The sequence below is a fragment of the Proteus sp. Marseille-Q3619 genome (assembly GCF_965283115.1).
The window spans coordinates 2,133,845-2,249,187 of record NZ_CBDIMP010000001.1 but is presented as its reverse complement, the minus strand read 5'-3'; the positions used below and the strand labels follow the sequence as shown (position 1 = coordinate 2,249,187).

Sequence of the window (115,343 nt, the reverse complement as noted above, 5' to 3'; positions counted from 1 at the left end):
GCATAGGGTTATAATCATATCATCTTTTACATTATTGAGACCCTATTATGATCCGTAGCATGACCGCTTTTGCTCGCCGAGACATCAAAAAAGACTGGGGCACTGCCGCTTGGGAACTGCGTTCCGTAAACCAGCGCTACCTTGAAACTTATATTCGTTTACCTGAGCAATTACGTAGTTTAGAGCCTGTTATTCGTGAACGTCTACGTAATCGCTTAACGCGCGGTAAAATTGAATGTAACTTACGTTTTGATCTTAATGCTCGCTTTCAAGGTGAATTAAATCTTGATGAGAATCTCGCAAAACAACTGATTGTTTCTGCCAATTGGGTAAAAAGCCATAGCCATGAAGGCACTATCAGCCCTTTTGATATTTTACGTTGGCCGGGTGTGATTTCAGCACAAGAGCAAGACTTAGATGCGATTGGTACTGAACTTTTATCCGAATTAGATCTAGCAATCGATGCTTTTATTGCTAGTCGTGAAGCCGAAGGACAATCACTCAAAGAACTTATCGAGCAACGTTTAGATGCGGTTAGCGCAGAAGTCGTTAAAGTAAGAGCTCAAATGCCAGAAATTTTACAATGGCAACGCGAACGCTTAACCAGCAAATTAGAAGAAGCACAGGTTCAAATTGATAATAATCGTTTAGAACAAGAGTTAGTGATGTTAGCGCAACGCTTAGATGTCGCAGAAGAGTTGGATAGATTAGAAGCTCACGTTAAAGAAACGCGCAAAATTCTTGTTAAAAAAGAAGCGGTAGGTCGTCGTCTTGACTTTATGATGCAAGAATTTAACCGTGAATCCAACACATTAGCCTCAAAATCAATTAATACTGAAGTCACCAATTCAGCCATTGAATTAAAAGTTTTAATTGAACAAATGCGCGAGCAGATCCAAAATATTGAATAAGATTTCTTAGCGGTTTACAGCCCATCATTAAGCCAGCCAATACCTTGTATTAGCTGGCTTTTTTGTCTCTATTTGATATAAGCGCCAATAACTCTTACTTATTGTTTAATGGGTTATAAGAAAAACCAACACATAAATATTATAAGCGCCATAATATGCATTAATATAATTAATGTTTTTTTTGCGTGTTATGATAAAAAGGAAAAATAAAGATAATATCTATATATCGAAAAAAATTGACTAATAAATATAGCGAGGTTATCTATGAATACATGGAGTGATATAAAAACAATATATAAATTAAATATTTACATATCTAACGGTGAGAAATCCACATCTATTTATGCCAATAAAGCTCATCAAGTCCCTATTAATATAATTATAGAGGCTAGAGATGCAAAAAATAATTCAATTATTTTATCTAATGAAGAAATATACAAACACATAAAATTAGTTGACTATAAAAATGAGGCCATTCCAAATAGTATTTTGGAAGTATCCGATAAAGAAGGAGCATATGCATATCCAATTCCCAAACCAATAACATACTCCAGCGCGGCTAGTAGTTGCCTTTGTTATCTCTCCGTACCTAAGGTTTCAGAGTCCCCACTCAAAGTATCCGTGAGTGTTATGGTTGGTGATACTGAATATACAACCTCAACTATTAATAACAATAATAATGCCACCCCTGATTTTATCTCTTTAAACATCCAACCTCAGAGAATATTTAATAATGATGATTTGGATATTGTGACAAAAAATGAGAGTGATTTTGGTGGTTATAACTGTGTTTTAAAAAAATATTATGTTCGATTTAAAACAGCACAAAATACAATAACGCATGATGCGCTATGTGACAAAGGCTACTGGTTTCACTATAAACAAACAGGAAATTATAAAGGTTGCTGCACCTCAACTGACTCATCGATAAAACGTGATGTATCTGCCACTTATACAAAAAAATTTACCTTTTCCTCTTCATGGTCCATTACCGTAACATCGAAAAATCATGAAGAAACGGGGATCTGCTTCTGGTCTTATCGGGTATGGCATGGTGCTCTATGGTCCTACAGCGAATGGAAAAAATCTTTACATTTCTTCTTACATGACCAATACGGAAACAGAGCTGATATCAATGTTACATCAAACGGTGATAATCAAATATCTTTTAACGTTATTGTTTGATTCATTACCTATTTAAATAAATCCCATCTTTGAAAAAATTAGCCTCTCACTTATGCACAGAGGCTAACTTCACCTGCAACCCAATAATATTAATGGAGTTTTATACAATGACACAAAAATCAGAATATTTTACACAAAGTCATAATTTTTTCAGCGCTTCACTTGGGGGAGTAGATCCTCGTACTGGATTATATTCATTCTCTTTTCCCATCATAAACATCGTGGCAAATGGGAATTTAGGTCCAGAAATTAATCTTTCATTAAATTACAATCAACTTAACACTGATAATATCGGTTTTGGCAAAGGTATTTCTTTCTCACTAACCTATTATGATGCACTAAATAAAATACTGTATTTATCCAATGGTGAAACCTATCGCATCAAAGAAAATCCACAAGGTATAGAGGTTGAACAACGAAAATTAAAAACATTTAAAATAGAACGAACTAATGAGAATTATATTATTACTTACAAATCAGGCGTAGTTGAGATTTTAGAGGGTACTAATTCTGGTAGAGAAATAAAAAATGTGATCTCAATACATTCCCCTCTAGGCCATCAAGTTAATTTCAATTGGATATTTAAAGGAATAAATAGGCTATCAAGTATAGAAGATCAAAATGGGGAGCTAATTAACATCAATTATGACGATCTAAATATTCCTGCATTAACACTATTCTCAGAAACTTCAGAAGAACGTCTTTTACACTGCCAATTATTTAATGGCTTTCTGAAAAAAATAGTTTATATAAATAACGATTACAAATGGGATATTTCATATAATATAAATGGTTTTGTTGAGAGTATTATTTATCCTTCAGGATTAACGGAAACCATAACTTATCAAAATAATATCATGCGTTTTCCTGAAGATGCCATTCCCGCTCTTCCTGCTGTAATAAAATATATTCTTGACCCTGGTAACGAACAGAAAGCACAAGTTACTACATATGAATATACCAGCACTAACTATTTAGGGTTTGCAAGTGGCGTTAATTTCTCTCCTAACCGTGACAACGCCTATGCTATTTTGACTGATTATCAATATGGTTCAACTGAAACTCAAATAGGAGAGAGTGAAAATATTACTATTACTCGTCACTATAACAATTTCCATTTGATCACAGAAGAGAAGATCCAGAGAGGAACCTGTATACACAGCGTAAAAACGGAATATTACGCAATGATAGGTATGCCTTTTGATCAACAACCAGAGCAATTTCAGTTACCAAAACAAACAACAACTCAATATACCGACCTCAGCAAACCTGCTGAAGAACAGAGTCGTGAGGAGATAACAAAAACCGAATTTGATATCTGGGGCAACCCGATTAAAGAACAATATCCAGATGGCTCAGAAATCCAAACACTTTGGTATGCAGCTGAAGGGGAAGAAAATTGTCCACCAACCCCCAATGGTTTTGTAAAATATATAAAACAACAAACACTCATACCACCGAAAACACCTTATCTCACACCAATACGTGTCATTCAGTTTAGTTACCAAAAACTCGGCAATACTGAATATATCGTACAAGAGAAAAAATGTTTTTATAGTGATAACAAACTATTATCACGGCAATTTTACACCTTAAACTCAACACTAGACGATATTAGCTTTGGTCGAGTAACGATCATTAAAGAAGAAGTATATGACTTAGAAAATGAAGATAACGTCTATATTAATACCCAATATTTTAGTACGCGAATAAACAATAACTTAATCACACAAACAGCTAAACTTATTGGTTATGACGGCTTAAGTAGTGAACTCACTCGTGTTCAATCACTATTTAGTGGTTTACTTTACACAAAAACAGATGCTCAAGGTATTAACACTAATTATCAATATGATTGTATGGGGCGAATTATTAGTAAAACTTTATCCCAAGGAACAGAATATGAAAATACCAGTACTTGGCATTATCTCATTGACCAAAATAAGAATATAACGTGCATAGAAACCTATGGACAAGGAAATAAGTCAAAAATTTTTTTTGACGGTTTAGGTCGAATCATTCGTAAATTACGAGCAAATAGCAATACCCCTACTATCTGGTATGAAGTTCAATCTTATAATTATAATTTATTGAATGAAATAAGTTCAGAAACCAGTAGTGACTGGCAGTTAGAAGAAAATCAAAGCAATAAACAGTACACAATAAGTAATGCTTACTGTTACGATAATTGGGGTCAAATAACCAAGGCATCCTCCACTGATGGTAGAACACGTTGGCAAAATATTGATGTCATCTATCTCACAAAAATATTAAAACAAAGTGGCACTCAAGATGGACAAGAAATATATAGCGGTAGTACTCAAACAACTTATGATATTAACTCTCGACCTCTACATATTACACTCAAAGACCAACAAGAGAATATTAAAGGGACACGTAAGTATGATTATGACGGATGGGGACGCTTATGCAGGGAAGAAGACGAGCTGGGTCACGTCACACTACGTACCTATGACGCTTATGATCGCGTTGTTACCCAAACAGCAGCAGATGGTAGCATAGTCACTCGCACTTATGCCCCTTTTTTAAAGGGTGAACAAATCACATCCATAAAAGTAACGGGAAATAATTCAAAAAGAGAGAATGAAACTTGGACGCTAGGTACTCAAATATTTGATAGTTTAGGACGCGTAGTAAAAAGTATAAGTGGAGGGAGGGTAACAGATTATACCTATCAAAAAGCCTCCCCTGTACCAGATAATGTGACAACACCGGCACAAGAAAAAATCCTTATGACATACGTGCCTGAATTGGATAATGCCATACTTTCCCTTAGCTCAAATGACGTTAAACAAAAGTTCTCTTATAATGCACGTAATGGCCGGCTGTTAGATGCAGACGAGTCCAATAGCGTTAATACACTATTGGCTTGGCATCCTTCAGGAACATTAAAAACAGAAACCGTCACAAGTAATTTAACTGGTGCTAAAAAAAGCGATTACCAATGGACATTACTCGGCAGCAATACCGCATTTAACGATATCACAAGTGCTCAAACGCGCTACAACAGAAATGCATTTGGTCAACTTATTGAAGTTGCTGATAATGCATTAAAAACTCAAATCAACTACAACGCATTAGGGGATCTCAGCACCCTAACTGTTTCTGATCCTACAACAGCAGCTAACCTAAAAACACAGCTCTTTTATGATGATTTTGGCAGAGAGATCTCACGTACTATAACCGATAATTCCGGTATGAAAATAGTAATATCTCAAACATGGTTGGAAAACGATCAACTTGCCAATCGTGTAACCCAAAAAAATGGCACCACTGTCTGTACAGAACATTATGACTACGATCTACGCAATCGCTTACTCAGTTACGAAGCAATAGGGAGTGAGCTTCCAACCACGCCGTATGGTAATTTACTCTCAAAACAAATCTATTCTTATGATGCTCTTAATAACCTTGTTCAGGTAGACACAACCCACAAAGATAACACTATAGACAGTGCTCACTATCATTATCAAAATGATAAAGATCCCACTCAACTCTCATCGATAACGCATACACACGCCAATTATCCAGCTAATATTTCACTCAGTTATGATGCTAATGGACGTATGATTAAAGATGAAATAGATAATACATTACATTATGACGCAATTGGCCGACTTAAAATCATCAGTAACCCGAACGGAAAAAATAGTACATATAGTTATGATGCATTAAATCGTCTAGCCATACAAAATATTGATGACACAGATAGTAGAGCACTCTATTACCGGGGAGATGAGCTTGTAAACGAATTAATGACATCTAAGTCTATTAATAACCGATTAATCAAACTAGGCCATCATTGTTTGGGTGCTGCAACAGAAAACAATCTCATACTCACTGCCACAGATAGCCATGCCAGCCTACTTTGGTCACGAGACACATCTCAAGATAATGGAACGCTGAGCCAATGGAGCCCTTACGGTTATAGTCGTAGTGATTTATGGCTACCCGGCTTTAATGGTGAGCGTCGTGATCCACTTAGTGGCAATTATCATCTGGGGAATGGGTATCGAACGTACAATCCTCAACTAATGAGGTTTATTAGCCCTGATAGTCTCAGCCCCTTTGATGCGGGCGGTATTAACCCTTATGCCTATTGTGCTGGCGATCCAATCAACCGATTAGATCCCAGTGGTCATTTAAGTGGCAACGCTATTACAGGAATTGTATTGGGTGCGTTAGGATTAATTTTCTCTATCTTCACAGCAGGCGCTTCAATTATTGCAGCTGGCAGTGTGGCGGCAGCGCTTAGCTCAACCTCTGCAATTACTTTAGCTGTAGGGGCTCTGGGTGTTGTTTCCGATATTACAAGTATTGTCAGCGGTGCTATTTCTGATAGTAATCTTGAAGCATCGTCTGTTCTTGGCTGGGTTTCTTTAGGCACAGGTATTGCAGGTATCAGTGAGGCGGTGGGTCGTGGTGCCCTAATGGGGCTAAACAGAGCAACTTCAGGCTTCAGAGCTCGTATTGGAAATATTCTAGACACAGGATTATCGGGTCGCGGTGCGACTGCGGCTGCGAAAAAGTGGGCCGTAGTAGAAGATGCAATGGCATTTTATCGAGGTGAAAATCGGGCACCCAATAAAATAAGTGAAGCAGGAGGGTTCAAACCTTGGAGCCAAGTTACACCCGCAGAAATATTACAGCGCTTCAAATCTGAATTTAGTAAAAATGCTACAGAACACTCACAAGCCCATGTCCGTAGCCCTAACCGAGATTATATCTCTTTCGGTACAGATATGGCGGCTGGGGGTTATGCTGATTCTCGTGATTATTTATATGAAATTAAAATTCCTAAAATGCATGAGCAAAATATCACAGCTCAGGTACTTGGAACTGAAACGCTAAAATTTCGAAAAAATGTAGCTTCTCCACGTTTACTACTTGATGGGGAAACAGTTGATACTTCAAATTTTGTCGCTATGCTACCCGCAAGAACCGTAGAAGCGACCTTTGTAACACCAATACCCAAAGAATATATTACTCGATTTCGCCATAAGGGGAAATGGTTCGATTTTCCACTCTGACTCATTGTTTATATTCACTTATCAGGTATGCCGTAAAACCCTGTCTTTCTGAAGTACCCCCATAAAGTTGGACTGTTCATTAAGCAGCTTTCAAGGACTGAGTTCTGTGCTCTACAGGGCTGAGTCCTTTCAATTTAACCTTGATTCTTTCACGGTCTGCTCTAATTCATCAACCGATTTAAATCCTTTTCCATGAAAACACTCAGAGTTAAGTATCCCGAAAAAGCTTTCCATTGACGCATTATCTAAACGATTCCCTTTTCGTGACATGCTTTGTTTTAAGCCCCTTTCCTGTAGCTGTTGTTGATAATGAGCCATTTGATACTACCCCCTTGATCTATCGCTGATATCAAGTTGTCTGCAAACTTCATGTAGAGATGTCCCATTGAGGATCATTTGAACTGCATGAAATTTGAACTCGGGAGAATAAACTTGTTTTGACGTTTTAACTTTTAAGTCACCTAACCCGTGTAATCGATAATTTTCAATCCATAGGCGGATTATGGCATGATTAATTTTAAACCTTTTACTGAGTATTTTAGGTGGCCCTTCATCATTTAGGTAAGCCTGAATAATTTCAAATTTAAACTCTAGAGTATGTTTTAACATAAAAAAGCACCCTTCAAATTAGACTAAAAGAGTCCAACTTTTGGGATGCAGTTCATAGGGCGAGGAGGATGTCAATAATAGTACTTTATAGAGAACATTAAATTGTAGCATTACACTATTCCAACGCCTTTCTAATAAACCCTTTATTTTGATTAAGCATCTGTGCAGCTTGCTGTGCATCTACGTTTGCTAAGATCATCAAAATTGCCGTTTTACAGTGACGCTGACATTGTGATAACGCTTGTTCAGCAATAGCTCTTTCACACTCTGTTGCTTGCATCACAATACGAACTTGGCGCTCAACAAGCTTGGCATTGGTCGCTTCAACATCCACCATCAAATTACCAAACACTTTGCCGATTTTTATCATCGCAGCCGTTGTTATCATATTTAAGATAAGCTTTTGTGCTGTGCCCGCTTTCATTCGTGATGATCCTGTGACCACCTCTGCTCCCACAATCGGTGTAATAGCGATATCTGCAATTTGTGCAATAGGGCTTTCAGGATTACAGCTAATGGCACCTGTTGTCGCCCCTAATGATTTTGCATAATTTAAAGCACCAATGACATAAGGGGTTCTGCCGCTCGCAGCAATACCCACTAATACATCTTTTTCATTAAAATTAAGTTGGCGTAAATCTTGTTCACCTAATTGAATATTATCTTCTGCATTCTCGACAGCTTGTAAAATAGCCTTGTGTCCACCAGCAATTAAACCAATCACCATATCATGAGGTGTACCATAAGTTGGAGGGCATTCACTGGCATCTAAAATCCCTAATCGTCCCGATGTACCTGCTCCGCAATAAATAAGGCGACCACCTTGAGAAAAAGCAATTGCAACTTTATCAACTAATTGAGCAATTTCAGGTAACGCTTTCTCGACTGCTAATGGCACTTTTTTATCTTCATTATTGATGACTTTTAGCATATCGAATGTTGAAAGTGTGTCTATATTTTCACTGTTATGATTTCTACTTTCAGTGACAAGATTGCTAAGGTCAATCGCCATTATCGCTCTCCCAATATTGTTATTTGTTTGATTAAGTCGAAGAAATAAACTGCTTTTATACCATTATTATTGGTAAGATTTTCAAAATCATTACAAACGGTACTCTACATGACATTTATTAAATCTATTTCGACCTTTATCAGTTTAATGACCCTTTTCTTCTCTTTTTCTTTGCATGCTAATTTTGAAGAACAAGAAAAAAGAGTGTTTGAACAAACCCGCACAGAAGCACTAAACCATAATGCACAAGCTCAATATCAATTGGCTGAAATGTATTTAATGGGAACGGGTGTAGAAAAAAATCTCTTTAATGCACAACTGTGGGCTAATGAAGCCATAAAAAATAATTATGCCGATGCCTACGCACTACTTGCTGATCTCTATTTATTTAATACTGACCCTTATTTTAAAAATCATTATGTTGATGCAAGAAAGTTAGCAACAACCGCAGCGAATAAAGGAAGCATAAGAGGAAAAATCAGTCTGGCAACAGCCCTGATAGCACCTTTATCTGGTGAAACCGATTATAAAAAAGCAATTGCATTATTAGAAGAAGCCGCAGCAACGCATCAACCTGAACTTGTTTATGCGCCGATTTGGTTAGGTGTTCTTTATAGCGGAGTAGGTAATGTCCCTGTAGATACTGAAAAAGCGAATATGTGGTTTGCAAAAGCCAACGAAATAACTTTTGAAGGATTTGCTCAAGCAATGGCCTCTTTTATGTTCTCTGGTCAATATCATATTATCGAACCAAATAAGCAAAAAGCTGACGAACTAATGAAACAGGCTTGTGAAGAAGCAAAAAAAGTTGGCAATGAATTCTATTGCCAACAAGCGTTTAACTAACTGAAATTTAATCTAATAAATAACCCTAACTCAGAAAAGAGATGGTAAATATTGCCATCTCTTTTATACCCTATCGGCTCTATCTAACGTTCTTTTACAGCGCCATACGGTATTCAATCACACCTGGTTTTTCTGCCACCCAGTTATATAAACGTTGACCGCGTAAGTTGGTTTCCTGTGTATGCCAATATAAACGAGCACAATCACGCTGTTTTGCTTGTTGATTAACAAACTCAATAAGTTGCTTACCTACGTGGCGGCCGCGTATATCTGGTGAAACAAATAAATCTTCTAAATAACAAAAATCACTTTCAGCCCATGTTGAACGATGAAAAAGGTAATGAACAAAACCCAATACCTTTTCACCTTCCATCGCTACGGCACAATAAACAGGCTCTTTTTCATCAAAAAAACGTGCCCATGTTTTTAATGTAATTTCTTCTGATAACTCAACTTTATAAAATGCTTGATAACTTAACCAATGTGGCAACCATTGAGCATAATGCGCTTGTTCAACAAACTGAATTGAAACAGTTATTGGTGTTGTGCTCATCTCTTTGCTTCCTTCTACTTTTATAAACGGTATAAACAAAAGGAGGTATCACCCTGCCTTTAATCGTTGCCATGGTACGTTTAATTTTGGTTCTCAATAAGGTACACTTTTTGTGTTTTTATAGGATCCACTTTATGAAACAGAAAAAAACAGCTTATTTTCCTAACCTTGTTTTAGAGGAAGGACCTATTGGTTCTCAGATTTATCACGCGATTAGAAAAGCTATTTTAGATGGGCGTTTATCTTCTGGTAGTCGCTTACCATCAAGCCGTACCTTAGCTGAAATGATGTCGATTTCCCGTAATTCTGTTATTGCAGGATTTGAACGTTTAATTGATGAAGGTTATTTATTTACTCGACGCGGTGCAGGTACTTTTGTTGCAAGTACAATCCCTGATGCCATTATTTCTGATAAGTGGGCTAAAACAACCAATCCAGCCTCTTCTTTGTTAATAGAAAATCCGTTAGAAACGCTAAATCCGAATATGCAAAAAGCACAGGATTTTTGGCAACAATCGCAACCCAATATAAACAGTAACCCTATTTTTCACGTCGGAGTCGGATGTGTTGATCTTTTTCCACATGAACTTTGGGGAAGATTATTAGGGCGTATTTGGCGGCAATCAAAAAAAGCACTCGCAACATTTAATTCGCCAACAGGCTATACCCCATTAAAAGAGATGATATGCCAATATATGCAATCAACTCGTGGTCTTTATTGCCAACCTGAACAAATCATTATTGTAAATGGAACACAGCAAGCGATTAACCTCACCACCAGAGTATTATTAAAAGAAGGCGATGCCGTTTGGTTAGATGATCCTGGTTATGACAGCGCACGAGGGATCTTCACATCTTATGGTATAAAATCACACCCAATAAATTCAGATATTGATGGAATGGATATTTTTCAAGGAATAGAGCAGTGTCCTGAAGCAAAACTTGTTTTTACAACACCTTCACATCAATTCCCTTTAGGTAATACCCTCTCACTTTCACGCCGTATTGCGTTATTAGAGTGGGCATCATCCCATAATGTGTGGATCTTTGAAGATGACTACAATAGCGAATTTCGCTATCACTCCAAACCCATTCAATCTCTACAAGGTTTAGATAAATACCAGCGCGTTATTTATGCCGGTACATTTTCAAAAATGATGTATCCCGGGTTTCGTTTAGGCTTTTTAGTCGTGCCTCAAACTTTAGTTGACGCTTTTAAAGTCGCTAAATACTACACCGACTCTCACTCAGGCTTTTTAGAGCAAGCAACATTAGCGCTGTTTATTTCTCAAGGTCATTATGCACGCCATGTTCGACGAATACGAAAAGCCTGCTATGAACGTTATCAAGTATTGACTAATGCCATAAAAACACATTTATCTCATGTTTTCTGTGTTGAACCGACAGACTCTGGGATCCATATTGTCTGCTGGCTACTGGCTGGCTACACAGAAGAATATATTGTTAAAAAAGGGCAAGAAATTGGCTTAGCTATACAGCCTTTATCACGTTACTGCATGCAAGCTTATCCTAAACAGGGCGTATTATTAGGATATGCAGCTCATAATTCTACCGAAATTGAAAACAGTATTACGCGACTTGCTCAAGTTTTATCTGAATAAATAATATTGATTATTTACAATATAAAAATCGGATAAGCTTTATATTCACCCTATTTTATTTTTGGTGTGCAATAATAAACCCAAGCAGGAGGAACATTTCGTATTACACGTCTTTTTTCCAAATGAAAATAACGAGATAATGTCTTTTCATATCGAGTTGTATATTGGAAAAGAACAAAGCAACCCTGTGTTTTTAATAACTCACTATGAACCCGTTTTAAGATTTTTAATCCTAATTTTCGATTAATAGATAGAAAAGGAAGCCCTGAAATAATCATATTATAATGACTATCTAATTTCTCTGCTGATGTGGTATAAATCCTTAAGCGTTTATCATCAATTTTACGCAGTTCAGTGGCGAAACTCGGTTCTATTTCAAAGACATCCAACGATGAATGTGCAGACATTCTTTTTAGAATTTGATGCGTAATAACGCCAGTACCCGCGCCTAATTCTGCAATTTGAACATCTTGATGCCAGTTGAGTTTATCCAGCATTTCATAACATAACCAACGAGATGAAGGTGCGATAGTACCCATTGTGGTTGGTGAAATCACAAACCGCTTTAAATATGAGTAATACGTAGATAATGGAATGAATGTAGATATATCCATTTGCGCCTCCTAAAACCTTTTTATCAAGGTAAAATAAAAATCAGATAAAATGAAGAATATTCATCGTTATTTTTTATTTATGAATTTATGTCATCTCTTGGATAACGTTTTTCAGTATAAAGCTTGGAGCCATATCTAAGTAAATACGTTTTTCTTATATATTACACTATTTTACATTTTTCTATTTTTACTCTATTTTCTTAAACAAGAATATATTTTTATTTATTAAAAAAATGAAATAAGAAATAACAGAATATTCTTACATTTTAATGACTCATCCATTTTGCTTTTAACAAATTATTGATATTTGTTCGTTCTGTGGTTTCCTTTTGTTAACTCTATGCAGACTATAAGAAACGCTTCTAATTCTTTGGCAAATAATCAATAAATTCACTTGCACCTATCTCTATATTTTGTCAGGTTAGTGTGAGGTCTCTCACTATTCCTACAGACAAAGACAGGGTAATTACAATGAAAAATGTTGGTTTTGTGGGCTGGCGTGGTATGGTCGGCTCCGTTTTAATGCAAAGAATGGTTGAAGAACGTGATTTTGATGGGATAAACCCTGTTTTCTTCACCACATCTCAATTAGGTGAAGCAGCACCTGCTTATGGTAATCACCGTAGTACTCTGCAAGATGCTTATGACATTGATACCTTAGCATCACTCGATATTATTATTAGTTGCCAAGGTGGTGACTACACCAATGAAATCTATCCCAAACTACGCCAAGCCGGTTGGCAAGGTTACTGGATTGATGCAGCATCAGCACTGCGTATGAATGATGATGCAGTGATTATTCTCGATCCTGTTAATGGGCAGCATATTCAAGATAGCTTAAATAAAGGCATTAAAGCCTTTGTCGGTGGTAATTGCACCGTCAGTTTAATGCTAATGTCATTAGGTGGTCTGTTTGCTAACAATCTAGTGGAATGGGCAAGCGTATCTACTTATCAAGCGGCGTCTGGGGCTGGTGCTCGTCATATGAGAGAGCTACTGTCACAGATGGGTTCTTTACATAATCAAGTGGTTAAAGAGCTAGAAAACCCAGCATCTGCAATATTAGATATTGAACGTAAAGTCACTAACTTTACGCGCAGCGGTACAATGCCTACCGAACAATTTGGTGTTCCTCTTGCAGGTAGTTTGATCCCTTGGATTGATAAACAACTAGAAAACGGTCAAAGCCGTGAAGAGTGGAAAGGGCAAGCTGAAACCAACAAGATCCTAAATACAGGTTCTAATATCATTCCTGTGGATGGTCTTTGTGTTCGTATTGGTGCATTACGTTGCCATAGCCAAGCATTCACCTTAAAACTGAAAAAAGACTTACCTGTTGCAGAGATTGAACAGTTACTCGCAAGCCATAATGATTGGGTAAAAGTCATTCCTAATGATCGTGAATTAACTATGCGTGAATTAACACCAGCAGCAGTCACAGGTACATTGAGCACACCAGTAGGCCGTATTCGTAAACTAAATATGGGCCCTGAATTTATTTCAGCCTTTACAGTGGGTGACCAGCTGTTATGGGGTGCCGCAGAGCCTTTACGTCGTATGTTGAATATTCTGCGTTAAAATTCATTCTTTAGAATATCGGCCATTTTAAGAAAATAGAAATGGTTGATATTCTTATTCTCAATAGTTATTAGCTTCATTTCTTATTTTCCTCACACCTTTTTCTCATAAAACTATTTTTTAATTTTTCTTATTTTATTTATTTTTAATTTTATAGATCTTTATAAAACAAGTTTTCTACAATAATTTCAAAAATAACTCTAAAGAATTCAGGCTGATTATTCAGCACAATCCACCTATTTTTATTCAAAACAGAGTGTAAAAATAAATAAAGCATTTTTTAACAACTGAAAAATAATGATGCCAAAAATCTAAATATAATAATTTCTAATATATTATTCCTTTTCTCTTTCTTTCATATGAACCTCGGTAACTACTTATTATTTAAAAATAAATTTACTTTTTATTGTCATTTATTTAAGGTGATTTTTATTACTTTTATAAAAAGATGCATTATAAATATGACAACACAAACACAACCCAATAAAAAAGGCTTTTTAAACCGAGTCGAGCGCATTGGTAATATCATGCCTGATGTTACGATGTTGTTCGTTTACGCCTTAATAATCTGCTGGATATTTTCATTCTTTCTCTCTTTTGTGCATTTTGATTATTTCCACCCTGTTACTAAAGAGAAAATCGCCGTTATTAATATGTTTCAATATGAAGAAATCATATTATTTGTGACAAGTGCAGTGAAAAATTTCATTAGCTTTCCTCCACTTGGGATCACGATTGTTGCAACATTAGGAATTGGTATTGCAGAAAGCAGCGGCTTTATTAAAACTGCTCTAAAAAAAATGCTTTCGTTTATTTCTCCTAAAATGCTGACACCGACGGTTGTTTTTGTTGGTATTGTTGCTCACTTAGCTTCCGACTCCGCTTACGTTATTCTTATGCCAGTCTCTGCGATGATGTTCTATGCCAGTGGTCGTCATCCTTTAGCAGGTATCGCTGCCTCATTTGCAGGTTTAGCGGGTGGGTTTACAGCTAGTTATACACCGTCAATTATTGATCCAATAATGCAAAGCTTTACTCAAGAAGCAGCGCAAATTATGGCTCCAGGATATAGCGTTAACGTTTTATGTAACTACTTTTTTAGCGTAGGTGGAACATTTGGCGTTATTTTAACTTGTTGGTATATCACTGAAAAAATTGTAGAGCCTTGGTTAAATAAAAACTGCCCTATCTCTTCTGGTATTGATACCAAAGATGCAGAGTTAGGTGAAATCACACCAATAGAAAAACGAGCATTCCGTTTTGCAGGTTGGGCAGTTGTGCTGATGGGAATTGGTTTATTTGCACTGTTATTACCAGAAACGTCACCATTACGTTCACCAGAAGGCAGTTTAACCAGCCCTAAAGCCCCAATTATGCAAATTGTGGTGCCTTTACTGTTTATCTTCTTTTCTGTACCCGGTTTAATTTATGGCTATATGACAAAGTCTTTTGCGTCTACAAAAGATATTGTCAAAGCAATGGAAAATATCACCAAATCACTGATCCCATTTATCGTTTTCGCCTTTTTTGCGGCTCAATTTCTTTACTCTTTTCAGCACTCAAATTTAGGTACACTATTAGCATTATCAGGTGCGGAATTACTGCGTACACTTAATATGCCTTCAGGTATGACGGTATTAGGGGTAATTTTGCTGACTGCGATTTTAAATATCATGATCACCTCAGCAACATCAAAATGGGCTGTTATTGCACCAGTATTAGTCCCCATGTTAATGGCTGTCGGAATTTCACCTGAATTAACGCAAGCCGCGTTCCGAGTTAGTGATTCTGCAATGAATGTGAGCACACCAATGTTCCCATTCTATCCACTGATTTTGATGTATTGCCAAAAATACTATAAAGGTGCAGGTATCGGTACACTATGCTCAATGATGATCCCCTTTACTATTGGCTTGCTTATTGTATTAACCACCACACTGTTTATCTTTTGGGGATTAGATATCCCTCTTGGTTTTGACAGTGGATATACATGGCAACCTGCATAAATCATTCTTATAAAATAACAGTATTAGGAACAACATTATAATGAACACCCTAGGTAAAAAGTTAGAACAGCGTTTCTTCCGTTATCTGGCAGTTGAAAGCCAAAGTGATGCATCTGCTTCTGTGGTACCCAGCACACAAGGGCAACTTGAGCTAGCAAAGTTACTGGCTAAAGAACTAGAAACTTACGGATTAAAAGATATTTATATCGACTCTCATGCCATTTTATATGCGATGAGACCAGGTAATAACCCCAATGCGCCTAAAGTGGGTTTTGTTGCTCACCTTGATACGGTTGATGTGGGAATATCACCCAATATTCACCCTCAAACACTACGTTATGAAGGTAAAGATCTCTGCTTAAATAAAGAGAAAGATATCTGGTTTAAAGCTCAAGAACACCCTGAAGCTGTGCCTTATATCGGTGAAGAGATTATTTTCAGTGATGGCACAAGTGTATTAGGGGCTGATAATAAAGCGGCGATCACCGTTGTGATGGAATTAATGGATAAACTGCAACAAGCTGATTTTGATTGTGGCGATATCTATGTCGCGTTTGTACCCGATGAAGAAATTGGATTACGCGGTTCTAAACTGATGGATTTATCTCGCTTTAACGTTGATTTTGCTTACACTATTGATTGTTGTGCATTAGGTGAAGTGGTGTATGAAACCTTCAATGCCGCGTCAATTAAAGTGTCTGTAAAAGGTGTTACTGCGCACCCAATGTCCGCGAAAAATGTATTGTTAAACCCAATTCGTGTTGCTCATGATTTTATTGGCTGTTTTGACCGCTTTGATACACCAGAGCATACCGAGCATCGTGAAGGTTATTTCTATGTCACCGATTTAATAGCCAATCCTGATAATGCGGTGATTAAAATGGCTATTCGTGACTTTGATAAACAAAGTTATGAAGCTCGTAAACAGTTTATTAAACAGTCTGTTGCTTTGATCCAAGCTCGCCATCCTCGTGCACAAATCAACTATGAGATTGTCGATGTATATAGCAATATCAGTGATTCGATTGGGGAAGATCGCACCGCTATCGAACTTATTTTTGAAGCATTAAAACAATTAAATATTCAACCTAATGTGATCCCAATGCGAGGAGGTACAGATGGCTCTGCGCTTTCAGCAAGAGGATTACTCACACCAAACTATTTCACTGGTGCACTGAATTTCCACTCTCGTTTTGAATTTTTACCTGTTAGCTCATTTGAAAAGAGCTATTTAGTGACAGAAATGCTGTGCCGTTTGGCAGGTAAGCGCGGATAGTGTGATTGTTGTAGCCAACAAAAAAGCGGAGCCGTTTTCACAGCTCCGCTTTTTTTATCTAATTTAGAATAAAACTAGATATCAATATTTGCCGCTTTCAGCGCATTCTCTTCGATAAAGGCACGACGAGGTTCAACTGCATCACCCATTAAGGTGGTAAATAATTCATCAGTTGCGATCGCATCTTTCACGGTGACTTGCATCATACGGCGTGTATCTGGATTCATGGTGGTTTCCCATAATTGCTCTGGGTTCATTTCACCAAGACCTTTATAACGCTGTACAGCAAGACCACGACGTGATTCTTTTGTTAACCACTCAAGTGCTTCTTCAAAACTTGAAATTGGCTGACGACGTTCACCTCGCTCAATAAACGCACCCTCTTCAATTAGGTTACCGATAATGTCACCTAAATGCGTAATGCGTTGATATTCGCTACTGTGGATAAAGTCATAATCCAATTTGTAGTCTGTATCCACACCATAAGTACGAATACGTAATACAGGTTCGAACAGACGATTTTCATCATTTTGAGCGATGGTGTAGCTATAAGTACTGCCTTGATCTTCGGCTTCGTTTAAGCGGTTAACCAAGCCACTCATCCACTCTTCAACTTTGGCTTTATCAGATAACGCATCTTCTGTCAGCGTTGAGTGATACACCAAGCTGTTTAACATGCTAAGTGGATAGATACGCTCCATACGACGAATAATTTTGTGCGCTGCATGGTAATCAACAACCAGTTTTTCAAGTTGCTCGCCATGCATTGCGGGTGCGTGTTCGCTCACATACAGTGCTGCACCATCAAGAGCGATCGACATCAGATACTCGTCCATTGCGTCATCATCTTTGATGTATTGCTCTTGTTTACCTTTCTTCACTTTGTAAAGTGGTGGCTGAGCAATAAAGATATGACCACGTTCGATAATTTCTGGCATTTGACGATAGAAGAAGGTCAGTAACAGAGTACGAATGTGAGAACCATCGACGTCCGCATCCGTCATGATGATAATGCTGTGATAACGCAGTTTATCTGGGTTATATTCATCACGACCGATACCACAACCTAATGCAGTGATTAACGTTGCAACTTCTTGAGATGCCAACATTTTATCAAAGCGCGCTTTCTCAACGTTTAGGATTTTACCTTTTAACGGAAGAATAGCCTGTGTTTTACGGTTACGCCCTTGTTTTGCAGAGCCACCCGCAGAGTCCCCTTCCACTAAATACAGTTCAGAGAAAGCAGGATCACGTTCAGAACAGTCCGCTAATTTACCCGGTAAGCCACCTAAATCTAATGCGCCTTTACGACGAGTCATTTCACGCGCTTTACGTGCAGCTTCACGCGCACGAGCAGCATCAATAATTTTGCCGACAACGATTTTCGCGTCATTTGGGTTTTCTAACAGATATTCCACCAGTTTCTCATTCATCAGCGTTTCTACCGCTGTTTTCACTTCTGAAGAAACCAGTTTATCTTTTGTTTGTGATGAGAATTTAGGATCTGGGACTTTAACAGAGATAACCGCAATCAAGCCTTCACGAGCGTCATCACCCGTTGCACTGATTTTCGATTTCTTATTAAAACCTTCTTTATCCATATAGTTGTTTAACGTACGTGTCATTGCAGTACGGAAACCAACTAAGTGAGTACCACCATCACGTTGTGGAATATTGTTGGTAAAGCAATAAACGTTCTCTTGGAAACCGTCATTCCACAACATTGCCACTTCAACACCAATATTGTCTTTTTCTGTTGAGAAATAGAATACGTTTTGATGAATAGGCGTTTTGTTACGGCTTAAGTATTCAACGAATGCTTTAATACCGCCTTCATAGTGGAAATGATCTTCTCGGTTATCACGTTTATCAATTAAACGAATAGAAACGCCTGAGTTTAAGAATGACAACTCACGAAGACGTTTTGCTAGGATCTCATACTGGAATTCAGTCTCACCTTTAAAGGTTTCAAGACTTGGCCAGAAGCGTACAAATGTCCCTGATTTTTCAGTATCGCCAATCACTTTTAAGCGATCATCAGGCACACCATGACGATAAATTTGTTGATGGATATTTCCATCACGATGGATTGTCAGTTCAAGTTTTTCAGACAACGCATTAACAACAGAAACCCCTACACCATGAAGTCCACCAGAGACTTTATAGGAGTTATCATCGAATTTACCTCCCGCATGCAGAACGGTCATAATAACCTCTGCTGCTGAGACACCCTCTTCTGGGTGAATGCCGGTTGGAATTCCACGACCATCATCTCGAACAGAGACGGAGTTATCTGAATGGATAGTGACAATTATCTCATCACAGAAACCCGCGAGGGCTTCGTCGATTGCGTTGTCGACCACCTCGAAGACCATGTGATGCAGACCGGTTCCATCATCTGTATCCCCGATATACATCCCCGGGCGCTTACGCACCGCATCCAGCCCTTTTAATACTTTGATACTTGAGGAGTCATATGTATTCGACATCAACGTTTCTCGCTTTATTCCTATGGTTTAACCTCTATTTTGCCACGTTCTACGCTAAATAGCCTGCTATTTACATCTAGCATATCTTTCACTTGCCCTTGTGTTATCGCACTGACAAACACTTGAGCTTGCGTAGACTTTAGACGCTCGGCTAATAACTGACGCCGACTCGCATCTAATTCGGAAGCAAAATCATCGAGCAGATACAGGCATCTTTGCCCATTCTTACGAGTGAAATATTCACCTTGTGCCAGCCTCAAAGCACACATCAACAACTTGAGCTGGCCTCGTGACAACATATCTTCTACTGGCGTGCCGTTTGCTCTAATACGTAAATCCGCCTTATGAGCACCAAGTGAGGTATACGCTAACATTTTATCACGTTCAAATTGACGTGCTAGCAACTCACCATAATCAGTTTCTTTATCCCATCCCCGTTGAAAGCTAACTTTCAACGAAAATTCAGGTAAAAACAGACGACACGTTTCTTCAATATCTTTAGCGATATCTTCGGTATATTGAGCTCGCCATTCACTTATCTGTTCTGTTAATAAGATAAGCTCTTTATCCCAAGGCATCAGTTGTCGATAAGACGTTGCTTGCCTCAGTGCTGCATTACGTTGTTTTAATACACGTTTTAAATCTGACCATGCAGCAAAAAATCGAGGTTCATTATGGAAACAACCCCAATCAATAAAAGCACGACGATATTTAGGCCCACCATTCAGTAGTGTAAAGCCTTCAGGTGTTATTAATTGCATAGGTAACAATTTTGCTAACTCTGCAATTTTATGACCATCGCTGCCATCAATACGAACTGTACTATTGCCTTCGCGATCTTTACTTAATCCAATCGCATAGCCACGGCTCTCTTCATTTAGCCCACTTAAGCGCCCATGAAGAATAAATTCATTTTCATCATGCTGGATCACGCGATTAGCTTGAGAACTACGAAATGCGCGTCCGTGGCCTAACGTGTAAATCGCTTCAAGTATACTTGTTTTACCACTCCCGTTAGGTCCAACAAGGAAATTAAAGCCATCCGCTAATGGCAGATCCGCCTGTTCAATATTTCTAAAATGACGGATCAATAAACGGGATAAAATCATGTTAGTGACTATTATAAACGCATTGGCATAACAACATAAGCAGCCGCAGAACTTGCCACATTCTCTACTTGAACACTTGAAACAGCATCTGTTAGTAGAAGTTTAACTTCTTCACATTTCAATGTATTGAGTACATCAAGGAGATAACTGACATTAAAGCCAATTTCCATTTCTTCACCTTGATATTGAACATCAACAATCTCTTCTGCTTCTTCTTGCTCAGGGTTATTAGCTGTAATTTTCAATTGACCGTTGGTGAGGTTTATACGCACACCACGGAATTTCTCATTGGATAAAATTGCAGCACGAGAAAATGCCTGTTTAAGAATATCACAACCCGCAGTCACTGTTTTCGTTGGATTTTTCGGTAATACACGACGATAGTCAGGAAAACGACCATCAACCAACTTCGAGGTGAAAATAAAATCACCCACATGTGCACGTATATTATTACTACCGATTTGCAATTGCAGTGAGCTTTCACCGCCGCCATCAAGTAAACGCATCAATTCAATAACACCTTTACGAGGAACAATAACAGAATGTCCCGGTAAAGATTGCCCAATATCCATTGAACATACTGCTAAACGGTGTCCATCTGTTGCAACTGTGCGTAACTCTGTATTTTCAGTTTCAAACAACATACCGTTGAGGTAATAACGCACATCTTGATGCGCCATTGAAAATTGAGTGGACTCAATTAGACGTTTTAATGTTGCTTGAGGCAAAGTAAATTCAACCTCACTTTGCCAATCATCTAAATTAGGAAAATCAGATGCAGGTAATGTTGATAAGGAGAAACGACTGCGACCTGAACGCACTAATAGGCGATCACCATCGAGCTCAACACTAATTTCAGCACCTTCTGGTAGCCCACGCCAAATATCAAAAAACTTACGCGCAGGAACAGTTGTGGCGCCAATTTCATGAGATTGGCTAAGATTAACTCTTGCCACCATCTCCATTTCAAGGTCAGTCCCCGTTAGCGATAAGGTATTTTCAGTTACCTTAAGCAATAGGTTACCTAAAATAGGTAATGTTGGACGACCACCTAAAGGGCCACTTACTTGTTGTAGCGGCTTAAGAAGCTGTTCACGTTCAATGATAAATTTCATAGCGCTAGGATGATAATGTTCTGATTAAGTTAGAAAAATCTTCTTTGATGTCATGACTTTCTTCACGCAATTGCTCTATTTTTCGGCATGCATGAAGGACTGTTGTATGATCACGACCACCAAAGGCATCCCCGATTTCAGGCAAGCTGTGGTTTGTTAATTCCTTCGCCAGCGCCATTGCCATTTGCCTCGGACGGGCAACCGATCGGGATCTCCGCTTTGACAGTAAATCAGCAACTTTAATTTTATAATATTCAGCAACCGTTTTTTGAATATTATCGATAGTGACTAATTTTTCCTGCAAGGCGAGCAGATCACGTAATGCTTCACGTACAAAGTCGATAGTAATCGCACGACCTGTAAAGTTTGCGTTAGCAATTACTCGGTTTAATGCACCTTCAAGCTCACGGACGTTAGAACGAAGTCTTTTAGCAATAAAAAAGGCCACTTCGTCAGGTAACTGAATTTGGTTTTCATCCGCTTTTTTCATCAAAATCGCCACTCGGGTTTCAAGTTCAGGTGGCTCAATAGCAACCGTTAATCCCCAACCGAAGCGTGATTTTAATCTGTCTTCAACACCATTTATCTCTTTAGGATAACGGTCTGACGTTAAAATAATTTGCTGATTTCCCTCTAACAATGCGTTAAAGGTATGAAAAAATTCTTCTTGTGAACGCTCTTTATTGGCGAAAAATTGAATGTCATCAATTAATAGTGCATCCACAGAACGGTAATAGCGCTTAAAGTCTTCTATCGCATTATTTTGTAATGCTTTTACCATATCTTGTACGAATCGTTCAGAATGCATATACACGACTTTTGCATTCGCTTTGCGTTCCATAATGCTGTTACCCACGGCGTGTAACAAGTGCGTTTTACCAAGCCCTGTTCCACCATATAAAAAGAGTGGGTTATAAGCTCCACCTGGGTTATCAGCAACTTGTCTTGCCGCTGCTCTTGCTAACTGGTTTGACTTACCTTCAACGAAATTATCAAACTTATGTTTAGGGTTAACATTAGAACGATAATTGAGTTCAGGCAGCTGAGATGCCGGTTGATTATCCCAACTAGGACGAACAGGCTGACTATGTGTTGGAGCGGTATTCACTGTCGGATGTACAACAGCTTTAGGAATACTTTCTGTAGTACGTGCAGATGCGGGTTTATTACCCACTTCAAAACGTAAAGAAGGGACTTCAGAGCCACAAAAATCCACTAATAATGCGTTGATATTATTAATGTATTTTTCTCTCACCCAATCTAAGACAAAACGATTAGGTGCATACAGCGCCAGCGTATTATCGCTTAGTTCTGCCTGCAAGGGACGTATCCACATACTAAATTCAGTGGCAGGTAACTCATCCTGCAATCGGGCAAGACAATGCTGCCAAAGCGAAAGTGACACGGCGGACTCCCCTAAAAAAACAAGACTAAAAAATAAACAGGAAAAATGCAGTTAAACACTGTGCGCCTAAATACAAAGTGCACAACACCGTTCCTCTTCAATTCTTAATAAGGAACAACTCTTGGTGACAACGATTTTTTTACATCGTGACTCACGATCGCAGACTGGCTATTCTGATCGTGACGGGGGATCATATCGCAAAATGAAACGAAGATCCTCTTTCTTTTGCACAGTTTTTATGGTTTTTATCCACAGGCTTGCCGATTTGTGATAATTCACCAAATGAAATATGCAAAGGCGTTCTAGTGTACTTGAGTCGTCCTACAAATAGCAATTGGGGATAACTTTCTCTTTGCATAAATCTCTCTTTCTTATAGTAAGTGATCAAATATCTCTCATTTGATCCGCTAAAGATCCTTGCGCTTTCACCATGAGTCCGTATAATCTTGCACCCTGCGTGCTTGTACCAACAAAGTCACTTATTAAGACTTTTTTTAGGTCGCTAATAAGCGTACTCGTTGCGCATAAGTCAGGATTGATTATCGGGTTTGCTAAAAAAGACGACAAAAATCGGTACTTAAAGCGTCATCTTCATTGACGCATTTGAGTGATTTTATTACAATCCCGCATCTTTCCATCATTGATGCTGCGATTGAAGTACTGGTTTGTTTATTTATTGCACGCCTGTCTGTCAACGCATTTGCTGAATCAGTAATTATATTAAGTAGGTAGAAATCGCCATGAAACGCACTTTTCAACCGTCTGTACTGAAGCGCAACCGTAACCACGGCTTCCGCGCTCGTATGGCCACTAAAAATGGTCGTCAGGTTCTGGCTCGCCGTCGTGCGAAAGGCCGCGCTCGTCTGACCGTTTCTTCGAAATAATAAAAGCTAACCATTCCGTGGTTAAGCTCGCTTTTCCAAGGGAGTTACGTTTGTTAACTCCCAAGCATTTCAATTTTGTTTTCCAGCAGCCACAACGTGCGAGTTCTCCAGAAGTTACTATTTTGGGTCGCCAGAATGAGCTGGGGCATCCCCGCATCGGTCTAACAATCGCAAAGAAAAACGTTAAACGTGCTCATGAGCGCAATCGTATTAAACGATTAGCCCGTGAATACTTTCGTTTACATCAGCATGAATTACCGCCGATGGATTTTGTGCTATTAGTAAGAAAAGGGGTTGCTGAACTTGATAACCATCAATTGACGGAAGTGTTGGGTAAATTATGGCGTCGTCATTGTCGCTTGGCTCAAAAGTCCTGATCTTGCTGATTAGGGGCTATCAACTGGGGATTAGTCCTCTGTTGGGGCCTCGTTGTCGTTTTAATCCTACGTGCTCTCATTACGGAATTGAGGCATTGCGCAGGTTTGGAATGATAAAAGGTAGTTGGTTAACAGTGAAACGCATATTAAAATGCCACCCTTTACACGAAGGTGGTGATGATCCTGTCCCACCTAGAAAAAACGACGATAACAGAGAAAATTAACGATGGATTCGCAACGCAATCTTCTATTCATCGCTTTGCTGTTCGTTTCTTTCCTGATCTGGCAGCAGTGGGAGGGTGATAAAGTTTCACAAAACACCACCACTACCGCACAGGTCTCGCAACAAGCGGACGTGCCAAGCAGTGATAGTCTTGCTGTAACTGGTAACAGCAATGAGCAGGCAAAATTGATTACCGTAAAAACTGACGTACTTGATCTTCGCATCAATACTCAGGGCGGTACTATCGATGAGGCTGATTTGTTAGCCTATCCCGCCGAGCTTAATTCGACAACACCTTTCCGTTTACTGGAAACTACACCACAATTCCTGTATCAGGCTCAAAGTGGCTTAATCGGCCCAGATGGTCCAGATCAGAAATCTCGCCCAGTTTATAGTGCTGATAAAAACGAATTCGTACTTGGTGAAAATCAAGATGAATTACGCGTACCTATGACTTTCGTAAATGAAGAAGGCGTAAAATTCGTCAAAACCTTCATTCTAAAGAAAGGTCAGTACGATATCGGTATTGATTACAAAATTGAGAATACAACAGATAAAACATTGACCATGAACTTCTACGGTCAGTTAAAACAATCTGTAAAATTGCCAGAAAGCCGTGATACAGGTAGCAGCAACTTTGCGCTACACACTTATCGTGGTGCGGCATACTCATCAGATGAAACCAACTATAAAAAATACAGCTTTGGTGATATCGAAGATAAAAACTTATCTATAACCACCAACAATGGTTGGGTTGCAATGTTACAACAATACTTTGCAACAGCATGGGTTCCTTCTAAAGAGAGTCAGAACAATAGCTTCTACTCAATCACTTTAGAAAACAAATCTATTGCTCTGATTGGTTATAAATCAGCACCAGTGACAATTGCACCAAATAGCAGTGCTGATATCAGCTCAACATTATGGGTCGGTCCTGAAATTCAATCAGAAATGTCAGCTATTGCGCCACATTTAGACCTATCTGTAGACTACGGTTGGTTATGGTTTATCTCTCAGCCACTGTTTAAACTGCTGAAATTCCTTCACAGCTTTATCGGTAACTGGGGCTTCTCCATCATCATGATCACCTTTATCGTTCGTGGTATCATGTACCCGCTGACTAAAGCGCAGTACACCTCCATGGCGAAAATGCGTTTACTGCAACCAAAACTGGCTGCACTGCGTGAACGTATTGGTGATGACAAACAACGTATGAGCCAAGAAATGATGGCGTTATACAAACAAGAGAAAGTGAATCCTCTGGGTGGTTGTTTACCACTAATTATCCAGATGCCAATCTTCCTTGCGTTGTATTACATGCTGATGGGCTCTGTTGAATTACGTCATGCGCCATTTATGTTATGGATCCAAGACTTATCTGCACAAGATCCGTACTACATCCTGCCATTATTAATGGGTGTGACAATGTTCATCATTCAGAAACTGTCTCCTACAGCAGTGACTGATCCGATGCAACAAAAAATCATGACCTTTATGCCGGTTGTGTTTACTGTATTCTTCCTGTGGTTCCCATCAGGTCTGGTTCTGTACTATATCGTCAGTAACTTAGTGACCATTATCCAGCAGCAGTTAATTTACCGCGGTCTGGAAAAACGAGGCTTACACAGCAGAGACAAAAAATAAGGTCACATGAGGAAAAACCTCTTCCTTGGTTACATTCAAAGGAAAGTGACATAAAATAGCGAAGGCGGTCTACAATGACCGCCTTCTGTTTTTTATATTGATATGATTATTCTGATTAAGCGAGTACACCATGCATAGCACTGATACTATCGTCGCTCAGGCCACACCTCCGGGAAGAGGCGGTGTTGGTATCCTACGCGTTTCTGGCCCGAAAGCAGCACTTGTGGCACAAACTGTCTTAGGTAAATTACCTAAACCTCGTTATGCCGATTATCTGCCATTTCGCAATGATGATAACTCCGTGCTTGATCAGGGTATCGCCCTCTTTTTCCCAAACCCACACTCATTTACAGGCGAAGATGTTCTAGAACTACAAGGTCATGGCGGCCCCGTTATTCTGGATTTATTACTAAAACGTATCTTACAAATTCCTGGTGTGCGAATTGCCAATCCTGGTGAGTTTTCTGAACGCGCATTCTTAAACGACAAACTCGACTTAGCACAAGCCGAAGCCATTGCTGATTTAATTGATGCCAGCTCAGAACAAGCGGCACGTTCAGCGATTAATTCATTACAAGGTGCATTCTCCTCTCATATTAACGAGATGGTAGAGTCATTAACTCACTTACGCATCTATGTTGAAGCGGCCATTGATTTCCCTGATGAAGAAATTGATTTTCTTTCTGACGGTATCATTGAAGGAAAACTTAATGCTGTTATTACAGAATTAGATAATGTTCGGGCTCAAGCACGCCAAGGCAGCTTACTGCGTGAAGGGATGAAAGTAGTTATCGCGGGTCGCCCTAATGCGGGTAAATCAAGCTTATTGAATGCATTAGCAGGCAGAGACGCGGCGATTGTTACGGATATTGCTGGTACAACGCGTGATGTATTGCGTGAACATATTCATATCGATGGTATGCCTTTGCATATTATCGATACAGCGGGTCTACGTGAAGCCAGTGATGAAGTTGAACGTATTGGTATTGAGCGTGCTTGGAAAGAGATTGAGCAAGCAGACAGAGTGTTATTTATGGTTGATAGCACCACAACTGATGCAACAACCCCTGAAGATATCTGGCCTGAATTTATGGCTCGTTTACCAAATACCTTGCCTGTTACTGTTATTCGTAATAAATCAGACTTAACGGGTGAGAATGTTGAGATCACGGCTCAAGGTAATTACCCGATGATCCGCTTATCCGCACGCGATGGAATGGGTATTGAATTGCTACGCGAGCACCTAAAAGAAGCTATGGGTTTTAATAGTAATACTGAAGGTGGTTTCTTAGCGCGTCGTCGCCACTTACAAGCCTTAAATACCGCAGCAGAGCACTTACAGCAAGGTCATGAACAATTAGTTTATGCAAAATCAGGTGAATTATTGGCAGAAGAGTTAAGACTAGCTCAACAAGCGTTAAGTGAAATCACTGGTGAATTTACCTCTGATGACTTATTAGGCCGTATTTTCTCTAGTTTCTGTATCGGGAAGTGAAGTAGCTCATCAATCAGAGAAATGTGGTAAAACCCTTCAAAACACATCAGAATAAGTAATTGTTTTTAATGGTTATTATTAATTTTTGTTGCGAAGCGGTTTTACTACATTTCACATGCTTTTGCTCCATTTTGCTAAAAATTGATCCCTATTTACTCCCAGTCAAGCTGATAGAGCCGTCAAGTTCATCGTAAAATCACTTTTCGGTAGCTTTTTGATAAAGTAAGTATCCCACCGCTATCATCGGAACGCCCTGATGATATAAAGAAATGGTTTTTTTTGATTGCTTTTCAATCTGTGAGTCGTATTTTGATCAAACATGCTTGGTGATCTTGATTATAAAACTATTTCTATTAAAGCATAAGCTTAAAGTTCTTTAATTTTGAGACGAAACTTGGAAGCTTCTGCTTTTGCAAGCAAGCTAAAAACTCATCTTGAGTCATTGGTGGTCTTTTCAACGAACCTCGTTGTTGCTAGGCAGCCTTGACGCAAGCACTGCTATCTAGCTCAAACATATCACATAAAAACTCATCTGGATGTATTGCAGAAAGACCTAGCGGATCAAGCTCCGTTGTAGGGAAGTCTTTTAGATTGAAGGTGATGATAGACTCTGCTCGTCCTTTAATAGCAGCGGCAACAACATGTCTATCATCAACGTCTGGCAAAGTTAAACCATCAACCAATGACTCATAACCTTCAACTAAGCAGTCAGGTACATGAGCGTTCATTAACTGCTTGGTTCTTTCTAGCCGCCCAAGATCGGCATCTGGGTTGTTCTTGATAAGATTACGAATCCATTCATCATGTATTTGCTCTGTCCATCGTGCTCTGAATAGCCCAGTGTTGGATAAATACATTAGGTAACTGCGAAGCGGAGCAGGATACATAACACATGCGTCTAAAATCACCGTATATGATGTCATTAATATCCCATATCCATTTCTTGATCCAATGCGGATAGTTCAGCAAGAGCTGCCAGTCGGTTTTCTTCTAAACGGTTTTTGTATTCCATAAGGTCAGCATAGGCTACCTTCCTACGGTTACCTGTGCGACTAAACGGAATCTCTTTAGAATCTAAGAGCTTAATAAATGTAGGACGAGACATATTTAGCATGTCAGCACCTTCTTGCGTTGTTAGTTCGGCATGAATGGGTGTAATGCTAACAGAGTTACCCTGACCTAATTGAGTAAGTACCTCAATCATCATATTTAATGCACTTGATGGGATCATGACTTCATGAGTCTTACCTAACTTATCGATAACATTGATCCTTTGAGCTCCGCCATTGGTTTCCATTACGGCTGACAACTCTTGACTACCAAGCTTAGCCAGCGCAATTTCTTCAGCGCTTGGTAATTTTGTAACCGTATTCATCGTATTTCTCTCTAGTTTCAAATTTAGATTATACAAATCAGTACATCACAACATTATCCGAAATATTCGAAAAAATCAATATTCGAAATATTCGCAACAATAAGAGAGTTTACTGCATGAGATATCCCTAAAAACTTACCTCCAGAAGCGATTCGTTCCTTTCAATAAAGGGTTCTTCATGGTAAAACCTAACAAAAGGTTGCACTCCACATGTGCGCCAATAGCTTTCTAACACTTTGAGTATTTTTACATTTTTAGTTTCTGTATCGGGAAGTAATCACTAAGATTGGCCTGCTATACCGTGTAAATATGCTTTTAATGGTTATAGCAGGTAAATAATAAGCGATCGACATTGCACTTGGTAACGAATTTTTTCAACAAAGAGTAAATTAAAAAGAATTCACTTATTTTCTTTTTATCTTTTATATTCATATTAATAAATAATAATTGTTTATTTGTTTGCTAATTAACTAATTATTTCAACAACGCAAACGTTTACTTTCTCTTCTTTATTTTTTTCTAATAAAAATAGATTTTAAATATCGCATAAATACGCATCTTAATTATGCTTTTTAATGATCTAAATATAGTAAATCAACTAATGATAATGCTAAACTTCGTTTTTAGTTAACTGGGTAAATATCCCTCTTTTATTTAAGAGTCTATCGTGAGAACGCTTTACTTTACTGCACTGACAACAGGCATTCTTTCTGCCATTTGGGCATTTGTTGCTAATCAATTTGACTTATTAAGCTGGGCTGGCTTTTTAGGTTGTACCGCCTATTTTGCTTATCCTAAAGAGGGTATTAAAGGATTAGCCGTTACTATGGCAACCATTATGAGTGGCGTAATTTGGGCATTAGCGATTATTTATGGTAGCCAAGTCTTTAGTGATATATCTATTTTTGGGTATGCAGTAACAGGTGTTATTGCCTTTGTGATGTGTATTCAAGCTAAAAGTGCATTACTTGCTTATATCCCCGGCACATTTATTGGGGCATGTACAATATTTGCAGCACAAGGGGATTTAGCTCAAACCATCCCTTCATTAATCGTTGGTGTTTTATTTGGTTATTCGATGAAAATGAGTGGGCTTTGGGTTGCCAATAAATGGCCGAAAACAGCGTAATTTATTTATGCTAACACAAATCTAAAAGCGGTGTTTAGTCATGCTAAAGCCGCTTTTTTATCTCCTCAAAAGACATTATCTAAAATCAATCTAAGGTATATCCATAAGCGCTAATATTGATATTTTAAATTAATTTAATTAGAAGATAATTTATATTTAAAAAATCATATATTGGGCATTTAAAATGATAAAAATAAAGACATTTGTTATTAAAATTATAATTAACTAACAATATTTAATATTGTGCTTATTTTAAATTTCCGTCAAAAAATAAAGGGAGAAAAACACATTTAAAAGGAAATTAATTATGAGTGCAACACAATCAACAAACTACAATATTATCGTGATGTCAGATCCTCAGCCTTGGAGGCTAGACTTAGATAATAATGATCCTAATGATGATCAATCTCGTTGGGAATCAACGATAAAAAAAGTAAGGGATAGTATTCAATTATTACACCATGAAAAATCTTTTGTTTTTGGCATTATTAATGGTGATTTGACGGAGTTTGGTCGCCGTTATCAACGTGAAAGTTTTCGTTCTTTTTTTGCCCCTTCCCCCTTAGGGTTTATTACTTATGTTGGTCTTGGTAATCACGATTATCAAAATAACGTGGGTGATTGCTCCGAACCCAGTAATTCTGATTTAAGTATGAATGCTTGTGCACGAGGCATGGTATTTGATATGCATTATCGTATTGAAGAATACCGTGGTTATTCGACTTCAGGTAATTTTAGATATGACAGTAGCGAATATTCAGGCAGTAAAGCGTATTCGTGGGAATATGGCGATATTCATTTTGTCCAATTACAAAATTATCCCACTTATCATGTCGTACTCGACCACTGGGCAGCATCAACCATTAATGTGACAGACTCTATTGATTGGTTAGAAAAAGATTTAATCCAAGCACGGAATCGCAATAAAACTATTATTTTAAACTTTCATGATGGTCACCAACATTTTCCTGAAAACTCCTCACAAGAAGAACTCTCATTCTTTAAATATATGCTTGAGCATTATGGCGTGAAAGCGGTTTTCGTCGGCCATACGCATTATGTTGGGCAAGATAACCGTTATGGTGGTAGTGAAATATTTGGTGATGTTCCCGTTTATAACAGTGGCGCTTTATTTAAAGGGGATTACTTATCTGTTGGAGTTAATGGCTCACAACTCTCTATTGCTGTTTATAACGGACTATCAGGACAACCTCAATTAATCGAACAATGGAACTAATTTTAAACAAGGAGCGTTTGTTATGTATTTAAACCCATTAAAAGTCGCCATTAGTCCTTCATCACTACCCACAACACAGCCATTAATCTGTATCGACTACCAAGAACTCCAAGAAGGTATGTTGGATATGATTAACCGCAACAGTAATGTCTTACCCACCATTGTAGATAAATTCAATGAGCAAGATCCTTTAAATGCCCCCATGATTGTAGGGCAAACCGTCATCGGGCATATTATTGGCTTAATCCCTGTTGTCGGTGGTGCATTATCAAAAATCACCTCTGCGCTCTTTGGTTTGATGAATAAAAATATGAAAGATAGTTCGTTAGCTAATCAAATTATCGAACATGTCTCTCGTATTATTGACGCTAAAATCGCTGATAATAACGTTAAGATAATCAAACTTACCACAGAGGGAATATCTGACGTTTATCAGTTATTTTCTGATTCACTTGCTCGTTATCTTGATCCCACAATGCGTTATTCGGCTCAACAAAAACAAGATTTACGGGAACAAGTACTCAACCGTTTTGATGATGTCATTACTACTATTGTTTCTCAACAACCCTTAGTATTAAATTTAGCGCAATCAGCAGGCTTACCTTTTTATTGTCACTGTTGCGCCCTTTTTGTTGCGGCACACTACGATATTCTCACCAATAAAGATAAACTCGAGTTAAGTGATAATTACTTTAAAAGCAATCTAAAAACATTAAGAGAAAGTATAGATAAATTTAATAGTGCTATTCACACTACAATTTATCAGCAAACCTCTGGTGTATTTAAAGATGATTACAATAAAAGTAATACCTTTTTATCTGGTGTTTATATATCAGGATTATCTTTTTATCAGACTTGGATAAAAAAGAGTTTTGAAATCGAATTTAACATTCCTTTTTCTCGTTGGAATAGCTTAGAGCTATATGGAAACGATTATAGCCATGATCCTAAAATCAGCTATTACAAAGCTTATTTTGATATAGGCAAAGATATATTACACCGAACATCAATGTTACAGAGTATCGAAACCTATTCTCATATTGATGCCGTTATTCGTATTAAACACAACTACTTAAGTATTGAAAAAATAGCAGATAGTTCTCAATATGAAGGCTGTTATGGTGTAACCGGTGATAGCCGTGATGTATTAAAAACAGAAACCTTTTTTACGCCAGATAGCAGTAAGTCATATTTATCACCCAATCAAATTTTACCTTCTGTACGTTATATTTCTGACACCCCTTGGGGGGCATTACACTATATGGTACTTGATGACGTAAACAATAATAGTTTTACCATTGGTCAAGGCGGTCGCGAGAACAAGTCTTATCTCAATATTCCTGGTTACTGTTTTAATGGCGTAAACCTTTATTTAAGCCGACATAATGGCAAACAATGCCATGATGATTCTGGTGCTTGGCTAACAGAATCGGCACCTATATTCCGTTTTTATGACGGTTATGCGTCTCTTACGCTAGAAACTAAAAACCACTTACCGATACCACAAAAAAGCTATGAACTGGATTTAAATCATGGGTTTGATACGCAACTAAGTAAAGCTCAGTATGGGTATAGTGATATGCTGGTAGGTAAAAATTGTATTTTGTTAAATCAAGAAGCCTATTTTTGCTTGCCTTCAGAAGAAACTATTGGAAAAACAGATAATTCACAAAAAATGAAGGTGTTATTACAGTGCGCAGCTGAAAGTGAACAGTCACTTTCAGTTTCAGTGAGAACGGGTAATGCCATTAACGGCACATTAATTGCTTCAAATACATTTTCGCTTGGCCTAAATCAGGACAATGTCGTTTATAAAATAACGCCTCTACTTAATCATCCAGTAACAAATAACAAAGCCTATTTTCGTACTTATCAGCTTGAATTAGACTATTTATTCATACGTGAAAACGAATCCAATCTTTATTTTTATTTACACTTTTCTAAACCTGATACGGTATTAGCGGATATTACTGTGCTGTTTTAGCCATCAATTCTAATAAAAACACCTAAGTCAAAATCACACTTAGGTGTTTTCGTTAGCTCATTAATTTAATTGAAAATCTAATGCAACAATTAAAGGGTTCAATAGGCTTTCGGGTTTAGGGCCAATGGGTTTTACGCGTTTAACCGCCGCAATGGCCGCATTATCAAGAGAAGAAATACCTGAAGTACTTTCTATCTCAACCCTTGAAACCGTACCTTCTGATGTTAGTGAAAAACTCACCACTACCTGACCTTCATGTTGCATACGACGCGCTTGTGAGGGATAACGTTTATGGCGCTCTATTTCTCGACGCAGTGAACTAATATAGTGATTGTCAGATTCACCTTGCCCTATTCCTTTCTCGCTTAATGCGTGACTTCTTCCTGCTAACGAGCTTGCAGTATGTTGCGTTAAGCTTTCTGCCGATGATCCAGATGTCGTTTGCGCGATTTGGCTTTCTAAATCACGCTGTTTCATTGGCTCTACTTTTTTTTGTACAATAGGCTTCTTCACTGGTGTGATTGGTTTTATGGGTATAGGTTTTTCTTTGGGTTTTTCAGGTATTTTCTTGGGTACTTCAACAAACTCCCCTTTATCGGTACTTGGTAAAACAACGGGCGTTTCTTGAGGTTCCGTTTCCACTAAAGCCTCTGGTACGACTGTCGATTGTTGGGGAGGTGAAAATACCACTTGGTAAACGGATAATGTATTTTCTTGTTGCTGATGAATATGGTGCGCACTTTCTGTCATAGAAAGTGAACGTAACACCCAACTTAATATGGTGATATAAACTAACGATATCCCTATTAGCCAATAATAAATATTAAGCGGATGCCTGACAGAAAGTGCCAACATAAATAAAAGCTCCTTACTCTCTTTTAATTAAAATTGTGCAGTAACACCTAATCGGAACGTTCTTCCCGGTGCGGGCATACCTGATCGCGTTAATGGATCAATGTAATATTCGTTTAATAAATTACTGCCCGTTATTTCAAAAGATAAATTAGGGCTATATTGATAGTTAATATAGGCATCAACGGTAAAGACTTTTGCCCAACGCATCGGGTTATTATTTCTGCCATACATTTCTCTTGGTAATTTTTCTTTTAGCCATTTTTCATCTTTGTTTTCTACTTCTGATGAATAGAGCCAACGGCTACCTATTTCTAATTTATTATCTAACCAACGAGTACCTAAATGTAAATTAACTGAATATTTAGGCTGAATAGAGGTACGTAAAAAACCACCGGGATACCCCCCTGTCATACACTCTTTAATACCCAAGAAACCAAAGGGATCATAGTTACTAAAAGCATTTTTATCGCATACCTTATTTTTATGACTATAAACAAGAGCGGTATCCATAAAGATAAAACCGTTATCAAAACGCGCTTGAACTTCCAACCCTTCTAATTTTTGCTTTTCAAATTGCCTAATTTGCCAATTCGCATCTCTATCAAACACATTTTCAATATTGGTATAAAAATAATTAATTTTAACGTCAGCATGGCGCTCTATATTAAGCCAATCGGTAAAATCAAACACGACCCCAAACTCTGTACTTTTGGCGCGTTCTGGTTTTAATTTAAAACCGTAATAACGAGCTTTAGAGCCTGAAAACCCGCTAGTATCTTCAAATAAATTAGGTAAACGCAGTTGCTCAGTATAGCGTCCATAAAAACGTAATATCTCGTTGGCATACACCGTCGCAGAAACTAGAGGTGAAAATGCCCCATGTTGATAGCTAGGCTCAGGTGCAAATTTATCTTTATCATCATCAAGATAAATAGGGATTGGATTTGTCACACCCATTTCATATTTATTAACTCGTTTACCTGTAATTGGATCGGGTACTTTTTCATTAGTATTAAGATGACCATTTAAGAACATATTGTTGCTTTTGGATAATTCGCCATTTTTGTCATAAAGTATGACGGTATATTCCGTGAGCATAGGACGTTCTTGAGAAGATTGTATATTGAGATTTCCTTGTTCATCTCGAAGAAAATCATCATGCATCATATTAACCTGAACACCTTTAATTTTATTACTATTAATAATCTTTTCTTTTATTTCAGGTAATAATTGTTCATATTCCGGATAAACAAATTTAGATCGTAAAAACTCACGCACTTTTTTGTTTATTTCTGGATAACGTCGATAATTTTTAAGCTCTTCAGGTAAGCTTTCTATCTCTACCCTATGGTAAGCCCTATATAATAAATATTCCTCAGCGGTTAATGTGCGTCGATAAGGAAGAATAAAGCCTCTTATTGAGGGAGATTTCTCATAACCCTTTACTTTATTTTTCCGCTTATTATTTAAAAAAGTATCTGTTAAATGATAATAATGATATTTGCCACCTGCAGTAATGGCTAACCAAGAAAGCGGTTTCCAATCAGTGGAAAGGGCTAAATTGACTTCATGACGTTGCCCCGCTCGCCCAGCGGTAACAAAATCAAGCCCCTCAGGTACATCAATTTCATCACTATTTAATTTTTCAAATTGATAATGACTGGAAAATGAAATGGAAAATTGAGGTGATAATTTAAATATCGAAGATAAATCAATACCGTAACGGTTATTTTCTTGATACAGAGAAGAAGTATCAATAAATCCAGTATCATAACTGAGTTCCCATTCGGTATTTCTATTAGCAAACGAATCAACTTTTTTTGGCTCTCTTGGCTTACCACCACGAGTATTGGTATGTCCTGTGGTTAAATTTCCCCACAATCTTAATAATAAATCTGCTTGTTTATTTTCTGGTTTATATTGATAAGTTAATACTCCTGCTTGTTGTGTAATATTTCCTAACGGCCATTGATTTACCAAATTTTTATCATAACGAACCCAACTTAAACGTGATGGCATAATATCGCCAAACAGTAAGTCTGTGTATCGGTAATTAATGGAAAAACGGTGCATTGATTCAGGAAATAATGTCCCTTTAACTAAAATAGAGCGACTGCGATTGGAAGTGTTCGGTACTTCATTATTTGGGCGATAAATATGAGCAATAAAAGGCAAATAAGGCTCAAAGTTTCTTCCCCCATCTTTTACATGAACTGATTCAAGTAAATCCTTATCTGTTTCACTATAATTTTTAGCATTTCTCTTTCCTGCAAAGTAATTTCCTTTTTCTCGTAATGCATAAGCAAATAATAAATTAAATTTTTCCTCTTCAAAACCTACCCCAAGACGAAATGAATAATCTTGAAAATTTTGTATTTTACTTTTTTGAGGGGTGATTTCTAAGGCAGGATCAATAATGTAAGCATTTTGCTGATAGAATTTCGGATAATAGCGATAATCTTCAATCATATTTGTATAAACTTCTTTATACCGTGTAGCGTTATTACTAATATCTCCTTTAAAATTAATCCCAAAAGAGTCACCGATAGGCACAATATCACGGATATCTAGGGTTTTTATTGCAATACCACCACCAATCCCTGTTTTCATATCTGGGGTTAATGAAGGACCTTTTTCAATATAGATACTACTAATCAGATTAGAATCAATATAGTTACGATTAGAGGCACCACTGTACCCACGATAAACAGTAATCGCCTGCTCTGTCCCATCAACAGTAACAGGAATTCGCCCTTGTCCTTGAATACCGCGAATATTCGGGTCAAGCGCCCCACCATTACGCGCTTCACCACTATAAACCCCAATTGCGCTTTTTAGTAAGTCCGCTGGCGATACCCCTTGATAACGCTCTAATAGTTCTTTGCCTAAATAAACATTAGAGACATCTTTTTCATACACTTGAGCATACCCTTGTTTATCTTTTTCTTTATTATCTGAAATTTGAATATGACCAAGATCGGTTTTATCTTCTTTGGCTTGCAGATAAAAGCAAGGGGAAAATAGTGAGAGAGAAACGAAGATTGAAACAATTTTCCGCTTTCTAAAAAGCATTATATGCATTGTTTTACCTATTCAATTGATAAAGGAAGTAACTTATTTAATTAAAATTGTTTTTCTAATTTAAATAATACTTCATGTTGCTGATACTGATATAACCAATCCACATTGCTTAATCTTCGGGTATAACGTAATTCTATTGCGGGGTAAAACCCTAAAATAAAGGGTGATTTATTTTTAATATTAGTTGTAAAAACAAAGCTATTATCTTTTCTTCTCTTTTTTAATAAAGGATTATAATTATTAAAGTGTTTAAGTTGATACTGTAAAAAAAGAGATACTTGCCAATTTTCTAACAATGGATAATAAACGCCTGTTTTTATACCATACAGCTGATAATTTAATAAAGTGTTTTTTTTACGACCTGATTGATAATTTAATTGATTAACTAAATGCACTCTATTATTTAAATAATAGTTATGATTAGTACTATAACTAAGTCGCTGACTATTTAAATTATTTAACGTTTTTTGATATTTCTTTATTTTATAATCCACACTTAAATTAATAGTTTGCTTTTTATTAAAAAAATAAAAAAATTGTGTTGCACTTCCCCATGCTTGATATTCATATTGACCTTGTGATTTTTTTATTTCGTAATAAGGTGTTATTAACCATTGATATTGAGGTTTTTGATAGCGATAACCCAATTGTGTATATAATGCAAAAAAATTAGCGCTACGGTGGGAGTGATAATCTATATATCGTACATAATTATAAGAAGAAAAAGTATGATGAGAATAAATGATAAAAGGCTGATAAAAAGAAAAATAATGAGTAAGGCCTGTTGATGCAATGGGTTTAGCACCTCTTAGCGTCACTTTTCTTTGAGTAGATTGAGAGACGATTTGCTCAGGTAAATCAGGTGAATGGTTAATATTATCATCATAAAAGAAGCTAAGTTGATAGAAACGTTGGCTTTGAAAATAAGAGGCTAACTTAACCCTATAAAACTCAATAGATTGGATAATATCTTTAGGTAAATCAACCATATTACTTAATTGATTAAGTTGCTGCTGTGCTTTTTTATATTCCCGCAAATGAAAATAAAGTTGAATTAACCCTGTTTGAGCTGGAATAAAATCGGCTTTTTGTTTAAGTTGCTGCTGATAATAAAATTCAGCGTTTAAAAAATCGCCTCTGTTTTGTGCTAGTAACGCCTTTGCATAATTGACAAGCAAGACTTCATATTGAGGCTGTTGTTGATAATAAAGCAATAATTGTTCGGCTTTTTGCCACTGCTGTTGTTGCAAATAGTGGTAAAGTTGCTGACCAATTTCCGCGACACTTCTTTTATTAAATTGATCACGCAATAATTTATCATTATTTTCTATCGCCATACTATTCAATGATAATAAAATGAGTAGTAAAGCCAATAACCGTCTTATTAAAGGTCGATAATAATTCATGGTATATCCTTATAATAAAAACCGACCTATTCCTTAAGATCGGTTTATTTTTGATAAAAAAAAACAGATAACCCTATACCAGATTATCTGTTTCTAACATTTAGCTTAATGACCACTAATACCACTTTTAAAAGAATTAACCGATTGTATTACCAAACAAATTTATAATATTATTTTTGAAAAAATTAAGAAGCATCCGTGCTTGCTGGTGTTTCTTCACTTTCACTGCTATTTTTCGTACCACCAAAACCGATATCTTTTGTGTGATCCGAACTAAACACCACAATACCCGCTAACACTTCTGCGCTTTCACCAAAGAAAGCACCTTCAACAACCCCTGATGTTGTGCCCTCTTTCGCATCTGCAGAAAACGTTACTTGGTTATTTGCGGTATAAAGATTTCCACCTTCTAACTCAACTGTGCGTTGGCTATTCGCTAATGAACCTTCAATTTTCTTTTGTGAAAAATCAACATCAAACGTACCTGAAAGTAAGTTACTACCAGTGTATTGGCTAATACCTGTTACCGTATAAGTGGCACTATCTGTCGGTAATGTGGTTGTCACATCTTTACCGACATAATAGGTTTGATGTGTCGCATCCGTTGCTGATGTTGTTTTTGCCCAGTCACCAAAATAGACATTAGCATCCGTGATTTTAGCAAAATGAAAAACGCCCATATTACTGTGACTTGAGGGAGAATTAGCATTAGGTTGAATAGTATAAACACCATGAGTATCCGCTCCACCACTCATTCTTGGCGATGTTAGCGAAGCAAAACCAATTTTTTTTCCACCTCCGACGGTACTAATACCAACACCTGGTGCACCACCAGGCATTTGATGATCACCACGTTGGATAGGGTCACTTGCCCCCACTTCCATCGTCGTTAAAGGCCCGCTTTGATTAGAATGGATTTCTGCTTGTACAGCATGAGTGCCCATTAATATAAACAGTGCACCCATTAATTTATTCAGTTTCTTCATAATAATTTCCATATTATTTGTGTGAGGGTGTGGCTACTTATTATAAATAATAAGTAGCCACCTACAGAGGTATTACTATTTTATCTTTACAGCTTCACTTTCGAATATAAAGCTTGCTGTTTCTGGCGTAGGTAATATTAAATAAATCGCTTTTATTGTAAATAACAGATTTTAATTAAAAAGATTTTAATTAACCTTACTTATATTATGAGAATTAAATTAATTAAATGATTTAACTTAATTTTTTATTTAAACACATAAAAAAACAAAGAATATTTTATGTTTATTTTTGTGAACAAACTCGCAATTATTTATCTTTATTCGTTTCAAAACTAATTAATATTTATTAGGTGTCTTAGCTTTATTATAAGCTATATTTTAAAAATATAATCATTGCCAAAATTAAAGTCTTTTTTCATTCACTATATTTTATTTATTTCCTCAGGAATTATTTTTATAAAAATATCACGATCTTTATTCTGAATATTATTATTCCAAATAACACCTATTTCCCATTGTGTATACAAACCTGACAGTGGCAATAAAGTGACTTTTTGTTTGTCACAAATAAGTTCTGCATTTTTAGGCACCAATGCCATTCCTAATCCAGCAGCAACTAACGCTAACTGCGTTTGAATATCTTGCGATTGCTGTAATACACGGGGTTTTATTTGATGATGCTGCAAAAAATCATCGATTTGTTGATGCAGTTTTTTTCCTTTTTCAGGCACCAACTGAATAAGCCCAAGCGTATTAAAGTAGTGTAATGGATCATCATCAACCTCTAACACCCGAATAGTTTGCGTGGGGATTGCTAACATTAATCGCTCTTGTACTAATGAAATACCTTTTAATGGCGCTGTAACGGGTAAGCGTGAAAATGCAAGATCAAGCTCACCTAAAAGCAACTTATCTTCCATTTTGTTAGAAGGCATATCATCAATATGGACGGTAATATCAGGGTGAGCGTGATTAAATTTTGCCAATACTGGCGTAATAAAATTTAATGAGGACAAACTCAATCCTGCATAAAGTTCTGCTTTTTGGGGTTCACTTAATTGACGAGCCTGTTTTTCTAGAACTCGGGCTTCTCTCAAAACTGATTGAGATTGATTCAGTAAATACTGACCTTCAGGCGTTAATTTTGCACCATGACGTCCACGTTGAAAAAGAGTGATACCTAATTGAGATTCCAGCGTTTTTATCTGTTTAGTGAGTGCCGGCTGGCTAATACAAAGCTTTAATGAGGCTTCACCAAAATGTTCTGTTTCAGCTAAAACAACAAATGCGTTCAATAAACGTGTATCCATGATTAATCATTAATCCTACATTATTTTCCTTTATTATTATTCTAACATAAAATAAATAAATAAAATTAATAACCAAAAAATGCATTGATAAGCACTTATTCTTTACTTTTGATAACCTTTTGGAATGAAATAAGATAACAGCTAGAAATAACAGGGTTATACATCTCTGTTTCACGGAACAAATACCTTATTTTTTGGCATCATAATGGCAATCAAGGAGTATTTATGTCTGCTAAGTCCCTATTTATAATTCTTTCATTATTAGGATTATCGTTCTCTTGTTATTCAGGAGATGGACTGGTGGATAGAACATGGGGATCTTCTAGGCTTGATACGCAAAGTTATCGACAAGCATTAAGACAACCGACCGCAACCTCTCGATATACTCTTTTTAATATCACGCCAGATATGCCTGTTCCGGGTGGTGCAAGCCATTCTGATCCTCAAGGTATCCGTTATATTGCAATGAAATATGGTCCTTATGGTCAGCCTGAACACTATAAAACCTACCAAATTATGTTTTCTCACTATTCAAATAGTAGTACAAAAAAAGTTCGCTATTTAGGTGAGTTATATACTGTTGTCGGTGATATCTATTTAATTGATCCTTTTGCAACAACCAATGAATGGCAACGTGGTCGTAGCCAAATCGTTGAAGAGTACTATGAGATATTAGATGCTCACGGAAATAGAACAGGCAAAGGATTACGCTTTAATAATTGGGATAAACCAATTCATATAACCAAATGGTCATCAAATTAATATATTCTTAATCAATATTCCTTTTTGTTAACTCTCTCTTAATGTCATCATTTTTTCTTTTATTAAAATAAGCACTTTGAATATTAACCTACATTAATACTTTCTAAGTTTATATAAATAAAAAATATAAGCATATCAATAACTGACATTATTCTCTTAATTTCTATTTAATTTAATTATTTCTTTAGATAGAAGTTTAATCCACAGAAAAGTTAGTTTTTATTTCACTTATCTATTTAAAATAATCATTAGCTTATGAAAATCATAGAATACTACTTCAAACAGTTTCGAACTATCGCATTGCCTGATCGAGTGTATTTAAAGAATAAATTTATTCGTAACTTAGGTTATCAACCCAACTTTAAAATACCGACATCACTTAATGAAAAAATCAATGCACGTATGCTATTCGATAGAAATCCAATTTATACGCGCTTAGCAGATAAAATCAAAGTCAGAGAGTATGTCATCGAAAGGATTGGTCCGCACTATCTGGTTCCTATCATTAATACCTATTCTCATCCTGATGAAATCGATATCCCTCAACTTCCTTCACGTTTTGTACTCAAATGTAATCACGATAGTGGTAGTACAATTATCTGCCTTGATAAAGCAACTTTTGATTTTGAAAAAGCAAAGCAAAAGCTTCAATTTCATTTAAAACGTAATCTCTATCCCGTCACTCGTGAATGGCATTATAAAAACATCAAAGCTCAAATTATCTGTGAAGAATATATTGATTTATTTGATACACAAAATCCAATGATACCAACGACTTGTCGTCTTCACTGCTTTAATGGTCAGCCTCATTATGCTGAAATTGATATTTCTGATACCAAAGGGAATGAGTATATAAATGTGTACGATACAAATTGGCAGTTACAACCCATCACATTAGAAGATCCCAACACACCAGAACTTGTTGAAAAACCAACTCAATTTGAAAATATGTTGCAATTAGCCGCTAAAATGGCAAATGGCTTTAATTATTGTCGAGTTGATTTTTTAATGTCTGAAAATAGGCTTATCTTTAGCGAAATGACCTTTACCCCAAATGCAGGACGTATCCCTATCAAACCTAAAGAGTGGGATTACAAATTAGGGGCATTGTGGCCATAAAAGAGAAAATTAAATAGGTGTAAATTGTTACATAAAACGATTTACGCCTATTTTTAAAAATTTCATTTGATTTAGTCAATCTGTCAGTCGTTGTGGATGCGTAAATACCGTCGCTCTTCCGCGACGACAAAAACCCACCAGCGTAACATTGTATTTATTAGCAACTTCAACCGCCAAAGAGGTCGCAGCAGAAACAGCAAATAAAATTTCTGCACCACACATAGCCGCTTTTTGTACCATTTCATAGCTTGCTCGGCTTGAGACCAATACCGCGCCTTCATGCCACTTTTCTTGTGCTTTCATACCTAAAAGCTTATCAAGCGCGACATGACGCCCGACATCTTCACATCCTCCTTGCATTTCACCTTCTGGCGACAACCAAACAGCAGCATGTGTACAACCCGTTAGCTCACCGATTTCTTGAACGGTTGTCATCTGCTCTAAGGCTTTATCAAGATTTGAAAGTGAGAACGTTTGTGTAAAAGGTAACGGTGTAATAGGTCGGAAAATCTCTTCTAGTTGTTCAGTTCCACAAATACCACAGCCAGTACGTCCTGTCATATTGCGGCGTCGCTCTTTTAATCCCATAAAGCGTCGGCTTGATAATTCAACTTGAACTTCAATGCCCCCGTTACAACTTTCCACAATTTCAATACTGCGAATTTCATTAGAAGACTCTATAATGCCCTCGGATAAAGAAAATCCGACAGCGAACAACTCTAAATTTTTAGGGCTTGCCATCATAACAACGTGAGAGATTCCGTTGTACACTAATGCAACAGGAACTTCGAGTGCAATATAATCGTCTTCTTGTATGCTAAGCGATCCTTTGTGTTGCACAATTGTTTGATCTACGCCAATGATTACACGTTTAGTTAACAATTTTGTCGATTTTGTTTCATCCATAAGATGAATTCCTAAATTTATTAATACATAATAACAATACGGGTAAAACGATTTTACACTACCTATCAGGCAATGAACCTGATCCTATTAAGGATAATAGGAATAAAAAAACAATCAGCTCCATTTTCGTGAAGAAAATCAGAGTCAGTAAAAGCAATGTATGATGAGGAGAGACCCCATGCAGGTCAGCAGAAGACAGTTCTTTAAGATCTGTGCTGGCGGTATGGCAGGTACTACAGCGGCGGCGCTCGGTTTTGCACCAGCAGTTGCGCTAGCAGGCTCACGTCAGTATAAATTACTGAGAGCCCGCGAAACCCGCAATACCTGTACGTACTGTTCTGTCGGTTGTGGACTATTAATGTATAGTCTGGGCGATGGCGCGAAAAACGCAAAAGAAACAATATTCCATATTGAAGGTGACTCAGACCATCCAGTAAACCGCGGCGCATTATGCCCTAAAGGTGCTGGTCTTGTGGATTTCATCCACAGTGAAGGTCGTTTAAAACACCCTGAATACCGTGCACCCGGCTCGGATAAATGGGTAAAACTCTCATGGGAAGAAACGTTTGATCGTATTGCGCGCTTAATCAAAAAAGACCGCGATGCCAACTTCCAGAAATTCAATAAAGAAGGTGTTGAAGTCAACCGTTGGTTAACAACGGGTATGCTTTGCGCCTCTGCAGCAAGCAATGAAACTGGGTTTTTAACTCAGAAATTCTCAAGAGCTCTTGGGATGCTGGCTGTCGATAACCAAGCGCGTGTCTGACACGGACCAACGGTAGCAAGTCTTGCTCCAACATTTGGTCGCGGTGCGATGACCAACCACTGGGTTGATATGAAAAATGCCAACCTTATCGTCGTTATGGGCGGTAATGCGGCAGAAGCACACCCTGTGGGATTCCGCTGGGCGATGGAAGCTAAAATCCATAATAACGCCAAGCTAATTGTTATTGATCCTCGCTTCACCCGTACTGCGGCTGTTGCGGATTTCTATACGCCTATTCGTTCTGGTACTGATATTACGTTCTTATCGGGCGTTATCTTATATCTGCTCGAAAATAAGAAATATCAAAAAGAATACGTTGAGGCCTATACCAACGCCAGCTTGATTGTCCGTGAAGACTATCATTTTGACGATGGTCTATTCAGTGGCTATGACGCTGAAAAACGTAAATACGACAAAACCACTTGGAACTACGAGATGGATGAAAATGGTTTCGCAAAACGCGACACCACATTACAACATCCTCGTTGTGTCTGGAATCTGTTAAAACAACACGTTAGCCGTTACACGCCTGATGTAGTTACTCAGATTTGTGGTACACCAAAAGATGATTTCTTAAAAGTCTGTGAATATATTGCTGAAACAGCAGCGAAAGATAAAACAGCATCTTTCCTGTATGCATTAGGCTGGACTCAACATACCGTTGGTGCTCAAAACATTCGTACCATGGCAATGATCCAATTACTGTTAGGTAATATGGGTATGGCTGGTGGCGGTGTTAACGCACTACGTGGTCACTCCAATATTCAAGGCTTAACTGACCTCGGTCTATTATCTCAAAGCTTACCAGGCTATATGACGCTGCCTTCTGAAAAGCAGACTTCATTAGAAACCTACTTAGCTGCAAATACGCCAAAAGCAACAGTACCAGGACAAGTTAACTACTGGGGCAATTATCCTAAATTCTTCGTCAGCATGATGAAGACATTCTATGGCGATAATGCTCAACGTGATAATGATTGGGGCTTCTCACTATTACCTAAGTGGGATAAACCTTACGATGTTCTGCAATATTTTGAGATGATGGATAAAGGTGAAGTCAATGGCTATATCTGCCAAGGCTTTAACCCTGTTGCCTCATTCCCGAATAAGAACAAAGTTATTCGTTCATTATCAAAACTGAAATTCCTTATCACTATGGATCCGCTAAACACGGAAACAGCGTGTTTTTGGCAGAATCACGGTGAAGAGAACGACGTTAAAACTGAAGATATCCAGACCGAAGTCTTCCGTCTACCAACAACCTGTTTCGCAGAAGAAGACGGTTCTATCGTTAACTCTGGTCGCTGGTTACAATGGCACTGGAAAGGCGGTGATGCGCCAGGTGTTGCTATCCCTGATGCTGAGATTTTATCTGGTATTTTCCATCGTTTACGCCAACTCTATAAAGAGGAAGGCGGTGCGATGCCAGAACAGGTGTTGAATATGACTTGGGATTATTTTGATCCTGATAATCCAACATCCGCAGAAGTGGCACAAGAAAGTAATGGTAAAGCCTTAGTCGATTTAAAAGACGCTGATGGCAATATCATTCTGAAAAAAGGTCAACTGCTTAGCTCATTTGCTCAGTTACGTGATGATGGTACAACCGCGAGTGGCTGTTGGATCTTCGCAGGTAGCTGGACAGAGAAAGGCAACCAAATGGCTAACCGTGATAACTCAGACCCATCAGGGTTGGGTAACACATTAGGTTGGGCATGGGCATGGCCTCTTAACCGTCGCATTATTTATAACCGTGCATCGGCAGACCCACAAGGTCAACCTTGGGATCCTAAACGTAAGTTAATCGAATGGGATGGCAGCAAATGGACAGGTATTGATGTACCTGACTATAGCAACGCTGCACCGGGTTCTGATGTTGGTCCATTTATTATGCAGCCGGAAGGTATGGGACGTCTGTTTGCTATCGATAAGATGGCAGAAGGTCCATTCCCTGAACATTATGAGCCAATTGAAACACCATTGGGTACTAACCCACTGCACCCGAATGTGGTTTCAAACCCAGCAGCACGTGTCTTTGAAGATGACTGGAAAGATATGGGTAAAGCAGAAGACTTCCCATATGTCGGTACAACTTATCGTCTGACCGAACACTTCCACTTCTGGACTAAGCATGCGCGCTTAAATGCGATTATTCAGCCACAACAATTTATTGAAATTGGTGAGCGTTTAGCCGCAGAAAAAGGCATTGTTCAAGGCGATACAGTTAAAGTCAGCTCAAAACGTGGTTATATCAAAGCAAAAGCGGTGGTCACTAAACGTATTAGAACCCTTGATGTTGATGGGCGCAAAGTGGATACCATTGGTATTCCTATTCACTGGGGCTTTGAAGGTGTTGCAGTGAAAGGCTTTATTGCGAATACGTTAACGCCATTCGTGGGTGATGCGAATACACAAACGCCTGAGTTTAAAGCGTTCCTTGTTAATGTGGAAAAGGTGTAAGGAGATAAATTATGTCACTGCAATCCCAAGACATTATTCGTCGCTCTGCCACCAATTCCCTTACTCCCGCACCTCATGTGCGGGATTACAAGGAAGAAGTGGCAAAACTTATCGACGTAACAACGTGTATCGGCTGTAAAGCCTGTCAGGTTGCTTGTTCTGAATGGAACGATATTCGCGATAAAATTGGCACTAACGTCGGTGTTTATGATAACCCAACGGACTTAACGGCAAAATCATGGACAGTCATGCGCTTCTCTGAAGTTGAAGAGAATGGCAAGCTGGAGTGGTTAATTCGTAAAGATGGTTGTATGCACTGTGCTGATCCTGGCTGTTTAAAAGCATGCCCAGCAGAAGGTGCAATCATTCAATACGCTAACGGTATTGTTGATTTCCAATCAGAACACTGTATTGGTTGTGGTTATTGTATCGCAGGTTGTCCTTTTGATGTGCCTCGCATTAATGAAGAAGATAACCGTGCTTACAAATGTACGTTATGTGTTGACCGTGTAGAAGTCGGTCAAGAGCCTGCATGTGTGAAAACTTGCCCAACAGGCGCGATTCATTTTGGTTCGAAAGAAGCCATGATCAATCTTGCAGGTGAGCGAGTTGCAGAACTGCAAACTCGTGGTTACGACAACGCGGGTCTTTACGATCCACAAGGCGTGGGTGGTACGCACGTCATGTATGTTCTCCATCATGCTGACAAACCAAATCTGTATCATGGTTTACCAGAAAACCCAGAAATTAGCTCAACCGTTAAATTCTGGAAAGGTATCTGGAAACCATTAGCCGCTGTTGGTTTTGCCGCAACCTTCGCGGGCGCTATTTTCCATTATTTAGGTGTCGGTCCAAACCGTACAACTGAAGAAGATGAAGAAGAAGCGCTCAAAGAGATGGAAGCATCTTCTAAAACACAGACCTCTGTGAATAAGGAGGAGCAGAAATGATGAAGAAGAAAGGTGATAAAATTCTTCGCCATACCGCATCAGAGCGTATAAACCACTGGGTCGTTGTGATTGTCTTTCTGTTCACAGCAATCAGCGGATTGGGTTTCTTCTTCCCATCTCTGAACTGGTTCATGAATATTTTAGGTACACCAGAACTGTCGCGTCTGTTACACCCATTTGTGGGTAGTGCAATGGCCATTCTCTTTCTCTTTATGTTCTTCAGATACTTGAAGTATAACTTTATTGATAAAGATGACTTAGTCTGGGCTAAAAATATTCATAAAGTACTGCAAAATGAAGAAGCTGGCGATATTGGTCACTACAACCTTGGTCAGAAAGGTATTTACTGGATGTTAAGTATCAGCCTTATCTTACTGACTGTCAGTGGCATTATCATTTGGCGCCCTTATTTCGCAGAATATTTCTCGATCCCAGTGATTCGAATCGCCTTATTAGTTCACTCATTATCAGCAATCTTACTGATAATCACCGTATTTGTTCATGCTTATGCGGCGTTCTGGGTGAAAGGTTCAATTCGTAGCATGATTGAAGGCTGGGTAACTCGTGGTTGGGCTAAAAAGCATCACCCTCGTTGGTATCGTGAAATTCTCGAAGAAGAGAAAAAAGAAGCCGAAAAGCAGTCACAGAAATAATGCCCTAAAGTGTATTTCTGAACAAACGGAGGCTTGTTAGCCTCCGTTTTTTATTCAATTTACGCCCGTTTTTAAGACGTAAAAAACAATAAAATCACGCTATTATTACCCACTGTCATGGCTTCGTGTTTGCATTTGATTTATTCTGAAGCCAAATCCTGTGGGTATTCACTATAAAATTTATGATAATAGGAAGATAGAACGTTATGAGTATTCGCATCGTTCCTAAAGAGCAATTAGGTAAAGAGCAATCAGAAAAAGGAATTAGTTTTATTCCACCCGTATTATTCCCTAATCTGAAAAACCTTTATCAACGTCGTGCTGAACGTTTTCAAACACTAGCAAAAGATAATCCTTTCGCAGATTACCTTGAATTTGCGGCAGAAATTGTCAAGGCTCAAGAAAAAGCACTTCATGACAATCCATTAGTCGTCGATCTTGCCCCACTCCTTACACAGCAAGTCGGTGTAGCGCCTTTAGATAGAAAAACATTCAAACGCAGTAAACATTGGCATGCTTTATTAGCCTCGATTATTGCTGAATTACGTCCAGTTGTGCCTGAAAGTGCCACTATCACTTTAGAAAATCTCTCTAAAGCTTCTGAAACTGAATTAGAAGAAATGGCAACTGCGTTACTCAATGATGAATATTCAAAAGTCTCAGCAGATAAGTCTGTCTTTATTTGGGCAGCCTTGTCTCTTTACTGGGCACAATTAGCGGCGAATATTCCTGGTAAGGCTAAAACAGAATACGGTGAAAATCGTCAATTCTGCCCAGTTTGTAACAGTATGCCTGTGGCAAGCATGGTACAAATCGGCACAACACAAGGTTTACGCTATTTACACTGTAATTTATGTGAAACGCAGTGGCATGTTGTACGCATTAAATGCACCAACTGCGAATTAACAGGTAAATTAAATTACTGGTCTTTAGACAGCGAAAATGCGCCTGTAAAAGCAGAAAGCTGTGGTGATTGTGGAAGCTATCTGAAAATTTTATATCAAGAAAAAGATGCCAATGTGGATGCTATCGCTGACGATTTAGCGTCTATTGTTCTTGATGCAAAAATGGAAGAAGAAGGCTTTGCTCGTAGTAGCATTAATCCATTCCTGTTCCCAAATGAATAATAATTAGGTATTAGCATGACAAATGATACGCGCTCACTTTACAGCCAACTACCGTCTATTGATAAGTTACTGCACCAAGCCGAGATTCAAGCCCTAGTGGCTTCTTATGGTCAGACATTTATTGCAGAGCATTTACGAAAGTTACAAGAAGAAGCGCGTATCATTATTCGTCAAGAAAATGAGTTACCACAATGGCATAACCATTGGGTGGATGAATTAAAAAATCGCATTACATTACAACGAAAATCCTCGATTAAACCTGTTTTCAATTTAACAGGTACCGTTTTACACACTAATCTAGGGCGTGCATTAATGGCAGAATCCGCCATTGAAGCAGTTAGCCAAGTTATGCGCTCACCAGCAACCTTAGAGTATTCTCTTGATGGCGCATCAAGAGGGCACCGCGATCGCGCTATCGCTGATTTGTTATGTGAGTTAACAGGGGCAGAAGATGCCTGCATCGTTAATAACAACGCTGCTGCCGTTTTACTGATGCTCGCCACTGTTGCACCCAATAAAGAAGTTGTTGTTTCTCGTGGTGAATTAGTTGAGATTGGCGGCGCTTTTCGTATCCCTGATGTAATGACACAAGCAGGCTGTACACTCAAAGAAGTGGGAACAACAAACCGTACTCACCTTAAAGATTATCGTAACGCCATTAATGAGAATACTGGTTTGCTAATGAAAGTTCATACTAGCAACTATTGTATTCAAGGCTTTACCGCCGAAGTGCATGGCGATGAACTTGCCGCACTTGGTAAAGAGATGAACTTACCGACTGCTATCGATTTAGGCAGTGGCTCAATGACTAATTTAGCCGCATTAGGCTTACCTTCAGAGCCAATGCCTCAAGATTATCTACAACAAGGTATCGACCTTGTTACCTTCTCGGGTGATAAATTATTAGGTGGCCCACAAGCGGGGATAATCTTAGGTAAAAAAGTATGGATTGAGGCTATTCAACGCCATCCTTTAAAGCGTGCATTACGCGTTGATAAAATGACATTAGCTGCTTTAGACGCCACATTACGCCTTTATCAGCAACCTGAAAAAATGGCTGTTGAAATTCCGACATTACGTTTGTTAACTCGGACACAAACAGAAATTAATGACATGGCGCAACGGTTATTGCCTCATTTTCAGGCATATTATGGGGATAATTACCATATCACGATATCCTCATGTGCTTCTCAAATAGGCAGTGGTTCGTTACCTATTGAAAGCTTACCGAGTGCAGCACTTACCTTTGAAGCCAAAGATGGAAAAGGTAGCCAGTTAGATGCGTTAGCCGCGCATTGGCGTAATTTAGAAAAGCCGATTATTGGTCGAATTACTGATGGTCGCCTGTGGCTTGATCTGCGCTGTCTTGAGGATGAAAATGCATTAATACAGGCACTTTAACTATGATTTTTGCGACGGCAGGTCACGTAGACCACGGAAAAACCACACTTATACAGGCAATTACTGGAGTAGATACTACCCATTTACCTGAAGAGAAAAAACGAGGCATGACCATTGATTTAGGTTATGCCTATTGGCGTCAAGACGATGGAACTTCAATTGGTTTTGTGGATGTTCCCGGTCATGAGAAATTCCTTTCAAATATGCTTGCTGGCGTTGGAGGGATCTCTCATGCGCTATTAATTGTGGCTTGTGACGATGGCGTTATGGCACAAACCATCGAACATATTTCTATTTTACGTCTTGCTGGCTGTCCTCAAGTTACCGTTATTCTCACCAAAGCCGATCGTGTTACCCCAGAACGAATAGAAGGCGTTCGCTCACAAACAACCGAGATGTTAGCTAATTTAGGTTGGTGCGACCCTCAAATTTTTGCCACCTCAGCCCCATCAGGGAAGGGAATTTCAGAGCTTCGCCACTATCTTGTTGATCTGCATCAGCAAGAACAACAACACCCTCAATGGCATAAGCGTTTTCGTTTAGCCATAGACCGTGTTTTTAGCATTAAAGGAGCGGGATTAGTTGTCACAGGAACTGCGCTTGCGGGACAAATTTCTGTTGGCGATACCTTTTGGCTGACTGGTGCAGATAAACCAGTAAGAATAAGAGCCTTACATGCACAAAACCAGCCCGTAGAACGTGCGGGTGCAGGTCATCGTATTGCAATTAACATCGCAGGTGATGTCAGTAAAGAAAACGTTTCTCGTGGTGACTGGTTGCTTTCTCAAGCGCCTAATTATCAATCTCATAAAATATTAGTCAGTTTAATTGCGGATGAACCTTTAAAGCATTGGCAGCCTGTACATATTCACCACGGTACACGTCATATTACGGGTCGTGTTGCTCTTTTAAATGATGCTAATGAAACACCACAGTTAGCGGAGCTTATTCTAGATGAACCCCTTTGGCTGGTGGATAACGACAGACTTATCTTGCGTGATATCAGTGCTCAACGCACCTTAGCCGCAGCGAAAGTCTTATCTTTACACTCGCCACGTAGAGGTAAACGACAAGCTGAATTCTTAACTTGGTTACACCAACTTGATAATGCAAACAGCATCAGTGCCAATTTAGCGTTATATTTACCAAAAGGTGAACTCTCTCTAAGTCAGTTTTCTTGGGCTCAACAATTAACTGAAAGTGCGCTGACTCAGTTATTAGAAACCTTTGACCTAGTGAGCGTTGCTGGCGTTATTCTTTCTAAAGAGAATGCTGATAACGCAAAACAGAAATTACTCGATACACTTGAGGAATATCATCAACAACATAATGATCAAATGGGTGTGGGTCGTTCTCGTTTAAAACGGATGGCATTACCTACTTATCATGATGAATTGGTCTATTACTTAATTGATCAGTTACGTAAAGAAGGTGCTATTAACCAAAGTCGTGGTTGGCTTCATCTTCCAACCCATGGTCTTGCTTTCTCTCCAGAACAAGATGCGCTATGGCAAAATGCTAAAATCTATTTTGAGCAATCCGAACCTTGGTGGGTACGTGATCTAGCCAATGAAATGAAAAATGATGAGAAAGTGATCCGCTCATTATTACGTAAAGCAGCACAATTAGGTTTAATTATTCCAATTATTGCTGACCGCTACTATACACACCAATCAATAGAAAAATTTGCCTCTATCATTGTGAAATATAATGAAAGTAATGGCAGTGTCACCGCAGCGGACTTCCGTGATGAGTTATCTGTTGGGCGTAAATTAGCGGTACAAATCTTAGAGTATTTTGACCGCACTGGATTTACTCGCCGCAAAAAAGATCTTCATATTTTACGAGACAAAGGATTATTCTAAATCCAAATATTAACTTAGGCTAAGTAAAATTATTTAGCCTATTTAAGGTTATCGCCTACAATATTTGTAAAATATCCCCTTGATTATTTATCGCTATACTCGGAAGAGATATGAAAAAAATATTAGGATGTGCTTATCTTGCACTTATTCTTATTGCCTCACTCTTTATTGTTTTTGAGAAAGCAACGTTTGTTTATACTGCACTTCTTTCAGTAGGTGCTTATTTTATTCTTTTTTCTCTTTGTTTTCTTTTATCAGCTCGTGTCTTATTTTCGGCTATTACCACCGGTACACTTTTCCTGATAACTAAGTTTATTAATCAACTCAAAGTTCATTATTACAAAGAAACATTAATGTTCTCTGATTTTGATTTGGCTTTTGATAGCTCTAATTTAGGGACATTGGGCCATTATTGGGAAGCCGGCGTTGCATTGATTGCGATGCTAATATGGCTGATTATCAATATGTCTATTGCGTGGCATTTTTCCAAAAAATCACGCCCAGTCTTGCGTGTAAGTAGCTTACTCTTAATGGTTATTGGCTTTGCTACTATCCATTTCACCGTAGAAAAATGGCAAGCTGAATGGGAAGGCACACTTCCAGGAGGACGAGGTACTGTCACTAATTTAATCATGTCTGGTTACCAAACGGCTTATCACCCTCCTTATTTCAAGGAAAATGCAGATTATTTCCTTGAACAAGCGAACAAAACCGTATTGCCAGAAACGCAAACTGACATAAAACCCGATATTATTGTTTTATTACAAGAGTCGACGGTTAATCCTCATATTTATCAATTTGATACAGATGTTGCACTGCCTGATTTATTTATGTTTCAAAAAGATGAAAATGTCAGTGCACAAAGCCCTTTACGTGTACAAACCTTTGGTGGTGGTACTTGGCTTTCTGAATTTTCAGTATTAACAGGGTTAAATACGGATGACTTTGGTGCGCGTAAAAACTCCGTATTCTATTTTGTTGTCGATAATCTTAATGAGAGTTTATTCCGCCAACTCAAAGCAGAAGGTTATTACACGGTTTTACTCACTCCGTTTAATCGTAGTGCTTACCATGCAGGTTACGCTTATGAAAAAATGGGAATTGATGAAATCATTCAACCTCAAGAGCTTGGCTACCCTGGAATATTAGAAGAAAATCTCTGGAAAATATCGACGGTAGATATGCTAGGTTACGTTGAAGAGGTATTGAAAAAACGTACTGACAAGCCACTGTTTATATTCTCATTAACCATGTATGAACATGGTCCTTATGATGAATCACACAGAGATATGTACCAAATTACAGGTCATACAGAAAGCAGTAATGCACCGGGTAAATTTAGCCACTATATGGAAAAGATCATCACCAGTGATCCAGCCATTAAAGATTTCTCTAATTTTGTTGCACAAAGAGAAAAACCGACGATGTTCCTCTATTTTGGTGATCACCAACCCAATATTGAGCTAAAAAATTATCAGTCACCTTTTAATAACCCTGCGTATATTACTCAGTTCACCTTAAGAGATAATCTATCGCAAGGTGCGCCAATAACAACGGGTGAGTTAACTGATATTAGCTTCTTAGGTGGCATGATCTTAGAGCGCGCTCGTTTACCATTATCCCCTTTCTACAAAGCAAACATTCAAATGCGCCATTTATGTGAAGGTAAATTAAATGACTGTGAAGACGAGAAATTAGTTAACAGTTATAAAAATTATATCTACGACAAACTGAAAGTCGCTGGTGATACTGATAAATAATTTTAGTAACCTTGTATAAAAGGTGATCGGGATTATAAATCTAAAAAGATAAGTAATATCAAAAAGAAAGAGGCTAGATGTTTAGCCTCTTTTTATATTTTAAGAGAATAGCGTCTCGATTATTTGCGTGTTGCCACAATCACACTTGATGCTTTCACTAGCGCTAAAACATCACTGCCTTTTGCCAGTTTCATCTCTTGTAAGCTTTCATTGGTGATAACCGCAGTCAGTTCTAAACCTTTCGCCGTTTCTAAATGAACAGTTGAGTTCACCGCACCCTGTACGATTTGAGTCACTTTTCCTGCAAATTGGTTACGTGCAGAGAAATTTAAACCACAATCAGGTAGTGCCAAAACAACCCATGGCGCTTTAATAATGGCAATAGCTTCACCGTCTTTTTTAATCTTTAAGCTTTCACAGCTTTCTTTGGTGATGATTGTCGCCAGTTTCTCACCGTGTGCTAAAGATAAAATCACTTCACTATTGACTGCACCTTCAATAATATCAACAACTTTACCGACTAACTGATTGCGTGCTGAAACTTTCATTTATCCACCTCTATTGTTGATGAGAAATTATATTAATAACATTATCAAGTTATTGAGATAACTTTAGCATAAATAGTATTAAATAAATTACTCTTAGATCATAGATTAAAGTTTATTTATTATTTAAATAACATAACGTTATAAACAAATAGAGATAACGAAATACAATTAACTTATAAAATTTGAATAAGCATAAATAATTTAGAAATTTATATTTTCTATCGATAGAAAAAAATAGATAACTTAATGCCTCTCTATATTAAAAGGAATTTAAGCTATCTATTATTCAAATTAACTAAATATACTTATTGTCCGTTTTGAGCAAATGCCGCTAATAAGTGTAAAGCCGAAGAGTAATAATCTGTATCTTTACTTAAATCAACATCTTCAATAGGTGTTTTCATCGTTAAATCTCTCACTGCCATCATACCGGGAGTAAGGTTGTATTCAGCGCGCTCTTGAGCATCAATACTTACCCAAGCAGGCGTCTTATAACGATCAAATTGCTGCCAATACTGCACAAAAGGTTGTAACGCTAATTCATCATGTGCCCAAGCTAAATAAAGCGGAATACGTATTGCATCAAAGCTAAATCGTGCAGGCCATTTTTCACTAGGCTCTATCTTTCCATCTGGAAACAAACTTACCCAGTCTGTTGGTAATTGATATTCACCAAACCGCATATTTCTAAGTAAAGACTGGCTATCATTAATTAACTCTTTCCAACGAACATCTTTGCTCGTGCGGTAAAAATCTTTCCATGCAGGGAAAATAAAATAGGATGGGTTAATAATAATTTCTTCTGGGGTTTTGAAGCCATTAATACCGGGTAAAAGTACAGTATAATTTTTTATCTTAACTAAAGTATGTTCCAAAATAGCGTGTTGAATAGAATCAGAAGCTGAAAGATAACTTTCATCATTCCATTTCTCACCCGCTTTTAATAATGCCCACGCAATTAAGATATCACCATCTGTTGCATTATTAGGATCAGGGGTATGTTCACTATTTTCGGGTTCATAACGCCATTTAAATAAGCCTAAATCGCCACGATAAAGAGAAGCCGCTGTCCAGTGCCATAACTTATTAAATGTTTCATGATCATCACTCATCACAGCCATTAACATGCCATAGCCTTGACCTTCAGAGTGTGAAATATTTTTGTTAGCGCTGTCTATAACTCGCCCATCATCCTGAATATAGCGCTCTTTAAACTGTTGCCATCCTACTTGAGTATCTGCTGCCTGTATTGAGGGAGAAACCATAAGCAACAAACCTAAAAAAAGGTAGAAAATAGATAATGACAACGAGATAAGTGCCAAAAAGACATTGCCTTTCTCTCCTGCTATTGCCGACCGCCATCTTATCTCGGTCGGCATATTGCATATTATTTCAATATAAACTCAAAAGATAGCAACTATCTTTTGTGCTTCACTTACTTCATCTTCTTCTATGACTTCTGTTTTGGGTAACAATGTTTTTTCACAAAAGTCCCGCATCCAAGAAGAAAATTCTTCTTTTAACGCAGAATTATGGAGGCCATATTCAACAAAGGCTTTCATATATCCTAGCTTATTACCACAGTCATGTGATTTACCTACTAAGGTATATGCTTCAGCGACTTCTTTTTTCAATAATAAATCAATCGCATCTGTTAATTGAATTTCACCACCAACACCAGCAGGTAGACCATCTAATAATTCCCAGATAGCTTCAGAGAAAACATAACGTCCAACAACAGAAAGGTTAGAAGGTGCATCTTCAGGATTTGGTTTTTCCACGATACGACGAATAGGCGCCCAATTACCTTGAGGACAGAAAACACCTTCACAATCTACAACACCATATTGTTGCACTTGGCTCATTGGCACAGGTTCAACCATAATTTGGCTACGTTCTGTTTTTTCAAAACGTTTTATCATTGCTGATAAATTATCATGTTGAGGATCGCAATAATGTGAATTTAATAAAACATCAGGCAGTAAAACAATAAATGGATTATTGCCAATAACTGGGCGTGCACAACAAATTGCATGACCTAAACCTAAAGCATGGCCTTGGCGAATTTGAACAATCTTTACATTGCTAGGACAAATTGAACGTACTTCTTCTAATAATTTATTTTTAATACGCTGTTCCAGCATATTTTCTAATTCAAAACTGGTATCAAAGTGATCCGCAATTGAATTTTTAGAAGAGTGAGTAACTAAAATAATTTCCTCAACGCCTGCCTGAGCACACTCTTCAACAATATATTGAATTAAAGGGCGATCAACAATAGGCAGCATTTCTTTAGGAATTGATTTCGTTGCAGGTAACATACGAGTACCTAATCCAGCAACAGGGATAACCGCTTTCATCATAATAAAATCCTCTAATAGATATTTATCTAAAACTAATATTTAGTATTATTTTAAATTTACTCTTATATTTCATCAGGAATGCTAGATATATTTAAAAAACAGTTACCCCCTCTTCGTTAAAAAGAGATAACGTTATTTTTAATATATCTTTACTAAAAAACTTTCTATTTAAAACCTTTTATTTAAAATCCGGAATAAAACCCATATTTATTACCACCCATTTCTTTTATAGAATAAAGTGTTTCATCTGCAGATTTTAATAATTCAGATAATGTTTTTCCATCTTTAGGATATTCAGCAATACCTAAACTAATTGAAGGAATTAACATAAAATCCGAATTAATATTGATGGGCTTTTCCATTGATTCCCAAAGTGATTCTATTATTTCTAGCAAAATCACAGAACAAGAACGTAATCCTTTAGGGAAAAGCACAGCAAACTCATCGCCACCAAGTCGCCCACAATAGACTTCATTATTTTCTAATTTTGACAACCGTTTAGATATTTCACACAATACCTTATCGCCTGCATGATGCCCGAATTGATCATTAATAGATTTGAATTTATCGCAATCTATAATACCAAGGCAAAATGAAGAAGGCTGTAAAACATTTAATCGTTCATTTTCAATTTTTTCGACAATACTTAGTCGATTAGATATTCCAGTTAATGAATCAATATAGCTTTTATTAAATAACTCATTTCTTAGCTCTACCTTATCAGTAATATCCAAGCTAATAAATACATAATGAGAAATTAAATTACTTTCATCAAACACAGGAATAATACTAATATCTTCCCATATATCTTGCTGGGTATCGTTATTTCTTTTGGCTTCTAATCGATATACTCCTTTATTATCATTATTACCATTTACACAACAATTGATTTGATTCTCGTCAATTAAGTTAAATAAGCTATATTTTTTACCTTTTATATTTTCAAAGTGAACATTATTGAATTCACAATATTTTTCATTTGCATAAATAATAATGCCATTAATATCTGTTACTAACATCATGAAAACATTATTAGTAAATTGCTTTATTAATAAGCATTTAGAATTATCATCATTAAATATCATTTCATTCATTTTTGACCTCCTATGCTCATCAATAAAGCATATATATTATTATTCGGCTGATGAGTTATGCGCATAGCGGAAAATAAAGACATCTTTTGCATCAGTAGGTTGGCGATGCACTTGCATTTTGGCATTACCACCTTGATTCGTTAACCAACCTTCATATAATCCTTCTAAAACACCCGCACTTGCAACACGCCACTGAGCATCATCTTGGCTTTGCGTAAAATGAGGCCATGCACAATGAACCAGTAAAAGTTCGCTCATTGCAGGAGATATAGTGACAAACCCCCATTTAAATAGTGTTAATACGCGATTAATATGTGATTCAAGTAATTGAATATTTTCGCTTTCAGGTAAAGGATAACGTAAGGCAATATCTTTACCTATATTCCTTAATTTATTTCCAGCAGTAGAAATATCATTGTCATTTAAAATTTGAAAAAATAATAATTGAGTTAGATCTTGCCAGCCACTTTCAAAAGGTAATTGTAAGATATCACTGTCATGCTTATTCATTATTTGTCTCCTTAATTATTTAGACAGGAAGTCTGGGGTATATTTTAAGTGTAACCACATATTATCTTCAGCATAATCACCCGATGTATCATGCGATAAGCTGACACCTAACTCGGTTTCTTTGTTTAAATAATATTTCGCGTCTAAACCTAATCTATAAGTAATATTCGTTTCGTCTTGTTCTTCGTACTGAGATTTAATACGAGGATCGCTCGCATTCTGTTTATTTAATGCATTTTGCATATAACCATGCGTTGGGAAGTAATCACTGCCTTTTTGTTTGTAACTTTGTATCCCTATAGCACCATTTAATGAAACTTCACCTTTTTCAAAACGACGGGTATAAGCAACAGGTAATGAAACTGACACATAATCTTGTGGACTAAAGTAACCACCGTGCCCTAATGAGAAGTAGTTTTGGTTATTTCTGAAGTTCATATAATCAACATGCACACCTGCTTTTACTTCTTGTTGATCATCTTTATAGAACTTAGCATAAGAGCCAATCCACGCTTTCACTTCATCATTACTCGCAACACTCTTACCTTCGTAGTTATAGAAACCACCACCAGCATAAGCCCCAATTTTTCCATCATCCCAAGCATATTGAACTTTAGCGCCGTTACGTGTTACACGGCCCCAACTTTCGCCTGTCATTGGATCAGTACGCCCCATATAAGAAAGTAGACTATCTTTTATGGCTCTGCGCTCTGCTGTCAGTGTTAATTGCCCATTTTGGCTAATTTGAGGTGAATATGTGATACCACCGACAACCGTTGCCGTATCTTTACCTAATGGTGTTGAGCCCACATCAAAGCTGACATCCTTGTCCGATAAACGCAGTCCTAATTCAACACCAGAAGCACGTTGACTACCGGCTTCATCGGCATTAATTTTGTTTTTCTCATCATGGTTATCACTATTTTTAGCAAAGCGTTCAGCATGTTGAAGCTGACCAGAACCAAAGCGGTTAGCTCTTTCTCCTGAAACCGAACCACTTGTCATCGAAACAGGGTTAACACTAAATTCCCAACGGAACTCTTCACCAGGCACACTCGAAATACTGATTGGCGCTGAAATTTCAGTGACGTTAGATAACCCTTTATCACCATTACGATGACGAACAGAAACACCACCTTGTACCCAAGGTGAAACTTTTTCTTCAAGTTCACGAATAGAACGTTGAATCGATGCCATCTCTTTACGTTCATAGATAGAACCCGCAATAACAGGATTATCACTTCCTCCTAATGCGTTTAATTGACCCGCAGAGGTTTTTAATGTGCTATCACTGTTTTGCCATTGCGCGCTACGTAGTAACGTTAATGCTTTGCGATTCTCACCATTTAATTGCGCAATTTGCGCAGCTTGTAATAAATAAGCAGGTTGTGAAGATGAAGGAATTTGCTGCAATAATTGTTGTGCTTTTCTTCCATCTTTTTGTGCTAATGCCACTTCGATTTGAGCTTGAATTAATTTGCTATCTTTTCCTTGCTCTTTTTCTAAATAAGAAAGAATTCTGTTTGATTGTTCAGGCATTGATTGCGCTAAATAAACACGACTTAATGCCATTAATAAATCGGGATCATTCGGTGATGTTTTTAAAGCAACCACTAACGTGTCGTAAGCGGCTTTAATTTCGCCTTTTTCACGTAGGCTATCTGCTTGCGCAACTTTAGTGGCAACTTCTAAACGTTTCTTCTCAACAATCGGTGTTTCTTGCTGTAAAGCAGGATCATTAATCAAGCTAGATGCCTGTGTACAATGACCTAACTCATTGAGAACGTTGATATGACCAGCGTAGTTACCTACTGAACCTTTAGTGCCTTTTGCAATATCACTTTCAACCAATTTCAACGCTTCATCATTTAATCCACTATTAACTAATTTTTCAGCCAATTCACCCACATCATTTGGATAATCAGCCACTTGATTAATTAATGGACGTAAAATATTACGCATTGCAACAAGGTTTCCTGCCTGACGATAATGGTCAGCTTGCGCAAGCTGGCGATGAAAACGAGCACGCTGTAATAACTCTTTTTCAGCTTCAGTTTGTTGATTATGGCTACTGAGTAAGTTAAAAACTTTATCCCACTCTTTTTGCTCAACATAAAACAGAGATATCACATAATCAGAGTCTCTTGTTCTACGGTTTTGTAGCTGTGAGATAATATTTTTTGCGCCAGCACTGTCACCATCAGCGGCCATTAAGCGTGCTAAATCGAGGTAAACCCAGTTATTTTGCGGGTTTTTACGCTGAGCTTGTAAAAGCAATTGTCTTGCTTGGACACGATCACCATTTTCTAACGCTTTTTGCGCGTCACGGCGTAATTTCTCAGAAGGATCTGTATTTGCAGTAAGTTTTTGACGCAAAGAGGCTGATTGTTGAGCCAGTAATTGTTCTGCTTTTGTATTCTGCCCTTCCTGAACTAATAAATAGTAATAAGCAGAAATCACTTTCTCATTATGGCTATTTTGCTGATAAAGCCCTGACAGCAATTGGTGAGCAGCGGGTAAATTACCTTGCTTACGTAATAAGTCAGCTTGTAATAAGTTGGCAGACAACCTTTTTTCACCTGAAGCACCCGCTAATGGGGCTAATTGATCGAGAGCTTGTTGAATATTCCCTTGTTTAGCGCGTTGTTGTGCACTGCGTAATTGCGCATAAAAACCCGCATCTTCCGCTTGTTGCTTCCATTTACTGCCTTGTTCTCCACCTGATTGTGCAGCTTGGTTTAATAAACGCTGACCTGTGGTTAAATCACCTGAGCGTAATGCGATATAACCTAACCCCGCTAAGGCTTGCGCATCATTGTTATCTGCCACTAAAGCTTGTTTGAAATAACCTTCGGCTTCTTTCAATTTACCTTTATTTAATGCGGTATAACCTGCTTGGCGTGCATTACCTTGAATAGCACCTTGGAAATGCTCTGCAACCGCTTTATCGTTCGGGTTTGCTTGCAAATAAGTCTTATATAACACTTCATCATCAGGACGAACATTCAGCCATAACAGTGCTTGACGCATACCTTTTTTGGCTGATTCATCACCCGAGATATTACCTAAAATAGTTATACCTTCACGGCGAGTCTCTTCGTTATAAGTTAGCGTTAATCCTAATGCTTTTTGCGTTTCTTTATTATCAGGCATTAATGCAGCACGTTGTTTTAATCCCGTAATAGCTTGAGGCAACATTGCGGGTACACCCGCCATGGTTTGATAATATTCTAACGCTAGTGTTTCAGGTGGCTCACTACTAACAAATAAACGTTGATACGCTTTTATTGCTTCTTCATGTTGCCCTTTTTTCGCTAACTCTCTGGCATATCCTAATTGTTGTTCACTAAATTGTGATGATCGGATATTTTTTAATCCTTCAATTCGTGGATCTTGCGGTGCAATTTGCGCAAGTTTTTCTCGCCAATATGTTGCTTGTTTTTCATTACCTTGTTGCGCAGTAAAGAATGCCATTAAATACAGCGCGTCCTGATTATTGCTTTCCATAATCAGTACTTTTTGCAGTGCTTCTACTGCACGTTCATCGTGTGCTCTACCGTGCCAATAATTAGCTTGCTCAATAAGAGAACTAACAATATTTGGATCAATTGCTGTTGTATTTGCCTCAACTGCGGTTGCTTGTACTTGGCTTGATGCCCCTAGAATACAACCTGCATAGATGACTTTAACGATGATATTAAGTGCGTGATTTTTCATCTTATATCCCCCCTTATTTGTCTGAACGATGCTGTGATATCTGATGTAAACGACGAGTTGAACGACGTTGTAACCAGTAATAAGTCACGAAGCCCGTCAACACACAAAAACCAACAGCTAAAAGACCCAGCAAATATACGTGTCTAGAGCTATACCAAAGGAATTGTTGTAAGAAAGGTAAGTCGCCTTGCGAAAAGTGTTCACCTAAATGGAAACTTTTTACGGTGTCTTTACCACTAATAAGAGTAATGTCGCCTTTAATAGCCGCATTTATTTGGGCTAAATTTAAGTCATTGATAATGGTTTTTATCGAATCATTTCCTTTAGCTGTAACCAATACGACTACTCTGTCGCTTGCCCAAGGTGAGATAAAACTCATCATGCCACGCCAATCTTTCACTGAAGATAAGTAACTTGCAGCATCACCACTTTGAGAGAAATAATCGCCAGCAATCCAACCTTTTGCCTTATCAATCAATGATTGAGGTTTTATTTCGACGTTTTTATTTAAAAATGAGAACGTTTGTTGTGAAAAACGAGCGGGTAAAAATCCCTCACTATTTAATGAGCCAATCGCTAGCACATCGTGTTGAGAGAGGTTATTTTTCTCGAGCTCTTTAGCACCTAAGAAAACCGAAGCATGAGAAACTGGTGTACCTGTGGCATAACCTGATCTCGCCATTAAGTTCACTAAGGTATAAAGCTCTTCTATTGTTGGATTTTCAGGTAATAGCAGTGTGGTTTGTGAAAAATCCGCACGGCGACTAAATGGGAATGACGCTCCTGAAAAATAAGCCAAGTTCGGCATTCTTGAGTAGTGCCAAGTATTTTTAAATTGCAGTGTTGATTGCGGATCAATTTGGCTAATTAAGCTACTGCCATCCGTTAAAATACACGGAGAATCATCAGGCTCACGTAAATCAAAATAAAACTGTAATTGATTCTGACTATAAATTTGACGAGGGTTTAAATAGAGCGTGCTATTTTGCTGTTCGCTCTCCATTCCCAGCCATTGTCTTAAGATACCTAAAGGTTCTGAACGCGCCGGATACAATGCACATAAGAATTGGTTATTCAAAGAGACAATTAATGAAGAACGACGACTATTTAGTTTATCCGAATGAGGGAAAACATATTTCAAATCTAAAGGCAGTGCATCACCATCCCACCAAAAGAGATCGGGAGAGACACGAAACGAAAACTGATTTGGTGCATGGTTAATGCCTTGGCGTGAGAAATCATCACTACCATTGGCAATTTGACTTAACGAAACAGGTTTATTGGTATTTAACCAACGAGGTGCATCGTAATCCGCACTCATTGCAAGCGTTTGAGAAGGCACCACTAAATGATCGTTTTGTGGCAATTTACCGTTGTTTAATGCCCATACAGCTTGGCGAAGAGATTTCTCATTATCACCGCTGATCAGTAATAATTTGAAAACAGGATCGACTGGATTATCAACAATGGTTAATTGCCCACTATTTCCTGAAGGTAATGTAATACCCGCAATAGTCTGCCCTGAATAGCCAACTAAAATACCATCACTTTCAGGTAACTGATTCATTAAAACCGGTAAATCAACTTGCTTAATATCATGGCTAAAACTGCCAAACCATGATGCAGCAATGGCTGCTGTTGTTACCTCTGCATGGTCAGGTTTATCTGACAATATGATAGGTAACGAGGTCGCTGTCATTCTGTCAGGATCAAAGAACGGTAGGGGCAATCGTTCCAGACTATACCCGCCATTAATCCAGCGACCTCGATAATCTAATGATGAATCTGGTGAAATAACCAGACTTAATCCTTCAGCCAGTGGAGGAATACATTGGCTTTCATCCAATGCATCACGATTGGCTAAACGAAAGCTGAGATTATTCACATTCGTCAACATCATTTCAGGAATTTCTAAAACATATTCATGCTCTTGCCCACCTTCTTCTAAAGGTAAAAATCCCATAGGTTGACCATTTAGCATTAAGTGAAGTGTTTGATCAGATTGAATTAATCCTTGAGACGCTTTCACTTTCATCGTTAATGTGGCGTTATCAATAAATAAATCGTTCGCCATATTAAAAGTCACACCAGAAAGTAATCTTCTTCCTGATAGCACGATAGGCGATGGACTTCCCATTTGTGCCAAAGTTAATTGCTCTTCAATATTACGCGCTTCAGACAATACGCCATCTTCAAGTTGGATCGGGTTATTCGTATTTTGTTGCACTGGCGAATGTGTATAAGCAGTCGGATCAGGTAAAAGCTCCCCTCCTAGCTCTAACATTCCAGTATCTGCTTGAGAAAGATTAATACTTGCGATCGCTATCGCCGTCAGGCTTAGCATTAATGTCAGTTTCTTTTTCATGCTTAGTCATCCCCGTTAATAGATTGCACAGAGAGTGAAGCTTTTGCTTTCGTTCTTATTGCTGGCGCTTTCACTTTTTGGCGACGACCAAAGAACAGTTCGAAAATACAACGTGTAATACCGGCCAATTCTTTAAATGGCTTGTCTTTATAATCTGCTTGATGGATCCATGCATCAGCACGGCCAAAGACAATGCGCACCAATTTACGACGAAGATTTAAATCAATAGGTAAGAATTCAAGACGTAGTTGATTGCTTTCTAAACTCACCATATCAACAGGAACGGTAACTTCATCTCGTTGTACATTCAGGGTGATTGAAGTGACATTACGTTGGCGAAATTCAGACATTTTATTTACAGCAATGCGAACGCCACCCATTGAAATATCTTCTGTGGTAGTTGTTAATTCAGCGCCATCATCAAAATGTAACGTAATCGGTAAAGATGCATTGATTCGAGTATTTTTACGAATTTGTCGCGTCTCTTTACCTACTGCGATAGAGGCAAGAATGATAAATAAACTGTATGTCGCCCAAGCAAGGTTTAAAACAATAACCAGCGGGTCAATACCTTGGAAGTCATTTAATAGGTAACGGACAACAACCCATGAAATCCCGATGATAAGAAGAAGTGCAGTGATAATTAATGGACGTACAGTGAGGTAATCCATATAGCTTTTATCAAGCAAGTCACCTTTATCTGTTACGTTAAATTTACCTAATTTTGGTGAAACTAAACTCAGTAAAGTAGGGAGTACCAAACTAAATGCCATGACGGTTTCATAAATTTCACCCCAAAAAGAGTAACGGTATTTACCGATATTTTTCGAGTTTACATAAACCGACATGATTAAGTGTGGTAATGCATAGGCAAATATCATGCTTGCGGATGAAGCGATAATATTAAGGTTAAATAACATAAACAGTAACGGCGCAGTCAAGAAGATGATACGAGGCAAACCGTACTGAAAGTGGAGCATGGCATTGAGATAACATAAACGCTGAGGAAATGTTAAACCACGACCCAACATTGGATTATCAACACGGAATATCTGTGTCATTCCTCTAGCCCAACGAATACGCTGGTTAACGTGTAATGCTAAACGTTCTGTTGCAAGACCTGCGGCTAAAGGAATATCAATAAATGCAGAATTCCAACCTAAGCGTTGTAATTTAAGCGCAGTGTGTGCATCTTCGGTTACCGTTTCAACAGCAATACCACCAATTTCTTCAAGAGCACTGCGACGCATAACAGCACATGAACCACAGAAGAATGTCGCATTCCAGTTATCATTACCACGTTGAACAGGACCATAGAAAAGTGCGCCTTCATGCGGTGCATCTTTAGCCGCACTTAAATTTCGTTCAAATGGGTCTGGCGAGTAGAAATAGTGTGGTGTTTGGATCAACGCTAATTTTGGATCTTCAAGGAAGCTTCCTACTGTTGCTTGCAAGAAAATACGCGTGGAAATATGGTCACAGTCAAAAACGCAGATTAGCTCACCGTCTGTTAATCCCATCGCATGATTTAAGTTACCTGCTTTAGCGTGATCATGAACTTCACGTTCAATGTAAGTTACACCAACATCACCAGCGAATTGTTTAAATTCTTCACGACTACCATCATCCAATATATAAACTTTCATTTTATCTTGTGGATAATCGATAGCTTGTGCAGCAAGGACTGTATCACGTACAACATCCAAGCTTTCGTTATATGTTGGAATATAAATATCAACAGTAGGCCATTGAGAAATATCTTTAGGTAAAGGTGCTATTTTTCTATTTAATGGCCATGACGTTTGGAAATAACCTAGGACTAATATTATCCAAGAGTAAATTTCAGCCATAAATAAACCACTACCTAAAACAGCCTCGATAGTTGTATTAAAATTTAAGGTATTTGTTGCACGCCAGTAGAGATAACGCGTTGACATCAACAATGAAATAAAAACCATTGTTAATAATCGTTTTTTTGATTTTTTAAAACCGATAACAAATAACAGCAATATATTGATAAGACCGAATATATATTGTTGTTCGGCGCTCATTGGCATAACAATGAGTGAAAACATTGTTATCAATAAAAAAGCCGTAATTAATGTTTTAAATATTTTATTCATAAACCCATACCTTTGTCATCGCCATAGATCTTTTCTTAAGACAAAGGCACCCTATCGACATTAATAAATATCGAAAAGAAATAAACCTATCTTAAAAAATAAAATAACAATGGCTAAAGATTGACACCAGTCAATATTATTTATTTATACAAAGAGTTTTGCTTATTCAGATTAGATAGAGGCAATAAATGACAATATATCTTTTAGTGATATATTTTCATGAGCATGAACTCTATCAGTTTCTTTGCTATCAAATATTTTATTATCTGCTAACAAATTTTGCTTACTCTTAATTAAATTGTCTTTCTTTGCTTTAACAACTAAAGCATCCTGGTGATAAGAAGGGATAGACGATGAAGTAACAGGCTGTTTTGGTTCGTTTTTCACTATAAGTGAAGTTTCAGAAAACGTATTATTACTTAAATTACTAATTTTATTATTATCTTCTTTATTTATAACTACTGGTTCTATTTTATTATCAACATCTTGTATTTTAGAGGAAGAAAACTCTTGAAAAGCAAAGGCATCTTCCTGAAACTTATCTTTTAGGTTACTAATATCATCATACATAGTGTGGCCCCTTTAATAACAGTACTCTAAACCTTGTTCAATAATTTGATGCTCATCCAAAATAAGGAGGAGAGAACCTTATAGATAATTTTCACAATAAGTTAAAAATATATCTCTATAAATTCATATTTAAACTCTCATTAAATCATCAATTAATGAACATCAACTATGTAGGGTAAAATAATCTTATAAATACTAATTTATTTAATTACAAATAAGCATCATCCAATTAGGAGTAATGATTATTTAAATTAAATTGTATAATTATTTTAATGAAAAAGACAACATCAAAAAAAGTGTAAAAAGTAAAACGCCACTCATTTTCACTTTATAAAAATGGGTACTTTTACTTAATTTCATATTTATTATTACTATCAAAAATAGCGTCTTTTTTACCTAAAAAAACAGGTTTAAAAACCAGATAATAACTAGAGTTAATTAATAACAATTTGTATAAATTTTATAAAAATAAAATTCTAAAATAATTATTTATTGATATTATTTCTTCTAAAAAGCAAAGAGCCAATCAAGATCAATTTTAATAAATCCTCTTTTTTCTATTCCAAAAAAGACTAAAAAAATAATAAATAAAAATAGAAATGATTATTTATTCATATTGATCATCATCAAAATAGGCTCCTTTTTTACACCTAAAAAGTGTGTTTATTGCTTTTTATCATATTACGATCGTTCTATTTTATTAATAAAAAATAAAACACATCAGTATTGGTTAAGTTTTAGAAAAAAACATCAAAATAAAAGACAAAAGTAGATTATCAATCTATGATTAGTTTTATTATTTACTTATAGTAAATACCGCTAAGAATAACCTGTACTCCAGAATAATTAACTTAAGTAATATTTTATCTATAAAATGATATTGTTAATTTAGCTTAACAAATACACAAGCGTGATTTAGTTCAAATAATAAATGTAACAATGAAAACAAGTATCTCAACTAACCTAAGTTATTAAATTAATTACATAATATCTATTTTATTAGTTACAAATACCAACAATTAGTATAAATACCGATAAATGTACTTTTTTATATTAAAAATACTTAATTAACTACATCTTTATACCAAGTAAGTAGTATCGTTTTAAGATTATCTTTTTGTGTGATTATAGAAATAAAGAAACTCTTTATTTCTATTTTTTTAAGAGTAATCCTAGTAATCTAAGCGCTATTTTTTTTATCATTCAGTAAAAACAAATCTAATTAAGATTAATTTAATAAGAATAATTTGAAAATAGCGGAATCGCTTCACCTATAAGCAGAATAGCAAAAAGGCTCTCTATCCTTCTTTACTTCTATGCTATCTTTATTAAGTGAATTAGGAGTATTCAACATAACGGGAAAAAAGATGGATTTAGAACAATTAAAAAAAGAATTTCGTGCAGGAAAGAAAATAAAGTACATCTACTTTTGGGGACACAAAAGTAAAGGTAATGACATCGCAAAAAGTTGCTTTAGCCAATGGTATCCAGCACCTTTTATATTAGATGATGTGCGTTATGCCAGCGCTGAGCACTATATGATGGCTGAAAAAGCAAAGCTATTTAATGATATAGAAGTCAGAAAGCGCATTATTACTGCATCTAACCCAGGCTCTGCAAAAGCATTAGGCAGAGAAGTCAAAGGATTTGACCAAGGTATTTGGGAACAACACCGTATGGATATTGTTATTCGTGCCAATATCGCTAAGTTTTCCCAAAATGAAGAACTCGGTAAATTTCTGATTTCAACAGGCAATCGTGTGCTTGTTGAGGCAAGCCCCGTTGATAAAATATGGGGAGTCGGTTTAAGTGAGCAAGACAATGAGATTAACAATCCTCTTCTTTGGAATGGATTAAATTTATTAGGCTTTGCTCTAATGAAAGTACGTAGTGTTTTGATTGAAAGTAGTAATCAATAGATAAAGAAAACTCAACTGTCACCAATCACTGTGCTTCTTTAACCTAGTGTATATAAGCAGTAGAGATAACTTAAGTATTGACTGAAATAGAAATGGCCACGTAACGACAACCTTGTCGTTGCTATAAATAATATTTACAGAATAATTAAGAGACTGATATGTATTATGGTTTTGATATGGGCGGCACAAAAATTGAGCTTGCCGTTTTTGATAAAGAGCTGACTCAAGTATGGCAAAAACGTGTTCCTACACCTAAAAATGATTATCAGGCGTTATTGAATGTTTTTAAGGAACTGACCTTAGAAGCTGACATTGAATTAGGGTGTAAAGGAAAAGTAGGAGTTGGTGTTCCTGGTATTGTGAATGCAAAAGAAGGAACGGTATTTACCACTAATGTTCCAGCTGCTAAATACAAGCCAATGGTTCATGATCTTGCACATATACTCAATAGACCGGTTAAAGTTGAAAATGATGCTAACTGCTTTGCCTTATCGGAAGCATGGGATCCCGAATTTCGTCATCATCCTTCTGTACTTGGACTTATTTTAGGCACAGGTGTTGGTGGCGGTTTTGTTATTGATGGCAAAGTATTATCTGGCAAGAATGGGATTGCTGGTGAAATCGGTCATATGAATCTGAATGTGGATGCAGATAACGTGATTGGCGAAACAATGCCAAAAATCATCTGCGGTTGTGGTAAAAAAGCGTGTTTTGAAACTTATTTATCTGGTCGTGGTTTTGAACGTATGTATAAGGCATTCAATCATACTCCCAAAAGAGCCGTTGATATTGTTGAGCAATACTATGCTGGAGATAAGAAAACAGAAGAGCACGTTGATCGTTATATGAAAGTGTTAGCGATTTATCTAAGTAATATTCTTACTGTACTTGATCCACATTTAATTGTTATTGGTGGTGGATTATCGCAATTTAATGCACTGTATGACCAATTACCTGAATATCTCTCACACTGTGTCTATGGAAATGCACAAATTCCAGCAATAGAAAAAGCACGTCATGGTGATGCAGGTGGCGCTCGCGGAGCTGCTTGCCTTAATTTATTAGACTAATAAATAAAAAAGAGCCTTTCTTCTTTTTATTAGAGGCTCTTCTATTTATAGCGTTTTATCAACGTCATTACATTATTAAGGCTACGTTATGGATAAGGTTTGGTTTAAAAAAAGGCTCACCTTTCTTGGTGGGTTAACTCTCATATTAGTCTTACTTCAACTTATTAACTCACTATTACCCATATCTCTTTTTCAATGGGGTATTGTTCCAAGAACGGGTGAAGGTTTAATTGGTATTTTTATCGCACCTTTCATTCATGGATCTTGGTCCCATCTATTTAGTAATCTACTCCCGCTTCTTATTCTTAGCTTTTTATCCATGACACAATCTCTACGAGAATATGTGCTATCCAGTATATTTATTATTATCGTAAGTGGTTTATTAGTTTGGATTTTTGGACGAAATGCTATTCACGTTGGTGCAAGTGGGTGGATTTTTGGGTTATGGTCTTTACTTATTGCTCACGCTTTTACTCGACATAAAATTATCGATATTGTAATTGCACTCTTTGTTCTATTCTATTATGGATCAATGGCCTATGGCTTAATTCCGGGACAATTAGGTGTATCAACAGAATCACATATTTCAGGTGTCGTTGCAGGGTTACTTTACGCATGGTGTGCAAGAAAATTAATACGCCGTAAAAGCCAAGTAGTAGAAGTGGCTAAATAGCCACTTCTGTATAAAGCGGTTACTTGTGACCAATTGGCAGTATTGTTCTGCCATACATCTCATTTAATACTTCAGCCATTGCAAGATAAAAAGCACTGGCACCACAAATAATACCTTCAAAACCTGCAATTTTTAAAATCAGTGCATTACCTGTGATATTTCCTATCGCCAGTAATGCAAATAAAATAGTCAGACTTAAAAAGACAAACTGGAGTGCTCTATTGGCTTTTAACGTGCCAATAAACATGAAAAAAGTAAAAATTCCCCATAACGCTAAAAACACACCCAAAAAGAGAGGTGTTGTGGGTTCACTTAAGCCCATCACGGGTAATAACCAAATACCTACTAATGTTACCCAAAAGAAGCCGTAAGAGGTAAATGCAGTGGCTCCAAAAGTATTGCCTTTTTTGAACTCAAAAATTCCAGCAATAACTTGTGCGATCCCACCATAAAAAATTCCCATACTCATAATAACTGAGACTACTGGGAAAAAACCGGCATTATGTATGTTCAACAAAATCGTTGTCATACCAAAACCCATTAAACCTAATGGACCCGGATTGGCAATGCGTTCGTTAGTCATAAAACCTAAAACCTCTAAAAATAACAGGGGAAAATTAAAAAAAATTTGAAGGCGTTGGATGATAAGAGGTAATACATCTAAAAACAATGATCCTACAAGGTATATTTTTGAATAACGGTCTACACTGATCCAAAGGGGAAATAACTAGAGGATTTAACTTAAAGAAAAGATGTATTTAGTGATAGATGCTTATATTGAAAAAAACAACACTATAAAATATAACTCTAGTTTTAAAATAGTAATATCAATCATTTGATATATTAATACCTAGATTTACCTTTATATGCTGTTTTATACATGAAGTTGAAATAAAATAAGTACTATACTTAGCTATATTTTAAACAAAAAGCGAGCTTGATATGAAAAAAATTCTTGTATTATTAATTGGTAGTACGTTGGCCTTTGCATCTCAAGCCAATACAACATCTCATAATGGTGGTTTTGTTTCTCCTCAAGGCACTATTCAATCAAGTGCAGATCAAGGAGGATTTAAAGGTCCTTCAATTAGCGAAACCTCTGTTGCAAAAGCAAAAGATCTTTCTGATGACACTTGGGTTATTTTAACGGGTAAAATTACCAAAAAAATTGGTGATGAGCTATACGTTTTTGAAGACAGCACAGGCGGTATCAATGTAGATATCGACAATAAAAGATGGCGTGGACAAACAGTTACACCAGATAATACCGTCAGAATTGAAGGTAAAGTTGATAAAGAATGGACAAGTACCGAGATCGACGTAAAACAAATTACTATTATCAAATAATCGCCATCAAATAATTTGTTTTTAAATTTAAAATACACCTATTTATTTTAAAGCCAATATATTGAAAAATATTGGCTTTTTTATTTTTATATTCTCTATATTTTATTTTCATCAATAAAATTGGATCTTTTATACAAATTTCTCCGCTTTAACCTCAAGTTAAGTTTAGGTTTATAGTTATTCCAAGTTAAAGCACAAACACTCTTCGCAAGAGGTGATTTAACTTATGAGATACCCTCATAGTCGTTTACATCCTAACTACTCTACGTTTACCCTGTTTTCTCCATTTTAAGCCTGCTATGCAGGCTTTTTTTCTTCTTATATCAAGTCATATTCTCGAAAAACATCAAAAAAGGATAAGCAAAGTATTATTTATATCTTTGTTTTCTATAAATATTTTTTTACAAAACTCTACGCGTTTATACCTTAATTAAATTGACCTTCCAGTAAGGGTAAAGATTATTGTTTCATCTATCAATTTAGTGAAAGGAATAAACAATGAAAAAATTATTACTGCCTTCTATTATTGCAATCTCCGCTTTTACAAGCACGGCTTATGCATCTAATCATAATGTTGTTGAGGTTTATAAAACTGACAGTTGTGGATGCTGTACGTTATGGGCTGATGGCGTAAAAGAAGCAGGCTTCAATGTTAAAGTGAATATTGTTTCAGAGACAGAGTTAATGCAGAAATATCAACAAGCCGGTGTACCCAATAATTTATTAAGTTGCCACTTTGCGACTTACCAAGGTAAAGATTTAGTAGGACATATCCCCGTTGATAGTTTAAAAAATATCGACTTAGTAGATAAATCTAAATCAGGTATTGCCGTTGCAGGTATGCCAGCGGGAAGTTTAGGTATGTATGCAGGTGATTACAAAGAGCCTTACCAAGTGATTGCCTTTGATAAATCAGGTAACCAATCCCTGTTTAAGTCTTACAACTAGTTTTGTTCTTACTGTAGTGTTGTTTTAATAGCAATATATCTCTCCGATTGTGCTATTTTCCTCTGTCTGTTATCGATTTGCGGGCAGAGTTTTATTTTCTAGGTATAAAAAAACCAGCCTGCTTTTTACAGCATGACTGGTTCTTTTAGAATAAAGTTAACTTTGACTTTATTTATTCAACTGTAACCGATTTTGCTAAGTTACGAGGTTGGTCTACATCTGTGCCTTTAATTAAAGCAACATGATAAGATAACAACTGTAATGGTACAGTATAGAAAATAGGTGCGATAAGCTCTTCAACATGAGGTAAAGAAATTAACTTCATCGTTTCGTTTTCTTCAAAGCCTGCATCTTGATCCGCAAATACATACAGTAAGCCACCACGCGCACGTACTTCTTCAATATTAGATTTTAATTTCTCTAATAGCTCATTGTTTGGCGCAATGATGATAACAGGCATATCCGCATCAATTAATGCTAATGGACCATGTTTTAATTCACCAGCAGCATAAGCTTCAGCATGAATATAAGAGATCTCTTTTAGCTTTAATGCACCTTCTACCGCAATCGGGTATTGGTCGCCACGACCTAAGAATAAAGCATGGCTTTTTTCTGAGAAGTCTTCAGCTAACGCTTCAATTACTTTATCTTTCGATAGCATGCTTTCAATACGGCTTGGTAATGCATGTAATGCAGTTGAAACTTCTTGCTCTAATGTCGCGACACCTTTAATTCGTCCCATATATGCCACCAGCATTAATAGAACGGTTAACTGTGTGGTAAATGCTTTGGTTGATGCAACACCAATTTCAGCACCCGCTTTAGTCATTAAAACAAATTCAGACTCACGAACCAAAGAAGAGCCTGCAACGTTACAAATAGCTAAAGAAGATAAATAACCTAACTCTTTAGATAAACGCAATGCAGCTAATGTATCTGCTGTTTCACCTGATTGAGATAATGTAATCAGCAAACTGTTACGGCGAGTTGCTGGTTTACGGTAGCGATATTCTGATGCAATTTCGACATCACAAGGAATACCCGCTAAGGACTCAAACCAATAACGTGAAACCATACCTGCGTTATAAGAAGTACCACAAGCTACAATTTGAATATGTTCAACTTTAGATAAGATATCTTCAGCTTTAGATCCTAGTTCACTTAGATCAATCGTTTCTGATTTTAAACGACCTTCAAGCGTGTTTTTAATCGCCAGAGGCTGTTCATAGATCTCTTTTTGCATGTAGTGACGGTAAACACCTTTATCACCCGCATCGTATTGAACATTTGATTCAATCGTATCACGAACAACTTCTTCGCCATTCACATCAAAAATATGAACATGGCGACGAGTGACCTCGACAATATCCCCTTCTTCAAGATAGATAAAGCGGCGGGTAACGGGTAATAGAGCCAATTGGTCAGAAGCAAGGAAGTTTTCACCCACGCCAAGACCTACCACCAGCGGGCTACCAGAGCGAGCAGCGACTAATAACTCAGGTGTACGGCTATCCATAATAACGGTACCGTAAGCACCACGTAATTGAGGAATAACACGTTGTACAACTTCACGTAATGTACCACCTTGGCGCTGTTCCCAGTTAACAAGGTGAGCAATCACTTCAGTGTCAGTTTGAGAAGCAAACTGATACCCTTTTTTAATTAATTCTGCTTTCAGTTCTTGATAGTTTTCGATAATGCCATTATGTACAACTGCAATCGTACCTGATACATGAGGATGCGCATTATCTTCACAAGGTTCACCATGTGTTGCCCAGCGAGTATGAGCAATACCTGTACCACCAATCACTTGTGTTTTTTCTGCTTCTTCCGCCAGCATTTGTACTTTGCCAGCTTCACGCAGACGTGTCATTTTACAGTCATTATCCACAACCGCTAAACCCGCAGAGTCATAACCGCGGTATTCTAAACGACGTAAGCCTTCAATTAAGATTTCAGCGATATCGCGTTGTGCAACTGCACCTACTATTCCACACATTGTGTTATTCCTAAAACTGTGCGTTTATTCGCACTTGGATGTCTTATACCTGATTAGTTTGTTCCCCAAGCCATTGTAGAAAGCGAGGATATTTTTTTGTTTTTAGAATAATAGCGTACAAGAAAAGGGCGCTAATGAAATATACGCCCTTTTCTTAAAATTATTGTTTTTTCTTCACTGGACGTTTCCATCCACTGATATGAGTTTGCTTAACTCGACTGATCACTAATTCGTTTTCATTCACGTTTTTAGTGAGTGTTGTTCCTGCACCAATTGTTGCACCATTAGCAACCGTAACTGGCGCGACTAATTGGGTATCTGAACCAATAAAGACGTCATCACCAATAACTGTTTTGAATTTATTCGCACCATCGTAGTTACAAGTAATAGTACCTGCGCCGATATTAACATTAGCGCCTACTTCAGTATCGCCTAAGTAAGTCAGATGACCCGCTTTAGAGCCAATACCTAAGCTTGCTTTTTTCATCTCAACAAAGTTACCAACGTGAGCTTTATCCGCTAATTCACTACCCGGACGAAGGCGTGCAAATGGTCCAACAGTACACTCTTGAGCTAAGTTTGCATCCTCGATCACCGTATAGGGGCTGATAATAGAATTATCACCAATCACACAGTTTTTCAGGACACACCCCGTACCAATTTCAACGTTATTGCCTAAAGTGACATCGCCTTCAATAATCACGTTAGTGTCAATGACGACGTCTTTACCGTGAGTTAACGTACCACGTAAATCAAAACGAGCAGGATCAAGCAACATGACGCCTTCTAATAATAAGCGTTCAGCCTGTTCTGTTTGGTAAATACGTTCTAATGTAGCCAGTTGTAAACGGTTATTCACGCCTTCCATTTCACTATGACGACGAGGATGAGCCGTTTCAATTTTACGACCTTCTTTATACGCTAACGCGATAATATCAGTAATGTAATACTCTTTTTGTGCATTATTATTATTGAGTTTACCTAACCAACGTTTTAAATCACCACCATTAGCGACCAAAATACCCGTGTTGATTTCAGTAATTTTGAGTTGTTCTTCAGACGCATCTTTTTGTTCGATAATACCCGTCACTTCGCCATTTTCACGAACAATACGACCATAGCCAGTTGGGTTATCTAAAATAACTGTTAATAAACCAATACCGCCTTCTGGTTTGACTTCAATTAAACGTTCTAACGTTTCTTTAGTGATAAGTGGAACATCACCGTAAAGCATCAGGATATCTTCATCATCAGCAAAGAAAGGCGCAGCTTGTTGCATTGCGTGACCTGTTCCTAGTTGCTCTGCTTGTAGTACCCAATTAACAGGTTGTGAACCTAATTTTTCTTTCATTAGTTCACCACCATGCCCATAGACAAGGTGTGTTTGTTGAGCGCCTAATGACTTGGCAGTATCAATCACATGTTGAACCATGGATTTACCTGCAAGTTTATGAAGAACTTTAGGTAACTGTGAATACATGCGGGTGCCTTTTCCCGCAGCAAGAATAACAACGCTTTTAGCTGAATTAGACATAATTAACCCGATAACTCCCGTAAAGAATGGCAAGTAAACCTGTTTATGCCAAATAATACTACATATTTCGTCACACAAAATATTTCATGATGCAAAAAAGCCAGTTAGTGAAGAACCAACTGGCTTTTTTTATTCATAGACTGCCTATTTACATCAACGTCGAGTCAATTCGATTACACGTAGTTTTGCAATCGCTTTGGCTAATTCTGCTGATGCTTGAGCATAATCAACATCACCATGAGAGGATTGAATGTGTTCTTCAGCTTTACGCTTAGATTCCAACGCTTTCGCTTCATCCAAATCACGACCACGGATAGCTGTATCTGCCAGTACAATGACGCCTGTCGGTTGAACTTCGAGAATACCACCAGAAAGGTAGATAACCTCTTCTTCACCCGATGTTTTTACGACACGTACCATGCCCGGTTTTATGGCAGTTAATAACGGGGTATGCTGCGGATAAATACCGAGCTCACCTTCGCTACCAGTTACCTGAATTCGTTTGACTTCGCCGTCATATAACTGCTTTTCAGCGCTGACAACTTTCAGGTAGAACGATGTATCAGCCATATCAACCTCCCGTCAGCCGTATTAAAGCTTCTTAGCTTTTTCTACTGCTTCTTCGATAGTACCAACCATGTAGAACGCCTGCTCTGGCAGGTGGTCATAATCACCGTTCAGAATACCTTTAAAGCCACGGATAGTGTCTTTCAGGGAAACGAACTTACCTGGTGATCCGGTAAATACTTCAGCAACGAAGAATGGCTGAGACAGGAAGCGCTGGATCTTACGCGCACGCGCAACAACCAGTTTATCTTCTTCTGACAGTTCATCCATACCTAAGATAGCGATGATGTCTTTCAGTTCCTGATAACGTTGCAGGATAGACTGAACACCACGAGCCACATCATAGTGCTCTTGGCCAACTACCAGTGGGTCTAATTGACGACTGGTAGAATCCAGTGGGTCAACCGCAGGGTAGATACCTAATGAAGCAATTTGACGGCTCAATACAACTGTCGCATCTAAGTGAGCAAACGTTGTTGCTGGTGATGGGTCAGTTAAGTCATCCGCAGGTACGTATACAGCTTGTACAGAGGTGATTGAACCTGTTTTGGTTGAAGTGATACGTTCTTGCAGAACCCCCATCTCTTCAGCCAATGTTGGTTGGTAACCTACCGCTGATGGCATACGACCTAACAGTGCTGATACTTCAGTACCGGCTAAGGTGTAACGATAGATGTTATCTACGAATAACAGTACGTCACGACCTTCGTCACGGAATTTCTCAGCCATAGTCAGACCAGTCAGTGCAACACGCAGACGGTTTCCTGGTGGCTCATTCATCTGACCATAAACTAACGATACTTTGTCAAGAACGTTAGAATCTGTCATTTCATGATAGAAGTCGTTACCCTCACGAGTACGTTCACCTACACCAGCAAATACAGAGTAACCTGAGTGCTCGATCGCGATATTACGGATCAATTCCATCATGTTAACTGTTTTACCAACACCCGCACCACCGAACAGACCTACTTTACCACCTTTAGCGAACGGACAGATTAAGTCCATTACTTTGATACCGGTTTCAAGCAGTTCTTGTGAGTTTGATAACTCTTCGTAGGTTGGCGCTTCACGGTGGATAGACCAACGTTCTTCAGTTGCAATATCACCTTTCATATCGATAGGTGTACCCAGAACGTTCATGATACGTCCCAGTGTTGCTTTACCTACTGGTACTTCAATTGGGTGGCCTAAGTTTTCAACTTTTAAGCCACGGCTTAAACCGTCTGATGTACCCATTGCGATACAACGAACGATACCACCGCCTAACTGTTGCTGAACTTCTAGCACCAGTTTTTCTTTACCATTCATAACCTCAAGAGCGTCGTATACTTTAGGGACGCTATCCTGAGGGAACTCGGCGTCCACTACGGCGCCAATTACCTGGACAATCTTTCCAGTAGCCATCTTGAATCCTCTACGTAATTCGTAAACCTAGCTGTTATACCGCGGCTGCACCAGACACAATTTCTGTAAGTTCCTGAGTAATGCTTGCTTGGCGTGCTTTGTTGTACACCAATTGCAGTTCTTTAATCAGGTTACCACCGTTATCTGTAGCGGCTTTCATCGCGACCATTCGGGCGGCCTGCTCACTCGCTAAGTTCTCTACGACGCTCTGGTAAACTTGCGATTCGATATAACGACGCAGTAAAGTATCCAGTAACGCCTTAGGATCAGGTTCGTACAGATAATCCCAAGATTTTTCTTTCAGCTCTTCATCATCACCTGGTGGTAATGGTAAAACCTGAAGAATTTTAGGCTCTTGAGCCATGGTATTGATGAACTTATTTGCCACCACATACAGTTTATCTAAACGACCTTCGTCATAAGCCTGCAACATGATATTGACTGGACCGATAAGGTCTGACAGTTTTGGATCATCACCCATACCAGTTACTTGACCAACAACATTCCCGCCTACTGAGCCAAAGAATGAAGCGGCTTTAGAACCGATTAGTGCTAAATCTACCTGCACACCTTTTTCAGACCACTCTTTCATGTCTGCCAGCAGTTTTTTGAACAAGTTAATGTTCAAACCACCACACAAACCACGGTCGGTCGAAACAACCAGGTACCCGACACGTTTAACTTCACGCTCTTCGAGGTATGGATGTTTATATTCCAGATTCCCTAACGCAAGGTGACCAATCACACTGCGCATGGTTTCTGCATAAGGACGGCTGGCTGCCATGCGTTCCTGCGTTTTACGCATTTTCGACGCGGCGACCATCTCCATCGCTTTAGTGATCTTCTGTGTGTTTTGCACACTGGCGATCTTCGAACGTATCTCTTTTGCGCCGGCCATTTCTGCTTCTCCTCATGAACCAGACGGCCTAATGTTTAACTATTAGGCCGAATAGTTATTACCAGGACTGAGTCGCTTTGAAGTTTTCTAGCACGCCTTTCAGCTTCGCTTCGATTTCTTCGTTATAAGTACCAGTCTGGTTGATTTCTTTCAATAAATCAGCATGTTCACGAGAGGCATAAGCTAATAAAGCCGCTTCAAATGGCACAACTTTTGAAATTTCAACATCTTCCAGATAACCACGTTCTGCTGCAAACAGTGATAAAGACTGTTGTGCGACAGACATTGGTTCGTACTGTTTCTGTTTCAGCAATTCAGTCACTTTCTGACCGTGGTTTAATTGTTTACGGGTAGCATCGTCCAGATCGGAAGCGAACTGTGAGAATGCTGCCAGCTCACGATACTGCGCAAGAGCAGTACGGATACCACCAGAAAGTTTCTTCATGATCTTAGTCTGAGCTGCACCACCAACACGAGATACGGAGATCCCTGGGTTAACAGCTGGACGGATACCTGCGTTAAACAGGTTAGATTCTAAGAAGATCTGACCATCGGTAATAGAGATTACGTTCGTAGGAACGAATGCAGAAACGTCCCCTGCTTGCGTTTCGATAATTGGTAACGCAGTTAGAGAGCCGGTTTTACCTTTAACTTCACCATTAGTGAATGCTTCTACGTACTCAGCATTAACGCGAGCAGCACGCTCAAGTAAACGGGAGTGCAGATAGAAAACGTCACCAGGGTATGCTTCACGTCCAGGTGGACGACGAAGTAACAGTGAAATTTGACGATATGCGACAGCCTGTTTAGACAGGTCATCATAAATAATCAGGGCATCTTCACCACGGTCACGGAAGTATTCACCCATTGCGCAACCTGAATAAGGAGCTAAGTATTGCAGCGCTGCTGATTCTGATGCAGAAGCAACAACAACAATGGTGTTTTCTAACGCGCCATGTTCTTCTAATTTACGAACAACGTTCGAAATAGTAGAGGCTTTCTGACCAATAGCGACATAGATACATTTAATGCCAGAGTCGCGTTGGTTGATGATCGCATCGACAGCCAGAGCAGTTTTACCTGTTTGACGGTCACCGATGATCAATTCACGCTGACCACGACCAATTGGGATCATGGCATCGACGGATTTGTAACCTGTTTGTACAGGCTGATCAACTGATTGACGGTCGATAACACCAGGAGCAATCATCTCAACAGGTGAGAATCCATCATGCTCTACTGCACCTTTACCATCAATCGGCTCACCCAGTGTGTTTACCACACGGCCAAGCAGACCACGCCCAACAGGTACTTCCAGAATACGACCTGTACATTTAACTTTCATGCCTTCTGCTAAGTCAGCATAAGGACCCATCACAACCGCACCAACAGAGTCGCGCTCTAAGTTCAGTGCGATAGCGAAACGGTTACCCGGCAGTGCGATCATCTCACCCTGCATAACTTCGGCTAAACCGTGGATACGAATGATACCGTCACTAACGGATACAATCGTACCTTCATTGTGAGCTTCACTCACTACATTGAACTGAGCAATGCGCTGCTTGATCAGTTCGCTGATTTCAGTGGAATTCAGTTGCATATGCTCCAGTCCCCTTAAGACTGCAAGACGTCTGTTAATCGCTCTAAACGGCCACGAATACTGCCATCGATGACGAGGTCACCGGCGCGTATAATCATGCCTGCGATAACAGACTTATCAATTTTGCAATTCAGCTTCACTTTGCGTGATAGACGTTTTTCCATCGCTGCAGAAATGTTAGCTAGCTGCTGTTTAGTTAGCTCAATGGCAGAAGTTACTTCAACGTCAACCGTTGACTCTAGTACTGCGCGCAATTGAATAAATTGGCTCAATACTTCAGGCAACGTTGATAAACGGCCATTATCAGCCATAACACGAATTAAATTCTGAGCATGACCATCTAATTGTTCGCCACAAAGGTCGACAAAGATGTCAGCCAGTTTTTCTGATGCTAAAGAACCAGAAAGTAATTCGGTTACCTGCTCATTGCGTGCTACTTCAGCGGTGAACGCCAGCATAACCTGCCATTTATCGACAGCCTGGTTTTCCACAGCAAAGTCAAAAGCTGCTTTGGCGTAGGGGCGAGCTACCGTTGCTATTTCAGACATGCCCCTCCCTCCTTACAGTTCAGCGACCAGTTTATCAACGATGTCGCTATTAGCAGCTTCATCCACGGAACGTTCAATAATTTTCTCGGCACCTGCAATAGCCAGCATTGCGACTTGTTTACGAAGTTCTTCACGAGCACGTTTACGCTCTGCATCCAGTTCGGATTGAGCTTGTGCAACGATCTTACTACGTTCTTGCTCTGCTTCTGCTTTAGCATCTTCAATCATTTGAGTGCGTTGTTTATTCGCTGATTCAATGATTGCTTGAGCTTCTGCTTTTGCTTTTGCTAGCTGATCGCCTGCATCGGCTTTCGCTAAATCTAAGTCCTTTTTAGCACGTTCTGCAGATGATAAACCGTCAGCAATTTCTTTTTGACGTTTTTCAATGGCCGCCATAATTGGTGGCCATACGAATTTCATACAGAACAAAACAAACAGGACAAATGCGATGGCCTGGCCGAGGATTGTTGCATTTAAATTCACAGCACAATACCTCTTTCTTGGTTATTAACTAACTTGATGCTTTTACTGCTCATTGCCATCATTAGGCAACAGCAAACATCACGTAAAGGCCCAGACCCACAGCAATCATTGGGATGGCGTCAACCAGACCCATAACGATAAAGAACTGTGTACGCAGAAGAGGGATCAGATCAGGCTGACGAGCAGCACCTTCTAAAAATTTGCCTCCGAGGATTCCGATACCGATTGCAGCACCGATTGCAGCTAAACCCATCATAATAGCGGCAGCCATGTACAGCAGATCCATACTCAGGTTTTCCATGACAGTCTCCAGTTTGTTTCAGTTATTTCTTCAAAGAGTTAATAATTAATGTTCTTCAGATGCCATCGACAGATAGACAATCGTTAGAACCATGAAAATAAATGCTTGTAACGTAATAATCAGTATGTGGAATATCGCCCAAGGAAGGCTTAATAACCACTGTGACCACCACGGTAACAGACCAGCAATAAGAATAAAGATCAGTTCACCTGCATACATGTTACCAAACAGTCGAAGACCGAGGGAAACAGGTTTTGATAGCAGGCTTACCCCTTCTAAGATTAAGTTGACAGGAATAAAAATTGGGTGATTAAAAGGCTGTAAAGTCAGCTCTTTTGTAAACCCTTTTATGCCTTTCATCTTAATGCTATAGAAAAGGATCAGGATAAATACACCAATTGCCATCGATAGAGTAATACTCACGTCCGCAGTCGGAACTATGCGTAACGCAGGTAACCCTAAGATGTGTTCACCGATATAAGGGATGAAGTCGATTGGTAATAAATCCAGGGCATTCATTAACAGCACCCAAACGAACACAGTCAATGCCAAAGGTGCAATGACCTTGCTCTTTCCGTGATACATATCACGGACGCTGCTATCAACGAAACCAATGATCATTTCTACTGCAGTCTGGAATTTTCCCGGTACGCCACTGGTTGCTCTTACTGCTACTTTTCTAAACAGCCATAGGAATAGTGCTCCCATCAGTACTGAAAAGAAAAGTGAGTCAATATTTAACACCCAGAATGATGGCGCATTTTCAGCATGGGGATTGACCAACTCGAAAGTACGCAGGTCCAACTGAAGGTTATTCAGGTGGTGACCTATGTAGTCTCTAGTGGTTAATGCTTCTCCTGATGCAGACATGATGCCAATTACCCTTTTGTTGTTAAAAACGCTAACCGTTAATGACGGCTGGTGCAACGACCTGCATAACAAGCACCGCTAAGTAGGTCATGACCAGTGGTGCAAATGCCGCTTTAAACACTCCTAAAGCAACAATCAGCAAGGCTATTGATAATATAACCTTCAACCCTTCACTGAAAGCAAAAAGCCAGTTTATGCGAACTGGAGCTTCTTCTTCGTTGACTTTTTGTAAGCGCATTAACAAAAGAAAAGCAATATTGGGTAACCAACATGCCAACCCGCCTAAAAAAGCCGAAAAACTCCAGTCTGTACTCTTTAAGTAGAAACCCGCACTGAGAATAACAAAAGTCATAAACTGCAAAAATAACAGTTTCAGTGCAACTTTCCCGCTGTAGAGGGAGACAGACATGACGTTTGTATTCTCCAGACTAGCTATCGTAAAAGGTATTACTGAATGATGTATCAAACTGTCTTTGCTATAAAGTGTCAAGTGACAAAAACGAGCAAATTATACGGGGCGTGGCAATGAATTCAATCAATAAGTAGCGAAAAAGTGAAGATTAATTTAAATTTCTTACCAAGGTTCCATTTATGAAAAATGATTAAGAACAAAAAGAGTAAAAATAATAGAGCTGAATAAAATAAATAGCGTGATACATATCACAAATACAAAAGTATAAATAAAGCTTATTTCATAAAATATATAACAGAGTTAACAAATAACTTCCCTTTTATGAACAATTTAGTGGCAATTGAAAAATAATTAATCAATTTTCAATTAAATAAATTCAATATTTTTATAATGCACAGAATTATTAATTTATTTTGGAAATAAAAAGAGAAAAACGCAGGCAACAAAGGGAATTAAAGCAAAAGATAATATATTGTTAAATTATTGTTCCATTAAAGTGAATTTTAATACTTCGTATAATTCCCCCTAAAGCAAATGGCGATAACATTGTAAATGTTATCGCCAGAGCACAAAAAATGAAAAAAGGATCAGCGAAACACTAAATATTTGATTAAATAATCACCAAATGTCTTTGTTCATTCAATTCAGGTATGGATAAGCTAATCACTTTTTCAGGCATTTTTAATCCATTATCAGCAAGTTCATCCAACTCTTCTTGATGAATTTGTCCTTTCAGTGCATAGAAACGACCGTGTTCTTCAGTCACTAAATGAGAGCACCAAGAGAGCATATCGTTCATAGAGGCAAATGCTCGGCTGATAACACCATCAAAAGGCTTCTCTGTTTGGTACTCTTCAACACGGTATTGAACTGGCTCGATATTATTAAGTCCTAGCTCGTGCTGAACTTGTTTCATAAAGCGAACCCGCTTGCCTAAGCTATCTAATAATACAAAGTGGTGATCGGGACGCATTATCGCTAAAGGGATCCCCGGTAAACCAGGCCCTGTACCCACATCAATAAATCTTTCACCTTCAAGATATTGGCTCACAATAATGCTATCCAAAATATGACGGATAAGCATTTGTTGTGGATCTCTCACTGATGTGAGGTTGTATGCTTTATTCCATTTATCAAGCATAGCAACATAGCCAGTGAGTTTTTCAGCTTGAATATCTGTAAGCTCAATATTGGCTTGCTTAGCCAGCTTTTTTAGCCGATTAAGTAAGTCACTCATGATGCGCTCCTGCGTAATAGGCCTTGTTTTTTCAACCAAACTAATAAAATGGAAATAGCCGCAGGTGTAACACCTGAGATCCGCGATGCTTGTCCGATCGATGTTGGTTTGTGATCGTTAAGTTTCGCAATAACTTCGTTAGATAATCCGCTAACTTGCTTATAGTCCAGATCTATAGGTAGCGCTGCATTTTCATTGCGCAGTTGTTTTTCGATCTCTTCTTGCTGGCGACTAATATAACCTTCGTACTTAACTTGGATCTCAACTTGTTCAGCAGCTTGTGGTTTTGAATCATCAATACCTGGTGCAAAACGAGGGATTTTTTTCAAAATGTCATACGTCATTTCAGGGCGACGTAATAAATCTTCACCATTAGCTTCTTTAGATAGTGGTGTATTAAGTAACTCGTTAATTTCAGTAATATTATCTGCTTTAGGATGAACCCAGATATCTCTTAAACGTTGGCGCTCTTTTTCAACTAACTCAACTTTTTCGCTAAATTGTGCCCAACGGTTATCATCAACCATGCCTAATTCACGTCCAATTTCAGTCAGACGTAAATCTGCATTATCTTCACGTAACATCAAGCGATATTCTGCACGAGAGGTAAACATACGGTACGGTTCTTTTGTGCCTAGTGTGCAAAGATCGTCAACTAATACACCAATGTATGCTTGATCACGACGTGGGAACCAACCTTCTTGTTCGAAGGCGTAACGTGCCGCATTAAGCCCAGCAAGCATACCTTGAGCCGCAGCTTCTTCATAACCAGTTGTACCGTTAATTTGCCCAGCAAAGAATAACCCATTGATAAATTTGCTTTCTAGGGTTTGTTTTAGATCTCTAGGATCGAAGAAGTCATATTCAATTGCATAACCAGGTCTAATGATCTTCGCGTTTTCCATACCTTTCATGGAATTTACGATTTGCATTTGAACATCAAAAGGTAAGCTTGTTGAAATACCATTTGGGTAAATTTCGTTACTTGTTAAACCTTCAGGCTCTAAAAAGATCTGATGTGAATTACGATCAGCAAATCTCATCACCTTATCTTCAATAGATGGGCAATAACGAGGACCTATTCCTTCGATGACTCCAGCGTACATTGGGCTACGATCGAGGTTATTACGAATAACATCGTGCGTTTTTTCGTTTGTGTATGTGATATGGCAAGGCATTTGTTCAGGATGCTGATCCACATTACCTAAAAACGAGAAAACAGGCATTGGAGTATCACCCAACTGAACGGCTAATTGGCTAAAATCAATAGTTCTAGCATCAATACGAGGTGGCGTGCCTGTTTTTAAACGACCTACACGTAAAGGTAGTTCGCGTAGTCTGTGTGATAACGAAACTGATGGTGGATCACCTGCACGACCCCCACTGTAATTTTCTAAACCAATATGGATTTTTCCATCCAGGAAAGTACCTACGGTTAGAACAACAGACTTAGCACGGAATTTTAAGCCCATGCGAGTAACAGCACCTGTTACTTGGTCGTTTTCAACAATGAGATCTTCAACTGGTTGTTGGAAGATCATTAAATTAGGTTGATTTTCAAGAGTAGTACGAACAGCTTGGCGATAAAGAACACGGTCAGCTTGTGCTCTTGTTGCTCTTACAGCTGGTCCCTTACTTGCGTTAAGGGTTCTGAATTGGATCCCTGCATGGTCAATAGCGGTTGCCATTAATCCACCCATGGCATCGATCTCTTTTACCAGATGCCCTTTACCAATCCCACCAATAGCTGGGTTACAAGACATTTGGCCCAAAGTATCAATATTGTGGGTCAGTAATAGGGTTTGACGCCCCATACGAGCTGCAGCCATAGCGGCTTCTGTACCGGCGTGACCACCACCGATGACAATGACGTCAAAGTGTTCTGGATAAAACATGTGTGAACCTTAAATGTTACGAATGCTGAATGTGTTGCATTGGGAAAACGAATTCTACTCAACTTTTTGACAGATACAAGCGAGCAGATCCGCAGGTAATTATTTAAAGATCTTTTTATTTAAAGATCTCTTTATTAGATCTTTTATTAAGGAAGCGATCCTCTGTGGATAAGTGGATTTTCTATTTAAAGATCATAAAAGTGTAAAGGATCATATACTGTGAATGATCCGTGATCTATCTGCTGATAAGCTGGGATCAAAATGACGACTTATGCACAGGTCATTTCTTGATATTGCCTTATACAATGGATAACTACGGGTTAACCCCTGCTTTTAAGCAGAGTTATCCACATTCGTTTGCTGTTTTTTTGTGCAATTTAAAGTAAATTTTTCCAAGAAGCTATCCATTCTTCTGCTGGATCTTCCGGAATGTCGTACTTTTGAATATCAATTTCGAGACGATCGCCAAGGCGAGTAGCCCCTTTTTCCACCAATTTTTGATCCAATGTTCTGATCGCACCGCAGAAAGTGTCATATTCACTACTTCCTATGCCGATCGCACCAAAAGTGACATTACTAAGATCAACGGAGTCAGCCGATATTTCATTAGCAAAAGGCTGTAGGTTGTCAGGAAGATCACCAGCACCATGCGTTGATGTGACCACCAGCCAGATCCCTTCATTTGGAAGATCATTAAGAGAAGGCCCATGGTGCAGGTCCGTCTCAAACCCTTCATTAGATAAGATCTCTGCAAGGTGTTCTGCGACATATTCAGCACTACCCATGGTACTGCCACTAATAAGAGTGACTTTTTTCATTAATGATCTCCTTATGTTTAAGACGCGCTATTGTACGCTGTGAATCACTTGGGATCTACCTGTGGATAATGTGGTTATAAAAAAAAATAAGAATTTACCCTTATGGCTTGATCGTCCTTATTATCGGGTTTTGCAGTGAGATCAGGGTTTCTGTTGATTGAATTTCATCGATTGTCTGGATTTTGTTGATAAGTACGTCTTGTAAGGCTTCTATACTTTTACACATAACCTTCGTAAAAATACTGTATTGCCCTGTTGTATAGTACACTTCTACAACTTCATCTAACTTATCTAATTTATCTAATGCAGTGTGATAGTCTTTTGCACTCTTAAGAATAATGCCAATAAAGCAGCAGACATCAAAACCGAGTTGCTTTTCACTAATATCAACTCGCGTTCCCGTAATAATTCCAGCCTGCTTCATTTTCTCAACTCGAACATGAATTGTGCCAGGGCTTACTTCGAATTTTTTGGCTAATTCAGCGTAAGGTGTTCTCGCATTCGCCATTAATGCGTGAAGTATGTCACGATCGAGATTATCGATCTGATAAATATTGTCCATAAATCCCCTCTGTTTTTAACGATAATACATTTTTATAGCGTTATTTTTAACGATTTAAAACAAGTAAGGCTATTTTTAATGAAGTATATTGAATTTAGTACCCATTTTGTTGCTTAATCTATATCAGCGAAACACGACATCACCACTAGGAATACAAAAATGGAAAAATCATTCATCCAGACTCAACAGCAAATTAGCTTTGTTAAATCTTATTTTTCACGACTGCTGGAAAAAGAATTAGGACTGATTGAAGTTCAAGGACCGATCTTAAGTCGCCTTGGTGATGGAACTCAAGATAACTTATCTGGTCATGAGAAGGCAGTACAAGTTAAAGTCAAATCTTTACCAGATTCTACTTTTGAGGTTGTCCATTCATTAGCTAAATGGAAACGTAAAACATTAGCTCGTTTTGGATTTAGTTCTGGTCAAGGTCTTTATACTCATATGAAAGCTTTGCGACCAGACGAAGATCGCTTAACTCAGATCCACTCTGTTTATGTTGATCAGTGGGATTGGGAAAAAGTGATGGAAGATAAAGAGCGTACAGTTCCTTATCTTAAGCAGACAGTGGGTAAAATTTATCAGGCAATAAAAGAAACTGAAAAAGCCGTCAGCGAAGAGTTTGGTCTGGTACCGTTCCTGCCAGATCAAATTCAATTTATCCACACTGAAGAGTTACTGCGTCGTTATCCTGACCTTGATGCTAAAGGCCGTGAAAAAGCGATTGCAAAAGAATATGGTGCTGTTTTCTTAATTGGTATTGGTGGCAAATTATCAAGTGGCGAAGCTCATGATGTAAGAGCGCCAGACTACGATGATTGGACAACACCAAACGAAGATGGATTTGAAGGTTTAAACGGTGACATTCTTGTCTGGAACCCTGTTCTACAAGATGCGTTTGAATTGTCATCAATGGGTATCCGTGTCGACCCTGAAACATTAATGCGTCAGTTAACATTAACAGACGATATTAAGCGTCTTGAGCTGGATTGGCACAAAGCATTAATGCATGGTGATATGCCACAAACTATCGGTGGCGGTATTGGCCAGTCTCGTTTAGTGATGCTACTACTACAAAAAGAGCACATTGGACAAGTACAATGCGGTGTATGGGAAAAAGATACCCGTTTAGCTTTCGCCGATATGCTGTAATTATTGGCGCCAGCGTCGAAGTAAACGACTTTTTAATCCAGTATCAAAACGCCATATATGGTCAAAGATTTTCATGATACTGGGTTTACCGTAATTGGATAGGGTAACCGCATGGAAGCGATTGTGCTGTTGCTGTTGGCTTTTTTTGATTTTGTTGATTAGGTTTTCGGGTAACCTTTGGGCGACAAAGTCAGAAATAACAACAGCATCAGCATCTTTCCATGCTGGGTTATTTAGTTTTTCTGCTACATTATCTAAACAAGCACTTAAGTCCGTGCCCCCTCTAAATGACTGATTCAAAAACTTGATAAGATCTTGCAGACCATTAGACGATGACAATTGGTAATGTACTGTTTCAGTAGAAAATAACATCACATGACATGAACGATTATCAGCTAGTGCTATTTTCATCAATGCAAGCCCAAAAGCTTTAGCACACTGTTCGTTAAATCCCCCCATCGAACCGGATGTATCAATACATACAATAAAAGGTCCTCTTGGTCTTTCTTCATCATGATGATGAGTTACTGGACGCAATACAGTACGCTCTTGCCAATTATCTCCTTGTAATCGATAGGTATTGAGCTGTTTTTCCACCAGCTTTCGATAAAACTCATATTCGATTTCATTAATACCTAGCAAGGCGAGCTCTGTAGGGAGTAAGCGTAAGATATCATCACTGAGCCCTATACCATTGACTTGCTCTGGTGTTGTATCTGGTGCTTTCTCAACAATAGTGACTGGCTCAAAAATCACACTCTCTTCAGGAAGTGATTTCGCTGTTTTGCTACGACCTAGCAAACTTGCGAGTTTATGCAATTCAGGTTGTTGATCGAGAAAGTCGCTATAACGTTGAATAATTTTCTCATCGAAAGGCGTTTTTGTTAAAACACCTTTACTCATATCCCATAAACGCCCTGCTGCACGCTCATTTTCTGAGAATGTATTACTTAAGCTTCCACTTAGTGCCAAACGTTCCTGAAGCTCAGCAAGGAGCTGCTCTTGTTCTTGGTCAAATAGGGCTTTGTGTAATGCAGTGACTTGGAAAATTAAACTTATCCGCCAGTGTTGAATAAACAAAGCTTGTTGAGCTGGTGAAAAAGGCTTATTGGTTTTAATCAGTTGTGATGCTTCGTCAGTAAAAGAGGAGTCTAGCTTGTTTAATTCAGCCAGTATTTTATCTACTTGCTGATTAAACATCGCATTACCAAGTGACTGCGTTTGTTGATAAAGTGCAAACTCATCTGCAATCATTGTCGGGACTAATGTCTCTTTTACTCTTTGCTGTAAGCTTTTTTTCCATTGATGGATATCTTTCAATAAGGCTTTTTTGAGTCTAGGATGCTTTTCAAAAAATACCGCTAATTGAGGAGATGCAAGTACAGCAATAATAACTTCCTCAATTAGCTGTCCTTCATTTATGGCTAAAAGCATATCTAATGTTGAAAGTGTCAGCATAATATCATTACTTTATTTGGCTTTTTAATTGCGACAATTTGTCATTAAGCTGAACAAAACTTTGTTCTATGGAAATAAGCCAATCATTATCAATAAATAAATTTGGTTGGTGATGATTAAATTTTTCCTGCTCACCATAAATTTCTTGAGTCAGATCTTTTAACTTATCTTTCCACTCTTTGTTATCTTCAATAGGAACAGCGGGTGCTGTCTCTTTTTGTTGATAAAGAGATGTTGTTCGACGACTCACATCCAAAATTTCTAATACGCCATCTTGGCGTATTTGTGCATTAATTGATTGTGGGAAACCAATACCATTTAAACGTGCTAATAACTCATCCCCTTTTGCCAAAAAGTTTTCTAATGCTTTTTGTTCGATAGTAATAAAGTTAACCTGAATACTATGGATATGAAGAGGGATGTGTAAAAACAGGGTGAATTTATCAGCCTGCATTTTATCTGATAGGCTAAAATGTGCGTTTCGTCCAAACATTCCACTTTGTTTTTCAAAACGAAAAGCCTGTTGATCTTGCTTACTTCTTGTCGATTGCATCCACTCAGCCCATAAACTTTCTATTTTTCTAATCAACTCTAGCTGGTGGTAGGCTTGTTCTGTTAAAAGGTTTTGTAATAACTTATCTAATAATGCAAATGATGCTTGGTCATGCCATAGGCAATCTTTTAATAAAATAAGATCTAATGGTGAAATAGCACTACGACCATTAAAAAAGGCACTGGCTTGTAAAAGGCGTACCGCTTTTTTCCAACGTCTATCTGAAACATAAGGTGCAGCATCACTTTTATCTAAAGACTCACGAAGTTGATAAATTAAATCAAATAAGTGGTCATCTAAAGTGATCTTTTCTAATTCTGATTGCCAACGTGAAAACTCTTCTGCGGTAATTTGGATATGTTCTGGAATATGAAAAGAGCCTACTTCTTTATTAATAAGTAATGCGCGAAAGTTTTTCTTATCCTGAACTTTTGTTAACCAAATACGAATAAGCATTCGGTCATATAGCGCTTCAAGACTACTGTCTGAATCAGGTAACTCATTAGAGGCGGATACTAACAAACGCATTGGAATAGCAACTTCAGCTTCTCCATTTCTAAATTTACGCTCATTAATCGCTGTTAATAACGTATTAAGAATAGCGGGTCCTGCTTTCCATATTTCATCAAGAAAGACAACTTCAGCATCAGGTAAATATCCTTCAACCAAACGCTGATATTTACCTTCATCTTTTAAGGCTTGAATAGATAAAGGGCCAAAAATTTCTTCGGGTGTTGAAAAACGCGTCATTAGGTATTCAAATGCTTTAGCCTCTTTAAAAGCTTCTTTCATTCTTCTGGCTATTAAGCTCTTGGCAATACCTGGAGGGCCAAGTAAGAAAACACTCTCACCACTCAGTGCTGCAAGTAGACAAAGACGGATAGCTGACTGTCGCTCATAAAGCCCAGTTTCAAGATATTGGCTAAGTTGTGAAATCCGCTCTGCAAGTTGCATAAACACTCCTAATAATGGGTACTTATTTTCGTCATCATCCTGAAAATATCAGAAAAGGATTGCTGACATATAGTCAAACATTCTATTAGCACACAAATTGTTTATAACAAAAATCGATTCAGCTTCCTACTGCTTATTTTTGGTTCTTTTTTGTTTTACTAGCGAAACGTTTCGATGGTGATCACGTTTTTTCATTAATGTTGCTGAGATGATCGGTTTAAAATATTGAATGTCATTTATGCAATACATCTAGAATTTATTACTGAAAGTAAGGAAAAATCATGGAAGCGAAGAAACTTGTGATTTTAGGTAGTGTTAATGCTGATCATATTCTTAATGTTGCCCATTTTCCGCTTCCTGGTGAAACCATTTCAGGCAACCAATTTCAAATGGTATTTGGCGGTAAAGGTGCTAATCAGGCGGTTGCTGCTGGGCGTTGTGGTGCTAATATTTCGTTTCTTGCTTGTTTAGGGAATGACGATATTGGTAAAAAAGCTAAAGCTCAATTAATAACAGATAACATTGATACCAATAGTATTGAGTTAATTGATGATGTGGCAACAGGTGTTGCGCTGATTTTCGTTAATCAACAGGGTGAAAATGTTATTGGTATTCATGCTGGTGCTAATGGGCGATTAGATACAAATTATGTTCAGCGCCATGGAAATATTATAAAAGAAGCTGATGCTCTGTTAATGCAATTAGAATCACCACTTGATTCTGTATTGAAAGCGGCTGAAATCGCTAAACAAGAAAATGTGCAAGTAATACTAAACCCCGCACCTGCTCAAGCATTACCTGATGAGCTGTTATCACTTGTCGATATTATTACTCCAAACGAAACAGAGACTGAATATCTGACTGGAATTAAAGTGATAGATGATGAAAGTGCTCAGCAAGCAGCGGATGTTCTGCATCATAAAGGTATTAAAACGGTTATTATTACATTAGGAAGCCGCGGAGTTTGGGTAAGTGAGAAAAATAGTCAAGGTTGTATTGTCCCTGCATTTAAAGTGAAAGCTGTTGATACTATCGCAGCAGGCGATACATTTAATGGCGCGCTAATCACTGCTTTATTAGAAGGGCAATCTATGATGCCTGCGATTAAATTTGCTCATGCGGCAGCTGCCATTGCTGTTACTCGAGCAGGCGCTCAACCATCAGTACCATGGCGTCATGAGGTAGATACTTTTTTAACTTCATCTTTATAATGTATTTTTCTATCTTATATAAAGAAAAAGAGAGCCTAGGCTCTCTTTTTTAGTTTGAATAACATTATCAGGCTTTTTTCTTTTTATTAGTTAGATTATCGCCATCATGTTTATCAAGGAGTAAAAATACAAAGGAAGAAAGTAATGTAATGATACCAACAGTAATAAAAGTATAATGAAAGTTATCAACCGTAGTGCCCACATTCTCTGTATCAAAATATCCTAAAATAGATGCACTCACTGCAATACCAAAACTAATTGCCAATTGTTGGGTGACAGCCAAAACACTATTTCCTGAGCTAGCATTGTTGTCTGTTAAATCGGCCAATGAAATTGTATTCATTGATGTAAATTGTATGGACATGACCACACCTAATAAAAAGAGTGGAATGACAAGATAGTAAATAGACATATCAGGGGATTGAAGTGAAAACTGAGCGATCATCAAACCAATGATAATAGTGATAGTAAAGAGTGTTCGGCGATAGCTAAATTTCACTAAGATCTTTGTGACAAATGATTTTGCTAAAATAGAACCCAATGCCATAGGCGCCATCGTCATCCCAGAAATAATAGCAGGATAACCAAACCCAACCTGTAACATCAGTGGCATTAAGAAAGGGATACAGCCAGTTCCCAATCTTGTTGCAATATTTCCCGCAATACCGACAGAAAAAGTTCGTGTTTTAAATATATTGAGAGGGATAAGTGGTTGCTGGTGGCGTCTTGCATGATTGACGTATAACCCCAGTAAAGAAAATCCACCTAAAATAATGGCAATAGGAATATATCGAGAGATATTTTTATCACCAAAAAGATCAAGGCTGACAGAAAGCATAACTAAGCCAAAACCAAAGAAAATAAAACCAAGTAAATCAAATTTACGTTTTGGCATAGTGAAATTAGGCATATGTTTTATGGCATAGAAAATACCTAATAGACCGATAGGAATATTTATAATAAATATCCAATGCCAAGAGGCATAAGTAACCAATACCCCACCTAAAAGAGGTCCTGCTATGGGACCGACTAATCCGGGCATAGTGACAAAATTAAGAATGGGTAGTAATTCGCTACGCGGATAAGCTCTTAATAAAGCAAGGCGTGCAACCGGCATCATCATTGCGCCACCTATACCTTGTATAATCCGAGAAATAACAAGAAAAGTAAGGTTAGGAGAAAGTGCACATAATAAAGAGCCACCTGAGAATAAAGAAACCGCAATAATAAAAATTTTACGCGTTCCAAATCTATCAGCTAGCCATCCACTGACGGGAATTAATAAGGCAACAGTTAAGGTATAGCTGATAACTGCTGATTGCATGGCAAGAGGAGAATGATTAAGGCTTTTTGCTATGTCTGGTAATGCCGTATTAAGAATGGTTGCATCGAGAGCCTGCATAAAAAAAGCCATTGCAGCAATCCAAGGCAACCCAGACATATTTTTGGCGGATTTCAACATGAAGCATATACCGTCTTTGTTCTATATTTTGATTATCGCTTCATTATAAACAGAAAACCTACAAAATTTGTATTAAAACTATTCAATCACTCGTTAATAAGATTAAACAGAGGTCACGTGCCTTAATTCCATCTTTATCAATAATAGCTTGAACAATTTGGTTATGTGTTTCTGGTTGAACGGTTTCATTACCCACAATAAGATCAAAATACTTTTTATAAGCAGAAAGAAATAATGAGCCGAATGAGGCAAAGAATGGATTGCCACTTGCTTGATAAATGAGATAGTGAAATTGAGTGTCGATATCTAGCCAATGTTGTCTATCGAAATTCTCATCAAGCAATTGCATTTCTCTACCAAATAAAGCAAGAGACTGTTTTTGGCTTTCGGTTGCATTAAATGCAGCTAAATAACATGCCTGAGGTTCTATTGCTAGACGAACGTGATGGAAATAATGGCTGACCTTATTAAATTCACCGCTGTCTATCCACCAATTAAGAAGATCATTATCTAATAGATTCCAATTTTGCATTGGAGTAACACGAGTACCTATTCTTGGTCGAGGTAAAAGCATACCTTTTGCAGCGAGCATTTTGATTGCTTCACGGATAACTGTTCTGCTGACGGAGAGTATTTCTGCTAGTTCTATTTCTCCAGGTAGTAAAGATTCAGGTTCATAATGTCCCGAAAGGATTTGTTTACCTAGTTTTTCAGCAACTATATAAGAAAGATTTTTTTGAGAAGCTGAACGTTGCTCGTTAAATTGCATAATAAAGATTACCTATACCATAATTTATCTTCTATCTTACGTGAGTCAGCTGGATAAAGCTGTTCGGATTTCACTCTATCAGCGTAAAAATAGAGCGTTTTTCTTTGTTTTGTTGAAAAAAAAAGCGAACAGAAAAAAAATTGAAATAAACACTTGCGCTAATCCGAGATCTCCCTATAATGCGCATCCACTGACCGGCGATGAGCAAACAACAAGCCACGCAGGACGGTGAAGAGAAGAGAAAAAAGTTTGAAAAAACTCTTGACTCTTCAGAGGAATAACGTAATATACGCCTCCTCGCAACAACGCAGAAGACCGGAAACGGCAGCGAATGTTGCACTGCTCTTTAACAAATTATCAGACAATCTGTGTGGGCACTCGCAGAGACGATATCTTCTAAAATATTAGATGTATCAAGTCTTGAAGAGTGAACAACAAAAGTAAATTCATTTATGAATAGCTAAGTTTTCGATTTCTTTGAGCATCAAACACTTTTAATTGAAGAGTTTGATCATGGCTCAGATTGAACGCTGGCGGCAGGCCTAACACATGCAAGTCGAGCGGTAACAGGAGAAAGCTTGCTTTCTTGCTGACGAGCGGCGGACGGGTGAGTAATGTATGGGGATCTGCCCGATAGAGGGGGATAACTACTGGAAACGGTAGCTAATACCGCATGACGTCTACGGACCAAAGCAGGGGCTCTTCGGACCTTGCGCTATCGGATGAACCCATATGGGATTAGCTAGTAGGTGAGGTAATGGCTCACCTAGGCGACGATCTCTAGCTGGTCTGAGAGGATGATCAGCCACACTGGGACTGAGACACGGCCCAGACTCCTACGGGAGGCAGCAGTGGGGAATATTGCACAATGGGCGCAAGCCTGATGCAGCCATGCCGCGTGTATGAAGAAGGCCTTAGGGTTGTAAAGTACTTTCAGCGGGGAGGAAGGTGATAAAGTTAATACCTTTATCAATTGACGTTACCCGCAGAAGAAGCACCGGCTAACTCCGTGCCAGCAGCCGCGGTAATACGGAGGGTGCAAGCGTTAATCGGAATTACTGGGCGTAAAGCGCACGCAGGCGGTCAATTAAGTCAGATGTGAAAGCCCCGAGCTTAACTTGGGAATTGCATCTGAAACTGGTTGGCTAGAGTCTTGTAGAGGGGGGTAGAATTCCACGTGTAGCGGTGAAATGCGTAGAGATGTGGAGGAATACCGGTGGCGAAGGCGGCCCCCTGGACAAAGACTGACGCTCAGGTGCGAAAGCGTGGGGAGCAAACAGGATTAGATACCCTGGTAGTCCACGCTGTAAACGATGTCGATTTAGAGGTTGTGGTCTTGAACCGTGGCTTCTGGAGCTAACGCGTTAAATCGACCGCCTGGGGAGTACGGCCGCAAGGTTAAAACTCAAATGAATTGACGGGGGCCCGCACAAGCGGTGGAGCATGTGGTTTAATTCGATGCAACGCGAAGAACCTTACCTACTCTTGACATCCAGCGAATCCTTTAGAGATAGAGGAGTGCCTTCGGGAACGCTGAGACAGGTGCTGCATGGCTGTCGTCAGCTCGTGTTGTGAAATGTTGGGTTAAGTCCCGCAACGAGCGCAACCCTTATCCTTTGTTGCCAGCGCGTGATGGCGGGAACTCAAAGGAGACTGCCGGTGATAAACCGGAGGAAGGTGGGGATGACGTCAAGTCATCATGGCCCTTACGAGTAGGGCTACACACGTGCTACAATGGCAGATACAAAGAGAAGCGACCTCGCGAGAGCAAGCGGAACTCATAAAGTCTGTCGTAGTCCGGATTGGAGTCTGCAACTCGACTCCATGAAGTCGGAATCGCTAGTAATCGTAGATCAGAATGCTACGGTGAATACGTTCCCGGGCCTTGTACACACCGCCCGTCACACCATGGGAGTGGGTTGCAAAAGAAGTAGGTAGCTTAACCTTCGGGAGGGCGCTTACCACTTTGTGATTCATGACTGGGGTGAAGTCGTAACAAGGTAACCGTAGGGGAACCTGCGGTTGGATCACCTCCTTACCTAAGAGATACGTGTTATGTGCAGTGCTCACACAGATTGTCTGATGAAGAACGAGCAGAAATACCGGTATAGGCTTGTAGCTCAGGTGGTTAGAGCGCACCCCTGATAAGGGTGAGGTCGGTGGTTCAAGTCCACTCAGGCCTACCAAATCGTATTGATACTGCGTTATGAAGCAACTCGTTTACATTAAGTAAACTTCGTTACTCCACGCCTTGTCTCACTACGATTAGCTCCATTCTTAATTAAAGGAACATTTCCGATAAGAAAGAATGCTGAGTAACAAAAAACGGTATTAAGAATGCATTATGGGGCTATAGCTCAGCTGGGAGAGCGCCTGCCTTGCACGCAGGAGGTCAGCGGTTCGATCCCGCTTAGCTCCACCATAATCTCTTGAATATAAAACAATAATTCAGAGTATATTAGCAATAGTATACTGCGAATTATTTTGCTCTTTAACAATCTGGAACAAGCTGAAAAATTGAAAACAAATCAATATATCACCGAGGTATATTGATGAGTCTCTCAAAATCTCAAACTTTGAATGTGTTTTTGACATCAAAGTGGGATGAGCGAGCAATTTACAGTTCGAGGCGGCCAGCGCGTAGCCAGCGCAACATACATAAGTATGTGAGCATGGCGAGCACTGCCCAACGACGAAATGTAATCTGCGCAGCCATCACCACCAAGATAGTCTTCAAAAAGACACCTTCGGGTTGTGAGGTTAAGCGAATAAGCGTACACGGTGGATGCCTAGGCAATCAGAGGCGATGAAGGACGTGCTAATCTGCGATAAGCGTCGGTAAGGTGATATGAACCGTTATACCCGACGATTTCCGAATGGGGAAACCCAATATCCAATGGATATTATCATTAACTGAATACATAGGTTAATGAAGCGAACCGGGAGAACTGAAACATCTCAGTACCCCGAGGAAAAGAAATCAACCGAGATTCCCCTAGTAGCGGCGAGCGAACGGGGAACAGCCCAGAGTCTTAATCAATAGCAGCATCAGGAGAACGGTCTGGAAAGTCCGGCAGTAAAGGGTGATAGCCCCGTATCTGAAGATGCTGTTATTGTGAACTCGACGAGTAGGGCGGGACACGTGTTATCCTGTCTGAATATGGGGGGACCATCCTCCAAGGCTAAATACTCCTGATTGACCGATAGTGAACCAGTACCGTGAGGGAAAGGCGAAAAGAACCCCGGCGAGGGGAGTGAAAAAGAACCTGAAACCGTGTACGTACAAGCAGTAGGAGCCTCTTCGTGAGGTGACTGCGTACCTTTTGTATAATGGGTCAGCGACTTATATTCTGTAGCAAGGTTAACCGAATAGGGGAGCCGTAGGGAAACCGAGTCTTAACTGGGCGAATGAGTTGCAGGGTATAGACCCGAAACCCGGTGATCTATCCATGGGCAGGTTGAAGGTTGGGTAACACTAACTGGAGGACCGAACCGACTAATGTTGAAAAATTAGCGGATGACTTGTGGATGGGGGTGAAAGGCCAATCAAACCGGGAGATAGCTGGTTCTCCCCGAAAGCTATTTAGGTAGCGCCTCGTGAACTCATCTTCGGGGGTAGAGCACTGTTTCGACTAGGGGGTCATCCCGACTTACCAACTCGATGCAAACTGCGAATACCGAAGAATGTTATCACGGGAGACACACGGCGGGTGCTAACGTCCGTCGTGAAGAGGGAAACAACCCAGACCGCCAGCTAAGGTCCCAAAGTCATGGTTAAGTGGGAAACGAAGTGGGAAGGCTCAGACAGCCAGGATGTTGGCTTAGAAGCAGCCATCATTTAAAGAAAGCGTAATAGCTCACTGGTCGAGTCGGCCCGCGCGGAAGATGTAACGGGGCTAAACCATGCACCGAAGCTGCGGCAGCGACACTATGTGTTGTTGGGTAGGGGAGCGTTCTGTAAGCCTGCGAAGGTGTACTGTGAGGTATGCTGGAGGTATCAGAAGTGCGAATGCTGACATAAGTAACGATAATGCGGGTGAAAAACCCGCACGCCGGAAGACCAAGGGTTCCTGTCCAACGTTAATCGGGGCAGGGTGAGTCGACCCCTAAGGCGAGGCTGAAAAGCGTAGTCGATGGGAAACGGGTTAATATTCCCGTACTGGTGGTAACTGCGATGGGGGAACGGAGAAGGCTAGGTTGTCCGGGCGACGGTCGTCCCGGTTCAAGCATGTAGGCAGAGTGATTAGGCAAATCCGGTCACTTAATGCTGAGGTGTGATGACGAGCCACTAAGGTGGTGAAGCAATTGATGCCCTGCTTCCAGGAAAAGCCTCTAAGCTTCAGGTTACCAACAATCGTACCCCAAACCGACACAGGTGGTCAGGTAGAGAATACTCAGGCGCTTGAGAGAACTCGGGTGAAGGAACTAGGCAAAATGGTGCCGTAACTTCGGGAGAAGGCACGCTGGCGGTAAGTGAAGTCCCTTGCGGACGGAGCCGAAGCCAGTCGAAGATACCAGCTGGCTGCAACTGTTTATTAAAAACACAGCACTGTGCAAACACGAAAGTGGACGTATACGGTGTGACGCCTGCCCGGTGCTGGAAGGTTAATTGATGGGGTTATCCTTAGGGAGAAGCTCTTGATCGAAGCCCCAGTAAACGGCGGCCGTAACTATAACGGTCCTAAGGTAGCGAAATTCCTTGTCGGGTAAGTTCCGACCTGCACGAATGGCGTAATGATGGCCAGGCTGTCTCCACCCGAGACTCAGTGAAATTGAACTCGCTGTGAAGATGCAGTGTACCCGCGGCAAGACGGAAAGACCCCGTGAACCTTTACTATAGCTTGACACTGAACATTGAGCCTTGATGTGTAGGATAGGTGGGAGACTTAGAAGTGTGGACGCCAGTCTGCATGGAGTCAACCTTGAAATACCACCCTTTAACGTTTGATGTTCTAACCTAGGCCCGTAATCCGGGTCGGGGACCGTGTCTGGTGGGTAGTTTGACTGGGGCGGTCTCCTCCTAAAGAGTAACGGAGGAGCACGAAGGTTGGCTAAGCATGGTCGGACATCATGCGGTTAGTGCAAAGGCATAAGCCAGCTTGACTGTGAGAGTGACGGCTCGAGCAGGTACGAAAGTAGGTCTTAGTGATCCGGTGGTTCTGAATGGAAGGGCCATCGCTCAACGGATAAAAGGTACTCCGGGGATAACAGGCTGATACCGCCCAAGAGTTCATATCGACGGCGGTGTTTGGCACCTCGATGTCGGCTCATCACATCCTGGGGCTGAAGTAGGTCCCAAGGGTATGGCTGTTCGCCATTTAAAGTGGTACGCGAGCTGGGTTTAGAACGTCGTGAGACAGTTCGGTCCCTATCTGCCGTGGGCGTTGGAAGATTGAGAGGGGTTGCTCCTAGTACGAGAGGACCGGAGTGAACGCACCACTGGTGTTCGGGTTGTCATGCCAATGGCATTGCCCGGTAGCTAAGTGCGGAAGAGATAACCGCTGAAAGCATCTAAGCGGGAAACTTGCCTCGAGATGAGTCTTCCCTGTCACCTAGAGTGACCTAAAGGAACGTTTAAGACTAAGACGTTGATAGGCTGGGTGTGTAAGCGTAGCGATACGTTGAGCTAACCAGTACTAATGAACCGTGAGGCTTAACCTGACAACACCGAAGGTGTTTTGTCTGAGAGACGAACATCGATGAAGTAAGCTTGTTTAAGATTGAGATTGCGGGTTACTGAGAAAGAAACAACAGTAACGGGTAATGATACCGAATTTGCTTGGCGGCCATAGCGCAGCGGACCCACCTGAATCCATGCCGAACTCAGAAGTGAAACGTTGTAGCGCCGATGGTAGTGTGGGGTCTCCCCATGTGAGAGTAGGGAACTGCCAGGCATTAAATAAGACGAGAAAGCCAACCCAATGGGTTGGCTTTTTTGCGTTTGGGGCTTTTAAAAAGATCAACAGCTTATATGTTAGTCGTTAATTAGAAACTATGGTTACATTCCTCAATAAAATAGCCAATCTTCATGCCGCTAAACACTATTTATGGCAACTCATTAGTAAAATGATCCCCGTATCAAGCATCTAATATCACATTAATTTAATGCCTAGTGTTCTGATCTTTTATTTCTTGTTATCTCTGATGGATCTTATTAAAAGCAGATGGTGTAAATGTAAAAACACACTCTTTATTACTGAGTCTATTTTTATTTAGATATCTTTAATGAGGATGTTATTGAGGCTCCTGCTCTTCTGAACGCAGTAAATCATAGTTTAAGATATTTTTATTACCATCAATAACGGTGATTGGTGATTTAGGCTGATAGCACTCATTTAATGGTGAGTGACACTGTTGGGGGGAGTTATGTTCTATTCCAAGCCAACTACTTAGTAGCCAATAGTTATTTACCGTTGAATAAGGCTTATTCAATGCATCATTATTGATAATGGGTTTAATAGATGATGGGCTATACCAAATAAACAAAGGTATATCATAAGCTTCTTTTCGTGGCGTATTTACACCATGATGATAACGAACCTCTCTATTTTTATCGAGACGCTGTAAAGCGTGATCTGCAAAGTAGAGAATAGAAGCTGGTTTATCTTTGACTCTCTCGATGATGTCATTAATTAATTTATCTGTATAAGCGATAGAGCTGTCATAGCAGTTATCATCATCTTCTTGCGTGAATTTCTTTAAATACTGACTTGGAAATCGATTACAGGCCGGCTCATGGCTACCATATGTATGTAAGATGATTAATTTTTTCTCTTCAGATGGCTCATTGAGAGCTCTGTCTAAATAAGGAAGCAACTCTTCATCATAACCGATAAATTCATTCCACTTTTTATTTTGAGCCATATTAGCAATGACAGAAATAACACTGGTTTTCTGATTACCTTCACCTTGATTACTTAACCAATATGTTTTAAACCCAGCATGATTGGCAAGAGAAACAATATTATCAGCGTAATGACTTTTATCTTGTAACTGTTCCAATCCTATATTTGAGAGTGAAATTGGTACAGAAAGAATAGTTACTGGTGCCGGAGAATAAACTTGATTGAATAGGATAAGATTACTCTTTTCTTTCATTAGATTAGGTGTTGTATCGTACTGATAGCCATAAATTCCTAGATGATCTCTGCGAACGGATTCTCCAAGAATAAGGATATAAATTTCTGTATTATCATTATGTTTATTATATTGAAACTCAACTTTTTGAGAGGCAATTCTTCTAATTTGGCGATTTTCATGGAAGGTTCGGACAAGTGCCGCTGCATTATAAAAAGGTGTATTGAGAAGTGCATATTCTGTCAGTAATTTACTGTTGTTATCGTTTCTTAATGCGAAGCTTTTATAAATTGGAATAATGGCTATTAAGATAACAAAAGTAATCACACTTTTTTTTGTCGTTTTTAGATCAGATACTTGAGCTGCTTTATGGATGAAAAAATAGTAAATGACAAAAGCACATAGATAGAATAATACATAGTACTTATTATAAGAGAGCATACCGACAGTTTCGCTGCCATTGGTATTAATAAAAGTTTCAGCAATGGATGATGAAAAAGCAATATCGTGTTCACGATAGAAAAATAGAGAAATAGACAGGTTTAAAGACCATAGCGCACTAGTAATAAAGGTTATTATTTTTCCTAAAACAGAACGATAAATGCCACTACATATCAGTATAAGTAGCCAACCAATAAGAACAATATAGATTTTTTGTCCTATATGTAGCGTTGAACCACCCAATATTGCAGGTGCCATAGATAAGAAAAATAAAAGTGCGTAATGAGTTAATTGAGACATAATCTATTTAAAAACTACCACCTCTTTTTATGTAGAATAAAAAGTTAACCATTTACCTTTTGACAATACAAGCCTTGTTTAGCTGAAGTGTGTCTGAAATTGATATTACTATGTTTCTTCCTCACTATTTTGAGCTGTTTGGCTTTATTAATAAGCCTTGTAGAAAATAAGTTATGTTTCTTTTTATTTGTAATTAATTGATTTCAATTTAATTTGTTTTTATTTTTATAACAGTAGAATAACTAATAATAAGTTATTTAAATAATCGTATAGATATGTAGTTAAAGCTTAAAAGTATTCTAAATAAGTAAATAATAGAAATAGGATCAAGATTTTTATGATAATGGATAAAAATCATTGAAAATGAATAACCCCAAAGTTGGAATTCACTTTGGGGTTATTTTTATTTAGAAAGATAACATTATTTCAGGCTGTTAGTGCTGTTTACCTTGTTCAATACCTAAGCCAATTTGAGAACGAATAAACTGTGCTTGGAATTTTGCTTTTTCTTGCTCACCTAAAGATGATTTATCAGTAACAGAGAAAAGCCATGAGACAACAAAAGCAATGATTATTGAGAATAATGCTGGATATTCATAAGGATAGATGGGTTTTTCATGACCTAAAATACTTACCCAAATTGTTGGCCCTAAGATCATCAACGTGACAGCAACTAATAAACCAGACCATCCTCCTGCGACTGCACCTCGTGTTGTCAGCCCTTTCCAATACATTGATAGCAATATGATTGGGAAGTTACAGCTTGCTGCAATTGAGAAAGCTAGCCCCACCATAAAGGCAATATTTTGTTTTTCAAATAAAATACCTAAACCGATAGCGACGATACCTAAGATAACCACAGTAATTTTGGATACTTTTAGCTCTTGTCTTTCATCTGCGTGGCCATTTTTAATTACATTCGCGTAAAGATCATGTGATACCGCAGATGCGCCCGCTAAAGTTAGTCCTGCAACAACGGCTAAAATAGTAGCGAAGGCAACCGCTGAAATGAAGCCTAAGAAGAAGTTACCGCCAACGGCATCCGCCAAGTGAACAGCCGCCATATTGGTTCCACCAATCAAAGCGCCAGCGGCATCTTTGAACATAGGATTAGGGCTAACGAGTAAGATAGCGCCGAAACCAATGATAAAAGTAAGAATATAGAAATAACCGATAAAACCTGTTGCATAGAAAACACTCTTACGGGCTTCTTTTGCATCGCTAACAGTAAAGAAGCGCATGATGATATGAGGAAGTCCCGCCGTACCAAACATTAGTGCAAGACCTAAAGAGAGAGCAGATATAGGATCAGAAACCAATCCACCAGGACTCATGATAGAGAACCCTTTTGAGTGAACACTAACGGCTTCTTTAAATAAGGTATTGAAATTAAAATCGACAGCTTTCATCACCATAACAGCCATAAAACTTGCACCTGCAAGTAATAAAATAGCTTTAATGATTTGAACCCAAGTGGTGGCTAACATGCCTCCAAATAAAACATATAGCACCATTAGAATACCGACGAGCACAACGGCAATATGGTAGTTTAAGCCGAAAAGGAGTTCGATTAATTTACCGGCACCAACCATTTGTGCAATCAGATAAAGAGCGACAACAACCAGTGATCCAATAGCGGAGAGTGTTCTCACTGGTTTAGGGCTTAAGCGATAGGAGACAACATCAGCAAAGGTATAGCGCCCTAAATTACGTAAGCGTTCAGCAATGATAAAAAGAATGATAGGCCAACCAATCAGAAATCCAATTGAATAGATAAGTCCATCATAACCCGAGGTATAAACCAGTGCGGAGATCCCTAAAAAGGATGCGGCAGACATAAAATCACCGGCGATTGCCATTCCGTTTTGGAAGCCAGTAATTTTCCCTCCTGCAGTATAGTAATCAGCACGAGAGCGGGTACGTTTAGAAGCCCAATAAGTGATGTAAAGTGTCAATCCTACAAATATTAGGAACATGATGATGGCCTGAATATTCATAGGTTGTTTCTCACCTCCTTCAGTTATTGCGGTAGCGTAAGCAGCCGTTGAGGAGAGGAAAAATAAGCTTATTGCATAAAGTAACTTTCTCATTTTTCTACCTCTTCAATAATTTCAGTGGTAAGTTTGTCGAACTCTGTATTGGCTTTAATAACGTAAACGCCCGTTAATAAAAATGAGGCGATGATTAAACCTATACCAATAGGAATACCTCGTGTAATGTAGCTGCCCTCATATAATGGTGTACCTAACCATTGTGGATAGAACGCAATAAGTAAGATAAATGAGACGTACATAACGAGCGTAATAATTGAAAGTGTCCATGAAAAACGACTACGTTTATTAACCAGTTCTTTAAAGCGAGGGTTGTTTTCTATCTCTTGATAAATATTGGAATTCATCAGAGTTCTCCTCTATATAATTGTTTGGTTTATCACTTGATTTAGAGGCTTAAATCCCCCGCATTCCATGATTTTCAGGTAAGAGAGCCCAGCAAAGGCATGAAAATGCCTTTGCTTTGTCGTATTACGTTTTTTAAATGACAGTTATTTGTTGTGTATTAAGCAGTGAGTGATAGAGACTGTTTTTCTTCTAACAGTTTTTCTACAACACCCGGATCAGCGAGTGTTGAGGTATCCCCGAGGTTAGTTGTGTCGCCAGAGGCAATTTTACGCAAGATACGGCGCATAATTTTCCCTGATCGTGTTTTAGGTAAGGAATCTGTCCAATGTAGGATATCTGGTGTGGCTATTGGCCCAATTTCTTTACGTACCCAGTTGCGAACTTCTGTATAAAGTTCAGGAGTTGGCTCTTCACCGTGATTTAAAGTGACATAAGCATAAATAGCTTGTCCTTTAAGATTATGAGGAATACCAACTACTGCGGCTTCTGCAATCTTAGGATGTGCAACAAGAGCGGATTCAATCTCTGCTGTTCCTAAGCGATGACCTGAAATATTCAAGACATCATCAACACGCCCTGTTATCCAATAGTCACCATCTTCATCTCGGCGAGCTCCGTCACCAGAGAAATACATCCCTTTAAAGGTTGAAAAGTAAGTTTGCTCAAAACGCTCGTGATCACCAAAAAGTGTTCTTGCTTGACCCGGCCAAGAATCAGTAATCACTAAGTTTCCTTCGCAAGCCCCTTGCTGTACTTCACCCATATTATCGACAATTGCAGGCTGAACACCGAAGAAAGGACGTGTTGCTGAGCCAGGTTTTAGATCCATAGCACCCGGTAATGGGGTTATCATGAAACCACCAGTTTCTGTTTGCCACCATGTATCAACGATAGGACATTGGCTACGTCCCATTTTCTGATAGAACCATTCCCATGCTTCTGGATTAATAGGTTCACCTACGGAGCCTAAAATGCGCAGAGAGGTGCGTTGAGTGCCTTCAATCGCTTTATCGCCTTCAGCCATTAATGCACGGATTGCAGTCGGTGCAGTATATAAGATATTGATTTGGTGCTTATCAACAATTTGAGCCATGCGGTTAACAGATGGGTAATTAGGGACACCTTCAAACATAACAGTAGTCGCACCATTTGACAGAGGGCCATACAGTAAGTAGCTATGCCCTGTTACCCAACCCACATCAGCAGTACACCAATAAATATCACCTTCATGATAATCAAAGGTGTATTTGAAGGTCATTGAAGCATAAACGAGATAACCTCCCGTTGTGTGCAGTACACCTTTGGGTTTGCCTGTTGAACCTGAGGTATACAGAATAAAGAGAGGATCTTCTGCATCCATCACTTCAACATCACATTCAGTGCTGACACCTTGGATGATTTCATCCCACCAAACATCACGCCCTTCAATCCATTGTTCGGTATGCCCTGTTCGACGAAATACCACTACATGATTAATAGGGGGGATATCAGCGTGATTTAAAGCATCATCAACATTTTTCTTTAAAGGAATAGCGCGACCTGCACGTAATCCTTCATCAGCAGTAATCACTAATTTAGCTTTTGAATCAATGATCCTGCCTGCAACAGCTTCAGGAGAGAAACCACCAAAAATAACAGAATGGATAGCACCAATACGAGTACAAGCGAGCATAGCGACTGCCGCTTCTGGTACCATCGGCATATAAATCGCCACAACATCGCCTTTTTTAATACCTAAATTTTTTAATACGTTAGCGAATTGGCAAACATTTTGGTGGAGTTGTCGGTAAGTGATTTTTTTCGACTCATTAGGTGAGTCGCCTTCCCAAATAATGGCGGTTTGATCACCTCGTGTTTTAAGGTGGCGATCAAGACAGTTTTGACTGATATTTAGCTGACCATCTTCAAACCAGCGAATGCGTACATGGCCTGGGTCAAAAGAAGTATTTTTTACCACAGTATATGGTTTTATCCAGTCAATGATTTTCCCTTTATCTGCCCAAAAGGCCTCAGGGTTTTTGATGGATAATTCATAATCTTTTTGGTATTGCTCTTTATTGATCAGGGCGTGTTCTGCAATGCTTGCAGGAATATGATGTTGGTTTATTTTTGTCATAATAGTTCTCCTCACTATTGTTAATACTATGTCAAAAAGTCGTTAACAAAAGAGGGTAAATAAAGATTGTTTCTTTTTTGCGCAGAAGATCACGAATTAATGGAAATGCTTTTCATGGAATGTTCAATTAGTGCTAAAGCCAGCAGGGCATTATTTATCTACTATTTTCTTGTTCAATAGGATCATCGTTTAATAGAACGCTTTTAAATTAAAATAATATACTGTGAAAATTAATTTAACCGTGTTGGATAAAAAAACCACAAAAATAATATGGATATGATAATGATTTTCATTAACGTTTTTTTCACTATAATGAAATGAAAAGATAAATCACATGATGTGATCCAAGATAAAACAGCACTGGAGATTAATATGAGCTATACATTACCTGCACTGCCTTATGCTTATGATGCATTAGAGCCTCACTTTGATGAGCGTACAATGGAAATTCACCATACTAAGCATCATCAAACTTATGTGAATAATACCAATACAGCATTAGAAAAATTACCTGAGCTTGCTGGCTTAGAGATTGATGAATTAGTTAAAAATCTTCATAAAGTGCCTGCTGATCAACGTACTTTTTTACGTAATAACGCTGGTGGTCACTCTAACCACTCATTATTCTGGAAAGGTTTGAAGCTAGGTACTCAATTACAAGGTTCACTAAAAGATGCGATTGAGCGCGACTTTGGTAGCGTTGATGCCTTTAAAGAGTTATTTGAAAAAGCGGCTGCGAGCCGTTTTGGTTCAGGTTGGGCTTGGCTGGTATTAAAAGACGATGGCAAACTTGCGGTAGTTTCTACTGCAAACCAAGATAGCCCATTAATGGGTGAAGAGTTAGCTGGCGCATCAGGTTACCCAATTGTAGGGTTAGATGTGTGGGAACATGCTTACTACTTGAAATATCAAAATCGCCGCCCTGATTATATTAAAGCGTTCTGGTCCGTCGTTAACTGGGACGAAGCGCAAAAACGTTTTCAGAGCAAAGCATAATTGAGTAGATAACATCCTTTCTTTTTTATATTTTCAATGCCGACATTTGTCGGCATTGTTTCTTTTGAACACTATCTTTACTATGAGTTATCTTTTTCTGTTTAGGTAGTGAGCTATGCGTTATTTTCCTAGTGTTTTTATCGGTAATATCACAACAACATCTAATGGATTTACCAGTGCGATCACCAAAAGGCTGGTGGATGGCCATATCAAATTGACATCACTGGGATTAGAAGATGATGAGCAAGCAGAAAAGAGTTTTCACGGTGGTCCTGATCGCGCACTTTGTCATTATCCTCGAGAGCACTACCTCTATTGGTCAGAGCAATTTCCACAATTAGTCGATTTTTTCCATGTCCCTGCATTTGGGGAAAATATCTCAACAACAGGCATGACAGAAGAGAATGTCTTTATTGGGGATATTTATCAATGGGGAACTGCATTAATTCAAGTGACTCAACCTCGCTCTCCTTGCTACAAACTTAACACAGTGACAGAAGTCAGTAATTTTTCGCAAATTATGCAAGATAGTGGTTATTGTGGTTGGTTATATCGTGTTGTGAGTGCGGGAGAAACAGGGAGTCATCATCCTCTTGTGTTAGTTTCAAGAAACAGTGATGTCTCTGTTAAAGAAGCTATTTCTATTGCTTTTCATATGCCTTTTGATGAAGAGCTTTATCATCGTTTATTAAGTGCGGCAGGATTATCAGCGAGTTGGAGTAAGACTATGCAGTTAAGACTGCAAAATCAAACTATTGAGAGCTTTGATAGACGGCTGTTTAAGAGATAAATAATTATCTAATTGATAATTAACAGTATTATCAATAAAAATTAGCTTGTGGGCTAATTTAACCTTGCATAAAATTAGCTTATAGGCTAATTTTTACGTTAAGGAAAAGCTCGTGTTTGAAATTTTATATCACCCAAACGCTTGGGATGAAGTATTAGAGTTACCTATTCAAATACGAGTTAAATACGATAAACTTATTACTAAGATAGAGCACGATGCTCGTTTATTAAGAGAGCCTGATACAAAATATTTAGGAAATGGTCTTTTCGAGATCCGTACTATGGGGACTGATATTGCTAGAGGTATATGGATATACCATAAAAGAAACACTGTTGTTATGCTTCGTATTTTTATTAAGAAAACGCAAAAAATATCGAAGAAAGAGATTGAGATCGCCCAAAAACGATTGATGGAGGTGCTCAATGAAATTGAGAAGTCATAAAGAATTACATAATGAGATGATGGAAGATGAAGAATATCGAGTGGCTTGGGATGACGAAACGCGTAAGGAAAAATTGAGAGATACACTGGCCCAATGGCGTAAACGCGATAATTTGACAAAAGCGCAAGTTGCTGAGCGAATGGGTGTAACACCGCCAGTAATTACTAGAATAGAAAATAATATTACTAAAGCGAGTATAGATACCTTAGCGAGATATGCCTACGCTTGTGGTATTAAGAACCCAATAATTCCTCTTTACTAAAAAAACACCTCCCTAAACATGAACTGCACCCCAAAAGTTGGACACCAACTTTGGGGTGTTTTTTTATGTATTAACGAAAAATTACGGATGTGCGATAAATCCAATCGCATCATAAACCTTGTCTAAGGTTGCTTGAGCGCGAGTTTTGGCTTTATCAGCACCTTCTTTCATGATTTTATTAAGCAATGCTTCATCATTACGGAATGTGTTAAAACGTTCTTGAATGTTGGTTAGCATTTCAGATACCGCATCAGCGACAGCACCTTTTAGATGACCGTACATTTGGCCTTCAAATTCAGCTTCTAATTCAGGAATAGTTTTACCTGTAACACCCGCTAAGATATCGAGTAAGTTAGACACACCTGCTTTATTTTCAAGATCGTAAATAACACGAGGTGGCTCTTCTGAGTCAGTCATTGCTCGTTTGATCTTTTTCGCTGCTGCTTTTGGATCTTCAAGCAATGCGATAACGTTATTACGGTTATCATCAGATTTAGACATTTTTTTAGTCGGATCTTGTAATGCCATCACACGAGCGCCGCCTTTTGGAATAAAAGGATCTGGTACGGTGAATATATCGCCATAAATAGCATTAAAGCGCTGAGCAATATCACGGCTTAATTCAAGATGTTGTTTTTGGTCGATACCAACAGGGACTTGGTTTGTTTGATAGATAAGAATATCTGCCGCCATTAATACAGGATAGTCGAATAGCCCTGCATTGATATTTTCGGCGTGGCGCGCTGATTTATCTTTAAATTGAGTCATTCGGCTCAATTCACCAAAATAGGTATAGCAGTTAAGTGCCCAGCTTAATTGTGCATGTTGTGGAACATGTGACTGAACAAAAATAGTGCTTTTTTCTGGATCAATACCGCAAGCAAGATAAAGAGCCAGCGTATCTAAGGTTCTTTTTCTAAGTTCTTTTGGATCTTGACGAACTGTAATGGCGTGTTGGTCAACGATACAGTAAATGCAATCATAGTCATCTTGCATTTGTACCCATTGACGTAATGCACCCATGTAGTTACCAATAGTGAGTTCACCAGAAGGTTGTGCACCACTGAATACAATTGGCTTTTGTGCCGTTTTTTCTACTGAAGTCGTCATCTTAATTCTGTTCCACAGTTGTCATTGCGTGATGTCGAGGATTGATAGCAAGTCAGCAAAATTATCGAGTGTATAATCAGGTTTGCTGTCTGCAATAGAGACGCCATAGTTATAGCCATAGGTTAAACCTACGCAAGGGCACTCAGCCGCTTGTGCTGCAATAATGTCGTTGCGAGAATCCCCAACAAAAAGGAGTTCTTCCTTTTTAACACCAAATGTACCCATTGTTAAATATAATGGTGCTGGATGTGGTTTTTTTTCTTTGACATCATCTCCCCCTAGTACTAAGGAAAAATATTTATCAATTTTCAGTTGCTGTAATAGTGGCGCAATAAAGGGTGAAGGCTTATTGGTGACGATACCTAATGGAATGTTATGTGAAGCTAATACTTCAAGCGTTTCTTTGACGTGTGGGAATAAATCACTGCCTGTTTTGACCGATGTTGCATAATGTTCATCAAAAAGGTCACGCATCTCTTTTAATAAGGTTTCTGTGACATCTTCTACGCCAGCGTTATGCAAAGCGCGTGTAAGTAGCATATCAACGCCATTACCCACCCAAATTGTGACATTATGTTTACCAGCAGGTGCAAAACCTTTTGATGTTAATGCGTAATCTGTTGCTTCTGTTAGTCCAACAGCGCTGTCAGTGAGTGTGCCATCAAGATCAAAGGCGATAGCACGAATGCCTTTGAGTTTTTTGTCTGTCATTACGATACCTTTTCTAATTCGCGACGCATATTGTCAATAACATGCTTATAATCTGGTTGATTGAAAATAGCTGAGCCAGCAACGAACATATCTGCACCTGCTTGGGCAATTTCAGCGATATTATCGACTTTAACACCACCATCAATTTCTAAACGAATGTCATAACCACCATCATCGATCATTTTACGAACTTGGCGTAATTTATCGAGGGTGTTAGGAATAAATGATTGACCACCAAAGCCTGGGTTAACAGACATCAGCAGAATAAGATCTAATTTATCCATTACATAATCGAGATAATTTAATGGGGTTGCTGGGTTAAGCACTAAGCCTGCTTTACAACCACAATCTTTTATTAGTTGAATTGTACGGTCAACGTGGTCACTGGCTTCAGCGTGAAATGAGATATACGTTGCGCCAGCTTCTGCAAAATCAGGGATGATGCGATCAACGGGTTTAACCATTAGGTGAACATCAATGGGCGCTGTAATACCGTAGTTGCGCAGAGCCTTACAAATTGGTGCACCAAACGTTAGGTTCGGTACATAGTGGTTATCCATAACATCAAAGTGGACAACATCTGCGCCAGCTGCGAGCACTTTTTCAGTGTCTTCGCCAAGGCGAGCAAAATCAGCGGATAAAATAGAAGGGGCAATCAGAAAATCTTTCATCGCATTCTCCAGACAACACTCCCATTGTCGGGAGGTGTTAACGATTATTTATATAAGGCAAGTAATTCGTTCACTTTGCTACGACCAAGTGTGTTGCTACTGATTGTTCTTCTGACTTTCACACTGTGTAGCTCTTTTGCGTCTACATACCACTCTTTTGTTAACGCAGTCTCATGATTTGATATTAACACGGGTATCTGTCTCTCGTAAGCCAGCATTGAGGCCAGTTGAGCCAGATGTTCCTGCTCTTGAAAACTAAAGCTATTTGTATGGTATGACGTAAAATTTGCAGTCGGTGATAATGGTGCATAAGGAGGATCGCAATAAACAACGGCGCCTTTTTTTGCATTTGTCATCGTTGATGAATAGCTTTGGCAAACAAATTCGGCTTTTTGTGCTTTTTCAGAAAACCAAATTAGCTCTGCTTCAGGAAAATAAGGTTTTTTATAACGACCAAAAGGGACATTGTATTCACCTTTTGAATTATAACGACACAGCCCATTGTAGCAATGACGGTTAAGATAGAGAAATAATACACTACGCTGATAAGCGTCCGTTGAACGATTAAATTCTTGTCGTAGTTGATAGAACTCTTCTGCGATATTCATTTGAGGGGTAAATAATAAGCGAGCATCCTTCATAAATTTTTCAGGATGTTGCTTTACCGTATTATAGAGATGAATTAGATCACTATTTATATCGGCAAGAATATATGAATCGTATTCTGTATTTAAAAAAACAGAACCGGCACCCATAAAAGGTTCAATTAAACAATTACCCTCAGGCAGATGACGTTTAATGTCATCTACCAAAGGATATTTACCACCAGCCCATTTTAGGAATGCGCGTTTTTTTTTCATGCCGTCCAAATTTCTCAATCGTTTCAGAGTCGCCGATTGTACTCTGTTTCAGACAGCATATCAGCGGTGAACTTCGTCTTAATTATTTTTTTAGA

Annotated in this window: 89 protein-coding genes, 2 tRNA genes, 3 rRNA genes and 1 pseudogene (1 of these 95 cut by a window edge); 41 read left to right on the top strand and 54 right to left on the bottom strand. The window is 38.6% G+C overall.

Features of this window, described 5'->3' with window-relative positions; genetic code table 11:
* Nucleotides 1–47: 47 nt before the first annotated feature.
* The 3 genes from ACWPWK_RS10210 (at nucleotide 48) to ACWPWK_RS10200 (ending at nucleotide 7,147) form a co-directional block, all read left to right on the top strand.
* Nucleotides 48–911 carry a YicC/YloC family endoribonuclease gene (locus ACWPWK_RS10210; RefSeq protein WP_109373371.1) on the top strand — a complete coding sequence of 288 codons (864 nt, stop codon included), beginning with the start codon at nucleotides 48–50 and terminating at the stop codon, nucleotides 909–911.
* A gap of 264 nt (nucleotides 912–1,175) precedes the next feature.
* Nucleotides 1,176–2,096: a transferase gene (locus ACWPWK_RS10205; protein ID WP_109373370.1), complete on the top strand. Its 921-nt coding sequence runs from the start codon at nucleotides 1,176–1,178 to the stop codon at nucleotides 2,094–2,096.
* Nucleotides 2,097–2,203: 107 nt separating this feature from the next.
* Complete coding sequence (locus ACWPWK_RS10200) at nucleotides 2,204–7,147, top strand: RHS repeat domain-containing protein (RefSeq protein WP_109373369.1); 4,944 nt, start codon at nucleotides 2,204–2,206, stop codon at nucleotides 7,145–7,147.
* 79 nt (nucleotides 7,148–7,226) lie between these two features.
* Here ACWPWK_RS10200 and ACWPWK_RS10195 read toward each other — a convergent pair.
* Both ACWPWK_RS10195 and murQ read right to left on the bottom strand, forming a co-directional pair.
* Nucleotides 7,227–7,471: pseudogene (locus ACWPWK_RS10195) on the bottom strand (IS3 family transposase); the annotation flags it as partial.
* Nucleotides 7,472–7,871: 400 nt separating this feature from the next.
* Nucleotides 7,872–8,768, bottom strand: coding sequence for an N-acetylmuramic acid 6-phosphate etherase (murQ, locus tag ACWPWK_RS10190; protein WP_109373366.1), 897 nt, complete (start codon nucleotides 8,766–8,768; stop codon nucleotides 7,872–7,874).
* Between the two features lie 108 nt (nucleotides 8,769–8,876).
* Between murQ and ACWPWK_RS10185 the strand changes: the two genes are divergently transcribed.
* The gene (locus ACWPWK_RS10185) at nucleotides 8,877–9,614 is read left to right on the top strand and encodes a tetratricopeptide repeat protein (RefSeq protein WP_109373365.1); all 738 of its coding nucleotides are present in this window, start codon (nucleotides 8,877–8,879) and stop codon (nucleotides 9,612–9,614) included.
* 94 nt (nucleotides 9,615–9,708) lie between these two features.
* Here ACWPWK_RS10185 and ACWPWK_RS10180 read toward each other — a convergent pair whose 3' ends face one another.
* Nucleotides 9,709–10,167 (bottom strand): GNAT family N-acetyltransferase, encoded by a 459-nt coding sequence (locus ACWPWK_RS10180; protein ID WP_109373364.1) that lies wholly within the window; start codon nucleotides 10,165–10,167, stop codon nucleotides 9,709–9,711.
* 134 nt (nucleotides 10,168–10,301) lie between these two features.
* On the opposite strand from ACWPWK_RS10180, the gene pdxR reads away from it, so the two are divergent.
* Nucleotides 10,302–11,789, top strand: coding sequence for a MocR-like pyridoxine biosynthesis transcription factor PdxR (gene pdxR, locus ACWPWK_RS10175; RefSeq protein WP_109373363.1), 1,488 nt, complete (start codon nucleotides 10,302–10,304; stop codon nucleotides 11,787–11,789).
* Nucleotides 11,790–11,839: 50 nt separating this feature from the next.
* Here the strand turns inward: pdxR and ACWPWK_RS10170 are convergent, their stop codons facing one another.
* Nucleotides 11,840–12,403 carry a class I SAM-dependent methyltransferase gene (locus ACWPWK_RS10170; RefSeq protein WP_109373362.1) on the bottom strand — a complete coding sequence of 188 codons (564 nt, stop codon included), beginning with the start codon at nucleotides 12,401–12,403 and terminating at the stop codon, nucleotides 11,840–11,842.
* A 471-nt stretch (nucleotides 12,404–12,874) separates the two neighbouring features.
* On the opposite strand from ACWPWK_RS10170, the gene asd reads away from it, so the two are divergent.
* From asd to pepT, 3 genes are all read left to right on the top strand, one after another.
* Nucleotides 12,875–13,981: an aspartate-semialdehyde dehydrogenase gene (asd, locus tag ACWPWK_RS10165; RefSeq protein ID WP_100157779.1), complete on the top strand. Its 1,107-nt coding sequence runs from the start codon at nucleotides 12,875–12,877 to the stop codon at nucleotides 13,979–13,981.
* A 461-nt stretch (nucleotides 13,982–14,442) separates the two neighbouring features.
* Nucleotides 14,443–15,987, top strand: a complete 1,545-nt coding sequence (locus tag ACWPWK_RS10160; RefSeq protein WP_109373361.1) for an AbgT family transporter — start codon at nucleotides 14,443–14,445, stop codon at nucleotides 15,985–15,987.
* Between the two features lie 40 nt (nucleotides 15,988–16,027).
* Nucleotides 16,028–17,263: a peptidase T gene (gene pepT, locus ACWPWK_RS10155; RefSeq protein ID WP_109373360.1), complete on the top strand. Its 1,236-nt coding sequence runs from the start codon at nucleotides 16,028–16,030 to the stop codon at nucleotides 17,261–17,263.
* Between the two features lie 74 nt (nucleotides 17,264–17,337).
* Here the strand turns inward: pepT and gyrB are convergent, their stop codons facing one another.
* Genes gyrB through dnaA form a run of 4 tightly spaced genes read right to left on the bottom strand, consistent with a single transcriptional unit; the run spans nucleotide 17,338 to nucleotide 23,381 of the window.
* On the bottom strand, nucleotides 17,338–19,752 hold the full coding sequence (gyrB, locus tag ACWPWK_RS10150; RefSeq protein ID WP_109373359.1) for a DNA topoisomerase (ATP-hydrolyzing) subunit B: 2,415 nt from the start codon (nucleotides 19,750–19,752) through the stop codon (nucleotides 17,338–17,340).
* A 20-nt stretch (nucleotides 19,753–19,772) separates the two neighbouring features.
* On the bottom strand, nucleotides 19,773–20,861 hold the full coding sequence (gene recF, locus ACWPWK_RS10145; RefSeq protein WP_109373358.1) for a DNA replication/repair protein RecF: 1,089 nt from the start codon (nucleotides 20,859–20,861) through the stop codon (nucleotides 19,773–19,775).
* An 11-nt stretch (nucleotides 20,862–20,872) separates the two neighbouring features.
* Nucleotides 20,873–21,976 carry a DNA polymerase III subunit beta gene (gene dnaN / locus ACWPWK_RS10140; RefSeq protein WP_075673270.1) on the bottom strand — a complete coding sequence of 368 codons (1,104 nt, stop codon included), beginning with the start codon at nucleotides 21,974–21,976 and terminating at the stop codon, nucleotides 20,873–20,875.
* A 4-nt stretch (nucleotides 21,977–21,980) separates the two neighbouring features.
* Nucleotides 21,981–23,381: a chromosomal replication initiator protein DnaA gene (gene dnaA / locus ACWPWK_RS10135; RefSeq protein ID WP_100157783.1), complete on the bottom strand. Its 1,401-nt coding sequence runs from the start codon at nucleotides 23,379–23,381 to the stop codon at nucleotides 21,981–21,983.
* Between the two features lie 740 nt (nucleotides 23,382–24,121).
* Between dnaA and rpmH the strand changes: the two genes are divergently transcribed.
* The 5 genes from rpmH (at nucleotide 24,122) to mnmE (ending at nucleotide 28,004) form a co-directional block, all read left to right on the top strand.
* The gene (gene rpmH / locus ACWPWK_RS10130; RefSeq protein ID WP_004246509.1) at nucleotides 24,122–24,265 is read left to right on the top strand and encodes a 50S ribosomal protein L34; all 144 of its coding nucleotides are present in this window, start codon (nucleotides 24,122–24,124) and stop codon (nucleotides 24,263–24,265) included.
* 17 nt (nucleotides 24,266–24,282) lie between these two features.
* A complete protein-coding gene (gene rnpA, locus ACWPWK_RS10125) occupies nucleotides 24,283–24,642 on the top strand; it encodes a ribonuclease P protein component (RefSeq protein ID WP_071788569.1) in 360 nt (119 codons plus the stop codon).
* The gene (gene yidD / locus ACWPWK_RS10120) at nucleotides 24,606–24,866 is read left to right on the top strand and encodes a membrane protein insertion efficiency factor YidD (RefSeq protein WP_072070482.1); all 261 of its coding nucleotides are present in this window, start codon (nucleotides 24,606–24,608) and stop codon (nucleotides 24,864–24,866) included. Before rnpA ends, yidD begins: the two co-directional genes overlap by 37 nt.
* 2 nt (nucleotides 24,867–24,868) lie before the next feature.
* Nucleotides 24,869–26,509 carry a membrane protein insertase YidC gene (gene yidC / locus ACWPWK_RS10115; protein WP_023583364.1) on the top strand — a complete coding sequence of 547 codons (1,641 nt, stop codon included), beginning with the start codon at nucleotides 24,869–24,871 and terminating at the stop codon, nucleotides 26,507–26,509.
* Between the two features lie 130 nt (nucleotides 26,510–26,639).
* Nucleotides 26,640–28,004: a tRNA uridine-5-carboxymethylaminomethyl(34) synthesis GTPase MnmE gene (gene mnmE, locus ACWPWK_RS10110; RefSeq protein ID WP_109373357.1), complete on the top strand. Its 1,365-nt coding sequence runs from the start codon at nucleotides 26,640–26,642 to the stop codon at nucleotides 28,002–28,004.
* A 473-nt stretch (nucleotides 28,005–28,477) separates the two neighbouring features.
* On the opposite strand, the gene ACWPWK_RS10105 is transcribed toward mnmE, so the two are convergent.
* Both ACWPWK_RS10105 and ACWPWK_RS10100 read right to left on the bottom strand, forming a co-directional pair.
* Nucleotides 28,478–28,927 carry a PIN domain-containing protein gene (locus tag ACWPWK_RS10105; RefSeq protein WP_244185060.1) on the bottom strand — a complete coding sequence of 150 codons (450 nt, stop codon included), beginning with the start codon at nucleotides 28,925–28,927 and terminating at the stop codon, nucleotides 28,478–28,480.
* On the bottom strand, nucleotides 28,927–29,379 hold the full coding sequence (locus tag ACWPWK_RS10100; protein ID WP_109373356.1) for a helix-turn-helix domain-containing protein: 453 nt from the start codon (nucleotides 29,377–29,379) through the stop codon (nucleotides 28,927–28,929). The genes ACWPWK_RS10105 and ACWPWK_RS10100 overlap by 1 nt, the downstream gene beginning before the upstream one ends.
* 667 nt (nucleotides 29,380–30,046) lie before the next feature.
* Here ACWPWK_RS10100 and ACWPWK_RS10095 point away from each other — a divergent pair.
* The 3 genes from ACWPWK_RS10095 (at nucleotide 30,047) to ACWPWK_RS10085 (ending at nucleotide 33,729) form a co-directional block, all read left to right on the top strand.
* Entirely contained in the window at nucleotides 30,047–30,508 is a 462-nt protein-coding gene (locus ACWPWK_RS10095) for a DUF1097 domain-containing protein (RefSeq protein WP_109373355.1), read from the top strand.
* 307 nt (nucleotides 30,509–30,815) lie between these two features.
* Nucleotides 30,816–31,745, top strand: coding sequence for a metallophosphoesterase (locus ACWPWK_RS10090; protein WP_109373354.1), 930 nt, complete (start codon nucleotides 30,816–30,818; stop codon nucleotides 31,743–31,745).
* Nucleotides 31,746–31,767: 22 nt separating this feature from the next.
* Entirely contained in the window at nucleotides 31,768–33,729 is a 1,962-nt protein-coding gene (locus ACWPWK_RS10085; RefSeq protein WP_196573842.1) for a hypothetical protein, read from the top strand.
* Between the two features lie 60 nt (nucleotides 33,730–33,789).
* Here the strand turns inward: ACWPWK_RS10085 and ACWPWK_RS10080 are convergent, their stop codons facing one another.
* The 5 genes from ACWPWK_RS10080 to ACWPWK_RS10060 form a co-directional block, all read right to left on the bottom strand.
* Complete coding sequence (locus ACWPWK_RS10080; RefSeq protein WP_109373353.1) at nucleotides 33,790–34,584, bottom strand: energy transducer TonB; 795 nt, start codon at nucleotides 34,582–34,584, stop codon at nucleotides 33,790–33,792.
* A 27-nt stretch (nucleotides 34,585–34,611) separates the two neighbouring features.
* Complete coding sequence (locus ACWPWK_RS10075; protein WP_109373352.1) at nucleotides 34,612–37,665, bottom strand: TonB-dependent receptor domain-containing protein; 3,054 nt, start codon at nucleotides 37,663–37,665, stop codon at nucleotides 34,612–34,614.
* A gap of 41 nt (nucleotides 37,666–37,706) precedes the next feature.
* Nucleotides 37,707–39,071 carry a porin family protein gene (locus ACWPWK_RS10070; RefSeq protein ID WP_109373351.1) on the bottom strand — a complete coding sequence of 455 codons (1,365 nt, stop codon included), beginning with the start codon at nucleotides 39,069–39,071 and terminating at the stop codon, nucleotides 37,707–37,709.
* A 185-nt stretch (nucleotides 39,072–39,256) separates the two neighbouring features.
* Nucleotides 39,257–40,057 carry a Slam-dependent surface lipoprotein gene (locus ACWPWK_RS10065; RefSeq protein WP_109373350.1) on the bottom strand — a complete coding sequence of 267 codons (801 nt, stop codon included), beginning with the start codon at nucleotides 40,055–40,057 and terminating at the stop codon, nucleotides 39,257–39,259.
* 422 nt (nucleotides 40,058–40,479) lie between these two features.
* On the bottom strand, nucleotides 40,480–41,367 hold the full coding sequence (locus tag ACWPWK_RS10060) for a LysR family transcriptional regulator (RefSeq protein WP_109373349.1): 888 nt from the start codon (nucleotides 41,365–41,367) through the stop codon (nucleotides 40,480–40,482).
* 225 nt (nucleotides 41,368–41,592) lie between these two features.
* Here ACWPWK_RS10060 and umoA point away from each other — a divergent pair, with 225 nt between their 5' ends.
* Nucleotides 41,593–42,129, top strand: a complete 537-nt coding sequence (gene umoA, locus ACWPWK_RS10055; RefSeq protein WP_109373348.1) for a UmoA family flagellar biogenesis regulator — start codon at nucleotides 41,593–41,595, stop codon at nucleotides 42,127–42,129.
* A gap of 255 nt (nucleotides 42,130–42,384) precedes the next feature.
* On the top strand, nucleotides 42,385–43,248 hold the full coding sequence (locus ACWPWK_RS10050; RefSeq protein ID WP_109373347.1) for an ATP-grasp fold amidoligase family protein: 864 nt from the start codon (nucleotides 42,385–42,387) through the stop codon (nucleotides 43,246–43,248).
* Between the two features lie 75 nt (nucleotides 43,249–43,323).
* Here the strand turns inward: ACWPWK_RS10050 and fdhD are convergent, their stop codons facing one another.
* Entirely contained in the window at nucleotides 43,324–44,154 is an 831-nt protein-coding gene (fdhD, locus tag ACWPWK_RS10045) for a formate dehydrogenase accessory sulfurtransferase FdhD (protein WP_109373346.1), read from the bottom strand.
* A gap of 178 nt (nucleotides 44,155–44,332) precedes the next feature.
* On the opposite strand from fdhD, the gene fdnG reads away from it, so the two are divergent.
* From fdnG to ACWPWK_RS10010, 7 genes are all read left to right on the top strand, one after another.
* Nucleotides 44,333–47,380, top strand: coding sequence for a formate dehydrogenase-N subunit alpha (gene fdnG / locus ACWPWK_RS10040; RefSeq protein WP_109373345.1), 3,048 nt, complete (start codon nucleotides 44,333–44,335; stop codon nucleotides 47,378–47,380).
* A gap of 11 nt (nucleotides 47,381–47,391) precedes the next feature.
* Complete coding sequence (gene fdxH / locus ACWPWK_RS10035; protein ID WP_109373344.1) at nucleotides 47,392–48,330, top strand: formate dehydrogenase subunit beta; 939 nt, start codon at nucleotides 47,392–47,394, stop codon at nucleotides 48,328–48,330.
* Entirely contained in the window at nucleotides 48,327–48,983 is a 657-nt protein-coding gene (gene fdoI, locus ACWPWK_RS10030; protein WP_109373343.1) for a formate dehydrogenase cytochrome b556 subunit, read from the top strand. The genes fdxH and fdoI overlap by 4 nt, the downstream gene beginning before the upstream one ends.
* Nucleotides 48,984–49,189: 206 nt before the next feature.
* Nucleotides 49,190–50,110 carry a formate dehydrogenase accessory protein FdhE gene (gene fdhE / locus ACWPWK_RS10025; RefSeq protein ID WP_109373342.1) on the top strand — a complete coding sequence of 307 codons (921 nt, stop codon included), beginning with the start codon at nucleotides 49,190–49,192 and terminating at the stop codon, nucleotides 50,108–50,110.
* A gap of 15 nt (nucleotides 50,111–50,125) precedes the next feature.
* Nucleotides 50,126–51,511, top strand: a complete 1,386-nt coding sequence (gene selA, locus ACWPWK_RS10020) for an L-seryl-tRNA(Sec) selenium transferase (RefSeq protein WP_109373341.1) — start codon at nucleotides 50,126–50,128, stop codon at nucleotides 51,509–51,511.
* A gap of 2 nt (nucleotides 51,512–51,513) precedes the next feature.
* Nucleotides 51,514–53,376, top strand: coding sequence for a selenocysteine-specific translation elongation factor (gene selB, locus ACWPWK_RS10015; RefSeq protein WP_109373340.1), 1,863 nt, complete (start codon nucleotides 51,514–51,516; stop codon nucleotides 53,374–53,376).
* A 110-nt stretch (nucleotides 53,377–53,486) separates the two neighbouring features.
* A complete protein-coding gene (locus ACWPWK_RS10010; RefSeq protein WP_109373339.1) occupies nucleotides 53,487–55,136 on the top strand; it encodes an LTA synthase family protein in 1,650 nt (549 codons plus the stop codon).
* A gap of 119 nt (nucleotides 55,137–55,255) precedes the next feature.
* On the opposite strand, the gene ACWPWK_RS10005 is transcribed toward ACWPWK_RS10010, so the two are convergent.
* The 9 genes from ACWPWK_RS10005 to ACWPWK_RS09965 all read right to left on the bottom strand — a co-directional run bounded on the left by ACWPWK_RS10005 (nucleotide 55,256) and on the right by ACWPWK_RS09965 (nucleotide 68,426).
* The gene (locus ACWPWK_RS10005) at nucleotides 55,256–55,684 is read right to left on the bottom strand and encodes a TOBE domain-containing protein (RefSeq protein WP_109373338.1); all 429 of its coding nucleotides are present in this window, start codon (nucleotides 55,682–55,684) and stop codon (nucleotides 55,256–55,258) included.
* Nucleotides 55,685–55,989: 305 nt separating this feature from the next.
* Nucleotides 55,990–56,949, bottom strand: coding sequence for a glycosyl hydrolase family 8 (locus ACWPWK_RS10000; RefSeq protein ID WP_454208811.1), 960 nt, complete (start codon nucleotides 56,947–56,949; stop codon nucleotides 55,990–55,992).
* Nucleotides 56,950–57,087: 138 nt separating this feature from the next.
* Nucleotides 57,088–58,047, bottom strand: a complete 960-nt coding sequence (gene galU / locus ACWPWK_RS09995) for a UTP--glucose-1-phosphate uridylyltransferase GalU (RefSeq protein WP_244185059.1) — start codon at nucleotides 58,045–58,047, stop codon at nucleotides 57,088–57,090.
* Between the two features lie 182 nt (nucleotides 58,048–58,229).
* Nucleotides 58,230–59,141, bottom strand: a complete 912-nt coding sequence (locus tag ACWPWK_RS09990) for a sensor domain-containing diguanylate cyclase (protein WP_109373336.1) — start codon at nucleotides 59,139–59,141, stop codon at nucleotides 58,230–58,232.
* A gap of 39 nt (nucleotides 59,142–59,180) precedes the next feature.
* Nucleotides 59,181–59,651, bottom strand: a complete 471-nt coding sequence (gene bcsD, locus ACWPWK_RS09985; protein ID WP_109373335.1) for a cellulose biosynthesis protein BcsD — start codon at nucleotides 59,649–59,651, stop codon at nucleotides 59,181–59,183.
* Between the two features lie 15 nt (nucleotides 59,652–59,666).
* Nucleotides 59,667–63,368 carry a cellulose synthase subunit BcsC-related outer membrane protein gene (locus tag ACWPWK_RS09980; protein ID WP_454208808.1) on the bottom strand — a complete coding sequence of 1,234 codons (3,702 nt, stop codon included), beginning with the start codon at nucleotides 63,366–63,368 and terminating at the stop codon, nucleotides 59,667–59,669.
* 13 nt (nucleotides 63,369–63,381) lie between these two features.
* Complete coding sequence (gene bcsB / locus ACWPWK_RS09975) at nucleotides 63,382–65,733, bottom strand: cellulose biosynthesis cyclic di-GMP-binding regulatory protein BcsB (RefSeq protein ID WP_109373333.1); 2,352 nt, start codon at nucleotides 65,731–65,733, stop codon at nucleotides 63,382–63,384.
* A 2-nt stretch (nucleotides 65,734–65,735) separates the two neighbouring features.
* Nucleotides 65,736–67,856, bottom strand: coding sequence for a UDP-forming cellulose synthase catalytic subunit (gene bcsA / locus ACWPWK_RS09970; protein ID WP_109373332.1), 2,121 nt, complete (start codon nucleotides 67,854–67,856; stop codon nucleotides 65,736–65,738).
* Between the two features lie 171 nt (nucleotides 67,857–68,027).
* Entirely contained in the window at nucleotides 68,028–68,426 is a 399-nt protein-coding gene (locus ACWPWK_RS09965; RefSeq protein ID WP_109373331.1) for a hypothetical protein, read from the bottom strand.
* Between the two features lie 1,367 nt (nucleotides 68,427–69,793).
* On the opposite strand from ACWPWK_RS09965, the gene ACWPWK_RS09960 reads away from it, so the two are divergent.
* From ACWPWK_RS09960 to ACWPWK_RS09950, 3 genes are all read left to right on the top strand, one after another.
* Nucleotides 69,794–70,345 (top strand): NADAR family protein, encoded by a 552-nt coding sequence (locus ACWPWK_RS09960; RefSeq protein WP_100157808.1) that lies wholly within the window; start codon nucleotides 69,794–69,796, stop codon nucleotides 70,343–70,345.
* Nucleotides 70,346–70,503: 158 nt separating this feature from the next.
* Nucleotides 70,504–71,415, top strand: a complete 912-nt coding sequence (nagK, locus tag ACWPWK_RS09955) for an N-acetylglucosamine kinase (protein WP_109373330.1) — start codon at nucleotides 70,504–70,506, stop codon at nucleotides 71,413–71,415.
* 88 nt (nucleotides 71,416–71,503) lie between these two features.
* Nucleotides 71,504–72,088: a rhomboid family intramembrane serine protease gene (locus ACWPWK_RS09950; RefSeq protein ID WP_109373329.1), complete on the top strand. Its 585-nt coding sequence runs from the start codon at nucleotides 71,504–71,506 to the stop codon at nucleotides 72,086–72,088.
* Nucleotides 72,089–72,107: 19 nt separating this feature from the next.
* On the opposite strand, the gene satP is transcribed toward ACWPWK_RS09950, so the two are convergent.
* The gene (gene satP / locus ACWPWK_RS09945) at nucleotides 72,108–72,671 is read right to left on the bottom strand and encodes an acetate uptake transporter (protein ID WP_072065220.1); all 564 of its coding nucleotides are present in this window, start codon (nucleotides 72,669–72,671) and stop codon (nucleotides 72,108–72,110) included.
* Nucleotides 72,672–73,030: 359 nt separating this feature from the next.
* On the opposite strand from satP, the gene ACWPWK_RS09940 reads away from it, so the two are divergent.
* Entirely contained in the window at nucleotides 73,031–73,435 is a 405-nt protein-coding gene (locus ACWPWK_RS09940) for a YgiW/YdeI family stress tolerance OB fold protein (RefSeq protein ID WP_109373328.1), read from the top strand.
* Between the two features lie 498 nt (nucleotides 73,436–73,933).
* On the top strand, nucleotides 73,934–74,383 hold the full coding sequence (locus tag ACWPWK_RS09935) for a DUF411 domain-containing protein (protein ID WP_109373327.1): 450 nt from the start codon (nucleotides 73,934–73,936) through the stop codon (nucleotides 74,381–74,383).
* Between the two features lie 172 nt (nucleotides 74,384–74,555).
* On the opposite strand, the gene glmS is transcribed toward ACWPWK_RS09935, so the two are convergent.
* The 15 genes from glmS to asnC all read right to left on the bottom strand — a co-directional run bounded on the left by glmS (nucleotide 74,556) and on the right by asnC (nucleotide 89,514).
* Nucleotides 74,556–76,382, bottom strand: a complete 1,827-nt coding sequence (glmS, locus tag ACWPWK_RS09930; RefSeq protein ID WP_109373326.1) for a glutamine--fructose-6-phosphate transaminase (isomerizing) — start codon at nucleotides 76,380–76,382, stop codon at nucleotides 74,556–74,558.
* A 160-nt stretch (nucleotides 76,383–76,542) separates the two neighbouring features.
* Entirely contained in the window at nucleotides 76,543–77,916 is a 1,374-nt protein-coding gene (gene glmU / locus ACWPWK_RS09925) for a bifunctional UDP-N-acetylglucosamine diphosphorylase/glucosamine-1-phosphate N-acetyltransferase GlmU (RefSeq protein ID WP_109373325.1), read from the bottom strand.
* A gap of 153 nt (nucleotides 77,917–78,069) precedes the next feature.
* Complete coding sequence (locus tag ACWPWK_RS09920) at nucleotides 78,070–78,486, bottom strand: F0F1 ATP synthase subunit epsilon (RefSeq protein WP_109373324.1); 417 nt, start codon at nucleotides 78,484–78,486, stop codon at nucleotides 78,070–78,072.
* A 21-nt stretch (nucleotides 78,487–78,507) separates the two neighbouring features.
* A complete protein-coding gene (gene atpD, locus ACWPWK_RS09915; protein ID WP_023583323.1) occupies nucleotides 78,508–79,890 on the bottom strand; it encodes a F0F1 ATP synthase subunit beta in 1,383 nt (460 codons plus the stop codon).
* A gap of 34 nt (nucleotides 79,891–79,924) precedes the next feature.
* Nucleotides 79,925–80,788: a F0F1 ATP synthase subunit gamma gene (atpG, locus tag ACWPWK_RS09910; RefSeq protein ID WP_006534342.1), complete on the bottom strand. Its 864-nt coding sequence runs from the start codon at nucleotides 80,786–80,788 to the stop codon at nucleotides 79,925–79,927.
* Nucleotides 80,789–80,846: 58 nt separating this feature from the next.
* Nucleotides 80,847–82,388 (bottom strand): F0F1 ATP synthase subunit alpha, encoded by a 1,542-nt coding sequence (gene atpA, locus ACWPWK_RS09905; RefSeq protein WP_006534343.1) that lies wholly within the window; start codon nucleotides 82,386–82,388, stop codon nucleotides 80,847–80,849.
* 14 nt (nucleotides 82,389–82,402) lie between these two features.
* Nucleotides 82,403–82,936 (bottom strand): F0F1 ATP synthase subunit delta, encoded by a 534-nt coding sequence (atpH, locus tag ACWPWK_RS09900; protein ID WP_006534344.1) that lies wholly within the window; start codon nucleotides 82,934–82,936, stop codon nucleotides 82,403–82,405.
* A 12-nt stretch (nucleotides 82,937–82,948) separates the two neighbouring features.
* Nucleotides 82,949–83,419 carry a F0F1 ATP synthase subunit B gene (gene atpF, locus ACWPWK_RS09895; protein ID WP_109373323.1) on the bottom strand — a complete coding sequence of 157 codons (471 nt, stop codon included), beginning with the start codon at nucleotides 83,417–83,419 and terminating at the stop codon, nucleotides 82,949–82,951.
* A gap of 61 nt (nucleotides 83,420–83,480) precedes the next feature.
* The gene (gene atpE, locus ACWPWK_RS09890; RefSeq protein WP_004246596.1) at nucleotides 83,481–83,720 is read right to left on the bottom strand and encodes a F0F1 ATP synthase subunit C; all 240 of its coding nucleotides are present in this window, start codon (nucleotides 83,718–83,720) and stop codon (nucleotides 83,481–83,483) included.
* 45 nt (nucleotides 83,721–83,765) lie between these two features.
* Nucleotides 83,766–84,590 carry a F0F1 ATP synthase subunit A gene (gene atpB / locus ACWPWK_RS09885; protein WP_072071088.1) on the bottom strand — a complete coding sequence of 275 codons (825 nt, stop codon included), beginning with the start codon at nucleotides 84,588–84,590 and terminating at the stop codon, nucleotides 83,766–83,768.
* 31 nt (nucleotides 84,591–84,621) lie between these two features.
* The gene (gene atpI, locus ACWPWK_RS09880; RefSeq protein WP_109373322.1) at nucleotides 84,622–84,999 is read right to left on the bottom strand and encodes a F0F1 ATP synthase subunit I; all 378 of its coding nucleotides are present in this window, start codon (nucleotides 84,997–84,999) and stop codon (nucleotides 84,622–84,624) included.
* A 613-nt stretch (nucleotides 85,000–85,612) separates the two neighbouring features.
* On the bottom strand, nucleotides 85,613–86,239 hold the full coding sequence (rsmG, locus tag ACWPWK_RS09875) for a 16S rRNA (guanine(527)-N(7))-methyltransferase RsmG (RefSeq protein ID WP_109373321.1): 627 nt from the start codon (nucleotides 86,237–86,239) through the stop codon (nucleotides 85,613–85,615).
* On the bottom strand, nucleotides 86,236–88,134 hold the full coding sequence (mnmG, locus tag ACWPWK_RS09870) for a tRNA uridine-5-carboxymethylaminomethyl(34) synthesis enzyme MnmG (RefSeq protein ID WP_109373320.1): 1,899 nt from the start codon (nucleotides 88,132–88,134) through the stop codon (nucleotides 86,236–86,238). The genes rsmG and mnmG overlap by 4 nt, the downstream gene beginning before the upstream one ends.
* Before the next feature lie 377 nt (nucleotides 88,135–88,511).
* Nucleotides 88,512–88,952, bottom strand: coding sequence for an FMN-binding protein MioC (gene mioC, locus ACWPWK_RS09865; RefSeq protein WP_109373319.1), 441 nt, complete (start codon nucleotides 88,950–88,952; stop codon nucleotides 88,512–88,514).
* Nucleotides 88,953–89,052: 100 nt separating this feature from the next.
* Complete coding sequence (gene asnC, locus ACWPWK_RS09860) at nucleotides 89,053–89,514, bottom strand: transcriptional regulator AsnC (RefSeq protein WP_023583317.1); 462 nt, start codon at nucleotides 89,512–89,514, stop codon at nucleotides 89,053–89,055.
* A gap of 138 nt (nucleotides 89,515–89,652) precedes the next feature.
* On the opposite strand from asnC, the gene asnA reads away from it, so the two are divergent.
* Nucleotides 89,653–90,666, top strand: coding sequence for an aspartate--ammonia ligase (asnA, locus tag ACWPWK_RS09855; RefSeq protein WP_432277960.1), 1,014 nt, complete (start codon nucleotides 89,653–89,655; stop codon nucleotides 90,664–90,666).
* Here asnA and viaA read toward each other — a convergent pair whose 3' ends face one another.
* Together viaA and ravA are read right to left on the bottom strand one after the other, a co-directional pair.
* Entirely contained in the window at nucleotides 90,667–92,124 is a 1,458-nt protein-coding gene (gene viaA / locus ACWPWK_RS09850) for an ATPase RavA stimulator ViaA (RefSeq protein WP_109373317.1), read from the bottom strand.
* Between the two features lie 7 nt (nucleotides 92,125–92,131).
* Nucleotides 92,132–93,631 carry an ATPase RavA gene (gene ravA, locus ACWPWK_RS09845; RefSeq protein WP_109373316.1) on the bottom strand — a complete coding sequence of 500 codons (1,500 nt, stop codon included), beginning with the start codon at nucleotides 93,629–93,631 and terminating at the stop codon, nucleotides 92,132–92,134.
* 281 nt (nucleotides 93,632–93,912) lie between these two features.
* Between ravA and rbsK the strand changes: the two genes are divergently transcribed.
* Nucleotides 93,913–94,842, top strand: a complete 930-nt coding sequence (gene rbsK, locus ACWPWK_RS09840) for a ribokinase (protein ID WP_109373315.1) — start codon at nucleotides 93,913–93,915, stop codon at nucleotides 94,840–94,842.
* Between the two features lie 67 nt (nucleotides 94,843–94,909).
* Here the strand turns inward: rbsK and mdtD are convergent, their stop codons facing one another.
* Together mdtD and ACWPWK_RS09830 are read right to left on the bottom strand one after the other, a co-directional pair.
* The gene (gene mdtD, locus ACWPWK_RS09835; RefSeq protein ID WP_109373314.1) at nucleotides 94,910–96,304 is read right to left on the bottom strand and encodes a multidrug transporter subunit MdtD; all 1,395 of its coding nucleotides are present in this window, start codon (nucleotides 96,302–96,304) and stop codon (nucleotides 94,910–94,912) included.
* An 82-nt stretch (nucleotides 96,305–96,386) separates the two neighbouring features.
* Entirely contained in the window at nucleotides 96,387–97,073 is a 687-nt protein-coding gene (locus ACWPWK_RS09830) for a FadR/GntR family transcriptional regulator (RefSeq protein ID WP_109373313.1), read from the bottom strand.
* 495 nt (nucleotides 97,074–97,568) lie between these two features.
* Here ACWPWK_RS09830 and ACWPWK_RS09825 point away from each other — a divergent pair.
* The 5 genes from ACWPWK_RS09825 (at nucleotide 97,569) to rrf (ending at nucleotide 102,967) form a co-directional block, all read left to right on the top strand.
* Nucleotides 97,569–99,111, top strand: a 16S ribosomal RNA gene (locus tag ACWPWK_RS09825).
* A gap of 71 nt (nucleotides 99,112–99,182) precedes the next feature.
* Nucleotides 99,183–99,259: transfer RNA gene (locus ACWPWK_RS09820), tRNA-Ile, on the top strand.
* A gap of 160 nt (nucleotides 99,260–99,419) precedes the next feature.
* A tRNA-Ala gene (locus ACWPWK_RS09815) sits at nucleotides 99,420–99,495 on the top strand.
* Between the two features lie 336 nt (nucleotides 99,496–99,831).
* Nucleotides 99,832–102,734 (top strand): 23S ribosomal RNA (locus ACWPWK_RS09810).
* Nucleotides 102,735–102,851: 117 nt separating this feature from the next.
* A 5S ribosomal RNA gene (gene rrf / locus ACWPWK_RS09805) occupies nucleotides 102,852–102,967 on the top strand.
* Together the 16S, 23S and 5S rRNA genes with 2 tRNA genes alongside form the textbook arrangement of a ribosomal RNA operon.
* Nucleotides 102,968–103,307: 340 nt before the next feature.
* Here rrf and ACWPWK_RS09800 read toward each other — a convergent pair.
* The 4 genes from ACWPWK_RS09800 to acs all read right to left on the bottom strand — a co-directional run bounded on the left by ACWPWK_RS09800 (nucleotide 103,308) and on the right by acs (nucleotide 109,406).
* Nucleotides 103,308–104,891: a phosphoethanolamine transferase gene (locus ACWPWK_RS09800; protein ID WP_109374149.1), complete on the bottom strand. Its 1,584-nt coding sequence runs from the start codon at nucleotides 104,889–104,891 to the stop codon at nucleotides 103,308–103,310.
* A 434-nt stretch (nucleotides 104,892–105,325) separates the two neighbouring features.
* Complete coding sequence (locus ACWPWK_RS09795) at nucleotides 105,326–106,981, bottom strand: cation acetate symporter (RefSeq protein ID WP_109374150.1); 1,656 nt, start codon at nucleotides 106,979–106,981, stop codon at nucleotides 105,326–105,328.
* Nucleotides 106,978–107,289: a DUF485 domain-containing protein gene (locus ACWPWK_RS09790; RefSeq protein ID WP_109374151.1), complete on the bottom strand. Its 312-nt coding sequence runs from the start codon at nucleotides 107,287–107,289 to the stop codon at nucleotides 106,978–106,980. Before ACWPWK_RS09790 ends, ACWPWK_RS09795 begins: the two co-directional genes overlap by 4 nt.
* Before the next feature lie 158 nt (nucleotides 107,290–107,447).
* The gene (acs, locus tag ACWPWK_RS09785) at nucleotides 107,448–109,406 is read right to left on the bottom strand and encodes an acetate--CoA ligase (RefSeq protein ID WP_109374152.1); all 1,959 of its coding nucleotides are present in this window, start codon (nucleotides 109,404–109,406) and stop codon (nucleotides 107,448–107,450) included.
* Nucleotides 109,407–109,778: 372 nt separating this feature from the next.
* On the opposite strand from acs, the gene sodA reads away from it, so the two are divergent.
* The 4 genes from sodA (at nucleotide 109,779) to ACWPWK_RS09765 (ending at nucleotide 111,896) form a co-directional block, all read left to right on the top strand.
* On the top strand, nucleotides 109,779–110,402 hold the full coding sequence (sodA, locus tag ACWPWK_RS09780) for a superoxide dismutase [Mn] (protein ID WP_075672604.1): 624 nt from the start codon (nucleotides 109,779–109,781) through the stop codon (nucleotides 110,400–110,402).
* 115 nt (nucleotides 110,403–110,517) lie between these two features.
* Nucleotides 110,518–111,192, top strand: a complete 675-nt coding sequence (yiiM, locus tag ACWPWK_RS09775; protein ID WP_109374153.1) for a 6-hydroxyaminopurine reductase — start codon at nucleotides 110,518–110,520, stop codon at nucleotides 111,190–111,192.
* A 112-nt stretch (nucleotides 111,193–111,304) separates the two neighbouring features.
* Nucleotides 111,305–111,634: a type II toxin-antitoxin system RelE/ParE family toxin gene (locus tag ACWPWK_RS09770; RefSeq protein ID WP_109374154.1), complete on the top strand. Its 330-nt coding sequence runs from the start codon at nucleotides 111,305–111,307 to the stop codon at nucleotides 111,632–111,634.
* Nucleotides 111,615–111,896, top strand: coding sequence for a helix-turn-helix domain-containing protein (locus ACWPWK_RS09765; protein WP_109374155.1), 282 nt, complete (start codon nucleotides 111,615–111,617; stop codon nucleotides 111,894–111,896). Before ACWPWK_RS09770 ends, ACWPWK_RS09765 begins: the two co-directional genes overlap by 20 nt.
* 81 nt (nucleotides 111,897–111,977) lie before the next feature.
* Here the strand turns inward: ACWPWK_RS09765 and trpS are convergent, their stop codons facing one another.
* From trpS to ACWPWK_RS09740, 5 genes are all read right to left on the bottom strand, one after another.
* Complete coding sequence (gene trpS / locus ACWPWK_RS09760) at nucleotides 111,978–113,006, bottom strand: tryptophan--tRNA ligase (RefSeq protein WP_109374156.1); 1,029 nt, start codon at nucleotides 113,004–113,006, stop codon at nucleotides 111,978–111,980.
* Nucleotides 113,007–113,027: 21 nt separating this feature from the next.
* Nucleotides 113,028–113,717 (bottom strand): phosphoglycolate phosphatase, encoded by a 690-nt coding sequence (locus ACWPWK_RS09755; RefSeq protein ID WP_109374157.1) that lies wholly within the window; start codon nucleotides 113,715–113,717, stop codon nucleotides 113,028–113,030.
* Complete coding sequence (gene rpe, locus ACWPWK_RS09750; protein ID WP_109374158.1) at nucleotides 113,717–114,388, bottom strand: ribulose-phosphate 3-epimerase; 672 nt, start codon at nucleotides 114,386–114,388, stop codon at nucleotides 113,717–113,719. Before rpe ends, ACWPWK_RS09755 begins: the two co-directional genes overlap by 1 nt.
* Nucleotides 114,389–114,432: 44 nt before the next feature.
* Entirely contained in the window at nucleotides 114,433–115,248 is an 816-nt protein-coding gene (gene dam / locus ACWPWK_RS09745; RefSeq protein ID WP_160230824.1) for an adenine-specific DNA-methyltransferase, read from the bottom strand.
* Nucleotides 115,249–115,330: 82 nt separating this feature from the next.
* Nucleotides 115,331–115,343, bottom strand: the 3' end of a protein-coding gene (locus ACWPWK_RS09740; RefSeq protein ID WP_109374160.1) for an SPOR domain-containing protein. It continues 929 nt past the right edge of the window; only the last 13 of its 942 coding nucleotides appear in the window; its start codon lies beyond the right edge, outside the window — the gene reads right to left on this strand; its stop codon occupies nucleotides 115,331–115,333.

Excerpts from the sequence above, each read along its gene's own strand:
- ACWPWK_RS10210 (WP_109373371.1), top strand. The coding sequence starts at position 48 with ATGATCCGTAGCATGACCGCTTTTGCTCGCCGAGACATCAAAAAAGAC.
- ACWPWK_RS10205 (WP_109373370.1), top strand. The coding sequence starts at position 1,176 with ATGAATACATGGAGTGATATAAAAACAATATATAAATTAAATATTTAC.
- ACWPWK_RS10200 (WP_109373369.1), top strand. The coding sequence starts at position 2,204 with ATGACACAAAAATCAGAATATTTTACACAAAGTCATAATTTTTTCAGC.
- murQ (WP_109373366.1), bottom strand. The coding sequence starts at position 8,768 with ATGGCGATTGACCTTAGCAATCTTGTCACTGAAAGTAGAAATCATAAC.
- ACWPWK_RS10185 (WP_109373365.1), top strand. The coding sequence starts at position 8,877 with ATGACATTTATTAAATCTATTTCGACCTTTATCAGTTTAATGACCCTT.
- ACWPWK_RS10180 (WP_109373364.1), bottom strand. The coding sequence starts at position 10,167 with ATGAGCACAACACCAATAACTGTTTCAATTCAGTTTGTTGAACAAGCG.
- pdxR (WP_109373363.1), top strand. The coding sequence starts at position 10,302 with ATGAAACAGAAAAAAACAGCTTATTTTCCTAACCTTGTTTTAGAGGAA.
- ACWPWK_RS10170 (WP_109373362.1), bottom strand. The coding sequence starts at position 12,403 with ATGGATATATCTACATTCATTCCATTATCTACGTATTACTCATATTTA.
- asd (WP_100157779.1), top strand. The coding sequence starts at position 12,875 with ATGAAAAATGTTGGTTTTGTGGGCTGGCGTGGTATGGTCGGCTCCGTT.
- ACWPWK_RS10160 (WP_109373361.1), top strand. The coding sequence starts at position 14,443 with ATGACAACACAAACACAACCCAATAAAAAAGGCTTTTTAAACCGAGTC.
- pepT (WP_109373360.1), top strand. The coding sequence starts at position 16,028 with ATGAACACCCTAGGTAAAAAGTTAGAACAGCGTTTCTTCCGTTATCTG.
- gyrB (WP_109373359.1), bottom strand. The coding sequence starts at position 19,752 with ATGTCGAATACATATGACTCCTCAAGTATCAAAGTATTAAAAGGGCTG.
- recF (WP_109373358.1), bottom strand. The coding sequence starts at position 20,861 with ATGATTTTATCCCGTTTATTGATCCGTCATTTTAGAAATATTGAACAG.
- dnaN (WP_075673270.1), bottom strand. The coding sequence starts at position 21,976 with ATGAAATTTATCATTGAACGTGAACAGCTTCTTAAGCCGCTACAACAA.
- rpmH (WP_004246509.1), top strand. The coding sequence starts at position 24,122 with ATGAAACGCACTTTTCAACCGTCTGTACTGAAGCGCAACCGTAACCAC.
- yidD (WP_072070482.1), top strand. The coding sequence starts at position 24,606 with ATGGCGTCGTCATTGTCGCTTGGCTCAAAAGTCCTGATCTTGCTGATT.
- yidC (WP_023583364.1), top strand. The coding sequence starts at position 24,869 with ATGGATTCGCAACGCAATCTTCTATTCATCGCTTTGCTGTTCGTTTCT.
- mnmE (WP_109373357.1), top strand. The coding sequence starts at position 26,640 with ATGCATAGCACTGATACTATCGTCGCTCAGGCCACACCTCCGGGAAGA.
- ACWPWK_RS10105 (WP_244185060.1), bottom strand. The coding sequence starts at position 28,927 with ATGACATCATATACGGTGATTTTAGACGCATGTGTTATGTATCCTGCT.
- ACWPWK_RS10100 (WP_109373356.1), bottom strand. The coding sequence starts at position 29,379 with ATGAATACGGTTACAAAATTACCAAGCGCTGAAGAAATTGCGCTGGCT.
- ACWPWK_RS10090 (WP_109373354.1), top strand. The coding sequence starts at position 30,816 with ATGAGTGCAACACAATCAACAAACTACAATATTATCGTGATGTCAGAT.
- ACWPWK_RS10085 (WP_196573842.1), top strand. The coding sequence starts at position 31,768 with ATGTATTTAAACCCATTAAAAGTCGCCATTAGTCCTTCATCACTACCC.
- ACWPWK_RS10080 (WP_109373353.1), bottom strand. The coding sequence starts at position 34,584 with ATGTTGGCACTTTCTGTCAGGCATCCGCTTAATATTTATTATTGGCTA.
- ACWPWK_RS10075 (WP_109373352.1), bottom strand. The coding sequence starts at position 37,665 with ATGCATATAATGCTTTTTAGAAAGCGGAAAATTGTTTCAATCTTCGTT.
- ACWPWK_RS10070 (WP_109373351.1), bottom strand. The coding sequence starts at position 39,071 with ATGAATTATTATCGACCTTTAATAAGACGGTTATTGGCTTTACTACTC.
- ACWPWK_RS10065 (WP_109373350.1), bottom strand. The coding sequence starts at position 40,057 with ATGAAGAAACTGAATAAATTAATGGGTGCACTGTTTATATTAATGGGC.
- ACWPWK_RS10060 (WP_109373349.1), bottom strand. The coding sequence starts at position 41,367 with ATGGATACACGTTTATTGAACGCATTTGTTGTTTTAGCTGAAACAGAA.
- umoA (WP_109373348.1), top strand. The coding sequence starts at position 41,593 with ATGTCTGCTAAGTCCCTATTTATAATTCTTTCATTATTAGGATTATCG.
- ACWPWK_RS10050 (WP_109373347.1), top strand. The coding sequence starts at position 42,385 with ATGAAAATCATAGAATACTACTTCAAACAGTTTCGAACTATCGCATTG.
- fdhD (WP_109373346.1), bottom strand. The coding sequence starts at position 44,154 with ATGGATGAAACAAAATCGACAAAATTGTTAACTAAACGTGTAATCATT.
- fdxH (WP_109373344.1), top strand. The coding sequence starts at position 47,392 with ATGTCACTGCAATCCCAAGACATTATTCGTCGCTCTGCCACCAATTCC.
- fdoI (WP_109373343.1), top strand. The coding sequence starts at position 48,327 with ATGATGAAGAAGAAAGGTGATAAAATTCTTCGCCATACCGCATCAGAG.
- fdhE (WP_109373342.1), top strand. The coding sequence starts at position 49,190 with ATGAGTATTCGCATCGTTCCTAAAGAGCAATTAGGTAAAGAGCAATCA.
- selA (WP_109373341.1), top strand. The coding sequence starts at position 50,126 with ATGACAAATGATACGCGCTCACTTTACAGCCAACTACCGTCTATTGAT.
- selB (WP_109373340.1), top strand. The coding sequence starts at position 51,514 with ATGATTTTTGCGACGGCAGGTCACGTAGACCACGGAAAAACCACACTT.
- ACWPWK_RS10010 (WP_109373339.1), top strand. The coding sequence starts at position 53,487 with ATGAAAAAAATATTAGGATGTGCTTATCTTGCACTTATTCTTATTGCC.
- ACWPWK_RS10005 (WP_109373338.1), bottom strand. The coding sequence starts at position 55,684 with ATGAAAGTTTCAGCACGCAATCAGTTAGTCGGTAAAGTTGTTGATATT.
- ACWPWK_RS10000 (WP_454208811.1), bottom strand. The coding sequence starts at position 56,949 with ATGGTTTCTCCCTCAATACAGGCAGCAGATACTCAAGTAGGATGGCAA.
- galU (WP_244185059.1), bottom strand. The coding sequence starts at position 58,047 with ATGATGAAAGCGGTTATCCCTGTTGCTGGATTAGGTACTCGTATGTTA.
- ACWPWK_RS09990 (WP_109373336.1), bottom strand. The coding sequence starts at position 59,141 with ATGAATGAAATGATATTTAATGATGATAATTCTAAATGCTTATTAATA.
- bcsD (WP_109373335.1), bottom strand. The coding sequence starts at position 59,651 with ATGAATAAGCATGACAGTGATATCTTACAATTACCTTTTGAAAGTGGC.
- ACWPWK_RS09980 (WP_454208808.1), bottom strand. The coding sequence starts at position 63,368 with ATGAAAAATCACGCACTTAATATCATCGTTAAAGTCATCTATGCAGGT.
- bcsB (WP_109373333.1), bottom strand. The coding sequence starts at position 65,733 with ATGAAAAAGAAACTGACATTAATGCTAAGCCTGACGGCGATAGCGATC.
- bcsA (WP_109373332.1), bottom strand. The coding sequence starts at position 67,856 with ATGAATAAAATATTTAAAACATTAATTACGGCTTTTTTATTGATAACA.
- ACWPWK_RS09965 (WP_109373331.1), bottom strand. The coding sequence starts at position 68,426 with ATGTATGATGATATTAGTAACCTAAAAGATAAGTTTCAGGAAGATGCC.
- ACWPWK_RS09960 (WP_100157808.1), top strand. The coding sequence starts at position 69,794 with ATGGATTTAGAACAATTAAAAAAAGAATTTCGTGCAGGAAAGAAAATA.
- nagK (WP_109373330.1), top strand. The coding sequence starts at position 70,504 with ATGTATTATGGTTTTGATATGGGCGGCACAAAAATTGAGCTTGCCGTT.
- ACWPWK_RS09950 (WP_109373329.1), top strand. The coding sequence starts at position 71,504 with ATGGATAAGGTTTGGTTTAAAAAAAGGCTCACCTTTCTTGGTGGGTTA.
- satP (WP_072065220.1), bottom strand. The coding sequence starts at position 72,671 with ATGACTAACGAACGCATTGCCAATCCGGGTCCATTAGGTTTAATGGGT.
- ACWPWK_RS09940 (WP_109373328.1), top strand. The coding sequence starts at position 73,031 with ATGAAAAAAATTCTTGTATTATTAATTGGTAGTACGTTGGCCTTTGCA.
- ACWPWK_RS09935 (WP_109373327.1), top strand. The coding sequence starts at position 73,934 with ATGAAAAAATTATTACTGCCTTCTATTATTGCAATCTCCGCTTTTACA.
- glmS (WP_109373326.1), bottom strand. The coding sequence starts at position 76,382 with ATGTGTGGAATAGTAGGTGCAGTTGCACAACGCGATATCGCTGAAATC.
- glmU (WP_109373325.1), bottom strand. The coding sequence starts at position 77,916 with ATGTCTAATTCAGCTAAAAGCGTTGTTATTCTTGCTGCGGGAAAAGGC.
- ACWPWK_RS09920 (WP_109373324.1), bottom strand. The coding sequence starts at position 78,486 with ATGGCTGATACATCGTTCTACCTGAAAGTTGTCAGCGCTGAAAAGCAG.
- atpD (WP_023583323.1), bottom strand. The coding sequence starts at position 79,890 with ATGGCTACTGGAAAGATTGTCCAGGTAATTGGCGCCGTAGTGGACGCC.
- atpG (WP_006534342.1), bottom strand. The coding sequence starts at position 80,788 with ATGGCCGGCGCAAAAGAGATACGTTCGAAGATCGCCAGTGTGCAAAAC.
- atpA (WP_006534343.1), bottom strand. The coding sequence starts at position 82,388 with ATGCAACTGAATTCCACTGAAATCAGCGAACTGATCAAGCAGCGCATT.
- atpH (WP_006534344.1), bottom strand. The coding sequence starts at position 82,936 with ATGTCTGAAATAGCAACGGTAGCTCGCCCCTACGCCAAAGCAGCTTTT.
- atpE (WP_004246596.1), bottom strand. The coding sequence starts at position 83,720 with ATGGAAAACCTGAGTATGGATCTGCTGTACATGGCTGCCGCTATTATG.
- atpB (WP_072071088.1), bottom strand. The coding sequence starts at position 84,590 with ATGTCTGCATCAGGAGAAGCATTAACCACTAGAGACTACATAGGTCAC.
- atpI (WP_109373322.1), bottom strand. The coding sequence starts at position 84,999 with ATGTCTGTCTCCCTCTACAGCGGGAAAGTTGCACTGAAACTGTTATTT.
- rsmG (WP_109373321.1), bottom strand. The coding sequence starts at position 86,239 with ATGAGTGACTTACTTAATCGGCTAAAAAAGCTGGCTAAGCAAGCCAAT.
- mnmG (WP_109373320.1), bottom strand. The coding sequence starts at position 88,134 with ATGTTTTATCCAGAACACTTTGACGTCATTGTCATCGGTGGTGGTCAC.
- mioC (WP_109373319.1), bottom strand. The coding sequence starts at position 88,952 with ATGAAAAAAGTCACTCTTATTAGTGGCAGTACCATGGGTAGTGCTGAA.
- asnC (WP_023583317.1), bottom strand. The coding sequence starts at position 89,514 with ATGGACAATATTTATCAGATCGATAATCTCGATCGTGACATACTTCAC.
- viaA (WP_109373317.1), bottom strand. The coding sequence starts at position 92,124 with ATGCTGACACTTTCAACATTAGATATGCTTTTAGCCATAAATGAAGGA.
- ravA (WP_109373316.1), bottom strand. The coding sequence starts at position 93,631 with ATGCAACTTGCAGAGCGGATTTCACAACTTAGCCAATATCTTGAAACT.
- rbsK (WP_109373315.1), top strand. The coding sequence starts at position 93,913 with ATGGAAGCGAAGAAACTTGTGATTTTAGGTAGTGTTAATGCTGATCAT.
- mdtD (WP_109373314.1), bottom strand. The coding sequence starts at position 96,304 with ATGTTGAAATCCGCCAAAAATATGTCTGGGTTGCCTTGGATTGCTGCA.
- ACWPWK_RS09830 (WP_109373313.1), bottom strand. The coding sequence starts at position 97,073 with ATGCAATTTAACGAGCAACGTTCAGCTTCTCAAAAAAATCTTTCTTAT.
- ACWPWK_RS09800 (WP_109374149.1), bottom strand. The coding sequence starts at position 104,891 with ATGTCTCAATTAACTCATTACGCACTTTTATTTTTCTTATCTATGGCA.
- ACWPWK_RS09795 (WP_109374150.1), bottom strand. The coding sequence starts at position 106,981 with ATGAGAAAGTTACTTTATGCAATAAGCTTATTTTTCCTCTCCTCAACG.
- ACWPWK_RS09790 (WP_109374151.1), bottom strand. The coding sequence starts at position 107,289 with ATGAATTCCAATATTTATCAAGAGATAGAAAACAACCCTCGCTTTAAA.
- acs (WP_109374152.1), bottom strand. The coding sequence starts at position 109,406 with ATGACAAAAATAAACCAACATCATATTCCTGCAAGCATTGCAGAACAC.
- sodA (WP_075672604.1), top strand. The coding sequence starts at position 109,779 with ATGAGCTATACATTACCTGCACTGCCTTATGCTTATGATGCATTAGAG.
- yiiM (WP_109374153.1), top strand. The coding sequence starts at position 110,518 with ATGCGTTATTTTCCTAGTGTTTTTATCGGTAATATCACAACAACATCT.
- ACWPWK_RS09765 (WP_109374155.1), top strand. The coding sequence starts at position 111,615 with ATGAAATTGAGAAGTCATAAAGAATTACATAATGAGATGATGGAAGAT.
- trpS (WP_109374156.1), bottom strand. The coding sequence starts at position 113,006 with ATGACGACTTCAGTAGAAAAAACGGCACAAAAGCCAATTGTATTCAGT.
- ACWPWK_RS09755 (WP_109374157.1), bottom strand. The coding sequence starts at position 113,717 with ATGACAGACAAAAAACTCAAAGGCATTCGTGCTATCGCCTTTGATCTT.
- rpe (WP_109374158.1), bottom strand. The coding sequence starts at position 114,388 with ATGAAAGATTTTCTGATTGCCCCTTCTATTTTATCCGCTGATTTTGCT.
- dam (WP_160230824.1), bottom strand. The coding sequence starts at position 115,248 with ATGAAAAAAAAACGCGCATTCCTAAAATGGGCTGGTGGTAAATATCCT.